Here is a 113,037-nt window from a genome sequence, read left to right as displayed (position 1 = left end):
CGGAGCAGACCGTCGGTGTGGTCGCCGTCGCCGGGTGGACGGACGGCGATGGCCAGTGCGGGTGCCATGTCGGTGAGCAGGTTGACCAGCAGCAGTTGGCGTCCGTTGAGGGCGGCCTGACCGGTGGCGGCTGCGGTCAGCACGCTGAACGCGATCTCGCCGAGGTTGCCGCCGACCAGGATGCTCAGCGCGTGGCGGACCGAGGACCACATCGCCCGGCCTTCGACCAGGGTGGCGATGATGGTCTCCAGCCGGTCGTCGGTGACCACCAGATCGGCGGCGGCGCGGGCGGCCGGGGTGCCCCGTTGGCCGAGGGCGATGCCCACGTCGGCCAGCCGGATGGCGGGTGCGTCGTTGGCGCCGTCGCCGGTCATCGCGACGGTCCGGCCGCACTTCTGCAAGGCCTGAATGATGCGGACCTTGTGTGCGGGGGTGCAGCGGGCGACCACGTCGGTGGCGGCGAGCCGGGCGGCGAGGGCGTCGTCGTCGAGGGTGTCGAGTTCGGTGGCGGTGACCACCCGCTGGGCGTCGCCCGCGCTGATGGTGGCGGCGATGGCCTCGGCGGTCGCCGGATGGTCGCCGGTGATCATGATGGTGTGCACGCCGGCCTGCCGGATCCGGCGGACGGCGGGGGCGGCGCTGTCGCGTACGCCGTCGGCGATCGCCAGGAATCCGGTGAAGACCAGGCCGCGTACGTCGTCGTCGGTGAGGTCGGGGTCGTCGACCACGCATTCAGCGACGGCCAGGATGCGGTGTCCGGCTCCGGCGCGCTCACCGAGCAGGCGGTGCAGGTCCGCCCGGCCCGCGTCCTCGAGCGGTTCGTCGCGGCCGTCGGTGCGGCGGGCGGCACAGCGGGGCAGTACGCGCTCCGGCGCGCCCTTCACGCTGAGCAGCATCCGCCCCTCGGTCTCGCCCACGGTGGCGTGGTAGCCCCGGGACGGCTCGAACGGCAGGCCGCCGATCGCGCGCCAGCCAGGGGCCGCGTACTGCTCGGGGATGTCGGCGGAGGTCGCACCGCGCAGCACCGCGCGGTCGGTCTGCATGGACAGTTCCTCGGGATCGTCGGCGGCGGGGGTGGCGCGTAGCGCGGTGGCGAGGATCCGCCGGAGCCGGTCGTCGAGTCGGTCGGCCGGGGCGTACCCGTCGGCGTCGCCGACGCCCGCCAGCAGCAGGTGTCCCTCAGTGAGGGTGCCGGTCTTGTCGAAGCAGAGAACGTCGACCCGGCCGAGCGCCTCGATGGTGCGTGGGTTGCGGACCAACGCGCCGTGTTCGGCGAGCCGCCGGGCGGCGGCCAGTTGGGCGGCGCTGACCAGGAACGGCAGACCCTCCGGTACGGAGGCGACGGCCAGGTTCGCGGCGGTGGCGGCGGTCTGCGCCAGGGGTACGCCGCGTAGCAGCCCGGCACCGACGACGGCCAGGGCCGACCCGGCTGCCAGCGGGATCGCGGCCCGGGTCAGTCGTCCGAGCCGGGCCTCGACGCCGCTGGCGGGCGGGGCCTGCCGGGCGAGGGCGAGGCTGCGTCCGGCCTCGGTGTCGGTGCCGGTGGCGACCACCACGGCGACGCCGCGTCCGGCGGCGATGGTGGTGCCCTCGTAGAGCATCGACCGGCGGTCGGCGACGGCGGCCGCCACCACCGGCTGGTCGGTCTTGGCGACCGGCAGCGACTCGCCGGTCAGGGAGGATTCGTCGGTCTCCAGACCGACGCTGTCCAGTACTCGGCAGTCGGCGGGTACGGCGTCGCCGGATTCGAGCACGATCACGTCTCCGGGCACGAGGTCCTCGGCCGGGATCACCCGTTCCGTGCCGTCCCGGCAGACCCGGGCGGTGACCGCCGAGCGGGACAGCAACGCGGCCAGCGACCTCTCGGTGTTGCGCTGGTGCACCGCGCCGACCAGCGCGGACGCGCCGACCACGCCACCGACCAGGGCGGCGTCGACGAGTGAGCCGAAGCTTGCGGAGAGGACCGCTCCGGCGGCGAGCACCGGTGTGAGCGGGTTGGCCAGTTCGTCGACGAAGGCCCGTAGCAGCCCGCCGGGGCCGGAGGTCTCGCCCGGTCCGGCGGCGCGTCGACGTTCGGCCTCGGTCTCGGTCAGGCCGCCGCGTCCGGTGCCGAGCTGGTCGAGGACGGTCGGGACCGGCATCAGGTGCCAGGCGGTGATGGCCGGGGCCGCCGATTCGGTGCGGGCAGAGAGTCGGCCGGCGCGCCACATGCCGTGCGCGAAGGCCAGTGCCGCCGCGCCGTTGACCGAGGCGAGGGAACGGCCGGGTAGCAGCGCGGGGTCGGCGGTGAAGGCCGCGAGTGCGCCGAGGCCGCTGCCGGCCAGCCCGATGCGCATGTTCTGGGCGGTCATCCGGCGGGCCACCCCGGCCGCCTCGATGATCAGTGCGACCGACCGCAGGTCGGTGCCGACCAGCAGGTGCGCGCCCCAGGGCGGGGCGGCCTCCGGGTCGGCGATGCCCAGGCCGCAGTCCGCCGCGGCGAGCGCCGCGCGGTCGCCGGATACGACCATCACCACCGCTCCCTCGCGTTGCAGGGTGCGGACCGATTCGGCCAGCCGGTCGTCGCCGGGCAGCAGCGCGTCGGCGGAGGCGTACCGTTCGGTGTCGTCGCCGGCTACGACGAGCCGCAGGCCGGCCTGTCGGGCGACGGCGGGCAGGGTGTCGACGCCGGGCGCGGGTTCCGGTTCCACCCGCAGGACGGACGCCAGGGTGTCGCCCTGCGCCAGGCCGAGCAGCGTGCCGCCGCGTTCGCGCAGCCGGCGGCTGTCGTCGGTGTCGCCGGGATCGTGGACGTCGAGGTGGTCGAGGGGGCCGAGTCGCCACCCGTCGAGTCGGCGTACGTCGGTCGGGGCGGCCGGTTCGAACAGGGCGAACGCCCGTGCCGCCACCTGGGAGGTGTCGGCGCCGGGCAGCGGGGCCAGGTCGGCCAGGACGCCCCGGTCGGAGCCGAGTACCCGGGCGTCGAGGAGCAGCGTGTCGATCCGGTCGAGTTCGCGCAGCACGCTTCGGTCCATCGCGATGACGCCCCGCCGGGCGAGGATGCGGCCGAGGTGGGCGGCGTACCCCTCACGGCCGCTGCCGGGTGCCTTGGGCAGGGTGGAGAGCCCCAGCGCGGCGGCGCGTTTCGGACCGACGACGGGTGTGGCGGCGGCGAAGGCCGCCGCGCCGGTGCCGAGCATCCGGGTGACGTACCGCTCCGGGGCACCGTCCGGTTTCGGGCAGGGACGTTCGCCGACCGGCGAGCGGGCCACGGCCCGGTCCGGCTCTCCGGTGAGTCGGGGTTCGGCCTTCTCCCAGGCGTGCAGTTGGGCGAGCCCCTCGCCCCACTGCACGATGCGCTGGGCACCGTCCAGCACGATGCCCGTCCAGCCGCCGGTGAGGCCCTGCACCACCGCTTCGGCGAGCGGGAAGATGACCTCGGCGCGGGGGTCGCGACGCAGGCCGAAACCGGCGAGGGCGTGCAGCTTCGGGTGCAGGTCGATGGCGCTGAGCAGGCCGGACACCTCGGCGGGCACCGGGGTCACGGGCAGGATCCGGGTGGCCGCGGAGATGGTGAGGCCGAGCGCGTCGGAGGCGAGCGCACCGAGGGTACGGGCGGTACGCGGCCCCTCCTCGGGTGGGTGCGGGGGCGGGATCTCCGGGTCGGGCTCGTGGGGGCAGGTGCGTTCGACCCGGGAGATGGTGGCGATCAGCTCGCGTACCTTCGGCCCCGGTGTGTCGACGGCGACGACCACCCGTCCGGAGGGGGCGTTGACCCGGGCCCAGAGCACGCCGGGCGTCCGTTCCAGGGCCGCCTCGACCTGCCGGGCCAGCGTGTCGCCGCCGTCCTGGCAGACGCCGTGCACCTCGATGTGGTGGCGTCCCGGCCGGGACCACACCCGGCGGCTGGACAGCCCGACGGCCCGGGCCAGCCGGGTCGCGGCGGCGCCGACGCCGCGCGTGGCGTCGCCGACCAGCGGCGGTACGGATACGGGTCGCCGCATCTCGCCTCCTACCGGTCGGGCCCGGCGGCCTGGCTTCCCGGCCGGGCGTCCCTTATGCCCGTCGGGACGGGGAAGTTTCTCGCCTCGGCGGGCATGGACCGCCTCGGCGGTGGAATCCGGGGTGGGCGTCGTCGTCCAAGGGAGGCGTCGTCGTCCACGGGGAGGCCGAGATGAGTGCGCTGACACGAGAACTCAGCGGGACGCAGGAGACGCTGCGGGCGTTCGCCCACCGGGTGGAGATCCCATGGCTCGGCATGGTGGCCGTACCGCCGCCGGACAAGCTCGCCTACTACGCGGGGATCGGGGTGCTCACCGCGCTCCAGGTGATCGAGTGGCCGTTGGCGCTGGTGATCACCGCTGGGCACCTGCTGGCCGACCAGCGCCTGTCGGGCCTGGCCAAAGGCATCGGGGAGGCGCTGGAGTCGGCCTGAGGGTAAGCCGCGTCACCCTTGACCTGAACATGGCTTGAGGTCGCAGGATCTGGTCATGCTCACCGTCCCGTTCCGGCGTTCCGTCGAGGTCCCGTCCCGCGCTGCGGGTGTTCGGTGACCGCCACCGCCTCGGCTCCGGGCCTGGCGTCGGCGGAGACGATCTTCGCCACTCGGCTGCGGGCGATGACGGTGGGCAGCGTCGCCCTGGTCTCGTTGCTGGCCTTCGAGGCGCTGGCGGTGGGCACCGCCATGCCGACCGTGGCCCGTGCCCTGGACGGTCTGGCCCTGTACGGGATCGCCTTCGGTGGCCCGTTCGCGGCGGGTGTGGTGGCCATGGTGATCTCCGGCATCTGGTGCGACGCCCGGGGACCGCGCTGGCCGATGTGGTCCGGTCTCGGTGGCTTCGTCGTCGGGCTGCTGCTCGCCGGGAGCGCGATCACGATGGGCACGCTGGTGGTGGGCCGGATCGTGCAGGGATTCGGCTCCGGTCTGCTGTCGGTCGCGTTGTACGTGATCGTCGCGAAGGCGTACCCGGAGCACCTGCACCGGCGGATCTTCGCCGCGTTCGCCGCCGCGTGGGTGGTGCCGTCACTGGTGGGGCCGCTGCTGGCGGGCCTGGTGGTGGAGCACGTCGGCTGGCGGTGGGTCTTCCTGGCGGTGCCGGTGGTGGCGGTGCCGGCGGTCCTGCTGGTCCATCCGGGCCTGCGATCGATCGGCGCGGGCCGGGCTACCGGAGCGGGCCGCTCGCCGGACGGGCCGGAGCCCGGCGTCGACGGACCGGTGCGTCCGAGGCGTGACCCGTCCGGTCCGCTGACGCGGATCGGCTGGGCGTGCGGGGCGGGGGTGAGCGCCGCACTGCTGCACATCGGGGGTCAGCAGCGCGGCGCCACCGCCGTGGCGTTGGTCGCGTCGGCCCTGGTCGGTCTGCTGGTCTGCGCCCCGCGCCTGCTGCCCGGCGGTTTCCTCCGGGCCGGGCGGGGCCTGCCCACCGTGGTCGGGCTGCGCGGGCTGGCCTCCGGCGCGTTCGTCGGCGCGGAGGTGGTGATCCCGCTGATGCTCTCCCGGGAACGCGGATTCTCGCCCACCGCAGCCGGCCTGGTGCTGACCACCGGGGCGGTCGCCTGGTCGTTCGGCTCGTGGCTACAGGGCCGGGTCCGCGCGCCACGCAGCCGTGCCACCCTGCCGAGAACCGGCCTGGCCTGCATCACCGTCGGTGTCGCGGTGGTGGGCCTCACGGTGCTGCCGGCCGTACCGGTCGGGGTGGGCGTGGTCGGCTGGGCGGTGGCCGGGACCGGCATGGGTCTGCTCTATCCGTGTCTGTCGGTGCTGACCCTGGAGTTGTCGGCCCCCGGCGAGCAGGGGCGCAACAGTTCGTCGTTGCAGTTGTGCGACTCGCTCGCCGCCGCCGCCGTGCTGGCGCTGACCGGTGCGGTGCTGGCGGCGGGCGCGGCACCTGGCCCGGGCAGCTACGGGGTGACCCTCGCGACGGCGGCCGGGCTGGCGTTGGTCGGCGCGCTGCTCGCCGGTCGGGTGGTGCCCGGCGTACGGATCGGGGCCGCCTGAGCCCGACTGACAAGCGCATCCGCCGAATCCGGAGTGCGGGCCGGAGGCAGCCGGGAGGATGGGCACGCGATGAACTTCCTGGCTCTCCTGCCGCTGGCCGTGGTCATGATCGCCGGGACCCAGTTGGTGGCGGCGGTCTTCTTCGCCTCCTCCGACCGGCCCCGGGCCGCCTCGCTGGGCTACCTGGCCGGCGCGGCCATCGTGGTGTGCGGTGGCACGACACTGGCCTGGCTGGTCACCCACCTGTTCCGGATCAGCGTCGACGACCGTGACGGCCGGTTCGAACGGATCGTCGACTGGCTCGTCCTGGTGCTGCTGGCCGTCCTGGCGGTGGTGGTGTTCCTGCGGCGCCACTCCGGGCCACCCGCCTGGATGGGCCGGCTCCAACACGCCACCGGCCGGTATGCGCTCCGCGTCGGCCTGTTGCTCTTCCTGGCCATGCCGGCGGATGACCTGACCATGCTCACGGTCGGTGCCAGTGCCGCCCGGCAGGGTCTGCCGTGGTGGCACCTGCTGCCGTTCATGCTGCTCACCCTGACCCTGCTGGCTCTGCCGCTGCTGGCGTTGCTGCTCCTGGGTCGGCGGGCGGCGGCGGTGCTGCCCCGGATCCGGGACTGGGCCAACAATCACGCCTGGCTGGTCAGCGAGGCGGTGATCGCGTTCTTCGTCGTACTCACCCTGCTGGAACTGGCCCGGTGAGGTGGCCCACAGCTGTCACGTCGCGCCGGTCTCGACCCGTCGTCGGAGTAGTCGATGAAGGAGGTTGACATGCGGGTACTGGTCACCGGAGCGGGCGGCCGACTCGGCGGCGCGGTGCTGCCCCGGATGGTCGCCGAGGGGTTCCAGGTGCGGGCCACCAGCCGGCGGGCGCGTACCGGATCGGGTGTCGAGTGGGTGGTGGCGGACCTGGCGACCGGCGCGGGCGTCGCGGCGGCGGTGGCCGGGGTGGACGCGATCCTGCACCTGGCGTCCTCGCCGACCCGGCGTACCCACGAGATCGACGTGCTCGGTACCCGCCGGCTGGTCACCGCGGCGGCCGGGGCGGGCGTGGCTCACCTGGTCTATATCTCGATCGTGGGCGTGGACCGCGTGCCGTACGTGTACTACCGGCACAAGCTCGCCGCCGAGCAGGTGGTGGCCGCCGGTGGGGTGCCGTGGACGGTGCTGCGGGCCACCCAGTTCCCGCAGTTTCTCGACGAGCTGCTGCAGAAGTCGAGCAAGCTCGGCCCGGTGATCGCCGACCGGGCGGTGGTGGCCCAGCCGGTCGATCCCGGTGAGGTGGCGGACAAGCTGATCGAGCTGCTGCGCGCCGGTCCGCGCGACGGCATCGTGGAGTACGGCGGCCCCGAGGTGCTGCGGTTCGACGACGCGGTACGCACCTGGCGGCAGGCGCGGAAGTCCCGCCGACCGATGCTGCCGGTGCGGTTCCCCGGCCGTCTCGGTCGCGAGCTGCGCGACGGTGGACTGGTCACCGAGGCCCACCCGACGGGTCGGCGGACCTGGGCGGACTACCTGGCCGACACGTACGGGGGAACGACGACAAGATGACGCCCGCTCTCGTTCACGTTCGCCATACCGTCGGCTCATGCTCACGTTCGTCGTCACCTGCCTCCTGTACGTCTGCGGCTTCGTCTTCCTCTACGGGGTGATCCGGCTCGCGGTCCGACACGCCTTGGAGGACATCGAGGCGCGCCGCGTGCAGGCGGAGCGGGCGGAGGAGATGGCCGTCGCCCGGGACCGGGCGATGCTCCAGGAACACGGCTTCCTGACCAACGGCTGACCGGCGATGGGACTGGTGTGTCCTGTTGCCGGTCGCTCCACGGCTGGCCGCTGCCCTCGGTGACCAACGCACCCGCCCCGGATGCGACGATCGCACCCGTGATGGGAACTTTGCACACCGAGCCCGCCTGTGGTCGCCCCGACCTGTTGGCCGCACCGGTCGCCGACGCGCTGGCGCAGTGGCCCGCCGACGCGCCGGTGGACGTCGACGCGGTAGTGGTCGCGGCGATCGACGCCGAACTCGCCGACACCGCCGCCTTCTGCGACGCGTACCAGGTGGGGCTGGACGAGTCGGCCAACTGCGTGGTGGTCGCGGGCAAGCGGGAGGGCGTCGTCCGGTACGCGGCCTGCGTGGTGCTGGCCACCACCAGGGCCGACGTCAACGGGGTGGCCCGGCGCGCGCTCGACGTACGCAAGGCGAGCTTCGCGCCGATGGCCGACGCGGTCGAGTCGACCGGCATGGAGTACGGCGGCATCACCCCGATCGGGTTGCCGCCGGAGTGGCCGATCCTGGTCGACGCCCGGGTGGTGGCCGCACCGTACGTGATCATCGGGTCGGGTGTGCGGCACAGCAAGATCGCCCTGCCGGGCCCGGCGTTGGCCGTGTTGCCCGGCGCGCGGGTGGTGGAGGGCCTGGCCAAGTCGGTCTGACTGTCGAACGGCGTCGATGTGGTTGCACGTGAAACATAGCCGCCGTCGATGGGTCAGGAGTCGGCGGCCTCACGCTCCGCGACCTCGTTGAGTGCGGCGAGCAGGGTGGCCGGATCCTGGGCGCCGGAGACTCCGTACTTCCCGGCGAACACGAAGGTCGGCACACTGGTGATGCCGAGCTGCCGCGCCTCGGTCAGCTCCTCGTCGAGAGTGGTGACGCCCTCCTCGGAGTCGAGGAAGCGGCGGGCCTCCGCGCCGTCCAACCCGACCCCGGCGGCGATCTCCGCGAGCGCCTTCCGGTCGCCGATGTCGACGCCGTCGGTGAAGTGGGCCTTGTGCAGGGCGTTCACCGCCTCGGTGCCACGGCCCTGCTCGGATGCCCAGTCGATCAGCCGGTGCGCCTGGAACGTATTCGCCGCGATCGCCTGCGAGAAGTTCAGCTCCAGCCCGACGCTCGCACCGATCTCGGTGACCTGCGCGGCCATCTGCTGGGCCCGCTCCGGACCGCCGAACTTCGCGGCCAACGCGTCGAGCAGCGGCACCGGCTCGGCCACCGGGGACGGGTCGAGCTGGAAGGGGCGATGCCGGACGGTGACCTCACCGTCGTACGAGGCGAGGGCCTCCTCCAGGCGACGCAGGCCGATCCAGCACCAGGGGCAGACCACGTCGGCGTAGATGTCGATCTCCATGCCCGGAGACAACCCGCCGGTACGCCGATCTGTTCCCGTACCTGCCGGTGAGTGACCCGACCCGCTTCCGCGCTTGCCGCATCGAGACGGTCAGGCCGCTTCCGCGTCTGCCACGTGAAGACAGCCGACCTGCTTTCGCACCTGCTGGTGGGGTCAGCCGACCTGTTCGCGGACCTGGCGCTTGAGTCGGGCGAGGATGGCATTGCCGCCGCGTACCCGCAGCGGGCTGATCGCCTGCGCCAGACCCATCCGCTGGTACAGGTCGTCCGGGACGGCGAGCACCTGCTCCGGGCTCGCGCCGGCCAGCCCTTCGGCGAGGATGCCGGCGAACGCACGGGTGGTGGGCGCCTCCGGCGGGCAGTCGAACAGGGTGCGGACGATGCCCTCGGGCGTCACCTCGGCGCGCAGGAAGAACGACGTCTGGCACTCCGGCACCTGCTCCATGCCCTCGTGGCCGGTCTGGCCGTCGGGCAGCGGCGGCACCGCGTCGGAGTACTCCAGCAGCATCTCCAACACCACCTCACGGGGTGCGGAAGCGAACTCGTCGACGATCTCCGCCAGCTTGGTCGGCATCTCGGGCATTCCGCCAGGCTACCGGCGGCGTGCTCGGCGCTGCGGTCGCGGCCGGAGTACGGCCGCGACCACGGTCGCGCATGGTGCAGTGCGCGGTGGGTGTTAATAGGGGACCCCTTCTCTACCGTAGGCGTTAAGAAGGGGCCCTTCCTTACACCTGTCCCTACACCTGGGGGGCCTGTTCGCTGATCTCGCTGAGGGCGGAGGTGGGGTCGAGCTGCATCGCCAGGTCGCCGAGGGAGACGATGCCGACCAGCTTGCGTTCGTGGTCGCAGACGAGGATGCGGCGGATGCCGCGCTCGCGCATCAGGGCGGCGGCCTTCGCGGCGGTGCAGAACTGCTCGATCATCACGACTTCGCGGGTGAGGATCGAGCCGATGGTGGCGGTCGTCGCACTGGCGTTCTCGGCGACCGCCCGGACCACGATGTCGCGGTCGGTGAGGATGCCGGCCAGTTCGGCACCGTCGGTCACCACCACGTCGCCGATGTCGGCGTCCCGCATCACCCGGGCGGCCTCGTCCAGTGTGGTCTCCGCCGACAGGTAGATCACCTGCTTGGTCATCACGTCGACGACCCGATACTCGGTCATGAGAGCCTCCAGAACACCATCTGCCGATCGGGATGCCGTACCCCGTTATGTGACCGCTACACCACGTTTCGCGCCAACTCCTCGACGAGATGGTCCGTCACGTTCTCCATCGGGATCTCGGCACGTTCTCCGGTGGACCGGTCACGCACCTCGACGTACCCGTCGGCGAGGCGGCGGCCGACGACGACGGTGCGCGGGATGCCGATGAGTTCGGCGTCGGTGAACTTCACCCCGGCGGAGACTCCGGCCCGGTCGTCCACCAGCACCCGCAGGCCGGCGGCGGCCAGCCGGGTGCCCAGGTCGAGCGCCGCCTCGACCTGGGGACCCTTGCCGGCCGCCACCAGGTGTACGTCGCAGGGGGCGATCGCCGCCGGCCAGACCAGTCCCCGGTCGTCGTGGTGCTGTTCGGCGATCGCGGCCACCGCCCGGGACACCCCGATGCCGTAGCAGCCCATGGTGGGGCGTACCGGCTTGCCCTGCGGCCCGAGGACGTCGACCGCGAAGGCGTCGGTGTAGCGGCGGCCGAGTTGGAAGATGTGTCCGATCTCGATGCCCCGACGCATGGTCAGGCTCCCGCCGACACAGGCGGGGCAGGGGTCGCCGGGGCGTACGTCGGCCGCCTCGACGGTGCCGTGCGGGGTGAAGTCGCGGCCACAGACCACGTTCGTGGCGTGCCGTCCCGGCTCGTTCGCCCCGGTCAGCCAGGCGGTGCCCGGCACCACCCGAGGGTCGACCAGATAGCGGATGCCGAGTTTGTCGAAGACCTGCGGCCCGATGTAGCCCCGGACCAGGTCGGGCCGCTCGTCCCAGGCGTCGAAGATGTCCACGGTGGCCGGTGCCAGCACCGCGGCCAGCCGCTTGAGGTCGACCTCGCGGTCACCGGGTACCCCGACGACGAGCAGTTCGGTCTCGTCGATGCCGGGTCGGCGTACGGTCAGCACGACGTTCTTGAGGGTGTCGGCGGCGGTCCAGTCGTCGCGTCCGGCGAGTCGACGGTCGTTGGCCAGCGCGATCAGGCTGGCGATGGTGGGCGTCTCCGGGGTGTCGTGCACCTCGACGGGCGGCTGGGCCAGCGGGTCACCGGCTGCCGGGGCGGGCGTGGTCACCGCCTCCGTGTTGGCCGCGTAGTGGCAGTCCGTGCAGCCCACGAACGTGTCCTCGCCGACGGGCGCGATGGCCAGGAACTCCTCCGAGGCGGAACCGCCCATCGCCCCCGACGTCGCGTGCACCACCGTGTACTCCAGGCCCAGCCGGTCGAAGACCCGCCGGTACGCGTCCCGGTGCCGGTCGTACGCCGCGCGCAGCCCCGCCTCGTCCAGGTCGAAGGAGTATGCGTCCTTCATCAGGAACTCGCGTCCGCGCAGCAGTCCGGCACGGGGCCGGGCCTCGTCGCGGAACTTGGTCTGGATCTGGAACAACGTGACCGGGAAGTCGCGGTAGGAGGTGAACAGGTCCTTCACCAGCAGCGCGGCCAACTCCTCGTGGGTGGGGGCGAGCAGGTGCTCGGCGCCACGCCGGTCGGCCAGCGTGAAGATGTCGTCGCCGTACTCGGTCCAGCGTCCGCTGGTGCGGTACGGCTCGGCCGGCAGCAGCGCCGGGAAGTGCACCTCCTGGTCACCGATCGCGGTCATCTCGGCCCGGACGATCTCGGCGACCCGGTCCAGCACCAGCTTGCCCAGCGGCAGCCAGGTGTACCCGCCGGGAGCGGCGCGGCGCAGGTAACCGGCGCGCAGTAGCAGCCGGTGACTCGGCACCTCCGCGTCGGCCGGGTCCTCGCGCAGTGTCCGGATCAGCGTGGTCGACATGCGCAGCAGCATGGCCGCAGCGTACGACCCGGGGTACGGGACGGCGATCCGATTAGTCGCGGTCGGGGTCGGCGAGCCCGGCCCGGTGGGCGATGACGGCCAACGCGGTCCGGTCCCGGGCGTCCAGCTTGGCCAGCAGACGGCTCACGTACGTCCGGGCGGTGGCCGGGCTGATGAACAGCGCGCGGCCGATCTCGTCGTTGCTCTCGCCCAGCCCGACGCGGGCCAGTACGGCCCGTTCCCGCTCGGTGAGCACGGCCAGTCGAGGGTCCGGCGGCGGCAATCGGGGAACGGCGGCGAGTCGTTCCATCACCCGGCGGGTGACGGTGGGCGAGAGCAGGTTCCCGCCGGCCGCTGCGGTGTGTACCGCTCGCCGCAGGTCGTCCGAGCCGGTGTCCTTGAGCAGGTACCCGGCGGCACCGAGCCGGACCGCCTCGACGATGTCCTCGTCGTCGTCGAAGGTGGTGAGGATCAGCACGCGGGTCCCGGTCAGCGTCTCGTCGGCGCGGATCGCGGCGGTGGCCGCCAACCCGTCCAGGATCGGCATCCGGATGTCCATCAGCACCACGTCCGGCCGCAGCCGGCGGGCCAGGTGCAGGCCGGTGCGTCCGTCGGCGGCCTCCCCGACGACGCTGATCTGCGCGTCGGACTCCAGCAGCGTGCGGATTCCGGCCCGGACCAGGTCCTGGTCGTCGACCACGAGCACGGTCGTCATGTCGTACCCGCCCACGGCAGTTCGGCGCGTACGGCGAAACCGGTGGGCTGGTGCTCGGCGGTGAGTGAGCCGCCGAGGCTCTGGGCCCGCTCCCGCATCCCGGCGATGCCGTGCCCGCCGCCGGTGGCCCGGTCGGTGGTCGGTCGGTCCGCGCCGGAGTCGGTGACCGACACGGTCACCTGCCGGTCGTCCTGCGCGACGTGGATCTCCACCCGGCTGCCCGCCGAGTGCCGGACCACGTTGGTGACCGCTTCCTGAATGATCCGGTACGCGGCGGCCTCCACCGGTGCCGGCAACGCGGCGCGCAGCCGGACCTGCACGTCGACGTCGAACCCGGCGGCACCGGCCGCCCCGGTCACCGCGTCCAGATGTGCCAGCGACACGACCGTCCGGGGCGGGTCGTCGTCCCGGCGCAGCAGCGTCACCGTCCGCCGCAGGTCGTCCATGCTCCGGCGGGCGGTGGCGCGGATCAGCTCCAGGGCCGACCGGGTGGCCTCCTCGTCGCGGCCCAGCGCCTCCCGGGCCACGTCGGCGTGCAGCGCGATCACCGAGGTGGTGTGGCCGAGCGAGTCGTGCAGGTCCCGGGCGATCGCGAGCCGCTCACCCTGCACCCGGGCGTCCGCCTCCTGCCGGTAACGCTCCGCGGTCAACTCGGTGATCCGTCGCGCGTCGGCCTGCGCGGTCCGCCGGGACCGCAGGCTGTCGCCGAGCGCGATCGCCGCACCCATCAGCAGGACGTGACCGGCCAGCTCGTAGCCGACGACGAAGGAGAAGTTCTGCCCCTCGGCGAGACGGACCATCACCGACACCACGACCACCAGCACGGCGGCGCTGACCGAGGCGGCGAGGCGGCCCTGCTCGGCGGCGGAGAAGAGGGCGGCGGCCACCGGCACGGCCAGACCGACCGCCGGATAGCCGGCGGCGTAGTAGGCGAACAGGCCGAGCACCGTGACGGCGAGCACCACCACCGGGTAGCGGCGGCGGGCCAGCATCAGCGCACCGAGACCCACCGCCCACAGGTACGCGATCCGGTCCGGCTCCTGACGGCCACCCTCGTTGGCGGTGATGACCACCGAGACGACGGCGGTGACGCCCACGCCGAGGAGTACGTCGGTGAGCCAGGGCCGGACCCGGCGTACCGGAGGCTGGCTCGGCTGACCGCTCACCGGCCCAGCGTACGGCGCGGACGGGGGGCTTCGGAGTCGTCGGGAGGCGACGTCCGGGGTCGCCTCCCGACGTACCGCGATCGGGTCCGCGTGCGGATGGCGGGCGGCCCGGCCGTCCCTAGCGTTGCCGGCATGACCACTGTCTCGTCGCACCGCTCCGCGCTCGGCCTGCCGCTGCTCGCCCTGATCGGGTTGGCGCTGCTCGGCCTGCCCCGGGTGGTGCTGCACGACCTGGACCTGGTGCACGAGGGCACCTTCGTCAACCTGCTGCTGGTGGTCGTACCGCCGGTCGTGTGGATCACGGTGGCGCTGGTGCGGCAGGTGCCCAACCCGTTCCTGACCCTGCTCGCGGTCGGTCTCTGCTACGGCGTCCTGCTGGCGGTCGCCCACCAACTCCTCTGGGACATCGCCTTCGACGAACCGCCGACGCTCGGCGGCAACCTCACCGACCTCGCCCCGGGTGCCCAGACCGTCGTCATCCGGTTCTTCGCCACCATCAGCAGCGTCTTCACCGGGGTCATCGTGGGCGTGGTGACGGGTCTCGTCGCCTGGGCGCTGAGCCGGGTACGTCCCTGACCGGTGCGGATCGGTGGATCTCCACACCGGGCCCGTCGCCGGTGACGGTCTGGGCGAGGATGGGGGCATGATGCGGGCGCCGGGCGGACTGTTGCTGGATTTCGGGGGCGTGCTGGCGGACGCGCCGGGGAACGGGTGGGCGTCGCCGGAGGTCGTCCGGCGGATGTCCGAGGTGATCGACGGTGCCCTGCCGGACGAGCGGATCGCGGCCGACCTGACCTCGGGCGCGCGGGCGTACGGGCGGTGGCGGGACGAGACCGGCGTCTCGGCCGAGCCGATGGAGCTGACGCACGACCGGGTGTGGGCGGACTTCGTCACCCACACCTGGCCCGAACCGGCCAGGGCCGCCGTCACACGGCAGGCCACCCCGCTGGCGTACGCGTCGACGTGGCGCACCGAGTGGCAGGTGCGGCCCGGCATCCCCGAGGCGTTGGCCGCCGCCGCCGAGGCGGGAGTGCCGATGGCCGTGGTCAGCAACGCGCTCTGCGGTGCTGCCCATCGCGACTTCCTGGCCGCTGCCGGACTGTCCGGCCGCTTCGTCGCCGAGTTCTACAGCGATGAGACGGGGTTGCGGAAGCCGAACCCGCGCTTCGCCGTGTTGGCCGCCGACGCCATCGGCGTACCGGTGGAGCGGTGTTGGTTCGTCGGCGACAGCCTGCACCGGGACGTGGCCTGCGCTCGGCGGGCCGGTGTCGGGGCGGCGGTCCTGATGCGCTCGCCGCGCACCGACCGCGAGCCCGACGCGCCCGAGTTGGCGCCGGATGCCTGGATCGAGGACGGTCACGGGCTGCTCGACCTGCTGCGCGGCAGCGGCGACGCGGGATTCTAGTCAGCGTCGCAGGCGACTCCCGCCTCCTTGCCGGAACCGTCGTCGTCGCCTTCCGTCGCGTCCTACCGTCCGGGGGACCGGTCGGTGATCGAGGGCGAGGAGCGGGGCTTTGTTCGATGACGTGCGGCAGATCGACGCGGGTGTCCTGAACGTCGGGTACGTCGACGCCGGCCCGGCGGACGGGCCGGTCGTCCTGCTGCTGCACGGCTGGCCGTACGACATCCACAGCTTCGCCGAGGTGGTGCCGCTGCTCACCGACGCCGGCCATCGCGTGCTCGTGCCACACCTACGCGGCTACGGCACGACGAGCTTCCGCTCGCCCGACGCCGTCCGCAACGGCGAACCGGCGGCCATGGCCTGCGACGCCGTCGCGTTCCTGGACGCCCTCGACGTGCCGCAGGCGACGGTGGCCGGATTCGACTGGGGTGCCCGCACCGCCGACATCCTGGCCGTCCTCTGGCCGGACCGCTGCGCCGGCCTGGTCGCGGTCAGTGGTTACCTGATCGACGGCCAGGAGTCGGGCAAGGCACCCTTGCCCCCTGCGGCCGAGCACGCCTGGTGGTACCAGTTCTACTTCGCCACCGACCGAGGCCGTCAGGGGTACGCCCGCAACCTGCGGGACTTCGCCAAACTGATCTGGCGGACGGCGTCCCCGCAGTGGAGCTTCGACGACGCGACGTTCGACCGGAGCGCGGCCTCCCTCGACAACCCCGACCACGTCGACATCGTGATCCACAACTACCGCTGGCGGATGGGCCTGGCCGACGGCGAACCGCAGTACGCCGACCTGGAGGACCGACTGGCCGACAAGCCCGCCGTCACGGTGCCCACCATCAGCCTCGAAGGCGACGCCAACGGCGCACCCCACCTGGAACCCGAGGTGTACGCCACGCAGTTCACCGGCCCGTACGAGCACCGCACGATCAGCGGCGGCATCGGGCACAACCTGCCGCAGGAAGCGCCGAGGGCCTTCGCCGACGCGGTCATGCAGGTGACGTCGCTGACCTGACCTCTTTGCTGTTCGGGTTCAGGTGCGCTTGGTCTTGGCGATGAAGGCGTGCCAGGCGGTCGGGGTGAAGGCGAGCGCCGGGCCGGTGGCGTCCTTGCTGTCGCGTACGCCGACGATGCCGGGCAGGTTGTCGGCCACCTCGACGCACTCGCTGCTGCCGCTGCGCGCGGACTTGCGCCAGGCCGCGCCGCTCAGATCATGGACCATGACTCCATCACTTCCTTCATCAGCAGCTCGGACTGTCCCTTGGGGAGGGCAACGCTGCGGATCCCCTCCCACCTTGCATGCAGCGTAGCCAATTCCTCAGCCCTGTCGATGGTCGCGCCGCCGACGTGGTTCTCCAGGTAACCGACCCAGTCACCATCGACTCCCCGGGCCAGGGTGAACGGGCCGTCGAGTCCAACATGAACGCTCGCCTCTGCGGGGATGACGAGAATCAGCACGCCACCGCGCTTCACGCAGTCGAGCAGGTGACCGATCTGTTGGGTCATGATGCCCCGGAAGCTCTCATCGGCCCGGCGCAGCGTCGTCTCCTCGATCACCGCGATCAGGATCGGTGGGTCGTCCGGCCGGGTCAGGACCGCCTGCCGGTCCATCCGTACCGCTACCCGCCGCTCCACCTCATCGTCGTTGAGCATGTCGTCGGCGCGAATCACCGCGCGGGCGTAGTGCTCGGTCTGGAGCAGACCGGGAACCAGCGACGGGTGGTAGCAGCGCAACTGCTGAGCACCGCGCTCGGCGTCCAGCCATGGGCGTAGGAAATTCGGCTGGCCATGCAGCTCGGCGATGCGCAGCAGCCCCGACAGCAGGCCGTCGCTGTGCAGCACTTCGTCGGCCCGTTTGAGGAAGAGCCGGTCGAACGGGCGTTGCCCCAGCTCGATCGCGGAGACCTGCGAGCCGGAGAAGTGCACCAACTTGCCGAAGTCCTCCTGGGTCAGGTCGGCGGAGAGTCGCAGCCTGCGCAACTGTGCCCGGATCAGTTCGGCGGTCGGCTCGGATTCCACGCTGCCTCCACGAATTCTCGGCCGTTCGGATGGATGCCCGGCCCGGCGTCACCATCGCCACGGCCGGTGTCGATGCCTTCCGACAGTAGTCGTCCGGTCAGCAGACTGTGACCCGGCGGTCCTGCTCCCATCCACCGGGGACGGGGTGGGACTGCACCGGGGCCGTCCCGGCACCTCCCCCGTGCCGGGGCGGCCCCACCCAGAGGCGGAGGTCGAGATGTCCCACCCGAAGTCGTACCCGGTGCCGCGTCGTGGCCCGGCGGCCGAGCGGCCCCGGCAGCATCCGATGTCCGGTCCGCAGCATCTGCCGCTGCGTCCGCTCTGGTTGTGTCGGGCCTGCGGGCATCCGTGGCCCTGCGCCGAGGCGCGGCTGTTGCTCCGTGTCGAGTACGACGACCGCTGGCTCGACCTGGCCGTCTACCTGTCGGGGCTGTACTTCGAGGCGACCCACGATCTGTTCCGGCTCGACCCGGACGGCGGTCCGACACCGCCTGAGCTGTTCGCCCGGTTTGTGGCCTGGGGGCCGTACCGTCGCTCGGCGGTCGACCCGCCGCGCGCCTGCACCGGCCGCTGTCGGCTGCCCGCCGCGTCGCCGGAGGGATGACGTCTGCCACGTTCGGCGAGCGTGGGGCAGACCGGTGAATGCGACCGGTGCCAGACTCCCAGGTGTTAGGAGGGGACCCCTGCTATACCGCAGGCGTTAATAAGGTGCCCTTCCTTACCGGCAGCCTTACCCGCAGCTTCGAGGAGTGAGCAGTGCGCTGGCGCAGTTACGTCGCGGTCGGGGACAGCTTCACCGAGGGCCTGGACGACGCGTATCCGGACGGCACGTTCCGGGGGTGGGCCGATCTGGTGGCCACCCGGCTGGCCGCCGAGGCCGGGCCCGAGTTCCGGTACGCCAACCTGGCCATCCGTGGCCGACTCTTCCCGCATGTGGTGGCTGAACAGGTGCCGTCCGCGCTGGCGATGAGGCCCGACCTGATCAGCTTCGCCGCGGGCGGCAACGACGTGCTGCGTCGCAACTTCGATCCGGCCGCGCTGGTCGGCCGCTTCGACGAGGTCGTCCGTGATCTGCGTTCGGGCGGTGCCGACGTGGTGCTGTTCCGGTTCGCCGACGTGATGTCCCGACTGCCGGGACAGCGGCTGATCGCACCCCGGATCGAGCTGCTCAACCGCGCCGTCGGGGAGACCGCCGAGCGGCACGGCGCGATCCTGGTCGATCTGTACGCCGACGACACGTACCTCAACCCGCTGCTCTGGAGCACCGACCGGCTGCACCTGTCGCCGGCCGGTCACCGCCGGGTGGCTGCCCAGGTGCTCGGTGCACTCGGCGTCGGCTGCGACGAGGAGTGGCTGCTCGTACCCCCGAGGCCGACGCCGAGCCCGTGGCTGGCTGCTCGTACCGCCGACCTGCGTTGGGTCGGTCAGCACCTGGCGCCCTGGCTCAAGCGCCGCCTCACCGGCCGTTCCTCCGGCGACACCCGCACCGCCAAACGCCCCACCCTCACCCCCCTCGCCGACTGACCTGCACCCCACTCCGCCCCTGGACCTCTGCCTCGCCGCTGTCCGCGCCTCCATGATCGGCGGGCAGTGGGCGGGCGGGTGCTCCAGGCGGTGCTGCCGCTCGGTGCACGTTGTTAGGAGGGGTCCCCTGCTATACCGGAGGCGTTAGCAGGGGACCCCTCCTTACACACAACCCCGCGCGGACGCGGGTGCTCGGCGTACCTTGGGGCTCATGTCTGTGCCCAGTGATCCCGATCCCCGACTCCAGTCGTACGCGGACCCGCAACGGCTGGTGACCACCGAATGGCTGGCGGAGCACCTCGGCGACGAGGGTCTCGTCGTGGTCGAGTCCGACGAGGACGTGCTGCTCTACGACACCGGCCACATTCCCGGTGCCGTGAAGGTCGACTGGCACCTGGAGCTGAACGACCAGGTGACCCGTGACTACCTGGACGCCGAGCGGTTCGCCGAGTTGTGTGCGGCCAAGGGCATCGGCCGTGACGACACGGTCGTCTTCTACGGCGACAACTTCAACTGGTGGGCCGCGTACGCCCTCTGGGTCTTCACCCTCTTCGGTCACCGGGACGTGCGGCTGCTCGACGGCGGTCGGCAGAAGTGGATCGCCGAGGGGCGGGAGCTGACCCGGGACAAGCCGGTCCGGCCGAGGGCGGAGTACCCGGTGCCGCAGCGCGACGACGCGCCGGTGCGCGCGTTCCGCGAGGACGTGTCGGCGCACGTCGACGCCGATCGTCCGCTGGTGGACGTGCGGTCGCCGGGTGAGTACACCGGCGAGATGCTGCACATGCCGGACTACCCGCAGGAGGGCGCGCTGCGCGGCGGGCACATCCCGGGCGCGGTGAGCAAGCCGTGGAAGTCCGCCGCCAACGACGACGGCACGTTCAAGTCCGCCGACGAGTTGCGCGCGATCTACGCCGACCAGCTCGGGCTGAGTCCGGACGACGACGTGATCGCGTACTGCCGGATCGGCGAGCGGTCCAGCCACACCTGGTTCGTGCTGCGGCACCTGCTGGGGTACCCGCGCGTGCGTAACTACGACGGCTCGTGGACCGAGTGGGGCAACCTGGTCCGGGCCCCCGTCGTCAAGGGCCCCGACCCGAGGTGAGCCGTCCCGCCAAGCCCCTTCCACGGAGATGATCAAGAGGTTTTGGGGCTCCCACCGCCCGATTTTGACCAGAACTTCTTGATCGACTCAGGGCGTCCGGCATTGCCGGACGCCCTGAGCGGCCCATTCATGACCGGCTCGGCGTCGGGTCGCGGAGGTAGCGCTGGATGGTGGGGGCCAGCCAGGCGACCAGGTCGGCGGGCTCGAAGTCGACCATGGGTGGCAGGTGCAGGACGTACCGGGTCAGGGCCACGCCGAGTAGTTGGCTGGCGACCAGGCCGGCTCGGTGTGGGGCTTCGGTCGGGTCGACGACCACCCGGGCCACGGCCGTGCCGAGCTGGGTGGCGAAGATGTCGCGTACCCGCTCGGCGCCGCTCGGGTTGGTGCTGGCCGTGCGCAGCAGCGCCGGCAGCGTGGTGTCCCCCTCCCAGCGGGTGAAGAAGTAGCCGACCAGCGTCTCGCCGAGGCGGTCGGCCGGTGTGCCGCTCAGGTCCGGCAGCCGCAGGTCGAACTCGGCCGCCGCCGCGAACAGGCCCTCCTTGCTGCCGTAGTAGCGCATCACCATGGACGGGTCGATGCGCGCGTCGGCGGCGATGGCCCGGATCGTCGCCCGGTCGTAGCCGTCGGCCGCGAAGCGCTCGCGGGCGGCCCGCAGGATGGCCGCGCGGGTCGCGTCCGCGTTGCGCGGGCGGCCACCGCCGGGTGCCGGCTCGTGCTGCGGTACGCCTTCCGTCATGTGCACGACGGTATGCCAACACGTGTTGACTTCTTCGGTCGGGGGTGCCTAGCGTTGCCAACAAGTGTTTGCCAACAGTTGTTGGCAAGCGGATCGGGGGAGGTCGTCATGCTGCCCGGAACCACGGACGTCCTGATCGTCGGAGCCGGTCCGACCGGCCTGACCGCCGCGCTCACGTTGGCCCGCCGGGGGGTCGAGGTCACCTTGGTCGACCAGCGGGAGGCACCGGCGGTGACCTCACGGGCGGCGGTCGTGCACGCGTACACGCTGGAGATGCTGGACCTGGTCGGCGCGGGCGCGCCGCTGGTCGCACGCGGACTGCCGTCGGCCCGGTTCAGCGTCCGCGACCGGGACCGGGTGCTGGTCACCGTGCCGTTCGACCGGCTGCCCAGCCGCCACCGGTACGCGCTGATGGTCTCCCAGTCCGTCACCGAGGAGGTGCTCGCCGAGCGGCTGGCCGAGGCGGGCGGCCGGGTGCTGCGGCCGTACCGGCTGACCGGGCTGCGGAAGGACGCCGACGGCGTGGCGGCGCAGTTCGGTGACGCGGTCGTCCGGGCGCGCTGGGTCATCGGCGCCGACGGCATCCACAGCACCGTCCGTGAGCTGGCCGGTATCCCCTTCACCGGGCCGGACGGGTCGGCGGAGTCGTTCGTTCTGGCCGACGTACACCTGGACAGCGTGCTGCCCCGCGACGGCGCGTCGGTCTTCCTCGCCCGGGGCGGCCCACTGGTCTGGGCGCCACTGCCCGACGACCGGGTGCGGCTGGTCGCCGCCGTGACCGACCCACCCGCCGAGCCGGACCTGCCCTACCTGCAACGACTGCTCGACGAGCGGGGCCCGCGACGACGGCCGGACCAGGTCCGGGAGGTCCTCTGGTCCTCGCGGTTCCGGCTGCACCGACGCGTCGCGGAGACCTTCCGCGCAGGGCGGACACTGCTCGCCGGGGACGCCGGGCACGTGCACAGCCCGGCCGGTGGGCAGGGTATGAACCTCGGCATCTGCGACGCCGTCGACCTCGGCGAGACCCTGGCGGCGGTGCTGGCCGGGGGCACCGAGACCCTCCTGGACGAGTACGCGGCCCGGCGTCGTCCCCTCGCCCACGAGGTGGCCGGCTTCGCTGACCGGCTGACCCGCCTCGCCACCGTGCCGTCCGCCGGACGTCCGGCCCGGGACGCGCTGCTGCGCCTGTTCTCGGCGCTGCCACCGGTCCGTCGACGGGTCGCTCTGCGGCTCTCCGGGCTCAGCCAACGCGCGTCCGATAAGGTGGCCCACCCGGCGAGGTCTCGCTGAGGAACCGGGCACGCGGATGTCGGCCCGCACCGGTACGGTGGGCGCCGACATCCGGGAGCGGGGAGCGGACAAGGCGTGGACCGTACCTTCCAGGTGGACCTGCGTGGCGTGGTCGACCTGCTCAGTCATCACCTCTACGGCAGCCCACGGGTCTACGTCCGCGAGCTGATGCAGAACGCGGTGGACGCGATCACCGCGCGTCGGGCCGCCGAACCGGACGCGCCGGCCCTGGTCCGGATCGAGCCGCCCGAGCTGACCGGCGACGGCACCCTGCGGGTGCATGACACCGGCATCGGGCTGACCGAGGCGCAGGTGCACGAGTTGCTGGCCACCATCGGCCGCAGCTCCAAACGGGACGAACTGGGCTTCTCCCGCCACGAGTTCCTCGGCCAGTTCGGCATCGGGCTGCTCTCCTGCTTCCTCGTCGCCGACGAGATCCGGGTGGTCACCCGCAACGGCGACCATCCCACCGTGCTCTGGACCGGCTACGCCGACGGCCGCTACGCGGTGCGCCTGGCCCCGTCGCAGGAGGCCCGCTCCGAGGTCGGCACCACGGTCACCCTGGTGCCGCGTCAGGACGCCGACCAGTGGTACGCCACCGCCACCGTCACCGAGCTGGCCCGCCTCTACGGCAGCCTGCTGCCGGTGACCGTCCGCGTCGGCAGCGTGGTGACCACCACCGGGGAACCGCCCTGGCCGACCAGCCCGGGTGCGACCGTGGACCGGGCCGCCCTGATCGCGTACGCCCGCGAGACGCTCGGCGTCGACCCGTTCGACGTGGTGCCGCTGCGGGTGCCGGAGTCCGGGCTGACCGGGGTGGCGTTCATCCTGCCCACGGCCGTTAATCCGGCCGCCCGGGCCGGTCACCGGGTCTATCTCAAGCGGATGTTGCTCACCGAGCACGCCGACGGCCTGTTGCCGGACTGGGCCTTCTTCGCGCACTGCGTGGTCGACACCAGCGAGCTGCGGCCCACCGCCAGCCGCGAGGCGCTCTACGAGGACTCGCTGCTCACCAGCACGCGCGAATCGCTCGGCGCGCAGATCCGTGGCTGGCTGGTCCGGCTCGCCAAGCACCAGCCGCACCGGCTGGCCGAGTTCCTCCAGGTGCACCATCTCGGGGTGAAGGCGCTCGCCCTGCACGACGACGAGATGCTCACCCTGGTCGACCAGTGGTGGCCGATGGACACCAACGTCGGCACGCTCACCCTGGCCGAGTTCCGGCAGCGCTACGGCCTGGTCCGGTACGCCGCCAGCCTGGACGAGTTCCGTCAGCTCGCGGCCGTCGCCGCCGCGCAGGACCTGGCCGTGGTCAACGGCGGCTACACGTACGACAGCGAGCTGATCGAGCGACTGCCCACCGTGGACCGTACGGTGCTCATCGAACGGCTCGAACCGAGCGACCTGACCACCCGGTTCCACGCCCTCGAACCGCACGTCGAGTTGGCGCTGCGGCCGTTCCTCACCGCCGCCGGTCGGGCCCTGGAACGACTCGGCTGCGAGGTGCTGATCCGGGCCTACGATCCGGCCTCCCTCCCGGCGTTGTACCTGCTCAGCCGCTCGGCCGCGTTCACCGACCAGCTCGCCGCCAGCCGGGACAAGGCCGACGAGCTGTGGGGCGGCGTACTCGACGCGTTGGCCGCCTCCGCCCCGGCGGACCGCCCGCAGCTCGTGCTCAACCACCGCAACCCGCTGGTGCGCCGGATCACCGCACTCGGTGATCCGGAGCTGGTTGGGCTCGCCGTCGAGGCGCTCTACGGGCAGGCGCTGCTGCTCGGGCACCACCCCATCCGCGCGGCGGACGCCGCCCTGCTCAACAGTTCCTTCCTCGGCCTGCTGGGCCGGGCCGTCCCTGGACAGGAGTGAGACGTCGTGGCCGACGAGGACCTGTGGCGGATGCTGCGTCAGACCGGCGAGATGCCGTACGGCGTCGGACAGATCGCCGCGCTGGAGCAGTTGCTGCGCCGGGCGGACGCCGCCGACGACCGGCACCTCGCCTTCGCGGTCCGCATCCAGGGCATCACCACCTACATCTACGGCGGCGAGCCGGCCAAGTCGTTCGTCGTCTTCGCCTGGTGCCTGGCCGAGTTCGACAAGGACCCGCAGCCCTACCACCAGCGGTACGCCCAGCACCTGCTCTGGCACTTCAAGCACATGGTCAACGGGATGCTGAGCTTCCCCGAGGTGCCGTTGGACCGCACCCACGCGGTGCTCGACGACATGGAGCGGCGCTACCGCGAGGGCGGGCACAGCCTCCAGGCCGTCTACAAGTACCGCTACCGGGTGGCCGACCACCTGGGCGACCGCGAGCAGGCCGAGGAGTGGTACCGCAAGTGGCTCACCACGCCCCGCGACCAGCTCTCCGACTGCGCGGGCTGTGATCCGACCACCCAGGTCAACCACCTGAGCCGGACCGGCCGCCACGACGAGGCGGTGGCGCTGGCCGAGCCGGTGCTGAGCGGGCGGCTGAGCTGCACCGAGCAGCCGCAGGGCATCCTCACCGCGCTGCTGCCGGCATACCTGCACAGCGGCCGCCGCGACGAGGCGCGTAACGCGCACCGGGAGGCGTACCGCCGCCACCGGGGCAGCATCGCCGACCTGTGGGACGTCAGCGAGCACATCGAGTTCTGCACGTTGACCGGCAACGAGGCGCGGGCGCTGGAGATCGTCGAGCGGCACCTGGACTGGCTGGACCGGGCTCCCTCGCCGGGCGCCGCGATGCACTTCGCCGCGTCGGCCGCCGCCGCGCTGCGCCAGGTGGACGACCAGACCCTGACCGTGCACCGCCGCGCCTTCGGGGAGCGACCGGCCGGCGAAGTCACGCTGGGTGTGCTCGCCGCCGAGCTGGCCGAGACGGCGACCGGCATCGCCGCCCGGTTCGACACCCGCAACGGCAACAGCAACCAGTCCGAGGGCATCGCCCGGCGACTGGCCGTGACGCCGGTCGGCGACCACCTGCCCCTCTCGGCGAGCCTGCGGCGTCGACCGGTGCCCACCACCCGCACCGCCACCGCCACCGAGGCTGTCTCCGAGGCTGTCCCGCCGCGCGAGGTCACGGTCCCCGAGCCGCGTCGGTCGGCGGAGTTCGTCGTACCCGCCGAGGCGGACGCGGGCGAGCTGCTGGCGCTGGCCGAGCAGCGGTGGTCGGCCCACGACCGCGTCGGCATGCGTGCTGTCTTGGCTGCCTTCGAGGAACGCTTCGGCGAGGCGGAGCTGTCGCCGCGCGAGCGTGCCCACCGGGGCGAACTGCGTGCCGCCGAGCTGGTCGACGCCGGGGACCTGACCGGTGCGGTGACGGTCAACCGGACGACCATGGCGGCGTACGAGGAGTTGTCCGACCCGGCTCGCGCCCAGGTCGTCGCCAGCCGCCTCGGCGCGCTGCTGGCGCAGGGCGAGGAGCCGGACGAGGAGGCGTACGCGCTGGCGCACACCGCCGCCGACTTCCTCGACGAGCACGGTGACGCCCGGCAGCGGGCCGCCGCGCACGATCGGCTGGCCGTGGTGCTGGCGCAGCAGGCCCGCTGGCCGGAGGCGCTGGCCGCCTCGGAGCGGGCGGCCGACGGCGCCGGAGACCCGTTCCTGGCTGCCCGGATCGCGCTGCACCGGGCGCACATTCTCGAACAGCTCGACGACGAGGACGCCTTCCGGGCCGGCGCGGAGCAGGCCCATCGGCTCGCCCAGGAGGCGGGGGTTCCGGAGCTGATCGCCACCGCCGCCCTGGCGCACGCCCGTGTCGCGCAGGATCCGGCAGAGGCGGTCGCCGCGTGCGACGAGTCACTGGCCCACGCCGGGGACGCGCTGCTCCTGCCGGCGCGGGTGACCCGTGCCCGGGCGCTGATCGCGGCACAGCGTGCCGACGAGGCGGTGGAGGACTTCGCCGAGGCGGTGGCGCTCTGCGTCGAGCGGGGCGAGGCCGGTGACGCCTACCTGCGCTGGGAGTTGGCCACCGCGTACCGGGTGGCCGGGCGGCTCGGCGAGGCGGCCGAGGTGGCCGAGGAGGCGGTGACCGGGCTGGACCGGCTCGGCCACCAGGCCGACGCCGATGCGGCCCGACACATGTTGGCCGGCATCTACCAGGGGCTGGGCGAGATCGACGCGGCGCTGGCTCTGCTGGACCGGCTCGCCGAGAACCTCGACGGGCCGGACAATCTCCCGCATCGGGCGCAGGTGCTCGAAGACGCCGGGGACATCCTCTACCAGGCCGACCGGGACGCGGCGGCGGGACAGAAGTTCGCGGCGGCCGCCTCGGCGTACCAGCTCGCCGGTCTGCACCTGGACGAGCTGCGGGCCCGACGTCGGGAGGCGTCCGCGTACCTCTACGCGAATGAGACGGCCAGTGCGCTGCGCGCGGTCGAGGCGACCGACCGGCTCGCCGGTGAGCTGACCGCCGGGGCCGCCGACGAGCCGCCGGTGATCTACGAGGTGTCGTTGGCGGCCGAGACGGCGGCGCGGGTGCTGGCTGGGGACGAACGGGAGGGCGAGGCGCTGGACCGGCTGGCCGGGGTCGCGCACCGACTGCGATCCGTGGAGGCGTTCGGCGAGGCGGCCCAGGTGGAGATCCTCACCGGCGAGCTGCTGCTGCGGCAGGGCCGACCGGCCGAGGCGGAGCCGGTGCTGCGTGAGGTCCTGGGTGGTCTGCCGCCCGAGTCGAGGCCGGCGTCCCAGGCCGCCTGGCTGCTCGCCCGGGCGTTGGACGAGCTGGGCCGCTCGGCGGAGGCGACCGACCTGCGCAAGCAGCACGGCCTGGACCACGACCACTGACGACCTGGGGAAACAGGGAGCGTTCCCGGCAATCGGACTGGCGGGTAACCGAGGACCCACGTCTTACCCCCGGTGGGTCTACGCTGGCCCGGTGACGGTGGAGCAGCAGGCCCGGGGCGGGAGCAGCGGGGCCACGGGATCGGGGCGGCGCCGGTCCCGCAAGGACGAGATTCTGGAGATCGCGGTGGGGCTCTTCGCCTCCCGCGGCTACCACGGCGTGTCGATGGACGACATCGGCGCGGCCGCCGGGGTGACCGGCCCGGCGCTTTACCACCACTTCGCCGGCAAGGAGGCGATGCTGGTCGCCGCGCTCGTGCCGGTGAGCGAGGGCCTGCTGGAGGGCGGTCGGCAGCGGTCCGCCGCGCATCCCGGCGACCCTCGGGCGGTCCTGGAGTCGCTGATCGACTTCCACGTCGACTTCGCGTTGGCCAACCCGGCCGTCATCGCGTTGCACCTGCACGAGCTGGACCGGCTGCCCGAGGAGCCCCGGCGACGCATCCGGCGACTCCAGCGCCTCTATGTCGAGGAGTGGGTCATCGTGCTGACCGCGCTGCATCCCGGCCTGCCGGCCGGTGAGGCGCGGGTGTTGGCGCACGCCGCCTTCGGCCTGATGAACTCCACCCCGTTCCTCGGGGGCGAGGTCGACCGTCGCCGCCGGGCCGAGCTGTTGCGCGCCGCCACCCTGGCTGCCCTGCTCGCCCCGACCGACCCGGCCTGACCCACACCCTCGCGCACCACCTCGCATCCTTCTCCGGCCTGGATGTTAGGAGGGGACCCCTGCTATACCGCAGGCGTTAGCAGGGGACCCTTCCTTCCATCCGGGCCGGCGTGGTTGGCTTGCCCGCGTCCCACAAAATGGAACGCGGAGGAAGCATGATCGAGTCGTTGCTGGTCGCCAACCGAGGCGAGATAGCCCGCCGGATCATCCGTACCGCCAAGCGGCTCGGGGTACGCGCGATCGCGGTGCACTCGGAGGCCGACACCGACCTGCCGTTCGTCACCGAAGCCGACCAGGCGATCTGTGTCGGACCGGCCAACCCGACGCAGAGCTACCGCAACGCCGAGGCCATCCTCGCCGCCGCCGAGTCGACCGGTGCGCAGGCGATTCACCCCGGCTACGGTTTCCTGTCGGAGAACGCCGACTTCGCCCGCGCGGTCGAGGCGTCCGGTCTGATCTGGGTCGGACCGGACGCAGACGCGATCAGCGCGATGGGCGACAAGATCAATGCGCGGAACCTGATGGCAGCGGCCGGCGTACCGGTGGCACCCGGCACCACCGAACCGGCGGCGGACCTGTCGGCGGCGCGCGCCGCGGCGGCCGAGATCGGCTATCCGGTGATGGTGAAGGCCGCCGCAGGTGGTGGTGGCATGGGCATGGGCGTGGCCGCTGACGAGGCCGCGCTGGATACCGAGTACGACAAGGTGCGCGCGTTCGCCGAGCGGATGTTCGGCGACGGCTCGGTGCTGATCGAGCGTTACTTCCCCCGGGTACGTCACGTCGAGGTGCAGATCCTCGGGCTGGCCGACGGCCGGGTGGTGGCGTTGGGCGAACGCGAGTGCTCGGTGCAGCGCCGCAACCAGAAGCTGGTCGAGGAGTCGCCGTCACCGGCGGTCTCACCGGAGCTGCGTACCCGCCTGCTGGCGGCGGCGGTCCGGGCCGGCGAGGCGGTGAAGTACCGCAACGCGGGCACGGTGGAATGCTTGTTGGTCCCGCGTCAGCGGGATCTCAGAGGGGATAGCCCCGCCTCCGAAGAATTTTTCTTTTTGGAGATGAACACTCGGCTCCAGGTGGAGCACCCGGTCACCGAGCTGGTCTACGGCCTGGACCTGGTCGAGGAGCAGCTCCGGGTGGCCGCCGGGTTGGTGCCGACCTTCGACCCGGACGCGTTGACGCCGCGCGGGCACGCCATCGAGCTACGGATCAACGCCGAGGACCCGAAGCGTTTTCTGCCTGGCCCGGGCGTGGTCAAGACCTGGGTCGAGCCGACCGGCGCCGGAGTACGCGTCGACTCCGGCTACGTCGCCGGGAACACCGTGACCCCGTTCTACGACAGCCTGATGGCCAAGCTCGTGGTCGACGCGCCCACCCGGGCCGAGGCGATTGACCGCGCCCGCGCGGCGGTGGCCGGATTCGAGCTGGCCGGTCCCAAGAACAACCTGCCGTTCTTCGCCGAGTTGCTGGAGAACCCGGAGTTCGTCTCCGGCGACTACGACACCGGCATCGTCTCCCGGATGCGCTGACCCCGCCGGTCCCGAGGTGCCCGTTGCGGCGTGCGCCTCGGGACCGTTGCGGTCACCGCCCGACGTGACACACTTGGACGGTCAGCGACAAGTGAGTGTCACAGTGAGGTGATGCCGTGATGGCGGAGCTGCCGAAGTCCGTGTCCATCCGCGAGGTCGGCCCGCGCGACGGGTTGCAGAACGAGGACCCGATCCCGACCGAGGCCAAGGTGCGGCTGCTCGACGCCCTCTCCCGCACCGGCGTACGGCGGATCGAGGCGGTGTCGTTCGTGCACCCCCGGGCGATCCCGCAGATGGCCGACGCCGACGAGGTGTGGCAGCGGGCGGCGAAGGCCGACGGGGTTCGCTACTCGGCGCTGGTGCCCAACTCGAAGGGTGCGCAGCGCGCCCTAGCCGCCGGCTTCACCGAGATCGAGGTGGTCGTCTCGGCCAGCGACACGCACAACCGCCGCAACGTCAACCGGGGCACCGACGAGTCGTTGGACGACATCGCCGAGCTGATCGACCTGCTGCACCAGGCCGGAGCCACCGCAGAGGTGATCATCGCGACCAGCTTCGGCTGCCCCTACGAGGGGGACGTCGACCCGGCCCGCGTCGCCGCCATCGTCGACCGCGTGGTCCGCGACGGCGCTGACCGCGTCGCGTTCGGCGACACCACCGGCATGGGTACGCCCCGACGGGTCCGTGACCTGCTCACCGCCGTGCGCGACCGCAATGCGGACGTGCCGGTGCTACTGCACTTCCACAACACCCGGGGCACCGCGCTGGCCAACCTGCTGACCGCCCTGGAACTGGGCGTCACCGAATTCGACGCCAGCGTGGGTGGGCTGGGCGGCTGCCCGTACGCGCCCGGTGCCAGCGGCAACCTGGCCACCGAGGAGGCGGTGCACATGCTGCACGACATGGGCATCGACACCGGCATCGACCTGGACGCCCTGATCGAGGTGGCCGAGCTGGCCGAGAAGCTGACCGGTCGACGCCTGCCTTCCGGCGTGCTGCGCGCCGGGCCGCGTACCCGGCTGACCCCGTCCCCGTCCTGACCCGGCCGACGGCGGCTCGGCTACTGGGACCACCAGGTCGGCTGGCGTGACCAGCGGTGTCCGCGCAGGGTCTCCCGCAGCGCCGGGTCGAGCGGCTGCCCGTCGCTCACCGCGAGGTTGCGGTCGACGTGGGCGACCCGGCGCATCCCGGGGATGACGGTGGCGACCCGGGGCTCGGCGAGGATGAACCGCAGCGCCGCCTCCGGCATCGGCATCCCGGACGGCAGGTCCCTGCGCAGTTCCTCGGCCCGGGCGACGCTGGCGGCGAGGTTCTCCGGCACGAAGTACGAGTTGCGCCAGTCCCCCTCCGGCCAGGTCGTCTCCGTCGTCAGCGTGCCGGTCAACGTGCCCTCGTCGAACGGCACCCGGGCGATGACTGCCACGTCGTGTTCCGCCGCCGCCGGGAACAGGTCGTCCTCGGGAGCCTGGTCGAAGACGTTGTAGATCACCTGGACGGCGTCGACCAGCCCGGTGGCCAGCGCGCGTACGCCGTTCCAGGACTCCCACCGGTTGACCGAGATGCCGACGCCGCCGATCAGGCCCTGCTCGCGCAGCCCGGTGAGGGTCCGCTGCCAGCGCGGGTCGTCCGTCCAGGAGTCCTCCCAGACGTGCAACTGCAACAGGTCGATGGTGTCCAGGCCGAGGTTGCCGAGACTCGTGTGGACGTACTCCTCGATGTGCTCCGGCGGGAAGACGTCGTCCAGGGTGGACTCACGGGTCGACGGCCAGCGCATGTCCTTCGGCGGCACCTTCGTGGCGACGTACAGCCGGGTGTCCGGGTTGGCGCGGACCAGCTCGCCCAGCACCCGCTCGCTGTGCCCGCGCCCGTACACCCAGGCGGTGTCGAAGAAGTTGCAGCCCAGGTCCACGGCGCGCTGGAGAGCGGCGGTCTTCTCGTCGTCCTCGACGCCGGTCCAGCCGTGCAGACCGCCGCCGACGCCCCACATGCCGTACGAGACCTCACTGACCTGCCAGCCCAGTCGGCCGAACCTGCGGTAGCGCATGTGTCACCTCTCCGGTGCCCGAGGGGGTTGAGGGTGTGTGCCGTCGCCCCACACGCGTACCGCCTGCTGATGGTCCGAGCCGGGCGAGGCGAAGGAACGCACGATCTCGGCGGAGACGCCGACGGGCGGTCGGACCAGACCGGCCGTCCAGCGCGGTTCGGCGCCCCGCGCGCGTTTGGCGCCGTACGTGCCGGCACCGAGGTGCACCAGGCCCAGGCCGCGCTCCGCCGCCAGTTCGCGGGGCCGGTACATGCTGAGGTTGAAGTACGAGTAGGGCGCCGCCGCCTCGGCGAACCCGGCGGCGCGGACGTACACCCCGTCGGGCCACAGGTAGTTGAGGCTGAACCCGACGACCGTGTCGCCCGCGTACTCCAGGAACACGTGGCTGCACGCGTCGAGCGCCGGCACCTGCGAGGCGAAGTAGGCGTGCATGTCGGCGTCCGTGTCGGGGCCGCCGTACTTGCGTTGCGTCGCGCCGAGCAGCGGGGCGATCACGTCCACGCAGGCGGAGAGCGGCACCGTCTCGACCCGGTCCACGGCGGCCTCGTACCGGCGGCGTTCGCGTCGCCACTCGCGGCGTCCAGCCGCCCCGGCGGAGCCCTCGCCGACGTGTACCGGCAGCACCGCCTCGGCGGACAGCGGCGCGGCCACCGGCGGCGAACCGTCCGGGCCGACCGCCCGCGTCCACGCGGCCTGGTATGCGGCGACGTTCGCCACCGGGGTGTAGAGCAGCGCGACGCTGGCTGCGCCGCGCCGCGCGGCCAGCGCCTCCACCTCGGTGAAGAGAGCGGTCAGCACGGCGTCCCGCCGGTCGACGGTGAGGTCGTCGGCGATCGCCACCGCGCCGTGGTAGCCGGCCCGTGAGCCCACCAGCAACACCGGCAGGAAGGCCGCGTGCTCCTCGGGCGACAGCGGCCGCCCGAGGTTCTCCTCGGCCATGTGGCTCGGGCTGTAGGCCAGGTTCATCGACGGCACGCTCGCGCCGTGCCAGAGGTAGGTGGCGACCGCCGCCAGCGTGGTGCCGGCCGCGTCCTGCACGACCAGGTAGGTGGTGTCGAACGACCTGTCGGTCTCCGACCAGGCGACCCACGGGTAGCCGAGGTAGAAGCCGTCACCGGCGGCGAGGCCGTTCCACACGTCCTCGCCGATCTCGGTGACCGAACGTCGGGTGGTGACCGACAGGTCGTCCATCAACTCCCCTGGCTGTCGCCGTCGTCGAACAATTCCAGTGCCACCAGGTCGTCGTAGGTCTCCCGGCGGCGGATCAACGTCACCTGGTCGCCGTGCACCAGCACCTCGGCGGGCCGCTGCTGACTGTTGTAGTTGCTGGTCATCGTCATGCCGTACGCCCCGGCGGTGAAGATCGCGAAGTGCGCGCCGGGCTCCAGCTCGGGCAGCGAACGGCCCCGCGCCAGGTAGTCGCTGGACTCGCAGATCGGCCCCACCACGTCGTACGAGGTCAGCCCGGCCAGGCCGGACACGTCCCGGGAGACCGGGGTGGCGTCCGCCGGGGGCTGGACCGGCCACATGAAGTGGTAGCTGTCGTACATCGCGGCCCGGGCCAGATGCGTCATGCCCGCGTCGAGCACCACGAGCTGCCGCTCGCCGGCCTGCTTGAGGTAGCGGACGGTGCTGACCAGGACACCGGCGTTGGCGGCGATGGTCCGACCCGGCTCGAAGATCACCTGACCGCCGAGGCGGGCGAACCCGGTCAGCCGGGGAATGATCGCCTCGGCGAAGTCGTCCCAGCTCGGCGCGGTGCGGTCGACGTACTCGGCGGGGAAACCGCCGCCCAGGTTGAGTGTGGTGATGCGGTGCCCGGCCTGTTCGAGCTGGGCCACCAGGGCCATCAGCCGGTCGAGGGCGGTGGCGTACACCTGCGGGTCGAAGATCGGGCTGCCCAGGTGGACGTGGAAGCCCTCGATGCGCAGCGCCTCGTCGGCGGCGGCGTGCGCGAACAGCGCGGCGGCACGGTCGATGTCCACGCCGAACTTGCCGCCCCGCGTGCCGGTGGTCGTCCGTGCCGGGGTCCGCTCGTCCGGTGCCACGTCCGGGTTGACCCGGATCGCCAGCCGGGGACGTCGGCCCTCCTGCCTGGCGATGCGGGACAGCAGCTCCACCTCGGCCTCGGACTCGACGTTGATGCAGCGGATGTTGCGGACGACCGCCTCGCGCAGCTCGGCCTCCGACTTGCCGACCCCGGCGAGCACGGTGCGCTCCGGGTCGACGCCCGCCAGCATCGCCCGGTGCAGTTCGCCGCCGCTGACCGCGTCGACACCGGCGCCCTCCCGACCGAGCAGCCGGAGCAGGTGCACGTTGCTCAGCGCCTTCGCCGAGAAACAGACCAGCGGGTTGACCGCGTCGAACGCCTTCGTGAAGCGACGGTAGTGATCGATCAGGGTGCTCGCCGAATAGACGTAGGTGGGTGTGCCGAAACGCTCGGCCACCGAGGTCAGCGGGACCCCTTCACAGTGCAGCGTGCCGTCGCGATAGGTGAACTCGTCCATCTGTTCCTCATTCAGGAGATCAGCGCACAGGATATCCGTCCACTCAACGAAGATCGGCCCCTACCTGTGCTTGTAGAGGCGGTCCTGTTCGAGAGCACGAATACGCTGGTAATCCTCCTCCAAACGGCTCGGGTCATCGGCGATCAGATAGAGATGGCCCGGCGAGGTGAACAGGTCGACGGTCCGATGCACCGGCGTGTCCGGCAGCAGATTCAACGCCGACCCGCACAGCACCGAGGGGATCTCGGCGAGGCGGTCGGCGGCACCGTCGGCGATCAGACCGTCGTACGGGGCGACCAGGCAGACCACCATCAGGGCCCGGTGGCGACGGTATCCGGCGCCGAGACGGCGGCGGAAGCGTTCCGGTGCGGCGTACCGCTCGACGGTCAGCGAGAGCTGGCTCTCCCCGGTCGCCTGCGCCGGCCCGTCCGGCGTGACGCCTCCTTCGAGGCGGGCGCCGGACTCGATCAGCACCGGTCCCCGGGCGTCGACGAAGAGTTCGGTGTGTGCCGGGCCGTCGTGCACGCCGAGCGCGTCCAGCACCCGTTCGACGAAGACGCGGACCTGGTCCTGGATCTCACCCGCGCCGTCCAGCAGGACCTGCCGGTCGTACACCGGCCGCCCGTCGACGAAGATCCGGTCGTCGCGCCAGATCTCGTGGACGTGGTGCCGGCCGTCGAGGCTCACGCTGTTGACGAAGTACTGCTGGCCGACCAACTGCTCCTGCACCAGCAGCGAGTCGTTGACCTGGGCCATCGCGTTGGCTGAGCCGAGCAGTTTGCCCGCCGCCGACCGGGCCTCGGTGCCGTCCGCGCAGAAGTGCACCCCTTCGGAACCGGCGCTGGCGGCGGGCTTGACCACGACCGGAAGCACCCGTGTGGCGGCCAGCCAGTCGTCGAGTTCCTCGATGCTGCGGACCTGGGTGCCGAGCGGCACCCGCAGTCCGGCGCGGGCGGCGGCGGCCATCATCGCCGGCTTCTGCCGCCGGGGGCGGTCCTCGGTCCGGGAGTTGCCTGGCAGCCCCAGCTCGGCGGCGAGGTCGTCGGCCAGGTCGACGCCCCACTCGCAGCCCGGGATCACGTGGCCCGGTCGCATCGGGGCGAGCCGGTCGGCGAGCTGCCGGACCGTCGCCGGATCGTCGCCGGACGCGGTCAGCACGTCGACGAACTGCTCCCGGCGCAGCCCGGCGGCGTAGCGCTCGTTGATCGTGCCGGTGAGGACGGCCACGCAGCGCCGACCGTGCCGGGCGAACTCGGGTGCCAGGAGCGCGCCGGTGGAGAACGGGTCGACGATCACGATGGTCTCGTCGGTGTCGGCGACGACCGTGGCGACGCCGTGGTCGGGAACGTCGTGCAGGGGTGCCGCGATCACCTCGGTCACGAACGACGCCCGGTAGGGACGCAGGTCCAGCCCGTCGGTGGGGCTCAGCACGTCCAGCCGCATCGGCAGCGGGTCCGCCCAGGTGGCCGCCCGGTCGGGCGGTCGGGCGTAGCAGAGGCTCAGCACCGGATCGGCGAGCCGGTCGGTACGCAGCACCAGTTCGGCCTCGTCGCAGCCGTCGTCGTCCGGGTCGAGGTGGTGCAGCGGAACCGGTACGAACCCGAGGCGGCTCTTGAAGCTGAACAGCCCCGCCTGCGCGATGTGGCCGTACAGGGTCGGGTCGGTGCCGAGCGAGATCCACGGGAGGCCGCGTCGGGCGCTCTCCTCGAACGCGGCCACGTAGAGCGCGCGGCTGATCATCCCGCGTCGGGCCTGCGGCCGGGCGGCCGAGTAGGCGACCCGCAGCGCCTCGGGCGTGACGCGGCACATCACCGCGCCGACCAGCTCACCGGCGGACCGGGCGGTGACCAGCACGAAGTTGGCGAGCCCGGCCTCGGTGGCGGCGACCGCGTGCGCCGCCGGCAGGCCGTACGGCATGGTGGCGATCTGCGCGTCGTAGACGGCGAGGAACTCGCCGAACAGGTCCGGGTCGATCCGGTCGTGCACCTGTACGTCTAGCCCCGCCGCCTCGACGTACCGCAATGCGTGGCGGACGTTCTGCCGTTCCGCCTTCGGCAGGGCGGCCAGGAAGTCCGCCGTCCGCTCCGGGGTACGCCGTCCCCAGGTCACCCAGCGTGGCTTGAGTCGGAAACCCGACGCCGTCAGATCCGCCCACCGGTCCCGGGCCGGATCGGTGACGATCACCAGGTCGATGTCGTCGACACCGCCCCAGGCCCGGTCGAGCGCGTCCTCGGTGGACATCTCCCACCTGCGGACGCCGTAGTAGTCGCTCCCCCCGAAACCAGACACGCGTCCCCCTCGCTGCTGCTGCGGATTCCGGCCCGATGGTGCCCGGCGACTGGTGGCTCAGCCGGTCACGATGCGCTGCCGACGCTGGCCGGGGCATCGACGCGACTCAGCGTATCCCGCACCCACAAGATGGCCGCGAGCGCGACGAGCGCGGCCACCGGCGACAGCAGACGCGCCTCGGCGGGGCCGAACCAACCCAGGACCGCACCGGCCACCAGGGTGCCCACCGCACTGCCGACCGCCATCATCGTCGCGGCCAACGCGAACGACTCGTTGATCACCGTCTTGGGCACAAGCGTGCCGAGCAGCCCGAACTCCTCGGCGCTGAGGGCCGCCAACGGCAGGCCGGCGAGGAACAGGCAGACCGCGAGCACCGGGATCGAGGTGGCGAAGACCAGCGGGACCATGCAGGCCAGCGCCACCGCCAGCAGCACGAGGTAGCGGTGCACCGGTCGGCGGGTGTGCTGCCGGGCGCCCCAGACCAGCCCGCCGAGGACGCTGGCCGCCGGGGGTAGTGACAGCAGCGCCACGCCGGTGGCCGCCGTGCTGCCCAGCGCCGACACGGTGGCCGGCACCGCGACCTCCAGGACGGCGAAGGCCGCGGCGGCGGCACCGGCGGCGACCAGGATCGCCACCACGCCGGGGATCCGCCACGGCCGTCGGGTACGCCCCAGGTCGTCGCCGGTCGTCGCGTCGGACTCCGCCGACCCGTCCGGCTTGCGCAGCGTGGCGACGGCCGGGGCGCTGGCGTAGAGCAGCGAGCCGACCACCAGCATGCCGCCGGCCAGCAGGGTGGTGGCCAGCGCGCTGAAGACACCGGTGAACAGGCCGGTCGCCGCCGGCCCGATCACGAAGAACACCTCGATCAGCACCGCTTCCAGGGCGTTCGCGGTGTTCAGCTTCGGCCCGGGCGGCAGGATCAGGGCCCAGGCCGCCCGGACGGTCGAGCCGACCGGTGCCATGGTGAGCGCCACCGGCACCACCGACGAGATCAGCAGCCAGCCGGGCCCCTGGTTCGCGGCGACGAACCCGACCAGTGCCACCGCGTGCAGCAACGCCAGCACCGGCAGCACCCGGCGCAGCCCGTGGCGGTCGATCAGCCGGCCGTGCACCGGCCAGGCGACCGCCAGGGCGCCGGAGAACAGGGCGAGCGCGGTCGCGCCGGCCGAGTAGGACCCCGTCTTCTCACTGACGTGCAGGAAGATCGCGAGTGGCTCGATCGCCACCGGCAGCCGGGCGAGCATCGCGGGCAGCATCACCCTGGGTACGCCGGGGGTACGCCAGAGTTCGACGTACCGCCCGACGGCGTCAACCAGCGACACGGGCGTCCAATCAGGCCACCGGGGTGGCGTCGGCACCGGCCCGCGGCCGGTAGATCCCGTCGTACTGGTCGATCAGCGACCCGTTCAGCGCCTCGGTGAGCCGCAGCCGCTGCTCGAACAACTCGTAGTACGACAGGTGCTTGGACGGCATCGGCGAGAGGTAGACGCTGATCACCTCCGGGTTCTGTTCGATGTCGAAGGCGAGCCGGTCCGCCTTCTTACGGAAGTCGGCGGTGCCGGGCAGTAGCGTCCGGTTGAACACGTTGAAGTAGTTGGTCGCCTCGGGACTGGCCTCGACCAGCCGGTCCTTGAGTTCGAGGCACCGGTCCAGATACATGTCGATCATCGATTGGTCATCGTCGTCGTGCCCGATCAGCATGTTGAACGTCAGATATCGGACGCCCAGGTCCAGCATGGACGTGATGATCCGCATCTGCTCCTGGAACGGACGCAGCTTACGGAACTTCTGGGTGGGCTCGTCACCGAGGTATTCCAACGGGATCTGGACCCGATAACAACCGACCCACCGGTCGCCGCTGGTGTCGTTCCAGAACAGCGTCTCCATCAGTTCCCGGTCCACCTCGCCCAGGTCCAGGAACTTGCCGAATTCGAGCCCGTTGGCGAACTCCCAGGAGAACTCGTACTCCCGGGCGATCCGGAAGATCTCCAGCGTGTCCTCGCGGCCGGAGTCGTGCAGCAGCGTGCCCCGGCCGGACCGCTGGATCCGGGAGAGCGTGTTGTCCTCCTGGAAGAGGATGTTCGAGATGCCGACCGACCGGAAGTGGTCGAAGTGCCGGCGCACCACGTCCGGCTTCATGTAGCGGTAGTGCCCGCGCATCGGGGTCGCGCAGAACGAGCAGGTCCGGTAACAACCGCGCGAGGTCTCGAAGCAGGTGAACGGTGCCCGTACCGTCATCGGCGGCTGGCCCTCGCCGGTGTCGTCATAGATGGACAGGTCGTCGATCAGGTCCAGTGCCATCGGCGGCAGCTCGGCCAGGTTGAGCTGGGGGCCGCCCATGATGACGATGCCGTCGCCGATCCGGCGGCTCAGCACCGACTTCTCGATCGGCTTGCCGGTGGCCCGGGCCTGGATCACTCGGGCGAAGGTCTGCTCGCCTTCGAGCTGGATCACCACGTCGAAGCCGTTGGCGAGGTACCACTCGGGCCGGGCGGTGACGTCCATCCCGCCGCCCACGATCAGCGCGTCCGGGTTGGCCTTCTTGAGGAACTTGGCGAAGTCGGTCACCACCCGGGCCGAGTTGGTGAAGTTGTTCGAGATGCCGATGACGTCGGCGGCCCGGGCCTCGTCGGCGTAGTTCTCGAAGGCCCCGCCGTAGCGGATGCAGTCGATGGTGCGGGGCCCGTACGCGAACGAGGCGTAGTGCTCGGGCTCACCGGCGTCGACCTGGGTGTCGACGATCCGGAACTCCGCGTCGACACCCCACTCCCGCAGGTAGGCCCGTGCTCCGGCGGCCAACGTGACGAGAGCGCTCTTGGGGTTGCGTACCCGCACCGGGCTGATCGTGGTCTCCTCGTCCCGGAACGACTGCCCCGGGTACGGGGCGTAGAAGAGGGTGACGCGCATGGCCGGACCTCCCGTCAACCCGCGTAGATGCCGTCGTAGAGACGGTGCATCTCGCGATCGTTGAGCATGTTCGTCATTTCGAGACGCTTCTGATAGATGTCCCAGTACGTGAAGTGATCGGTGTTGATGGCCGACAGGAAGATCCCGATCACCTCGGGGTTCTCGTCGATGTCGAACTGGAGCAGCGAGCGCAGCGTGACCCAGTCGCGGGCGCCCGGCAGCAGCGACAGGTTGAACACGTTGAAGTACGGCTTGTACTTGCCCTGTCCGACCGAGGTCAGCTCCTCCTTCAACCGCATGCAGTAGTCGGTGAAGATGTCGATGCCCTCGCGGTCGTGCTCCGGGTAACCGATGAACAGGTCGTACGTCTGGTGGCCGACGCCGTGGTCGGTGAGCATGGTGGCCAGCACGTTCACCTGCTCGTCGAAGCCGAGCAGCTTGGGGAACCGGCGCTTCTTGACGTTCATGTTGTCCAGCGGGATCTGCACCCGGTAGCAGCCGATCCACCGGCCGTCGACGGTCTCGCTGCCCAGCAGCGCGTCGGCGAGTTCGTGGTCGAAGCTGCCGTTCTGCATGAACTTGCCGAACTCGATGCCGTTGGCGAACTCCCAGGCGAAGCCGTACTCGCGGAACATCCGGAACATGGCGAGGACGTCCTCGCGCCCGGAGTCGTACAGGTAGCGGCCGGCGCCGTTCTGCTGGATCCGGGAGAGCGGGTTGTCCTCCTGCCAGACGATCGTCTTGATGCCGTACTCCTGGAAAACCCGGAGGTGCTTCTCCATCATCGGCAGGCTCATGTAGCGGTAGCCGCCCCGCGACGGCGCGGTGCAGAACGAGCACCGCCACGCGCATCCCCGGGAGGTCTCCCAGCAGATGAAGTTGCCCTGTACACCCGCAGGCGGCGGACCCTCGGCGGTGTCGTCGTAGATGGACAGGTCGGGGATGAGGTCCAGCGCCATCGGCTCGATCGAGTCCATCGGCACGGTCTCGGACGAGTCGACCTTGTTGGGGATCAGTCGGCCCGGCAGCGAGATGTTCGGCACCGTGGACAGGTCCTGCTTGCGGTAGACCGCGTCCACCAGCCGCGCGAAGGTCAGCTCACCCTCCCCGCGCACCACCGCGTCGGCGCCCCGGGCCAGGTAGTACTGCGGGCGGGCGGTGCAGTCGACGCCGCCCACCACGACGATCGCCTTGGGATTGATCCGCTTGATGTGCAGCGCCAGGTCGGCCACGATCTGCGCGCTGTTGGTGAAGTTGCAGGTGATGCCGTGCACGTCCGCCGCGCGGATCTTCTCGTCAGCCTCCTCGAACGGGGTGCCGTACCGGTAGCAGTCCATGATCCGCGGGCCGTACGGGAGCGACTTGTACTTCACCCGCTGCCCACCGAGCTGGAGATCGATGATCTCGATGTCGCAGGAGTAGCCGAAGTGCGGCGCGTACGCCCGCAGCCCGGCGGCGATCGTGGTCAGTGCGCTCTTCGGGTTGTGCGGCCGTTCGGTGTTGATCGGCTCGCTCTCGCCCTGGAAGATCTGCGAGGGGTAGGGAGCGTAGTAGAGATTGACCTTCATGGCGTCTCCTGGACCCGTTGGTCGCGGTTTACTGAGCTGTCCCGCTGGACAGATGAGGACGGCCCACCGCTGCGTGGTACGTCCGGTTGAGACGGTCGATCATCACGTCGATCTCCCTGTCCCGGCTGGTGCCCCAGTCGAGGCCGAGTCCCCGAGCCAGCCGGGTGGCCAGGGGTGTGTCGGTGCCGACCAGAGCGTCGTGGAGCACCTCGGCCAGTGGCTCGGTCTCCGCTGCGGTGCGGGGACGCAGGACGGCGAGGCAGCGCGCCACCTCGTCGTCGCCGACCGCGTCGGCGGCCCGGTCGAGGAACTCGTCGTAGCGGATCTCGGGCAGTGGTCGGTCCTCGACGCGTAGCCGGGCCAACAGGTCGGCCACGGCCACGGAGGCGGGTGCCACCACGTTCAGCACGCCCTCGGCGGGCGTGAAGTGGTGCGGGTCGGCGAGCGCGGCCACCATCCGGGCCACCACGTCGACCGGCGTCCAGTCCACCCGCAGCCCGGTCGACGGGCGTACGCCGAGCCGCAGGCAGAGCCGCAGGATCATCGTCACCGACGAGCGTGGGTTGGCGTGGCCGGTGCGGGAGTGCGCCGCCACCTCCCCGAGTCGGACGACGGCGCCGGGTACGCCCTGCGCGGTGGCACCCCGGGCGAGCTGCTCGGCGACCCACTTGGACTGGCTGTAGCCGTCGACCGGCGGTGCCGAGGTGAGCGGGAGGAACGACTCGGCCAACGGCGTACCGGGGGTGCTCCGGACCGTGGTGGTGGAGAGCGTGACCAGCCGTTTGCGGAGCTGCGTGCCAGCGAGGTCGATGAGCGTCCGCAGCCCGTGCACGTTGGTGTCGCGCAGATCGAGGTAGTCGCGGAGGGTGTCCACCCGGCCCGCCGCGTCCACGATCGTGCCGACCTCTCGGCTCAGGCGTCGCCAGTCGTCGCCGGAGAGACCGAGCTGCGGTCGGGCCAGGTCACCGGCGAGCGCGGACCAGCGGTGGACCGCAGCCGATCCGCCGGTCGCGGCCAGCGCGGCGGCCACCCGACGCGAGGCGGCCTGGTCGTCGGCGGCCCGGACCAGGCAGACCACCGGCCGGTCGCCGTGGGCCAGCAGCGCCGCGAGCACCTGTGCGCCGACGAAGCCGGTCGCCCCCAGCAGCAGGATCGCGCCCGGGTCCTCGGCCGGTCGCGGCGGTGCGACGTCCAGGTCGCCGAGTCGGGCGTCCCGGGCCAACTCGGGCGGTACGGCGGTGGTCGCCGGCAGCGACCGGCCGCCCCGGACCAGTTCCGCCTGGGCCGCGACGGTGGAGGCCCGGACCAGGTCGCGGGCGGCGAGCCGCACCCCGAACGTCCGCTCCAGGTCGACCGCGAGTCGGGCGGCGCCGAGCGAGGTCCCACCGAGGCAGTAGAAGTCCTCGTCGTACGCGGCGAAGCCGAGCACCCGGGCCCAGATCTGGGCGATCCGCGCCTCGACGCTTCCCGCCGGATACGCCGGGCCGGGCTCGCCGGTGCCCACCGGACCGTCGGCGAGGTGCCCGCGCAGGCGCTGCTGGTCCACCTTGCCGTTGGTGAGCAGCGGCAGGCTGTCGAGACGCACGAACCGACCCGGCACCAGCTCACCGGGCAGACCGGCGCGGGCGTGCTCGCGCAGCGTCTCCTCGCCGACCTCCCCGTCCGAGGAGTAGAAGCAGACCAGCGTGGCCGTGGCACCGGTCTCGTCCACGAGCACCTTCACCTGCCGCAGGCCGGGCAGTGTGGCGATGGTGCACTCGATCTCGCCGAGGTCGACGCGTACCCCGGCGATCTGGACCTGGGCGTCCCGTCGCCCGGTGAACATCAGCAGTCCGTCGTGGCGTACCCAGCCGAAGTCGCCGGTCCGGTAGAGCAGGTCACCGGGGACCCCGGCGTACCGGTTCGGCACGAAGACCTGGCGGGTGCGGGCGGCGTCGCCGTGGTAGCCCGCGCCGAGACACACACCCGCGAGATGGATCTGGCCGACCTCGCCGCGCGGGGTGGGCGCGCCGTGTTCGTCCAGGAGCAGCACGGCCGTGTTGGGCAGTGGCAGGCCGAGCGGGATGACCTGGCGGTCGTCGTCGCCGACGGCGTGGAAGACCGAGCCGATCGAGGCTTCGGTGGGCCCGTAGGTGTTGGTCACCCGCACGTCCGGGAACATCCGCCGGAATGCCTGCACGGCCGGCGGCTTGGCGGCCTCGCCGCCGATGAAGACCTGCCGCATCGACGAGAGCAGGTGCCGGTCCTGCGGCCGGCTCCGCAGGCGCTCGACGAGCAGGTCGAAGATGCTCGGCACGAAGTCGGTCATGGTGACCCGGTGCCGGTGGATCTGCGCCAGCGTGGCGTCGAAGTCGAGGATGCCGGTGCGGTCGGGGATGACCACTGTGGCACCCCGGGTCAGCGGCCACAGCAGTTGCCAGATCGACGAGTCGAAGGTGTGCGCGGAGTTCTGGAGCACCACGGTGCCGTCGGCGGCGAACCTCTCGGTCATCGACAGGAAGCGGTTCACCAGGCCCCGGTGCAGGTTGACCGCGCACTTGGGCAGGCCGGTGGAGCCGCTGGTGAAGAACGCGTAGATCGGGTCGTCGGGTCGCGGCCGGGCCGCGACGACGGGTCCGGCGACCGCGTCCGGTTCCGTCCGTGCGCCGATCACCGGCCGGCCGGTGGACGGCGGTGGCGTGCCGACGACCGCCCGGGGAGCGAGGTCGTCGAGCATTCGTTCTTGCCGTTGGGACGGCCAGGCCCGGTCGAACGGCACGAAGGCGGCACCCGACCGCATGGTGCCGAGCATCGCGACGAGTTGTTCGACGCGGTCGTCGAGCAGCAGGGCGACGAACTCTCCCCGGCGTGCGCCGTGGGCGAGCAGGTCGGCGGCGACCGCGTCGGCCAGCCGGTCGACGTCCCGGTAGGTCAACGTGCCGGTGGGATGGACGACCGCCTCGGCGTCCGGGTGACGCCGTACGGCCTCGTCGACGAGGTCGACCACGGTCCGGTGGATCGGACGTGGCCGGGTGGGTCCTGTGAGGAGAGCGCCGACCTCAGCGGGATCGCGGTGGACGCGCTCCATTCCGAGAATCGTCAAAGCGCAGCTGAGGATGCCATTGAGGGCACCTCCCCCGAGGTGTGCTTCCGCGCGGCCGGCGGTGTTTGCCGACGGCGCGAGTGGTAGGTCTCCATTGACCCGGGTCGGACCCTAACGGCGGCCTCGCACACCTGTCAACGCATTGACAGGTGTGCGTCTCATCGGAGGCTGAAATGGCAGGTAGGGGGCCTCGGTGAAATTGTCCGGCGGCGATGGGATGTCCCTTCTGCCCGCTGCGTCCTGCGAGACGGAAAACCGATCCTTCGACGTCTGTCAGCGGACATCTGGATCAGGTACCGTGCGCTCTCACGGCCGTGGCTTCCGGCCAGCGGGGACGAACCGAAGGGACACCGCGTTGACTGTGCAGAGCCCGGTCCGAAAGGTTTGCCTGGTAGTGGCGGTGGCCGCTCTCGTCGCGACGGCGGGATGCGCCAAGGAGGACAAGAGCGAGGTCCAGGCCAGCGGCGTCAAACTCATCGAGAAGGGCAAGCTGACCGTTTGCACACATCTGCCGTATCCGCCGTTCCAGTCCAAGGACGCGGCCGGCGAGGTGATCGGCTTCGACGTCGACATGATCGACCTGGTCGCCCAGGAACTCGGCGTGGAACAACGGATCGTCGACACGCCGTTCGAGGGAATCAAGTCCGGCCAGGACCTGAACACCGGCAAGTGCGACGTGGCCGCCGCCGGAATGACGATCACCGAGGAGCGGCAGAAGGTGATGGACTTCTCCGCGCCCTATTTCGACGCGACCCAGGCGATGCTGGTCAAGACCGGTAAGCCATACAAGTCGCTGGACGACCTGCGCGGCAAGAAGGTCGCGGTCCAGGCCGCCACCACCGGTCGCGACTACGCCCGTGGGCTCGCGGCGGAGAAGGGTCTCGAACTCGTGGAGTTCGAGGACCTGGCCGCCGAGCAGCAGGCTCTCGCCAACGGGCAGGTCGAGGCGGCCATCAACGACCTGCCGGTCTGGACCGAGTACATCAAGCAGAACCCGGGCGGGTTCGAGGTGGCGGCCGAGTTCGACACCGGTGAGCAGTACGGCTTCTCGGTCCGCAAGGACGACAACCCCGAGCTGCTCAAGACCATCAACGAGGTGCTCGACCGGGCCAAGCAGGACGGCACCTACGAGCGGGTCTACGAGAAGTGGATCGGCCCACGGCCGTGAAGCTGCGTCGTCGCCAGCGCGAGCGACTGTCCCTCTGGCTCCAGTACCTGGCCTTCGTGGCGGTCGTCGCGCTGGTGATCGGCAGCGCCGACTGGGGCAGGCTCGCCGATGCCTTCTTCCGCGTCGACATCATCAAGTCGATGTTCCCGACGATCATCACGGTCGCGTTGCGGAACACGATCCTCTATACGTTGGGCGCGTTCGCCTTCGGTCTCGTGTTCGGCACGCTGCTGGCGTTGATGCGGTTGTCCCGGGTGGCGCCGTACCGCTGGGTCGCGACCGCGTACATCGAGCTGTTCCGGGGGCTGCCCGCGCTGCTGGTGCTCTTCCTGGTCGGGTACGGCATCCCGATCGCCTTCCCGGAGCGGGAGATTCCCGGCGGTGTGTTCGGTTCGATCGCGATCGGTCTCGGGTTGACCGCTGCGGCGTACATGGCCGAGACCATTCGCGCCGGTATCCAGGCGGTTCCCAAGGGGCAGATGGAGGCGGCCCGTACGCTCGGCATGTCGCACTTCACCGCGATGCGCGCCATCGTCATCCCGCAGGCGTTCCGCATCGTGATTCCACCGTTGACGAACGAACTCATCCTGCTCACCAAGGATTCGTCGCTCGCCTACGTGCTCGGCGTGACCGCGCAGACCATCGAGATCACGAAATTCGGCCGGGACGCGCTCAACGACCGGGTGAACGCCACTCCGTTGTTGGTCGCCGGCTTCACCTATCTGCTCATCACGTTGCCGTTGTCCCAGCTCGTACGGCGTCTCGAACTTCGTTACGCGAAAGCCCGGTGATCCGGAATGTCGAATGATCAGGCCCGGCCCGCCGTACGGATCAGTGATCTGCACAAGTCGTTCGGTTCGCTGGAGGTGCTTCGCGGTATCGACGTCGAGGTCGGTCACGGCGAGGTCGTCTGTGTCATCGGGCCGTCCGGTTCCGGGAAGTCGACGCTGCTGCGGTGCGTGAATCTGCTGGAGCAACCCACCTCCGGCCGGATCTGGGTCGGCGACGTCGAGATGACCGATCCCGACGTCGAGATCGACACGGTTCGCCGGGGCATCGGCATGGTGTTCCAGTCGTTCAATCTCTTCCCGCACCTGACCGTGTTGGACAACCTCACCATCGCCCAGCGTCGGGTGCTGCGACGCGGTCGCGCGGAGGCCGAGCGGATCGCGCGGGGCAACCTGGCGCGGGTCGGTCTGACCGACAAGGCCGACGCGTTCCCGGCGCAGCTCTCCGGCGGGCAGCAGCAGCGGGCGGCGATCGCCCGGTCGTTGTCCATGGACCCGGAGTTGATGCTCTTCGACGAGCCGACCTCCGCCCTCGATCCGGAGTTGGTCGGCGACGTGCTCACCGTGATGCGGAAGCTGGCCGAGGACGGTATGACGATGATGGTGGTGACCCACGAGATGGCGTTCGCCCGGGAGGTCGCCGACCGGGTGGTGTTCATGGACGGTGGGGTGGTGGTCGAACAGGGTCCGCCGCAGGAGGTGCTCGGCGCCCCCCGACACGAGCGGACCCGGGCGTTCCTCGCCCGGGTGCTCGACCCGACCCACGTCGCGGAACTGGGTCGGCCCGACCGGGCACCGGAGCCGCCTTCGGCTGGTGACGACGGTCGCTGACGCTTCACCGCGTGCCGGTGGCCGCCAGGTCGCCGGTGCCCCCCTTGATGCGTTAGCCTAACGATCGTTCAGGCTGGTTGGCCCGTACCGGAGTGCCGGTGTCGGGATGGCGGCGAGGGGGCGGCGTGACGCTCGACGGTGAGGCTCTGGAACAGCTACGCAAGCGGGTACGCGCCGGTGGCGCGGAGAAGTACCACGCGGCGAACGCGGCCAAGGGCAAGATGTTCGCCCGGGAACGGGTCGCACTGCTGGTGGACGAGGGGTCGTTCGTCGAGGACGGGCTCTACGCGAACGCGCTCGCCGACGGCTTGCCGGCCGACGGCGTGGTCACCGGCACCGCCACCATCGACGGCCGCCAGGTCTGTCTGATGGCCAACGACTCGACGGTCAAGGCCGGCAGTTGGGGCGCGCGGACCGTCGAGAAGATCATCCGGACCATCGAGCGGGCGTACGACACCGGCGTGCCGATGGTCTATCTGGTCGATTCCGCCGGCGCCCGGATCACCGACCAGGTCGACCTGTTCCCGGGCCGACGCGGCGCAGGCAAGATCTTCTGGAACCAGGTACGCGCCTCCGGCTCGATCCCGCAGGTCTGCGCGCTGTTCGGGCCGAGCGCGGCGGGCGGTGCCTACATCCCGGCGTTCTGCGACGTGGTGGCGATGGTGGACGGCAACGCCAGTATGTATCTCGGCTCCGACCGGATGGTCGAGATGGTCACCGGCGAGAAGACCACGCTGGAGGCGATGGGCGGGGCCAAGGTGCACTGTGCCGAGTCCGGCGTGGGGCACTTCCTCTGCAAGTCCGAGGCCGAGGCGCTCGACGTGGTCAAGCGCTACCTGTCCTACCTGCCGGCCAACTGGACGCAGCGTCCGCCGGCCGCCGAGGCCGCCGAGGCGCCCGAGAAGGCGGACCTGGCCGCGCTGGTGCCGGCGAGCGAGCGCCAGGCGTTCGACATGCGACGGTACGTCAAGGGCCTGCTCGACGACGGCTCCTTCTTCGAGATCCAGGCGCTCTGGGCCAAGGAGCTGACCATCGGCTTCGGTCGGCTGAACGGCGAGGTCGTCGGCGTGGTCGGCAACAACTCGATGTTCAAGGGCGGCGTGCTCTTCGTCGACTCGGCCGACAAGGCGACCCGCTTCGTGCAGCTCTGCGACGCGTTCAACGTGCCGCTGCTGTTCCTGAGCGACGTACCCGGCTTCATGGTCGGCAGCGCGGTGGAGAAGCAGGGCATCATCCGGCACGGCGCAAAGATGATCACCGCGATCTCCGAGGCGACCGTACCCAAGATCTGCGTGGTGGTCCGCAAGGCGTACGGTGCCGGGCTCTATGCCATGGCCGGGCCGGGCTTCGAGCCGGACGCCACGATCGCCCTGCCCACCGCGAAGATCGCGGTGATGGGGGCCGAGGCCGCGGTGAACGCCGTCTACGCCAACAAGATCGCCGCGATCGAGGACGAGGCCGAGCGGGCCGCCTTCGTCGCCGCGAAGCGCGAGGAGTACGAGCGGGACATCGACATCGTGCGGCTGGCCAGCGAACTGGTGGTCGACGCGATCGTGGAGCCGCATCAGCTCCGCGCCGAACTGGTCCGCCGGTTCACCGCCGCCCGGGGCAAGGAGCGGCACTTCTCCCGCCGTCGGCACGGCGTCACCCCCGTCTGAACCGTCGCACCGGCACCAGCCAGCACCGGCACCGCCCCGGCGTCACGAGCGCCCGGCGGGCACGTCCGCACAGGAGGAACCCGATGGACTTCCGGCTCACCGAGGAACACGAGGCGCTGCGCGAGAGCGTGCGGGAATTCGCCCGCGAGGTGGTCGCGCCGGTCATCGCCGAGCACTACGAGCAGCACACCTTCCCGTACGAGGTGGTCCGGCAGATGGGCAAGATGGGCCTGTTCGGCCTACCCTTCTCCGAGGAGTACGGCGGCATGGGCGGCGACTACTTCGCGCTCTGCTTGGCCCTGGAGGAGATCGCCCGGGTCGACTCCAGCGTGGCGATCACCCTGGAGGCGGCGGTCTCCCTGGGCGCGATGCCGATCTACCGGTTCGGCACCGCCGAGCAGAAGGCGCAGTGGCTGCCGAAACTGCTCAGCGGTGAGGCGCTGGCCGGCTTCGGGCTCACCGAGCCGGGTTTCGGCTCGGACGCCGGCGGCACCGAGACCCGGGCGGTGCTGGACGAGACGACCGGCGAGTGGGTGATCAACGGCTCGAAGGCGTTCATCACGAACTCCGGCACCGACATCACCGCGCTGGTCACCGTCACCGCCGTCACCGGCACCCGCCCGGACGGCGCGAAGGAACTCTCCACCATCATCGTGCCGAGCGGGACGCCGGGCTTCACCGTCGCGCCGGGCTACTCGAAGGTGGGCTGGAACGCCTCGGACACCCACGAGCTGACCTTCGACGACTGCCGGGTGCCGGCGGAGAACCTGCTCGGCGAGCGCGGGCGGGGCTTCGCCCAGTTCCTGCGGATCCTGGACGAGGGCCGAATCGCGATCGCCGCGTTGGCCGTCGGGCTCGCCCAGGGCTGCGTCGACGAGTCGGTGAAGTACGCCGCCGAGCGGCACGCCTTCGGTCAGCCGATCGGCAACTACCAGGCGATCCAGTTCAAGATCGCCGACATGGAGCTGCGGGCGTACACCGCTCGCCTGGCGTACTACGACGCGGCGGCGCGGATGCTGGCGGGTGAGCCGTTCAAGCGGCAGGCCGCGATCGCCAAGCTGCACGCCAGCACCGTCGCGGTGGACAACGCCCGGGAGGCGACCCAGATCCACGGCGGCTACGGCTTCATGAACGAGTACCCGGTGGCCCGGTTCTGGCGGGACTCCAAGATCCTGGAGATCGGCGAGGGCACCTCCGAGGTGCAGCGCATGATTATCGCTCGCGACCTGGGAATGTGAGCGCTGGCGCACGTTGGGTGCGTGTCACCGCCTGACCGCCACGACACGAAGGGGCGCCCCATTGCGGGTGCCCCTTCGGAGTGTCTACGGCGTACCGTCGATGTGGGCGGCCCGACGGGGTAGAGGCCGGACGGCGCCCTCACCCGTCCTCTACCGGGAGAAGACCAGCCGTGGAACCCGTCATCACGCCGGGCATGACACCCGGCCAGCGCATCAAGTTGTACCGGCAGCGAGCCGGACTCACACAAGAAGTCGCCGCCCAACTCAAGGGCGTGACCGTCTCGGCCTGGCGGAAGTGGGAATCCGGCGAGCGGTCCGTGAACACCCTCGGCGACTGGATCGAGATAGCCCGCATCCTGCGTGTCCGTGACCTGTACCGACTTACCGGCATGCCCGTCGGCCACCTGCCGGACGACCCGATCGAACATGATTCGGTGAAGCCGCTCAGGTCCGCCATCCATGCGTACGCGCCGCCGTCCGGCGACGTGATGCCGCTCGCCGAGCTGCGCGCCGCCGTCGAAATGGCGTGGGCCACCTGGGCGCAGTCACAGCAGCGGTACACGCACACCGGGCCGGTGCTGCCCGACCTCATCCGGGCCGTTGCCGCCGCTACCGGCAACGAACGCCGGGAGGCGCTGCGGATCACCGCCGACCTGTACCTGCTCGTCCGCGCGTTCGCCAAGAAGATCGGTGCCGCCGACGTGGCGCTGCTCGCCGCCGACCGGGCGTTGACAGCGGCACGCGACGCAGACGACCCGATCTATCGGGGCAGCGCCGCGTGGAACCTGGCGCAAGTCCTATCCAACCGGGGACACACCGAAGAGTCCGCCGACCTGTGCCGTGGGGCGATATCCGACCTGTCGGCCGTCGACAACAGCGATGCGGCGCGGCTGTCGGTGCTGGGCGGACTCAACCTGCTGCTGTCCATCCAGGCTGCCCGGCTGCGCGACGAACACACGGCACTGCGGGCCTTGGACGACGCCGACCGCCTGGCCGCCGTCACCGGCGAGACGGATCACCAGTGGATGTACTTCGGCCCCACGAACGTCGGCATTCACCGGGCCGCCGTGGTGCTGGAGCTGTCCCGGCCGGGTGAGGCGCTGCGTGTCGGGGAGCGGGTCGACGCCAGCCGTGCGGGCAGCGTCGAGCGTCGTCACTCTCACTTCCTGCACCTCGCCCGTGGATACGCGACGCTGGGCTGCGCTGCGCCGACTGCACCCCCGACGGCTGCCCCCGCATCGGATGGGCGTCGGTGGTGCTGGACGAACACCGGGCGGCGCGTCGGGCGTGGTTGGAGGCGCGTGGTGTGGACACCCGCGCAGGTTGATCACCCGACGGGGACAGCGAGTCGGTGCGCTCTTGCGCCGCCTGGAACCGCATTGCGCTCTGCCGTGTGTGGTCGAGCTGTGGACGCTGGCCACAGAGGTGTCTACCCGCCGTCAACTGTCCGCCGCACCCACGCCAGATAGTCCATAGACGCGGCGACGAGCGGTACAGCGATCACCTGCGGATTGTCCCATGGGTGTTCGCCGATCAGGTGCCGCTCCAGGTCGGGATACCGGTCGGTGGTCGTCACGAGCAGCACCTGCCACTCTTCGCCGGTGCCCTGTTCCCCAAGGTGCCAGAACAGGCAGCGGACGGACGTCGCATGGACTGTGCCTGCTGCTGGCCGTGACGCTATGGCGGCCGAGAATGTGCCTCGACTTATCGTGGCAGTGTGGCTGTTCGACACGCCGCTGCGGGAACAGCCACACTGCCACGATAAGAAGGCTGGCGGTGAGTGGCGGTTGCGAACATCGGTGGTGCGTCGACATGCACGTGCTGCCGTTCTACACATCGGCGCAGAATCAGTGGGGCGGCTGGTGGCGGTGATCGACGTGACCGGCGGGCCAGCAACCAGCGGGCCTGCCAGGTGTCGAGGTCGCCCGGCAACCGATCGCGGGATGTGGGAACCGCGCATTGTGACCGTCGCTTGTTACCCCGATCAATGGCTGATCGTCCAGTGCTGTCGACCGGTCGGCCGCTGTCGGGTTTCTTCGCGGTGGGGTCGGGTGGCCGACGATCCCGTGTCCAGTGTCGGGTGTGGCCCGTAGTGTCCGTGGCCATGCCTCCGGGTCATGATCGTCGGGTCGGGCCGGTCACGCACGCCGGTCTCCCGGAACTGTTGCGGTCGCACCGCCTGGCCGCCGGCCTCACCCAGGCCGAGCTGGCGGTACGCGCCGGCGTCGGCATCCGGACGGTTCGTGACCTGGAACGGGGACGATCCGTACGCCCGCAGCGCACCACCGTCGAACTGCTCGCCGGAGCGCTCGAACTGACCGGTGACGCCCGCGCCGCGTTCCTGACCGCCGCGCGGGGGACGGGCAACGTGAGCGCGCCCTCCCACCCGGGTCCGGCACTGGGCCTGCCGCCTGCGCCGGACCTGATCGGCCGGGAACAGGACGTGGCCGAGGTGACCGCGATGTTGACCGATCCGCGTGGCCCCCGGGTGATCAGCCTGGTGGGGCTGGCCGGGGTCGGCAAGACGGCGCTGGCGTTGGCGGCGGTGCACGCCGTCGCACCGGCCCATCCGGGTGGCGTGGCCGGGGTGCTGATCGGTGCCGGGTCCGACGTCACCGACGTGCTGGCCGCCTCGGTGACGGTGTTCGGTGCCGCCCGGATCACCGAACTGGCCGCCCGGCTCGGTGACCGGCGGGCCGTACTGCTGGTGGACGCGGCGGAACGTGCGCCGGGACCGGTGGCCGCCACCCTGCACCGGCTCGTCGGCGGGGTGCCCTCGCTGCGGGTGCTGGTCACCGGCCGGCATCCGGTCGGGCTGCCGGGGGAACGGGTCCGTCCGGTGTCGCCGCTGGACGTACCGCCGCCGGGCGGCACGGACCCCGGGGCGCTGGCCACCTATCCGGCGGTCGCGTTGTTCACCGCGCGGCTGGCCCAGGTACGCCCGGAGCCGCCGTCCGACGCCGAGCTGCCGGCGCTGGCGTCGCTGGTCCGGCGGCTGGGCGGACTGCCGCTGGCGATCGAGTTGATGGCCGCGCGCGGGCGACTGCTCGACCTCACCGAGCTGCTCGACCGGTACGGCGACCGGGTGCTGGACCTGGACACCTCGGGCGCGGCACGCGGCGGGTGGGAGGCGGGCCCGAGCCGGGGAGACGACGCGCGGGCGGCCGTGGCGGAGACCCTCCGCGACGCGGTGGCCACCAGCTACCGGTTGCTGGCCGACGAGGAGCGGGCCGCGTTGCGTCGGCTGGCCGCTTTCGGCAACCGCTGGTCGGTCGAGATGGCCGAGGAGATGCTCGCGGGCACGGGGGCCGGTGCCGATCCGGTGCCGATGCTGAACCGCTTCCTCGACCTGGGGCTGCTGAGCGTACGCGGCACTGGGCCGTTCCGGTTCCGGCTGGTCGACGCCGTCCGTGACTACGCGGTCGAGCAGGCGTCCGGTGCCGGTGAGTCGACCGCGATCCGGCGCCGGCACGCCCGGGTGGTGACCCGGTTGGTGGAGCGGACCGTCCCGGCGCTCAGCGGTGCCGGTGCGACCGTCGCGGCGCACCGGCTGGACGAGGTCACCGGCGACATCAGTTCGGCGTTGGCGTACGCGGCGGTGGACGATCCGCTGACCGCACTGCGCCTGGCGGCGGCGCTGTCCCGCTGGTGGCGGCTGCGGGGTCGGGACGTCCTGGGGCGGCAGTGGCTACTGCGGTTGCTCGCCGATCCGCGTACCGCCGATGCCGATCCGGCGTTGCGGGCGTGGGCGTCGCTCGGTGTCGCGATGCTCGCCGGTGAGCACGGCGCTGCGGGTGAGGAGTTGCCGACAGCACAGGCCGCGCTGGCGGCGTTCCGGCGTCTCGGTGACGTGCCGGGCGAGTTGGAGGCGCGGAACGTGCTGGGTGCGCTGCTGTCCGCGACGGGTCGGCCGGGACAGGCCCGGGAGCAGGCGGAAGCGGTGCTGGCGGTGGCGACCGAGGCTGGCCTGCTCCGGCAGATGGCGATCGCGCAGCACCACCTGGCCTGGCACGAGATGCGGGTGGCCGACCTCGCTGCCGCTCGTCGTCGACTGGCCACCGTGGACCGTCTCGGTGGGCAGTGCGGGGAGCAGCGACTGCGGGTGCTGGCCCGGGGCACGGTCGCGGAGGTGTTCCGCCTGGAGGGCCGGTACGTCGACGCGGTCGACGAGGCCCGGCGGGTCCTGGCGGCCCTGGCCGACCTGGGGGTGCCCCGGCACCGCCGTCGGGTGCTGGGCACGCTGGGTCTGGCGCTTGCCCAGGACGGCCGTGCGGCCGAGGCCGCCGAGGTGCTCGCCGAGCTGCGGCCGTTGGACGGGACCGGCGCGCTGATCGAGGGACACCTGGCCCGGCACCGGGGGGACCGGGAGGTCGCGGAGGAGTGGTTCGCCGCTGCGGCCGAGATGAACGGGGAGGACCGGGACCGGCGTCGGGTGGTGGAGGCGTTGGTCGGCCTCGCGGCGAGCACGGCGGACCCGGAGGTGCTCGATCGACTGGACCTCGCCTGCCGCGCGGGCGGCGTCCGGCTGCTGTCGCAGGAGCAGGAGCTGTTGTACGCGTTGTCAGTCGGCCGTCGGGCGTCGGCGGTGAGCCGGACCGGCGCGGACGGTGCCGGAAAGCACGGCGGGCCGGGCTCGTGGCCCGGCCGACCGGCGGCGGAAACTGGGGTGGCGCGGACGAGGAAGCCCCCTGTTACCACCCCTCGCTCATCGCCCGCGCCGATTCCCCCCAATGCGCCCCCGCTGCAGCGAGATTAGCGAGCGACCACCGCGAGGTCTGTCTGCTTTGCAGTGATATCGCCGCTTGCTTGCCTGGTTCTGCCGGTCCTTCTGCCGGTGCGGTCACGCTCGGGTGTGCGGACCGGCACCGAAGGTCGGACCGGTGCGCCCGGGCGAGGTGTCGCCCCGCTCAGCACGGGGACGAATCAGGTGTTTTCCGGGTCGCTTCCTCGTCCGGGGCGGTGTCGCTGCTGCCAGCGGTCGCGCAGGGATGGACGGCGTCGCGAATCTGCCGCAGACCGTCCAGCAGTGCGTTCAGCGCCGCCGGGTCGAGTTGCCCGGTGAACCAGTCCTCGATGAGTTGAAGGTGGCCGGGCAGGCTCTCGTCGAGCCGGCGCAGGCCGGCGGGGGTCACCACGGCGTACGAGCTGCGTCGGTCGGAGGGGCAGGCGCGTCGGGTGATCAGGCCGTCGCGTTCCATCCGGTCCACGACCCGAGTGACGCCGCTGGTGGAGAGCGACGTCTGCGCGGCGAGGTCGGTCATCCGCAGCTGGTTACCGGGCGAGCGGGTGAGCCGGGTCAGCACCTCGAACTCCACCGCTGACAGCCCGTGCTCGTCGAGTTGCGTGGCGAAGCGGGCGGAGAGGCCCGCGTGCACCTCGAAGAGGAGGCCGACAGCGGTGATCCGAGGGTCGTCGAACACGTTCGGGTTCACCGGCCCATCCTATCAGTACTTGACACACGGAATATTGCTACGACTATAGTTGCTGTCGCAGTCGTTGGGCTACTAAACAATCTCTTCCGGAGGGCAGTCTCTCATGACCAGCAGCACCGAGCCGGTTACCCGCGAGTGGAACGGCCTCACCATCCCGGCGGCCGGCACCTACCTGCTGGACGCGGCGCACAAGCGCGTGGGCTTCGTCGCCCGGCACATGATGGTAAGCAAGGTTCGCGGTGAGTTCGCCGACGCAGAGGCCACCATCACCATCGCCGAGGAGCCTTTGGGGTCCACGGTCAGCGCCACCATCCAGGCCGCCAGCATCAACACCGCGCAGGCCGACCGGGACGCGCACCTGCGCAGCCCGGAGTTCCTCGACGCCGAGCAGTTCCCCACCCTGGAGTACCGCAGCACCGGCGTGAAGTCGCACGAGGGCAACGAGTTCGTGCTCGACGGTGAGCTGACCATCAAGGGCGTGACGCGTCCGGTGGAGCTGAAGGTCGAGTTCGAGGGCGTCGGCCGCAGCCCGTTCGGCCAGGACATCTTCGGCTTCTCGGCGAGCACCGAGATCGACCGGGAGGACTTCGGTCTGACCTGGAACGTGGCTCTGGAGTCCGGCGGCGTGCTGGTCGGCAAGAAGGTCAAGATCGAGATTGAGGGCGAGGGCATTCGCCAGTCCTGATCGTCCCCGTACGCCGACGGGCCCGCGCCGATCGCGCGGGCCCGTCGGCGTACCCGGTGACGGTCGCGGTGCGGTTTGTCACAGGTTGTTAGCAGGGGGGTGGGTGGCGTGACGGACCCGGCCGGGTAGGAATGCCCGCGGGAGCGGCTCACCCGCCCCGTCGATGGGTCCGACCCACCCGCAAGGCGGGTGGACTGCGGCAATGGACCGATCTTCGGGCCATCCGGTTCGGCGCTTTCACCGAGTATGGTTCACACTGCGCTGCGGAACGGCACCGTTCCGTCGCGTCGCGCGCCGGGAGGAAACATGGGCAGGGACGTCGACCGAGCCGCCTTCTCCCGTGAGGATCGGATCCGGTACCGCCAGAAGGTCCGCCGCTGTCTGGACGTCTTCGCGTTGATGCTGGACGACTTCGGGTTCGACGCCGACCGACCGATGACCGGGCTGGAGATCGAGCTCAACCTGGTCGACCCGCTCGCCGAGCCGGCGATGCGCAACGAGGAGATCCTCGCCGCCATCGCCGATCCGTTGTTCCAGACCGAGTTGGGCCAGTTCAACCTGGAGTTGAACGCCAACCCCCGGCTCATCTCCAACGGCGGGTTCGCCGACTACGAGCGTGACCTGCGCGGCAGCCTGGACCGGGCGAACGAGCGGGCGGCCCGCTCGGACACCCGGATCGTCCTGGTCGGCATCCTGCCCACGCTGACCGAGCGCCATCTGGTCGCCGACAACCTCTCCACCAACGAGCGGTACCGAGTCCTCAACGACCAGATCGTCGGTGCCCGGGGCGAGGACATCGAACTCGACATCCGCGGCGTCGAACGCCTGCGTACGCACACCGACTCGATCGCGCCGGAGGCCGCCTGCACCAGCCTCCAGTTCCACCTCCAGGTCGCGCCGGACAGCTTCGCCGACTACTGGAACGCCTCCCAGGCCATCGCCGGGGTGCAGGTGGCGGTCGGGGCGAACTCGCCCTTCCTGTACGGCCGCCAACTCTGGGCGGAGACCCGGATCGCCCTGTTCGAGCAGGCCACCGACACCCGGCCGGACGAGCTGAAGGCACAGGGCGTACGACCCCGGGTCTGGTTCGGGGAACGCTGGATCACGTCCATCTTCGACCTGTTCGAGGAGAACGTCCGCTACTTCCCGCCGCTGCTGCCGATCTGCGAGACCGAGGACCCGGTGGAGGTGCTGCACGCGGGCGGCGTACCGGAGCTTGCGGAGTTGCGCCTGCACAACGGCACCGTCTACCGCTGGAACCGGCCGGTCTACGACATCATGGACGGCCGTCCGCACCTGCGGGTGGAGAACCGGGTGCTGCCCGCCGGGCCGACCGTGGTCGACATGCTGGCCAACGCGGCCTTCTACTTCGGGCTGGCCCGTGGCCTGGCCGAGGCCGACCGGCCGATCTGGAGCCAGCTCACCTTCAGCTCCGCCGAGGAGAACTTCCACGCCGCCGCCCGACGGGGCATGGACGCCGTGCTGCACTGGCCACGGGTCGGTGAGGTGCCGGTCACCACGCTGGTGCTGGACGTCCTGCTGCCGATCGCCGCCGCCGGGCTCGACGGGTTCGGGGTGTCCCCGGCGGAGCGGGACCGTCTGCTCGGCATCATCGAGCAGCGCTGCCGTACCGGACGCAACGGTGCGGTCTGGCAGACCGCAGCGGTGTGGGCCGCCGAGCGGCAACACGGCCTGAACCGGACCGCCGCCCTGCACCACATGCTCCAGCGCTACGCCGAGTTGCAACGCACCAACGAGCCAGTGCACACCTGGCCCATCGACTGACTTTCGTGACGACGCCGCGCATCGCGGCGCGTACGGCCGGGTCAGCGGCTGCGGCGGCCCCGTCGACCGGTGCCCTCGGGTGGGGTGTCGGTGCCGGACGAGCCGCCGTCCGACGGCGTGGTGGCAGAGGTGGGCGACGTCGACGCCCCGTCGGGGGCCGGTGCACCGCCCGGGGAGGCCGGAGTAGCGGCTCCACCGTCGTCACCGGCCGACCCACTCCGCCCGCTGTCCGTGCCGCTCCTGGCGCCGAGCCGCCGCCGGGCCGGGCTGGTGCTCCGGGTCGCGGCGGGTGCGGGCTCCTTGTCGTCGGCTCCCACCGGCCCGTCGACCGCCGTCGCCGCCGGGTCGGGCGAGGTCGGGTCGGCGGCGGTCGAGCCGGGCGCCGTACGGGTGCGCGCGCCGCTGTCGTCGGCCACCGGTGCGGTAGCCCTGTCGTCGGCCGCCACGCGTTGCCGGGGCACCCGGGGCGCGTCGCCGGTGGGCGGCAGCTCCTGCCTGCGTCGGGCGGCCCGCTGGGCGAGCGCCGCGACCAGGACCGACCCGCCGATGCCGACGATCACCGCGTACGGGGCGATCAGGTGGGCCGACACCTGCTCCGGGCTGATCGCGGTCAGCCTCGGCACGGCCAGGAAGTAGGCGACGGCCACCAGCAGCGGTCCGGCGGCACCGGAGGCGGTGGCGCCGACCCGCCGGTGGGCTGGACGTACGCCGTGGCGGGCGGCCAGTGCGCCGATCAGCAGCGCCGAGCCGAGCGAGAGGACCGCCCCGGGCCAGTAGAAGTAGTCGCGGACCCAGAACTGGGGGTTGTCCGAGCTGAGTTGCCAGATGCCAAGCTGGGCCGTGGTGAGTCCGCGACCGGCGAGCACCGAGTCGACCACGGCGACCACGGCGAGCAGCCAGAGCCAACCGGCGGTGGCGATGACGTTGGTGGCGGCGGCCCGGCACCGCAGTGCCCAGACCGCCACCAGCACTCCGACCAGTACGCCGATCGCGGCGTAGCCGGCGGCCATGTTCCGTGGGGACGGGGTGTCCGGCACCTCCGCCACCCGTGCCGGCACGGCGACCAGCAGCACGGTGATCAGGGCGCCCAGCCCGGAGGCACCGGCCAGCGCGATCCACCAGAGGCCACCGCCGTCACCGACCTCCCTCGACCCGGCGGCATGGGATCGAACGTCGTCGGACCGGACGGTGTCGGCCCGATTGTTGTCGGCCCCGACCGTCTCGGTCTGCGGGGCGGTGGCGGCCGACGGGACGGCCCCGGTGGGCGTACCGGCGTCGGGGGGCGCGATGGTCGGGCCGGATGCGGGGTGCGGGCCGGTGCGGCGGTCGCGTAGACGTTGCGCGCAGACCGCGCCGAAGATCGTCGAGGTGGCGGCGATCCAGGTGGCCCAGATCAGGCTCGCCACCCAGGCCGCGGTGCCGGCGGTTGCCTCGGTCGGTGCCCAGTTGAGAATGCCCAGGCCGTATCCGAAGCCCAGTTGGGCGGCCCCGGCGCCGGCTGCCACGCCGGCCGCGGTGGCGATCGATCCTCCCCAGCCCTGTCTGGCCATGCCGGGCAGCGTAACGTCCTGTGGTCGGTGCGGCGAGTCGTGTGCGGCACCCGGCGGTAACGGTGACGGACAGTGCTTGGCGTCGGCGACTACGGTCGTCGGTGATAGGGCGGTGGGCGGAGATGACGGACGGATCCACGGACCGGGACGAGGTGCGCTCCGGCACCGGCCCGGACCGCGCGAAGGTGGTGATCGGCGGCGGCCTCGCGGCGGCACTCCTCGCCGTCATCGGGGCGACCGGCGGATGGGTGCTGGCCGGCGACCAGAAGTCGTCGCGCGGCCCGACACTCGACGCGAGCGGCAGCCGGGCCCCGACCTCCGAAAGTTCGCCGACACCGCGCGAGCGGCCGACGACGGCAGCGACCAGCCAGTCCCCCCGGCCCGCGCCGAACCGCACCGGCCTGACGGTGCCGGAACTCGTGGGCATGGACTTCGAGGAGGCCCGGGAGGAGCTACGGGACCGAGGGCTGGGCTGGCAGTTCGTCTTCGGCAGCGGCGACAGTTCCAGCGTGCGCAGCACCGAGCCGGCCGGTGGTTCACCGGTGAAGCGGGGGACCACCGTGAAGGTCACCGTGACCGGCGCCGCACCCGAGAGTTCGGTACCGGACCTGATCGGTGACTCGTGTGGTGAGGCACGGGACGAACTCACCGACGACGGCTTCTATCCGCGTTACCCCACCGGGAGGTCCGGCACGGTCACCGCCCAGGACCCGACCGCCGGCTCCGTCGGACGATGGAACGACGTGGTCCAGATCTGGTGCGGCACGACCCCGAGCCCGGAGGCCAGCGAAGAGTCGTAGTGACGCGCGTCCGACACGCTGATGCCGGCCGATGGCCCGACGAACCGTTAGGTTGACCGTCGAGGGCCATGCCGCCCGCCGGACCGGCGGAAAGGACGTGCGATGAGCGACGACCGCCAGGAGCCGCCCGGGGACGAGTCGGACGACCGGACCCGTCCGATTCCGCCGGCCACCGGACGTCCCGACGAGACCGCTCCGCTGGACCGTACGCCCGGTGACACCGCACCCGACGCGACCGCGCCGTTGGGGCGTACGCCCGGGGAGCCCGCACCGGCGGACGCGACCGCGCCGTTGCCCCCGACGCAGCGGTCCGGCTCGCCGGCGTGGTCGGGGCGGGCGGAGGTGCCGTCGGTCCGGCCGGGTTTCGAGGGTGAGCCGGTCGGTGGCGACTGGTACCCCGACGACCAGGGGAACCGGCGCTGGTGGTTGCCGATTCTCTGGGGTGTCGTCCTGCTGCTCCTGCTCGGCCTGCTCGGTCTGGGCCTGTGGCTGGTGCGGCAGGCGTTGGACGAGGACGGGGCGACGCCACCGTCCCCGCAGCCGACGACGCAGGCGCCGCCGACCACCACGTCACCGTCGCCGACGACCCGGTCACCGTCACCACCGCCGACCACCAGCGCTGCCCCGGCACAGCTTCCGGTGCCGCCGCTGACCGGGCTCTCCGAGGCGGCCGCGCGGGCGCTGCTGGATCAGCTCGATCTCGGGTACGAGGTGGAGTACCGGCCGTCGGACCAGCCGCCGGGCACGGTGATCGCCACCGAGCCCGGTGCGGGTGAGCTGGTCGAGGCGGGCGACGAGATCAGGCTGGTGGTGGCCACCTCGAGCCCGAGCCCGTCGCCGACGACCGGTGCGCCGACCGCCACGCCGACCGTCACGGTCAGCCCGACCGCCTGAGCGCCGGTCACCACATCCGTCGTCTGGTGCCGACCAGTCCCAGCCCGGCCAGCGAGATCGCCAACCCGAACACGCCGGACCAGAACAGTGAGCGGCTGAGTTCCTGGCGGGGATCCGCACGGGTGGCGTGGGCTGTCGGCTCCGTCTCCCGGTGCGGGTCGTCGACCGACGCGGAGCCGCCGTACGCGGCGGCCGGGTCGCCACCCGGCTGGTCGGTCGTGCCGAAACCGTCCCCGCCGCCGGTCACGCCGTACGGGCCGACCGGCTCGGTCTGCACGACGGTGATCTCGGGTGCCGGGACCGGCTCGGCCAGCCGGGTGGACGAGAGGGCGGGGTCCCGGAACAGCACCAGCACGGTGGTGGCGGCACCGAGTAGCGCCATCACTCCGAAGGCGTAGGTGATGCGGGACCGATGGGGCTGTCGCGTGGGCAGATTGACCATGGCCATCCCAGGTTCAGGGCCCGGGACGCGCGGGATGGAGACTTTGCCGGGGTGGGCATACCGATTCTATGGCGTCGGCATGCCCCCACGGCGGCTGTTCGTGATGCTCAGCCGACCCGGACCGGAGTTCGGGTGACCGGCCGGCGGGCCGAGCGGACGGTGTGCGGACGAGGCTGCGGAGCGGCCTGGATCTGCTCCAGACCCGCCCGCTGGACGAAGATCGAACGCCGGTTGACCGCGTCCCCCGCCGCGTTCAACTCGTAGCCTTCGAGCCAGATCCAACCGTCGTAGGTGGGTCGGTCGAGCACCCGGATCACCCGGAACTGAATGGGTTTGCTGCGGAACTGGACACTCGCCGCGCGAGTCACGTGCAGTACGTCACCGGAGCGGGGAAGCACATGGGCTCCTGAGAGGGTTGGCCGACGGGGAAGGCCGGCGGGGCGAACGGGGGGAGATGCTGCTCCGGCGACGAGGTCGTGTCTCGTGCGCCGGTTCGTGGCGCGGGCGTTGGTCGGTGCCGGGAACGCTGGTGGCGCGCCGCTCGACCGGTGCGGGCTCAGGTGGTGTCGCCGGAGCCGCCGCCGGGGGTGGGCGGCCGGCTCCCGCGCGGGGAATCCGGGCCCGTGGCCGACGGTCGGAGGTACGCCCCGTCCGCGCCTCCGCCGTGGAGATCACGGGGGGAGACGACGTGGAGACGGTGCGTAACCCAGGTCATACGGACAGAGTGCATCAGAGAGGTGCTGCATGCAAGTTGCACGTAGACTTTTGCCAATAAGTGAGCGGCTCGCACGAAACGGCGCTTGAACGCGCGACCACCCGAGCGGCACACTGAGGAACGGTCTCGCCGCCGCGGCCGGCCGACGACCGGCACCACCCCCACGCCGCGAACGCTCGCCAGCCCCGACGGTCGCGCCCGAGGCGGGTGTCGAACCAGCGGCGCGTCGAGGCGAGAGGTGACATCGGGTGAGCGAGCGCCGCAGTCCGACCATCCGGCGGCGCCGGCTCGGCGCGGAACTGCGCCGCCAACGCGAGGCTGCCGGCATCACCATAGAAGCGGTCGCCGAGCAGTTGGAGTGCTCGGCGTCGAAGGTCTCCCGCATCGAGACCGGCCACACCTCCGCCACGCCCCGCGACGTGCGGGACATGCTCCGGATCTACGGTGTGGTCGGCGCCGAGAGCGACGAGCTGGTGCAGATTGCCCGCGAGGCGCGACAGAAGGGCTGGTGGCACCCTTACAGCACGGTGTTGGTCGGCGCGTTCGTCGGCCTGGAGGCGGCGGCCAGCTCGATCCGCGCGTACGAGCAGCAGGTGATACCCGGACTGCTGGAGACCGAGGACTACGCCAGCGCGATGATCAAGGCCGCCCGTCCGGACTTCACCCCCGAACAAGTACAGCAACGAGTGCGTGTCCGACTCGGCCGTCAGTCGTTGTTGACCCAGGATGATCCGGTCGATCTGTGGGTGGTGCTCGATGAGGCGGTGCTGAGCCGTCCGGTTGGCGGGGACACGGTCATGCGTGACCAGCTCAAACGATTGGCGGAGGTGGCCCAGCTGCCGAACGTGACGCTCCAGGTCCTGCCGTTCGAGGTGGGAGCGCACGCCGGCATGGACGGCACCTTCACGATCCTCAGCTTCCCCGAACCCGGTGATCCGGATGTCGTGTACGCGGAGAACGCCACGGGTGGGCTCTTCCTGGAGAAGAGCGACGAGCTACAGAAGTACAGCTTCATCTTCGATCACATTCGAGCAGCGGCCCGACGTCCGGAGGAGTCCGTCGAGTACATCGCGAGACTGGCAGAGGAGCCGTTGTGGAAGTGGCGACGCAGGGATTCTCCGTGGACCTGACGCAGGCGACATGGTTCAAGAGCTCGAAGAGCGGCCCGAACTGTGACAACTGCGTGGAGGTGGCGTACGTGACCGGGGCGGTCGGCGTCCGGGATTCGAAGGACAAGGCCGGTCCGGCCCTCGTCTTCGCTCCGGGGCACTGGCACGCCTTCGTCGCCGGCACCAGGGACGGCGCGTTCGGCCGGAGCTGACTGGCGGTAAGCGGTGTGAACGGTCCCCGTCCGGCTCAGCCGGACGGGGACCGTGCGTTACGGCGCCACCCCTCCGCGCCGCCAGGGCGGCTGCCGTCGCCACATCGACCGTGTCTCGTTGTACCTGTCGGTACGCGCTGGTCGACATCCTCCCGGCAGGGCGGGTAACCGAACGAGACAGGCGAGACGCAATGACAAGTATCGGATCAGAGAACATCAGCAACGGTCCCGCGAAGGCGGAGCGGTTCGGCGGTCAGTACCGCGGCGCCCGCCGGGACAGCATGTTGAGCGAGGTGCCGCCGGACGCTGAACGCGGCGGGCGGGACGTCCGGGGCGAGGCGGGCCAGTCGCAGCACGCGCCGCCGTCCCTGGACCCGAACCCGCTCACCGAGGGATCGTTCCCGCCGCCGGGCTGGCCGATGACGGAGAATCCCTCCCTGGTGGACCATCCGCTGATGCACGGGCTGATGATGGAGCTGCCGCCGCGCGGCAGCGTGCCGCCGCCCGGCTGGCTGGACCGCTGGTTCGAGGCGACCCGGGCGATCCTGGAACTGCTATACGTGCAGGGCTCGGGCCGGCTGCGCTGAGGCCGCCGTCCGCTCCGGCATGGCCAACTCGGCGAGTCGGTTGTGCCGCAGCGCATGGCGTACGCCGATGGCCGCGACGCCCAACGCCCCCACGGTGACCGCTGGTCCGGCGGCATCGGGCCCGAGGAACTGACCGGCACCGCTCGCCGCGATCAGGGCCGGCAGCAGCGCCAGCCCGGTCACCTGCAACGGCAGGCCGATCAGCGGGTGGGCGGCGGCGGCCCGCAACCCGTGCGGGGCCGGGGTTCGGGGAGCCGTGGCGAGCGTGCTGGCTCCGGCCAGCAGCCGGCGTACTCGGCGGACCGTGCAGATCGCCACCACGGCGGCGGGTACGGCGGCCAGCGTGAGTCCGCTCGCGGCTCGGTCGGCCAGGGTGGCCCCGGGAGTGCTCAGTCCGGCGATCGGCAGCGCCACCGTCAGGGCGAGCCCTGCCCCGGTCAGGCCGAGCAACCAGCCGGTGTGTCGGCGCAGTCCGCGGGCGTGGGTCATCCGGGGCAGCCCGTCCGCGAGGTATCCGGCGACCCACCAGACGGTGGCGACCGGGAGCAGGAGGGCGAGATGGCTCTGCATGCCCATCAGACTTGCCCGATTGCCGCGCTCGCGAATCCGGGCCCGCCCCCCGTTCGTCCCGTACCCGGTCCCCGTAGGGGGCCATCGCACCGGCGTGATGGGAGATCCGGCATGTTTATCTGCCTGCAGGCGCACCACTACTCTCACCTCGATCGGCATTCATCGATCAACCTGCCACGAACGGGTAGACGATCGGTGCCGGTCGGAGGGAGGTAGGAAGATGGCTCTTCCACACAGGTCCGTACTCGTCGGCCTGGCCGCGCTGGCCATGGTCGCCACGGCCACCCCGGCCATGGCGGCCGAGCCGGTCGGCACGATCAGGAGCGCCGGCGGTGCCACCGCCGTCGAGGGAAGCTACATCGTCGTGTTCAAGGACGCCGAGGTGGGCCGCAGCGCTGTCGGGTCGTCGGTGGACCGGCTGCTGCGTCGGCACGGCGGCAGCACGGCCCGCACCTACACCACGGCGGTACGCGGCGCGGAACTCCGGGTCAGCGCCAAGGCTGCGGCGCGGATCGCCGCCGACCCGGCGGTGGCGTACGTCGAGCAGAACCACACCGTCACGATCAGCGGCACCCAGGCGAACCCCCCGTCCTGGGGTCTGGACCGGATCGACCAGCGGAACCTGCCGCTGAACAACTCCTACACCTACCCGAACACCGCCTCGAACGTCACCTCGTACGTCATCGACACCGGCATCCGGACGACCCACTCCGACTTCGGCGGCCGGGCGACCTGGGGCACCAACACCGTCGACACCAACAACACCGACTGCAACGGCCACGGCACCCACGTCGCCGGTACGGTCGGCGGCACCGCGTACGGCGTCGCCAAGGCCACCCGGCTGGTGGCGGTCAAGGTGCTGAACTGCCAGGGCAGCGGCACCAACGCCGGAGTCATCGCCGGCATCGACTGGGTCACCGCGAACGCGGTCAAGCCGGCCGTCGCCAACATGAGCCTGGGCGGCGGGGCGAACACCTCGGTCGACAACGCGGTGATCAACTCGATCAACGCCGGCATCACCTACGCGGTGGCCGCCGGTAACGGCAACGCGCTCGGCCAGCGGCAGAACGCCTGCAACTACTCGCCGGCCCGGGCCGCTCCGGCGATCACCGTCGGTGCCACCCAGAACAACGACGCCGCCGCGAGCTTCTCCAACTTCGGCACCTGCGTGGACATCCTCGCGCCGGGCGTGAGCATCACGTCGGCCTGGCACACCGGCGACACCGCGACCAACTCGATCAGCGGTACGTCGATGGCCTCACCGCACGTGGCCGGCGTCGCCGCGCTGGTGCTGTCGGCCAACCCGTCGTGGACCCCGCAGCAGGTCCGGGACTACCTGGTGGCCAACTCGACCCCGAACGTGGTCACGAACGTGGGCACCGGGACCCCGAACCAACTGCTGTACGTGGTCAACGGCGACACCCCGCCGCCGACCAACGACTTCTCGGTCTCGGTGTCGCCGACCTCCGGCTCCACCGCGCCCGGCGGCTCGGTGACCGCGAGCGTGGCCACCGCCACCACCAACGGTTCGGCGCAGTCGGTGAGCCTCTCGGCGAGCGGCCTACCGTCCGGGGCCACCGCCTCGTTCAGCCCGGCCACCGTCACCTCCGGCGGGTCGTCGACGCTGACCGTCACCACCTCGGCCAGCACCCCCGCCGGCACTTACCCGGTGACGGTGACCGGCAGCGCCGCGTCCGGCAGCAAGACCGCGACGTTCTCGCTGACGGTGACCGGCAGCGGCAGCGGCGGCTGCACGGGCACCAACGGCACCGACGTGGCGATCCCAGACGCCGGCTCGGCGGTGACCAGCTCGATCACCATCGCCGGCTGCAACCGGAACGCCGCGTCGAACTCGACCGTCGCGGTGAACATCGTGCACACCTACCGTGGTGACCTGGTCGTCGACCTGCTCGCCCCAGACGGGTCGTCCTACCGCCTGAAGAACAGCAGCATCCTCGACGGCGCGGACAACGTGATCGCCACCTACACGGTGAACCTCTCCACCGAGGCGGCGAACGGCACCTGGCGGCTCCAGGTGCGGGACGTCTACAGCGGAGACACCGGCTACGTGAACACCTGGACGCTGACCCTCTGACGTCCGCAACGGCATCGGGCCCCCGGGCATCACGCCAGGGGCCCGGTGGTCGTTCGACGCCTCGGTCAGACCGCGAACGTGCTCGGACGCTCGGTGGCCGGGGCCGGCGGCTGGGCCTTCCACAGCCCGGTCTTCTGCGCGAACAGCCGGCCGAGGTACGCCGGGTTGAGGATCACGTAGCGGCGCCAGAGCCGCTTCGGCTCCAGCCCGAGCCGCCAGAACCACTCCAGCCCGGCCCGCTGCATCCACGGCGGCGGCTGACGCAGCAGACCGGCGTGGTAGTCGAAGGCCGCGCCGACCGCCATCATCGGCATGTCCAGCAGCGGACGCATCGCGTACGTGAATACCTCCTGGCGCGGGCAGCCGAGCCCGACCAGGACGAGTCGGGCGCCGCTGGCCTTGATCCGGTCGGCGATCTCGACGTCCTCGCCCGGCTGCACGGCGCGGAACTTCGACGCCTCCACCCCGGCGATCTTCAACGCCGGGAACATCCGCTCCAGCTCCGGGATCAGCCGGGCCAGCGTCTCGTCGGTCGAGCCGTACAGGTAGACCGGCAGGCCCTCGTCGGCGAAGCGGGAGAGCACGTGCAGGGTCAGCAGCGGCCCGTACACCCGGTCAGTGAGGCCGGCGCCGTGCAGCAGGTTCAACGCCCAGCGCACCGGCTGGCCGTCCGGGGTCACCACGTCGAACGAGTTGAGTCGGGCGTTGTGGGGCGGGTCCAGCACACCGGTCATCACGCCGTGCACGGCCAGCGCGGTCAACGCCATCGGACGACGGTCCTGCGCGGCGGCCACCACCCGCTCGGTCGCCTCGGCGTAGGTCGTGGCGTCGACGAGCACGCCGAGGACGTTCTTCTTGGTCATGCTCCCGGCACCCACTTGTCCACGTTGGCCTCGTAGATCTCACGCATGATCATGGGTACGTCGTAGACCTGCTTCCAGTCCGGGTAGTCGGCCTGGAACGCCTCGTTGGAGCCGATCCACCACTTGTGGTCGCCGACCCGGTTGGCCTCGACGTACTCCGAGATCATCTCTTGCCCGGTGATCCGCTCGGCCTCGGTGAACGCCTCCCGCATGGAGGTGTTGGAGTGCCGGCCGCCGCCGAGGTTGTACACCGCCGCCGAGCGCGGGTTGCGGAAGAACGCCTCGAACGCGGAGACCACGTCCGAGCTGTGGATCGCGTCCCGCACCTGCTTGCCCTGGTAGCCGTAGATCTTGTACGTCCGGCGCTCCATGTTGCAGCGCATCACGTACGCCAGGAAGCCGTGCAGTTCGGTGGCCGAGTGGGCCGGGCCGGTCAGCGTCCCGCCCCGGAAGCAGGCGGTCCTCATGTCGAAGTAGCGGCCGTACTCCTGCACCATCACGTCGGCGGCGACCTTGGAGGCGCCAAAGATGGAGTGCAGGCAGGCGTCGATCGACATGTCCTCGCGGATGCCCTGCTCGTACGGGTGGCCCGGCTCGATCTCCCAGCGGGTCTCCAGCTCGACCAGGGGCAGGCTGTTCGGCCGGTCGCCATAGACCTTGTTCGTCGAGCAGTGGATGACCGGCGCCTCCACGCAGTGTTCCCGGACGCTCTGCAGGACGTTCAGGGTGCCGGCGGCGTTCACGTCGAAGTCGGTGAACGGGTCACGCACCGCCCAGTCGTGCGAGGGCTGCGCGGCCGTGTGGATGACCACGGCGACGTCCCGGCCGTACCGCTTGAAGAGCGCGCCGAGCGCGCTGCGGTCGCGGATGTCGATGCTGTGGTGCGAGTACCTCTCACCCAGCTCGTCGGTCAGCCGGCGGACGTTCCAGGCGGTGGACGCCTCCTCGCCGAAGAACTCCTGCCGCATGTCGTTGTCGATGCCGACGACGTCGAGACCGAGGCCGGCGAAGTGCCGGACCGCCTCGGAGCCGATCAGCCCGCCCGAACCGGTCACGAATGCGACACTCACATGCCACTCCTGGTGCGTCGGAGGCAGAAACCATCGGAGCATAGCGTGACGTTTGGTACGCCTCGATACGGAGCGAGGGCCCCGCGTCGCCGCGGAGCCCTCGTCTGTGGTGGGGAAGGGGGGAGTTGAACCCCCACGCCCTTTCGGGCACACGGACCTGAACCGTGCGCGTCTGCCATTCCGCCACTTCCCCGTGGCATGACCTCGGACAGCGTAGCCCGGGCCGGCTCCACCGTCTCCGGCGGACCTCGGCAATGCTACGTGACCTTCGGTCGTTACCGCGAATGGCATTCGCTGCTTCCAGCGGTTACCGTTCGTGGCGGACGAAAGAGTAGCACGACGATTAGAGGCCGTCCGAACGGGCTGTGGCCTGCTGGCCGAGCGGCGTGTGAGCTGCGTGCGCTCTGGACGGATACCATCATGTCCTCGGGACCCGAGGAGGAGCCGGTGAGCGTGCTGCAACGCTTCGAGAAGCGTCTGGAAGGCCTGGTCGAAGGGGCCTTCGCCAAGGTCTTCAAGGGGGTCGTGCACCCCGTGGAGATCCTCAACGCCATGCAGCGAGAGGCCGAGGCGCACAAGGCCATCCTGGCCGGTGGGCGCACGTTGGTGCCGAACCGCTACGTGATCGATCTCTCGCCCTACGACCACAGTCGGCTGGCGCCGTACGCCGCCGCGCTGGCCCAGGAGTTGGCCCAGTCGCAGGCGGAGTTCATCGGCGAGCAGGCCTGGACGGTCTACGGCGACGTGATCGTCGAGATCGAGCGCGGTGAAGGGCTGGACACCGGCATGTTCCGGGTCACCGCCGAGGTCTACACCGGTGGCGAGGTCGCCCCGGTCTCGGCGCCCGGCGGCGGGTACGACGCCGGGCCGCCTGGATACCCCTCGTACGACCAGGGCGGCGGCTACGGCCCTCCGCAGGGGCACGGTGGTGGCCGCAACGTCCGGCTGGTCTCCGGTGACGGCCGCACCTACCCGCTCCAGATGGGCTCGACCGTGATCGGTCGGGGCGACCAGGCCAACCTGCGTCTGCCCGACGTCGGCATCTCCCGGCGACACGCCCGGCTGGACTTCGACGGCGGCCAGGTCGTGCTGACCGATCTCGGCTCGACCAACGGCACGATGGTCAACGGCCAGCGGGTCTCCGCCGTGGCGCTGAACCCCGGCGACATGATCCAGCTCGGTACGACCACCCTGACCTTCCGCGTGGACGGCTGACCCGCCTTGCCGGAACTCGTCATCACCGTCGCCCGGTTCGGATTCCTCGTCCTGTTGTGGATCTTCGTGTTCACGGTGGTCGGTGTCATCCGTCGGGACCTGTTCGCGGGGGCCCGTTCGGGTCGGCTGGTGGCCGCACCCCGGGCGGTCGGCGCCTCGACCGGTCAGGCGACGGCGAAGCCGGCGAAGGTGAAGCGGGGACGGGCGGCACACCAGCTCGTGGTGACCGCGGGGCAACTGGCCGGCACCCGGATCACGCTGGGCGAGGCACAGATAACCATCGGTCGGGCCGAGGACTCCACCCTCGTCATCACCGACGACTACGCCTCCGCGCGACACGCCCGACTCGTACCGCGCGACGGGCAGTGGTTCGTCGAGGATCTCGGCTCGACTAACGGGACGTACCTCGATCGCGCTAAGGTCACCGGACCGACCCCCGTTCCCCTCGGCGTGCCGATCCGGATCGGCCGCACCTCTCTCGAATTACGGCCATGACTCTGACCCTGCGCTATGCGGCCCACAGCGACCGCGGTCTGATCCGTGACGGTAACCAGGATTCCGTCTACGCCGGACCGCGGCTTCTCGCCGTCGCCGACGGCATGGGCGGCATGGCCGCCGGTGACGTCGCCAGCAACATCGTCATCGGTGCCATGGCGCCGCTCGACGAGGACGTCCCCGGTGACGCCCTCGTCGACGCGTTGCGTTCTGCCGTGAGCACCGCCAACCAGCAGCTCCGCGACACCGTGGAGGCCAACCCACAGCTGGAGGGGATGGGCACCACGCTCACCGCGACCCTCTTCTCCGGCAGCAAGCTGGGCATGGTCCACATCGGTGACTCGCGGGCCTACCTCCTGCGCGACGGCGAGTTCGCGCAGGTCACCAAGGACGACACCTACGTCCAGATGCTCGTCGACGAAGGCCGGATCAGCCCGGAGGAGGCGAGCAGTCACCCCCAGCGCTCGCTGCTCACCCGGGCCCTGGACGGCCGGGACATCGACCCCGAGTACTCCGTGCGCCAGGTGCTCACCGGTGACCGCTACCTGATCTGCTCCGACGGACTCTCCGGCGTGGTCAGTGCGGAGACCATCGCCGAGACCATGCGCGAGTACACCGATCCGCAGCAGTGCGTCGAGCGACTCGTGCAACTCGCTCTGCGCGGCGGCGGCCCGGACAACATCACGGTGATCATCGCGGACGCCACCGACCGGGACATCGTCGAGGCGGCGCCGATCGTCGGCGGCGCGGCGGCCCGCGACCGTGGCATGGCGACCTCGGCCGACGTCTCCACCCCGGCCGCCCGGGCCTCGGCGCTCTCCGCCCCCCGCCCGGCCGTTCCGGAGGAGCCCGCCGGCAACGGCGACGACGAGCCGGAGGCCCGTCGCCGCCCGCTGCGCGCGCTGGCGATGACGACCGCCCTGGCGGTGATCCTCGGCGGCAGCCTCTACGGCGGGTACACCTACACCCAGCGGCAGTACTACGTCGGCGCCACGCAGGACGGCCAGGTGGCCGTGTTCCGTGGCATCCAGGGCCAGATCGCCGGGATGGACCTCTCCACGGTCCACTCCGAGAGCAGCGCCCAGCTCGACGATCTCACCCTCGCCGCGCAGGAGCAGGTCAAGCAGGGCATTCCGGCCAAGAGCGAGCCGGACGCGGCACGCCGGCTGGCCGAGCTGACGGTGGACAGCCCCACCAACGTCAACCTCAAGCCGGTCTGCCCGCCCACCACGAGCCCGCCCCCGAGTCCGACTCCCGACGCGGGCGAGCCCTCGCCGGCACCGGAAGCGCCGAGCGGCTCGCCGAGCCCGGTCGGCAGCGCGTCGGTGTCCGCCACGGGCACCTCCGCGACCCCACCGGCGCGCCCGTCCGACAACGGGGCGGCGGTCCTGCCCACCGGTACGCCCGACGCCCCGCCCGACACCTTCTCGCCCACCGTCGACCCGGCGGCCTGCCGGTCGCCCGAGTAGGCACCGGCACCCGAACCGAGGACGATCGTGACCGCAGCGGCCACCCCGGCAACCTCGCCCGCCAGTGCGGGCGAGCGTTCCGGCGTACGCCAGGCCCGGTCCCGGCGTAACGCCGAGCTGTCGCTGCTGTTACTGGCGATGGCCCTGGTCGCGGCGTACGGGGCGATGGTCGAGGCGAACGTGCTCGACACGGTCACCCCGACCTTCTGGGTGCCGGCCGCCGCGCTCACCGCGGTGTTCCTCGGCATGCACCTGGTGATCCGGTTCCTGGCACCCTTCGCCGACCCGGCCCTGCTGCCGGCGGTGGCCCTGCTCAACGGGCTCGGCGTCGGCTTCCTGCACCGGCTGGACCTGGCCCGGGCGGCCCCCGAGGACCGGGTCGACATGGCCACCTTCGCGGGCACCGGTGGGCGGCAGTTGGCCTGGACGCTGGTCTCGGTGATTCTCGCCGCCGGGCTGCTGGCCATCATGCGCGACCACCGCTCGATCTCCCGGTACGCGTACACCCTGGGCCTGGCCGGCATCGTGCTGGTCATGCTGCCGGCCGTACTGCCGGCCAGCATCTCCGAGATCAACGGTGCCAAGCTCTGGGTCCGGATCGGCAGCTTCTCCATCCAGCCCGGCGAGTTCGCCAAGCTCGCCCTGTTGGTCTTCTTCGCCTACTACCTGGTCCGCAAGCGCGAGGTGCTCTCGCTGGCCAGCCACCGGTTCCTCGGCATCGACTTCCCGCGTGGTCGCGACCTGGGCCCGGTGCTGGTGGTCTGGGTGATCAGCCTGCTAGTCCTGATCTTCGAGAAGGACCTCGGCACCTCGCTGCTCTACTTCGGCATGTTCGTGGCGACGGTGTACATCGCCACCGAACGGGTCAGTTGGCTGCTCATCGGTCTGGTCCTCTTCTTCGGCGGCGCCTACCTCGCGTACGTGCTCGGGGAGCAGTTCGGTGGACCGTTCGCGAACTTCTACGTGCGGGCGGAGATCTGGCTCGACCCGTTCGCCGAGCCGTACGACTCCGGCTACCAGTTGGTGCAGGGGCTGCTCGCGCTCGGCACCGGCGGGATGTTCGGCGCCGGACCGGGCGGCGGTCAACCGCTGCTGCTGCCGGAGGTACAGAACGACTTCATCTTCGCCGGCATCGGCGAGGAGATCGGTCTGTTCGGTCTCTCCGCGCTGCTGGTGATCTATCTGCTGATCGTGGAGCGCGGGCTGCGGGCCGCCATCGCCGTCCGCGACTCCTTCGGCAAGCTGCTCGCCGGTGGTCTGGCCTTCACCCTCGCGCTCCAGGTCTTCGTGATCGTCGGCGGCATCAGCGGGCTCATCCCGCTGACCGGTCAGACCACCCCGTTCCTCTCCGCCGGTGGCTCGTCGCTGATGGCGAACTGGCTGCTGGTCGCGGTGCTGCTGCGGGTCTCCGACGCCGGGCGCCGCCCGGTGACCGGGGTCGGCGGCAAGGTGAACCGTCCGTCCGGCGGGCCGCCCGAGCAACTGCACGGTGCCCCCACGGAGGTGATCAAGCCGTGAACGCACCCCTGCGCCGGGTCGGCGTCGTCGTCATCGTTCTGTTCGCCCTGCTCTTCGCCAACCTGAACTGGATCCAGGCGTACAAGGCCGACGAGTACCGCACCAGCGACTACAACGGCCGGGTCCAGGTCGCCGAGTACGAACGCCGTCGCGGCAACATCGAGGCGGGCGGCACCGCCCTGGCGGTCAGCAAGGAGACCGAGGGCGAGCTGAAGTTCCTGCGGACCTATCCGGGCGGGGCGAAGTACGCCCACGTGCTCGGCTACAAGCCGGTCAACCTCGGCGACACCGGGATCGAGCGCTCCGAGAACGACTTCCTCGCCGGCACCAGCGACCAGCTCATCGCCAACCGGATCAAGGACATGTTCACCGGCGACCGCACCGCCGGTGGAAACGTGCTGCTCACCCTCTCCCGGGGGGCCCAGGACGTCGCGTACGACCAGATGCGCAACAACAACCGGGGGGTGAAGAAGGGCGCGGCGATCGCCATCGACCCGAAGACCGGGGCGGTGCAGGCGCTGGTCTCCATGCCCAGCTTCGACCCGAACCCGCTGGCCAGCCACAACACCAGCGAGGCGACCAAGGCGTACAACGAGCTGGAGCAGGACCCGCAGCGTCCGCTGCGCAACCGGGCGCTGGCCGAGGTGCTGCCGCCGGGCTCCACGTTCAAGATGGTGGTGGCCGCCGCCGCGCTGGAGAACGGGATCGGCAAGGACACCAACATTCCGGCCGGGCCCAGCTACACCCCACCGACCTCCGGCGAGGCGATCACCAACGCGGTGCCGTCGATCTGCCCGCAGTCCCAGGTCACCCTGATGAAGGCGGTCACCGACTCCTGTAACACCGGTTTCGCCAAGCTCGGTGTGCAGCTCGGCCCGGACGTGATCAAGGAGAAGGCCCGGCAGTTCGGGTTCGAGCAGGAGGACCTGACCGTCGGCCGGCTCGGCGAGGGCGGCCAGGCGGTGGCCGCCAGCCGTACCGGCGACATGCAGAACCCCGACGGCGGGGCCGACCCGGCGGCGCTGGCCCAGTCCTCCATCGGGCAGCGCGACGTGCGGATGAGCCCCCTGGAAGGGGCGATGATCGCCGCCGCGGTCGCCAACCAGGGCAGCCAGATGCGGCCCTACCTGGTACGCCAGCTCCTCGGACCGGACCGTACCACCGTCTACGACCCGGCCCAGCCGCGTGAACTGCGCCGCCCGGTCAGCCGTGAGGTCGCCGCCGACCTGCGGGACATGATGGTCAGCGTGGTGGAGAACGGCACCGCCCGTTCCGCACAGATCAACGGCTACACCGTGGGCGGCAAGACGGGTACCGCCCAGTCGGCGCCCGACCGGCCCGACCACGGCTGGTTCATCGGTTTCGCCATCGACTCCAACGGGGAACCGGTCTCGGCGGTCTGCGTGCTGCTCGAAGAGGCCGGCAGCGGCGGCAGCGCAGAGGCGGCCCGGATCTCCGGGCAGATCATGCGCGCCGTCATCGCCGACCGTGGGGGGCGTTGACATGCTCAGTCCGGGAGTTCAGCTCGGTAACCGGTACCGTCTCGACGAGCGCATCGCCAGCGGTGGCATGGGCGACGTCTGGCGCGGCCTGGACCAGGTGCTCGGCCGTACGGTCGCGGTGAAGAGCCTGCTCCCGGCGCTGCTGGACGAGCCCGGTTTCGCCGAGCGGTTCCGGGGCGAGGCCCGCACCATGGCGACGATCAACCACCCGGGTGTGGTCGACGTCTACGACTTCGGCAACGACCAGCAGATCGCCTTCCTGGTGATGGAGTACGTGGAGGGCGACCCGCTCTCGGCCACGCTGAGCCGGGTCGGTCGACTCACCCCGGCCCGGACGATGGCGTTGGTGGCGCAGGCCGCCGACGCGCTGCACGCGGCCCACCTCAAGGGGATCGTGCACCGGGACGTGAAGCCCGGCAACCTGCTGGTCCGGCCCAACGGCACGCTGGTGCTGACCGACTTCGGCATCGCCCGCTCGGAACTCGTCGGCCAGCTCACCGCCGCCGGTTCGGTGCTCGGCACCGCCTCGTACATCTCGCCCGAGCAGGCCACCGGCCAGGTCGCCACCCCCGCCTCGGACGTGTACGCCCTCGGCGTGGTCGCGTACCAGTGTCTCGCCGGCCGCCGGCCCTTCGAGGGCGACAACCCGCTCGACATCGCCATGCGGCACGTGCGGGAGACCCCGCGACAGTTGCCGTCCGACATCCCGCCGCAGGTCTGCGCCCTGGTGGAGCGGGCCATGGCGAAGGACCCGAAGGACCGCTGGCAGAGCGCCGCCGCGCTGGCCGGGGTGGCCCGGCAGCTCAAGACGGCGCTGTCCCAGCAGGCGCGTGCGGGTGGGCAGAACGCCAACCCGATCTCGGCCGCCCCCGCGTCGCCGGCTCCGGGACGCGCCCCGGTGCCGACGCCGCAGCCGCCCCGTCCTCCGGCGGCACCGCACTCGACACCGGCCGGTCGCCCTCCGGCCGTCAACCACCGGCCGCCGGTGTCGCCGATGGCGGCCCGCCCCCCGGCGGCGCAACCACTGCGCCCCACGACCGTCGCCCCGGCCGTGCCGGCGATGCCGGTCGGTCGACCGATGCCACCGCCCAACAACTACCCGCGTGCCGCCGCCGCGCCGCCCGGCTACCAGCCACGACCGGCTCCGCCACAGCAGGTGCCCGGACGGTCGCGCTCCGGAGTCCTGTTTCTGGCAGTGATGCTGGGCGTACTGGTCCTGCTCTGTTCCGGCGTGATTTCCTACAACGTGCGACTGAAGAACAGCTCCGACCTGCCGGTCGGGGTCCCCGTGCAAGCGGTGTCGTCCGTCGTGCCAGGGCACGACGGACGAGACGATCCGGCCGGTACGGCGTACCGTCGACTGGATCAGCCCCGCGTGGGCGGCCACGAGACGACGAGTGAAGGACGACGGACGCGATGACAGCGCAGGCCCGCCTGCTCGGTGGCAGGTACCAGGTCGGCGAGCTGCTCGGATATGGCGGCATGGCCGAGGTGCATCGCGGTCGCGACCTGCGTCTCGGTCGGGACGTCGCGATCAAGATGCTCCGGACCGACCTGGCTCGGGACGCCACCTTCCAGATGCGTTTCCGGCGGGAGGCGCAGAACGCCGCCTCGCTCAACCACCCGGCCATCGTCGCGGTCTACGACACGGGTGAGGAACAGGCGCCGACGGGCGAAACCCTTCCGTTCATCGTGATGGAGTTCGTCAACGGGCGAACCCTCAAGGAGGTGCTCGGCGCCGAGGGCCGGCTACAGCCCCGTCGGGCGCTGGAGATCTCCGCCGACATCTGCGCGGCGCTGGAGTTCAGCCACCGGCACGGCATCATCCACCGCGACATCAAGCCCGGCAACGTGATGCTCACCCAGACCGGCCAGGTCAAGGTGATGGACTTCGGTATCGCCCGGGCCCTGGCCAGCGGTGCCACCACGATGACGCAGACCAGCGCGGTCATCGGCACCGCCCAGTACCTCTCCCCGGAACAGGCGCGCGGCGAGGCCGTGGACGCCCGCTCCGACGTGTACGCCGCCGGCTGCGTCCTCTTCGAGCTGGTCTGCGGCCACCCGCCGTTCGTCGGTGACAGCCCGGTCAGCGTCGCGTACCAACACGTGCGGGAGACTCCGCCGACGCCGAGCGACCTGAACCCGGACGTCAACCCGGCGGTCGACGCGATCGTGCTCAAGGCGCTGTCCAAGAACCCGCTCAACCGTTACCAGAGCGCCGGTGAGATGCGTGCCGACATGCTCCGGGCGGCGGCCGGTCGGCCGGTGATGGCGACGCCGGTGCTGCGCGAGGACGAGACCGTCGCGATGGCACCGTCCCCGGGCTACTCGGCAGGTGCCACCCAGACGCGACAGATCCCCGCCCGGGTCGGCGACCCGCGCCAGCGGCGCGCCTCGTCCTGGCTGATCGCCATGTTCGCCGGGCTCGGCGTGCTCGCGGTGATCGCGCTGGTCGCCGCTCTGTTGCTGAACCAGCGCGATGACGAGGACACTCCGGTGCCCACCCTCACCGGGCTCAGCCAACAGGACGCATTCGCCCAGATCGAGCAGAACGGCCTCACCGCAGCGCTCGGCGACCCCGTCCTCTCCTCCGACTGCACGAAGGGCGCCGTGGTCAGCCAGACCCCGGCCGCCGGCGAACGGGTGCAGCCGAACAGCACGGTGACCGTGCAGATCTGCGACGGCAAGCCGGTGGTGACCATCCCGTCCGTGGTCGGTGGCACCCGTGAGTTCGCCGAGCAGCAGCTTGAGGAGCTGAAGCTCGACGTGGAGGTCAAGCAGGACGACAACGCCGCGCCCGAGGGCCAGGTGCTGGCGATCGATCCGGGCGCGGGCGAGCGGGTGGAGGAGGGGACCAAGGTCACTCTCACCGTCTCCAGGGGCAACGTGGTCCGGGTGCCTGACGTCGCGAACCTCACCGAGGACGAAGCGCGGAAGAGGCTGCGGGACGCGGGCTTCGAGGTCCGGGTCCAGACCGGTCGTGCGGTGCCTGCGGACCAGGCCGGTCGGGTGCTCAACCAGGATCCGAACGCCAACAGCCAGCGCACCAAGGGCAGCCGGGTGACGATCACCATCTCCGTCGAGGAGGAAGAGGAGGACCCGGAGCCGTCGCAGACGCCGCCGACCGGTACCCCGCCGACCACCCCGCCGCCGGATGAGGACGACGACGGTGGTGGCAGCGGTGGCAGCGGTGGCGGCGGCCAGGTCATGCCGACGCCGGGCTTCCCGCCGTTCCGGTTCCCCGGCGAGTGACCGACCCGGCCCCCGCCGCCCCGGTGCGGTGGCGGCGCCGCCTGATCAAGGTCGCCGCCCTCGTCGCCGTCGCACTGCTGCTGGTGAGCGTGCCGTGGCTCTGGACGACGGTGTCCGCGCGCGGACACGTCTACACCGAGGCCGACGCGCCGAGCGCCGACGTGGTGATCGTCCTGGGCACGGCGATCACCGAGAACGGACAGCGACCCGGCATCCGGCTCGCCGGACGTCTGGAGACCGCCGCCGAGCTGGTGCAGAGCGGACGGGCCCGGGTGGTGCTGGTGTCGGGTGACGGCGGCGGAACGTCCGGGGACGAGCCGGCGGCGATGGCCGAGCACCTGACCGGGCCGCTCGGTGTCGACCCGCAGCGCGTCGTCACCGACCCGCACGGCCTCGACACGTACGACAGTTGCCTGCGGGCACGGGACGTCTACGGGATCGAGCGGGCCCTGATCGTCACGCAGTCCTACCACCTGGACCGTGCCGTGACACTCTGCCGACATCTCGGCATCGACACCGACGGGGTCGCCGCCCGCTGCACCGGCTGCGGATCGAGCCTGCTGGCGCAGAAGGCGGCCCGTGACTACCTGGCCAGCGGCAAGGCGGTCCTGGACGCGGTTCGCCGCCGACCACCTGCGGTCAGCTCGCCCGCCGACCCGAGCGTCACCGAGGCCCTGCGTCGGTGACCGTTTCGGCACCCTGGGCGGGCGGGTCACCCGCTTCGGCCCGGGCCGGGCGGTCGGTGACCGTTTCGCTGGTCGGGCGGGCCGGTGTCAGGTCGTGGCGAAGGCGGCGCGGCGGCGGGTGTCGACCTCGGCGGCCAGCGCGGGGGCACGGTCCAGCGCCTCCCGGTAGCCGCAGCCGGCCAGCCAGTTCGCCAGCATCAGGTGGCCGCCCTCGGTGAGCACCGACTCCGGGTGGAACTGCACGCCCTCGATCGGCAGCGTCCGATGCCGCATCGCCATCACCACGCCGGACTCCGTCCGGCCGGTGACCTCCAGCTCCTCCGGCAGCGTCTCGGGCAGGACGGCGAGGGAGTGGTAGCGGGTCGCGGTGAACGGGTCGGGCAGCCCGGCGAGTACGCCGATCGAGTCGTGGCGTACCTCCGAGGTCTTGCCGTGCAGCAGCTCCGGAGCGCGGGCGACGGTGGCGCCGTACGCCTCGCCGATCGCCTGGTGACCGAGGCAGACGCCGAAGATCGGGATCTCGCCCGCGTACCGGCGGATCACGTCGAGGCAGATGCCGGCCCGGTCGGGACTGCCCGGCCCGGGCGAGAGCAGGATGCCGTCGGCACCGACCCGGCCCACCTCCGCCACGTCGATCTCGTCGTTTCGCCGCACCTCGCACTCGACGCCGAGCTGGCCGAGGTACTGCACCAGGTTGAAGACGAACGAGTCGTAGTTGTCGATCACCAGGACGCGCATCGGCCTCACTCGTCTTCGTCCGGCGGCGGGGTGTTGTTCCGGTCGGTGTCGTACGGCAGGTCGTGCTCGTCACCGGGCGGGGCGTCGTCCTGCGGGTCCTCGCCGGGCACCACGTCGCTACCGGGTACGCCGGGACCGTCGTCCTGCTGGGTGACCTGGACGTCCTCCCCGGTGAACGGGAGCAGCGGCCCGGCCCAGGGGAAGACCACGTACCAGAGCAGCGCCACCGCGGTGGTGGCGAGCAGCAGGCTGCCGACGAGTTTGCCGGGCAACCCGAAGGGCAGCTTGCGCCAGATCCAGCCGTACATCGTCAGGCTCCCAGCTCCGCCGGGCGCCCCTCGGCCTTCGGCTGCGTACGGGTCAACTCGGCGTGGACGATCAACCGCTCGTAGTTGTCGAACTTGGGATTGCAGGTGGTCAGGGTCAGCATCCGCTTGGACGGTCGGGCTCCCGGCCGCCCCGGTACGGGTGCGACCACCTCCACCTGGGACGGCTTCACGATGTGGTTCTCGGTGACCTGGTAGACGTACCACTCGTTGCGGCCCTCGACCACGATGGCGTCACCGTCGCGCAGCTCGTCCAGTCGCCAGAAGGTGGCCCGGTTGCGGTGCCCGGCAACGGAGAAGTTACCGACCTGACCGGGCAGGGCGCTCTCCGGGTAGTGCCCCGGCGCGTACCGGATGTCCTCCTGGCGGACACCCTCGACGACGATCCACTCCTTCTCGAACTTGGGGATGTAGAGCCCGGCGATCGGCTTGCCGTTGACCGGCGGCTTCGGGGACGCGGACGGCGAGGCGCTGGCCGAGGGGGCCACCGTCGGGTCGCCCTCGGGCCCCCACGCCTGCGCGAGCTGCTGGCTCAACTCGCCCTGGTGCGCGTCGACGATCGCCGACTTGCCCCAGATCTCGTAGCCGGCGAAGAGGAGCACCACCAGGCCGAAGGTGATCAGCAGCTCGCCGCTGAACCGCAGGCCGGTGCGGACCCGGGACCACGCGGACGGTCGGGTCAGCTCGGAGTAGACGCTCTTGTAGCCCTCACCGGTCTGGTGCGGCCGGAGTTGCACCACCCGGTCACCCCGTCGCGGCTTGGGAGGCTCGGCACCCGGGGCGGCACCGTCAGCGGGGTCGTCGGTCTTCGGCGGTCGGGGCACGGCCCCCATCAGGGCGGTGGAGTCCATCGCGGGCGGTGTGCTCGGCCGGGTGCCGGTGATCGCGGGGATCAGGGCGGTGGCACCCGGGTCGGCCGACGGCCCGCCGCCCGACCGGGAGCCGGTGGAGGCCCCGCCGGCCGGCGACAACGCCGGGGTGTTGCCGGTCGGCGACGATGCGGGGGTGTTGCCGGTCGGCGGCGATGCCGAGGCACCGCGCGTCGGCGACGAGGGCATGCCGCCGGCCGCAGAGGGCGTGGAAGCCCCGCCGGTCGTCGGCGACGTGGGCGTGCCGCCGTTCGGGGAGGCGGCGGAGCGGGCCGGGCCGCCGATCGCCGGCATCAGTGCCGTCGGCCCTTCACCCGACCAGCTCTGCTCGGTGGGCTGCCCCGAGGGCGGGGCGTCGCGGCCGTCCCGGTTGTCCGTCCGCCATGCCGCAGGCGGCTGCGGGCCCGTGGGCTGCGACGTCGGGTGCTGCGACATCGGGTGGTGCTGCGATGCCGGGTGGTGCGGGGAGCTGGGCTGCTGGCGGGCGGGCCCCGACGGCGGGACCTGCCCGGGCTGCGCACCGTGCCGCGCCTGCGCCGGGTCGAGGCCGTGCCGGGCGAACGGCGGCTGTCCCGATCCGGTAGGCGGAGTCTGGGCGGGCGGGTGACCGGGCTGCGGCGTGGCCGGTCGCACCGGGCCGGCGTCGGGCCGGGTCTGTCCGGTCGCCGGTCGTCCCTGGGCGCCACCGGGCGGCGAGTGGCGCGCCGCCTCCCCGGCGGACCAGGCCGAGGAGGCACCCGGGCCGTTCGCCTGCGGCCCAGGACCGCCGGAAGCGGTGCCGTCAGGTGGGGTGGGCGCGGCGGGGCGTCGAGCCTCGAAGGCTCCGCGCCACGGGGTCGGCTCGACGGGGATGTCCGGCTCGCTGGAGGGCAGGGGTACGCCGTTCCACTGCCCGGCGCCGGCCGGGCTCTGCCGTCGACCGGGTCCGTCGACCGGCGGCACGCTCGGCGACGGGCCCCACCGACCCGGCGACCGCTCCTGGCTCGGCGACCGCTCCTGGCTCGGACCGGCGTCCCTGCGACCGGGTGCTTCGGAGTCACCCTGGCCGGCAGTTGCGCCGAAGCGAGGGTCCGGTCCACTGCTTGCCGGGGCGGAGGTGTCCCACCGGCCGGGCGTGGTGTTCCAGCGACCGGCCGGGCCGGCGGGCTCTCCGGACCGGGTGTCGGGGGGCCCGGACGGCCGATTGTCGGGCGAGACCGGCGGACGGCGCTCGGGCCCGGCCGACGACCGGGTGTCGGGCGTGGCGTGGCGACGGCTGTCAGGAGTGGCCAGGTGGCGGCTGTCCGGCGTGGCCGGGTGGCGGCTGTCGGGCCTGGCTGGGTGGTGACTGTCCGGCGTGGCCGGGTCCGGCCGCTCGATCTTGGGCAGGAAGGCGGTGGGTTCGTCGGCCTGGTCGCGGTGCCGCCCGTCGGGGTGCGGACTCACTGCGCACTCACTGCGGCACCGTCGCCGATCGTAGGGTGGTGGAGTCCTCGAACGCGGGCACGGTGACGGTGCCGGAAAGCTCCTGGTAGCCGAGCTGGTAATTGTCGACCGCGTCCCTGAACCACCGGACTCCCTCGGAAGCGGCGAGGGCCTGCCGCAGTGCGGCGGGGTCGCCAATTGCTACGATCTTGAACGGAGGGGAGTACACCCGGCCGTGCAGCAGCAGGGTGTTACCCACGCAGCGTACCGCGCTGGTCGCCAGGACGCGGACGTTCATGATTGACATGGCCTCCGCGCCGCCGGCCCACAACGCGTTCACCACTGCTTGGACGTCACCCTGGTGTACGACCAGGTCGTCGTTGGTGGCCCCGTCGGGCAGGTTGTTGAGCCGGGGCGCGTCGTCGAGCACGACGGTCATCCCCGAGCCGGTCAGCTCGGTGAAACCGGCGGTGGCAAGGCTGGCGGTGCCGCGTTCCTGCTGCTCCCGGATCGGCCCGTCAGAGTCGGCGAGGTCGGCCGTACGGCTCTCGACCTCTTTGCGCAGCGTCGCGGCGCGCTCCTCGTTCGCCGCCACCTGGGCGCGGCGGTCCTCGATGAGTTCGGTGAGCTGGGGGCGTCGGTCCTCGCGCAGGTTCGTGCCGCCCGCGGTGGTGGCGGTGGTGGTGAAGAGCAGGCCGGCCGCGGCGGCGATCAGCGGTACCCCGATCGACCAGCCCGGACGGCGCTGACGCGGCCGGCGGGGCAGCAACCCGGCGACGAGTCGTCGCAGCGCTTTCTGCCACGACGCTGCGCCGGACGTGTACTCCACGGCCGTTCCCCCTTGTCCTCCGGCTCCGGCACCCGTGGGGTGCGGCGGAGCGACGGTCGCCCGCCCGTCCGATTCTCCGATGCCGGGCATCGGTCTGGCCTCATCCGTGGATTGGACGGGCCTTCCGGACTACGCTAGCTGTCGAACATTATTGGCCATGGACCGTCGCCCTCGCGCCCGGTTGTCAGGCCGGACGAGGTCGTAACCCCTCTGGAGAGCGTCGTGCCCAAGTCTCAGGTCCGCAAGAAGAAGGTGTACACCCCGCCCACGGATGTACGCCCGACGACGACATCGGCGTCCCGTAAGCCGAGCCCGGTCTGGCTGCCCGCCACGGCCGTGTCGTTGATCGCCTTCGGCATCGCCTGGCTGGTGGTCTACTACCTGTCTGAGCAGGAGTACCCGGTCATGGAGCTCGGGTACTGGAACCTCGCGATCGGCTTCGGCGCGATGGTCGGCTCCCTGATCCTGCTCTCCCGCTGGCGCTGATTCCCTGCTCAACGGCCACCTGCGCGGGCCCCGACCGAGCGGACTCGGCGGCGGCCTCCTAAGGTGTGCGCAGGGCGGCGTGGCCCAGGTGCGAGAAGTCTCACGTTACTGCTGAGTAACCTTGCGCGTAAGCTGCATCGCATGACCGAGTGGACCGAGGTCATCGACCGATCCGGGTCGAGGTGCGGCACCCTGGGGTGACCAACCGCACCCCGACCCCGGTCGCCGAGCCGCTCGACAGGCAGCAGACCGGGAGGCCAACTCGATGGGCAGCGTCCAGATCGTCACCACGATCCTCGCGGCCGCCATCACCGCCGTGGCGGTGTGGCTTGCGGTGCGTGCGGTCTCGAAGATGTTCGCCGTGATCCGGCTGGGTCAGCCCGATCCGTCCCGCTCCGGTGACCACGTCGAGCGTACGAAGACCATGCTCGCGGAGACGGCCGGGCACACCCGGATGCTCCGCTGGAGCGTGGTCGGCGCCGCGCACTGGTTCGTGATGGTCGGCTTCCTCGTGCTGTCGCTGCTGGTGCTTGAGGCGTACTTCGAGGTGGTGTCACCGACCGCCGGGTTGCCGCTGATCGGTGGCTGGGCGCTCTACGGGCTGGTCACCGAATGGATCGGCATCTTCGGTGTCGTCGGCATCGTGGCGCTGATCGCGATCCGGGTGGCCAATCGGCCGAGTCAGGCCGGACGCCGGTCCCGATTCACCGGCTCCACCATGTGGCAGGGCTACTTCGTCGAGGCCGTCGTTCTCGCCGTCCTGGTCATGGGCTTCCTGATCCGCGGCTTCAAGGTGGCCACCGACCACTTCGAGTACCCGACCTGGGCCACCCCGCTGAGTCACGCGGTTGGCTCGGTGCTGCCGGACTGGGAGTCCGGGGTCAGCGTCGCCGCCCTCATCAAGATCGCGATTTCGATGACCTGGCTCATCGTGATCTCGCTGAACGTCACCATGGGTGTCGCCTGGCACCGCTTCCTGGCCTTCCCGAACATCTACTTCAAGCGGAAGCCGGGTGCGTCCGGCTCCGGCCTCGGGCCGCTGCGGCCGATGATGAGCGAGGGCAAGCCGCTCGACTTCGAGGAGGCCGATCCGGAGTCCGACCAGTTCGGCGTCGCGCACGTCGAGCAGTTCACCTGGAAGGGCCTGCTGGACTTCAGCACCTGCACCGAGTGCGGCCGGTGCCAGTCGCAGTGCCCGGCGTGGAACACCGGCAAGCCGCTGTCGCCGAAGCTGCTGGTGCTCAGCCTGCGCGACCACGCGTACGCCAAGGCGCCCTATCTGCTGGCCGGCGGCGGCAAGGACCTCACCGGCGAGGAGAAGGCCACCGCCGCGCAGCTCGCCCACGTCGACGTGCTGGCGCTCGCCGAGGCGGAGAAGCCGCTGATCGGTGATGCCGAGGCGGGCGGCGTGATCGACCCGGACGTGCTCTGGTCGTGCACCACCTGCGGTGCCTGCGTCGAGCAGTGCCCGGTGGACATCGAGCATGTCGACCACATCGTCGACATGCGCCGCTACCAGGTGCTGATCGAGTCGAACTTCCCCTCCGAGGCCGGCGTGATGCTGCGCAACCTGGAGAACAAGGGCAACCCCTGGGGTGCGCCGCAGAACACACGGGAGGACTGGACCAAGGGCCTCGACTTCGAGGTGCCCCGGGTCGGTGAGGTCGAGGACTTCGAGTACCTCTTCTGGGTGGGCTGTGCCGGGGCGTTCGAGGACCGGGCGAAGAAGACCACCCGGGCGGTCGCCACCCTGCTGAACGAGGCGGGCGTCTCGTTCGCCATCCTCGGTGAGGGCGAGACCTGCTCCGGCGACCCGGCCCGCCGCATCGGCAACGAGTTCGTCTTCCAGATGCTCGCCCAGCAGAACGTGGAGACGCTCAACGAGGCGTTCGAGGGCCGCGAGAAGGCCAAGCGGAAGATCGTCGCGACCTGTCCGCACTGCTTCAACACCCTGGGCAGCGAGTACGGCCAGCTCGGCGGCGAGTTCGAGGTGGTGCACCACACCCAGTTGCTGGCGCACCTGGTCGCCACCGGCAAGCTGACCCCGGTGCAGCCGGTCGACGGCGGCGTCACCTACCACGACCCGTGCTACCTGGGCCGGCACAACCGGGTCTTCACCCCGCCACGCGAGGTGCTGGGCAGCGCCGTCGGCGCCGACGACGGCCTGGTCGAGATGCCGCGCAACAGCGAGCGCTCCTTCTGCTGCGGCGCCGGTGGCGCGCGCATGTGGATGGAGGAGCGGATCGGCAAGCGGATCAATGTGGATCGGGTCGAGGAGGCCATGTCCACCGGTGCGAGGACCGTCGCGGTCGGCTGTCCGTTCTGCTCGACGATGCTGAGTGACGGAGTCAACGGCAAGGGCGCCGGCGACCAGGTCGAGGTGGTCGACGTGGCCAGCGTGCTGTTGCGTTCGGTCAAGCCCGAGCAGGCCCGGGGCGCCGAGGAGGGCGAGCCGGTCGCCGGGTGACCAGCGCGTACGTCGGGACGTGGCGGCATCTGTACGGATGCCGACACGTCCCGATTTTTATATTGGCGTGGATAACTGTAACGAATTGGTCGACACCCTTTGTGTGCGATCGGTCGCGCAAAGGTGAATGAGCCGTTGGTCGCCTTGATTCCGCCGCGCGCGTTCCCCTAATGTGGGGCACCGACCGCCGTGGGTCGTCTGTCTCGCCCCTTACCGCTAGCGGGACGCCCGGTGGTCGGTCGCAAAGGAGTCGGTGCCGGTGGCAACCATGCCCCTCCATCGTCATGCGCCGGGACGCCCCACCCCCGCGCGCGGGCTGCGCAAGGTCGCTCGCCGTCTGGTCGTCCTGGTCGCCGCCGCTGCGGTCGGTGCTGGTCTGGTCGCCGCGCCCGCGTACGCCGAGCCGTCGGTGGACGAGATCGAGCGCCAGATCGACAAGCAGTGGCAGCAGCTCGAACCCACCATCGAGCAGTTCAACAAGGTGCGCTCGGAGCTGAGGGTCAATCGCGAGAAGGTCGACAAGCTGGAGAAGAAGATCCAGCCGTTGGCCCTGGAGACCGAGTTGGCGATGAACCGGGTCGCGGGTCTCGCCTCCCGGTACTACATCACCGGCCCCTCGCAGGAACTCGGCGCGGTGCTGCTCAACGCGAAGCCGGACCAGCTCGGTGAGCAGATGGCCCTCCTCGACCGGCTGGCCTGGGAGGAGCGCCGTCAGCTCGAGGGCGTCATGAAGATCCGGAAGAAGTACGACGACCAGAAGGCCACGCTCGACGCGCTGATCGTCGACCAGGAGGCCAAGCAGAAGCAGCTCGCGGCGAAGAAGAAGCAGATCGACGCCGAGATCAAGCGGCTGGAGCGGTCCCTGCCGGTGACCACGGTCAAGACCACCAACTGCCCGACCATCAACGGTGTGGTCAGTGACGCGGCCCGGACGGCCATCCGGACCGCCTGCGCGCAGGTCGGCAAGCCGTACGTCTGGGGTGCTACCGGCCCGAACTCGTTCGACTGCTCCGGTCTCACCCAGTACGCGTACCGGGCGGCGGGTATCTCCCTGACTCACTTCACCGGCGCCCAGTGGCGCGAGGGCAAGGCGATCTCGCGGGCCGACGCCCGCCCCGGTGACCTCGTGTTCTTCCGCAGCGACGTGAGTCACGTCGGGATCTATCTGGGCAACAACACGATGGTGCACGCGGCGCGTGCCGGTGTCCCGGTCAACGTCTCGCCGATCACGACGATGCCGGTCGCCGGGTTCCGTCGACCAGGCTGACGCCTGAGCGCGTACGCAGGAACCACGGAAGGCCCTCGGTCAAGCGACCGGGGGCCTTCTTCGTTGTCGGATTAATGCACCGAGAGTGACGGTGTGGGTGTGTTGCGTATCGACACTGGTCGTCCCTACGCTGGTCAATCGTCGGGCCGCTGGCACGACCGCCCACCCGGGGCGGTGACGGTCCGACACCGCCGAGTCGCTGTACGAGCGAGCCGGGGACCCAGGTTCCCGGGGTGAGTCCGCGATGTCGCGGTAGGGCGCCCCCTTCCCGCCCGAACCCGTCAGCTAACCCGGTAGGCGGTCTGGGAAGAAGGAGTACGCAGCCCGGTGGCACACCATGCCCCGCGGCCTCCGTCGTACCGGTCGGCGAAGCCCGGCCCGACGACGGATGCGCCGCGATTCCGCTGGTACCGCTGCACCACCGCACTCGCCGCACTCGCCGCGACCGCCGTTCTGCTGACCGGCGGCGCGACGGCGGCCCACGCCGACCCCACGGTCGACGACATCGAGCGCCAGATCGACGAGGACTGGAATCGGCTCGAAGCCGTCATCGAACGACACAACGCGACCCGGCAGGACCTGGCTGGCACCCGCCGCGAGGCGGACGCCCTGACCGCTCGCATCGCCCCGTTGCAGCAGCAGGTGGACGAGGCGATGAAGCGGGTCGGTGCGCTGGCCGCGCGGGCGTACCGCGGCGAGCCGGTCCGCGCCGTGAACACGCTGCTGGGTAGCCGGTCGCCGGGCGAGGTCATCGCCCAGCTCGGCGTGCTCGACCGGTACGCACGCTTCCAGCAGGAGGATGTACGCCAGGCGCGTGAGCTGCGGGACGAACTCGCCGCCGCCCGAGCCGGACTGGACCGCACCATCGCCGAGCTGACCCGCACCGAGGCTGACCTGGCCGGGAAGCGGCGGCAGATCGACACCGAGATCGAGCGGCTGCAACGGTTGCGGCTGCGAGCGCACGACGACGGGGGTGGTGGTCCGTTGCGGCCAGCGCCCTGTCCGGCCACCTATCCGGGTGGCCCGGCCGGTGAGGCGGTCACCTTCGCGTGCGCCCAGATCGGCAAGCCGTACTCGTGGGGGGCCGAGGGGCCGCACGCGTACGACTGCTCGGGTTTGATGCTGGCCGCGTGGGCGCGGGCTGGAGTGGCGCTGCCGCACAACGCGGCGCGGCAGCGGCAGGTCACCGCCTCGGTCGGTCGCGGCGACCTGCGCCCGGGTGACCTGGTCTTCTATTTCCGCGACCTGCACCACGTGGGGATGTACGTCGGTGGCGGCTGGGTGGTGCACGCCTCCCGTGCGGGCAAGCCGATCGCGATGAAGCGGATGGACACCAGTCCGATCCACAGTTTCGGTCGGCCCGGCTGAGTCGCCGGGCGGACGACCACGGGCCCGCGTCCGCGCGGCGCGGGCCCGCCGGTGGTCAGCGGGTCGGCCAGGTGCGCCAGTTCTGCCAGGCGCGGCTCGGCGTCGGGCCGCGCTGCCCCTGGTAGCGCGAGCCGTAGACGAGCGAGCCGTACGGGTGCTCGGCGGGCGACGAGAGCCGGAAGATGCAGAGCTGGCCGATCTTCATGCCGGGCCAGAGCATGATCGGCAGGTTGGCCACGTTGGACAGTTCCAGCGTCACGTGACCGGAGAAGCCGGGGTCGATGAAGCCGGCGGTGGAGTGCGTCAGCAGGCCGAGGCGACCGAGGCTGGACTTGCCTTCGAGCCGGCCGGCGAGCTGGTCGCCGAGCGAGATCACCTCAAGCGTGGAGGCGAGCACGAACTCGCCCGGGTGCAGCACGAACGGCTCGCCGTCGGGCACCTCCACCGGCGAGGTGAGATCGTCCTGCTGGGTGGCCGGGTCGATGTGTGTGTACAGGTGGTTGTTGAACACCCGGAACAGCTTGTCCAGGCGGACGTCGATGCTGGACGGCTGCACCAGGGTGGGCTCGAAGGGCTCCAGCGCCAGGGTGCCGGCCTTGATCTCGGAGACCAGGTCACGGTCGGAGAGCAGCATCGCCACACCTTAGCGGCCGGTAGTCGTGACCTGCGTGTCGGACTACCTGCTTAGAACGTATGTTCGATAGGATGTCGGCATGGCTTCCTGGTCCGATTTCGCCGTCGACGAGCCCCGACTCGCCGACGGGATCCGTCTTCTCATGCAGCAGTACGGCCCGGGCTTCGGCTATCTGGCCACGGTCCGCGCCGACGGCGGGCCCCGGGTGCACCCGGTCTCCCCGGTGATCACCGACGACGGTCTGTTCTGCTTCGTGATCGACTCACCGAAGCGGCGCGACCTGGAACGCGACGGGCGTTACGCGCTCCACTCGTTCCCGGCGGAGGAGAGCGACGACGAGGCGTACGTCGCCGGCCGGGCCCGACCCGTCACCGACGACGCCACGGTGGCCCGGTTGGCGCTCGCGGCCCGCGCCGCCCCGCACGCCGACTGGCGTCTGTTCGAGTTCACCGTCGACGTGGCGATGCTCGCCCGGCACGAGCGCGCCGCCACCGGCGGGCTGGTCGGTGAGCCGGCCGTGCAGGTCTGGCTCGACCCGGCCGGCGCCACCCCGCAGGCCGCCCGGCCCACGCCCCACCGGACCCGCGCGGCCCGACATGTCCGCGCCGCCTGAACCGACCGGTGCCGGCCCCGCCTGACGACGGGACCGGCACCGGAGGTACGCGCCGACGACTCCCGCGCTACGCGCGGTAGGTGTTCCACGCGTTGATCATCCGGGTCGCCTGGCCCGGGGTGAACTGGTACATGCAGGTGTCGTAGGTGTAGTCCATGAAGTTGGTGATCGGGTCCAGCCCCGTGGTGGAGCAGGTGTCCCGACCGGTCGGGCACTGGTAGGCCGCCGACGCCTCCGCCGGAGTGTCCGAGACCTGGTCGCCGCTGCCCGAGCAGCCGCCCTGGAACGTGTGGTACAGGTTCAGCCAGTGGCCGACCTCGTGGGTGCCGGTGTCACCCTGGTTGTAGTTGGTGGCGGTGCCACCCGGCAACGACTCGCTGAGCACGACCACGCCGTCCATCACGTTCAGCGTGGTCTGCGGGAAGGTCGCCCAGCCGAGCAGGCCGTTGCTCAGCGCACCCAGATAGATGTTGAGCGTGCCCTTGGTGCCCTGGCGGAGCTGGGTCTTCATCTGCCGCTCGGCCGTGGAACCCTGCCGGATCGGATACCACGACGTGTTGGTGACCCGGTTGATGCTCTGCAACTGGAATGCGAAGGCGGTGGCGGCACCGCCGGTCGCACCGGCGAACGACTGGTTCAACACGCTGATCTGCGACTGGATCATCGAGTCGGGGATGTTCCCGCCGGCCCGGGTGGTGTCCTTGCGGATCACGTGCACCACGACCGGAATCGTGACCGAGGCCGCAGCGGCCTGGGCGCTGAGCGTACGCTGGCCGACCCGCTTGGCCCGCTCCTGCAACAGGTCGGCGAACTCCGACTCCCGCTGGTGCAGTTGAGCCATGGTCAACTCGTTCGGGTCGTGCTTGACGACCGCGTCGCCCCGGACCCGGGCCGCAGTGCCCGTCGGGTCCTCGCACACCTCGTCGGCGGAGACGGCGGCAGCCGTCGGAATGGCGGCCGTGGTGGCCGCCGGGAGCAGACCGACCGTGGCCACACCGAGCGCCACCGCCAGCGACGTCGATGCGATGCCGGCGATCCGCCGGTTCAGCAGGACGGGACGGAGTCCCATAAGCCCACCTCTTTCTGGCGACGCGACTGGGGGTTGTGTCGCGCCGTGCGGGAAACGTGGGCCAGACGTTACAACGCATAGACAAATTTGAGAATGGCTATGTGTTGCCGGCTTGCAACTTCTTGCGGAGCGTGCGGAGGCGGGCCGGGCGGGGTGGTCGGCGGGGGTGGCTGGGTGCACCGGGGCGGCGGCTCAGGTACAGTGGTGCCGCTTGCGGGTGTAGTTCAATGGCAGAACATCAGCTTCCCAAGCTGACAGTGCGGGTTCGATTCCCGTCACCCGCTCCACCGTGAAGCCCAGGTCAGGATGCGCTCCCGACCTGGGCTTCATTCATGCCGACCGCTTGCTGGGCGTGCTGTGCCCGCTGCGAGTCAGGGCGCAGAGCAGTCGATAGGCGAGGTCGACAGCGCGTTGCTCCCGTCTACGTGAGCCCCAGATCCGGTTGATGGTGGCCAGCTCGACGCGGACGTCGGCCAAGGCGTCGCGGCGGATCTTCGCGCAGTAGGAGGTGTTCGCCGCCCGTGTCTCGTCGTTGATGCGGCGGACCTCCGTCCGGCCGAGGCGACGGATGCCGGTCGTCGCGAGTTCCCCGATCTCGCCGATCGACAGAGTGGTCACGTCCGGCGGGATACCGGCGGCGTGGATGGCGACAGCGAGTTGACCATTCGACAGGCGGGTCAGGCGGGCTGCTGTCAGCGATGAAGGGATAGCCGGTGCCGCGATGCGGGCGGGAGTGTGGGTGTCCTGCGCCGGCGTGCGTCTGCTGGCGACTCGGTCGCTAGGGTGAAGAAGCATCGTGTTCCTTTCGCGAGGGCGATGCGTCTGGCCTCGGCGGGCCGCAATCCCGTCGGGGCCTTCGCTTTGCGCGTCCGAAGTCCTCGTAAGGGCGGTCGCGCGTCGATCCATAGGGGAAGCTGGGCAAGCATTGAGGACCTGAATCGACCGTAGATTTGCTTGACTAGCCAAGTCAGGGCCCTGCGGTAAACTTTTCTGGCCTGGCTAGCCAGCGTTAGAGTGTTGTGGTGAGCGAGAGTCCTGACTTCCTCGGTCAGCTTGATCCCGACGACCCGAAACAGGCATCCCAGCAGATCGCGAACAAGCTGCGGGCTGCCATCCTCACGCGTCGACTCGCGCCGGGCGACAGGCTGCCGTCGCAACCCGAGCTGGCCGCCCGCTACGGCGTGGCCCGAGAGACGGTCAAGCGAGCCTTGGACCTGCTCCGGGCCGAGCGGCTGATCGTGTCCCGTCAGGGCAGCGGTGTGTTCGTCCGAGCGCAGACGCAGCGGGCCGTGGAACTACGCCCGCACGTCGAAGCCGCGTTCGAGCGGCCCCACGTCACCATCGACTTCGCCGGATTCTCCGGCGAGACACTGCGCGACGCGCTCGCCGAGACCCTCGACAAGGTGCGCGTCGGTCGACTCGCGCCCGAGACCATCGCCGTGCGCGTCCTGATCTCCGACATGACCGCACCGATGGCACTGCCCACGCGGGTCGAGACACAGACCGACGACCCAGCGGTACGCGAACGCGCCGAGCGAATCACCTGCCGAGCAGTAGACGCGATCATCGATCAGGTCACCGAGCTGGGCGACCTCGGCCTGATCCGGTCGGCCACCGTCGAGGTGCGGCTACACCGGGCATCCCCGCAGTTCAAGCTCTACATCCTCAACAACGAAGAGGTCTTCTACGGCTTTTATCCCGTCACCGAACGCACCGTGTCGATCAAGGGCGAGTCGACGGCCATCTACGACCTGATGGGCAAGGACGTGCCCCTGTTCCACTACGCCGTAACCGACGACGACACCTCCCACGGCACACAGTTCGTGGAAGCCTCCCGCCAGTGGTTCGACTCGGTGTGGTCGACGATCGCCTACCGGTACGACGCATGAACGCCGACCTCGGCCGACTGCTCGGTGACGTCGACGCACTGCTACTCGACTTCGACGGCCCAGTGTGCAGCATCTTCGCCGGATACCCCGCACCCCAGGTTGCCGCCGAGTTGGTCGATGTACTGCGGCGGCACGGGTTCGACGTGTCGACGCAACTCGCTAGCGAGCCAGACCCGCTCGAAGTGCTACGCCGCACCGGAGCGGCTTGCGACGATGGCGTCACGCGGGCCATAGAAGACGCACTTAGCGCGGCCGAACGCCGAGCCATTGAGACTGCCGAACCCACCCCGTACGGACGGGAGGTCATCGTCGCGGCCCGGCATGCCGGAATGCCGGTAGCGGTGGTTAGCAACAACTCAGCTAATGCGGTGAGCGCCTACCTCGCAGCACACCGGCTAGCGGCACACGTGTCGCTGGTGGTCGGTCGGGCGTACGCCGACCCAGATCGTATGAAGCCCAACCCGGAGCCGATCCTGCGAGCCGCATGCGCACTCGGCAAACCGCTGATCCGGTGTGTGCTGGTCGGAGACTCCATCTCGGACATTGAGGGGGCGCAAGCAGCAGGGGCGCCGGTGATCGGCTATGCGAACCGGCCTGCGAAGGTCGAAACACTCCGTCTGGCTGGGGCGGAAGCGGTGGTCACCAGCATGGGCGAGGTTGCAAGGGTGCTAATCGGCCGGATAGGCGACTGAAGGCGCTACATACTGGCTGGTCAGCGCTTGGTCGGTTTGGTCTTAAAAGCCAGCACGGGTGCGATAGCCGGAGTGCTGAACGACCTGGCCGGCGGCTGAGATGAAGCAGCCTACGTCATCATGCGCATCGGCTGGCCGCTCAAGATGCTGTAGCCGAGAACAAGCAAGATCATGAGACCAACCGCAGCGAAAGCTACGCCAATCGCCCGTTCCAGCAGGATGAAGCGCGCAAGACGCTGCTCGCGCGGGACGTCTGAGAGCCAGCGCCACGGCGGGACTCGCCATAGCGCGCTAGCGGTGGACATCGATCGCCGCACGTGCCACTCCGTCACGCCGCGAAAGTTGGTGGCCAGGGCAACGCCTACGAGGCTCATAGCCAGGCTCGTGGCGACGCCCCCCAGGACACGCCATGTCTCCATCTGGCCTCCTTCCAGCGTCACCGGATCTTAGGTGGCTTGCGCCGTAGCAGGTGCCCCCTCCTCTCACGCTGGTCGGGCCATTAGTGTCCATTACGCCTGGCCGATTCAGATCACTCCAGGCCGCCCGAAGGGTTGTCGAGCTGGCAGCACCTTCGATCGTCAACGGATCTTCTTCGGCCCTGTCAGGCCAGGAGCGGTGGAGCTACGAGACGTCGAACAGCCGTAGCCCGTCGTACTCGGCGAAGTCGGCGTAGTCCTTGCTGTTGAAGGTCGCCAGCGGCAGCCGGTCGACCAGGCAGCAGGCCGCGATCCAGGAGTCATTCGTCGGGCGGGGGCGCCCCCGATGCTGCGCCCGCGCCTGGAGATGCCCCCAGGTCGTCGCCACCGACTCATCGAAGGGCAGCACCACCACGCCGGATCGCCACTGTGCGAGGTCGGCCAGCTTGCGCGGCCCCCAGCTCCGCAGCGCGGTCCACTTGGTCAATTCCCCGAGCGTGACGAACGTGACGCACAGGGTCTTACCCGCCAACCGGGCACGAAGCCGGTCATGCAGCCGGCCTCTCAGGATCGCCGACGCCACGTCGGTGTCCAGGACGACCGGGCTCACGCCGCGCTGGCCCGCCGAGAGGCGTACAGGTCGGCCAGGAATTCGTCCAGCTCGTCGTCGGACTCGAACAGGTCCGGCCGAGCCAGGTCGTCAACGGAGGCGACCGGCCGCACACCTTGACGACGGGCCAACTCCTCCACCGGCACATGCTCAGCGGTCGGCCACTCGGGCATCCGCTCCGCATTGCTCGACATCACGACTCACCTCCTTGACCACACACCGCCACTCATTGTCGCACGGTCAGCACCGACACCACCCTCACTCAAACGCGCGGAGGGCCAGCGACACGGCAAGGCGACCTGCAAGCGGGCTGGGCCCGTCCGGCATGTCCGGGTGTGAGAACTGGGAGACAGAACCAGCGTGAGCATTTCATTGCGGTGGGGGTTGTCGCTCCGAGCTGTTGATCTCAAGTCGGGTTGAGGTTCTAGCCTCGGTCTGACCGATTTCCGGCACGAAGGAGGGCGGCATGACCGTCGTCTACCGAGTGGACAAGTTCGACGTCCCGGAACCCGCGCGTGCGGAGTTCTGGCGACACGTACGGCGAACCCACGCGATTCTGCGGGATCAGCCGGGATTTCTCGACGATGCCCTGCTGGAAAAGCACTCCGGCCCGGGGCGCTTCAACGCCGTCACCATCGTGCGGTGGTCGTCTGCGGAGGATCTGCCCTCGGCCCGTGCTGCCCTGCAGGCGGCGCATCGCGCGGAGGGGTTCGAGCCGGCGGCCTTCTTCACGGCGGCCGGCATCGAGGCGGACCTGGCGAACTATGTGGAGATCGAGGCCTGATGCGCGACGTCGGGCCGGGAGAGCAGTGATGATCATGGGATGTGGCGGACTTCTACGCTGCCGTCCATGACTGATGGCGAGATCTGGCGGCTGTGTCACCGGGACGAGGTGGTGGCCGCGATCGAGGTGCGGAGCCGTGACTTCCCGTGGACGTACGGGCGGCTCCGTCCGCTGCCGGGGTTCGAGCATTTCCGTCCGCTCTTCGTGGCGCGGAACGCCGCTCTCGACGCGGACGACGACGAGGCCATGATGCGGATCGACGACGAGATCGGGGCTGCCCTGACCCTGGCCCGCCCGGATGGCAGCCGGGTCGCCGAGTTCCTGTTGGGCGTCGAGGACGACGAGGCCGGATTCCGCTGGTTGGACGAGCCTGTCACGGACGAGTAGGCGTACCTCCCGGTTCTTGTCGGACGGCGGTCTTACGGTGGGCGCATGGTCGAAATTCTGCTGTTTCACCATGCTCAGGGGCAGACACCCGGGTTCCTGGCGCTGGCCGATCGGTGGCGGGCCGCCGGGCATACCGTGCACACCCCTGACCTGTACGACGGGGCCACCTTCGGCACGGTCAACGAGGGGGTCGCGCACGCCGAGTCGATCGGGTTCGGGGAGATCATCCGGCGTGGGACGGCGGCGGCCGAGGCGCTGCCCGAGCGGCTCGTCTATGCGGGCTGTTCGCTCGGGAACCTGCCCGCGCAGTCGCTCACCCAGACGCGTCCGGGTGCCCTGGGCGCGCTGCTGCTCTACGGTGCGGTGCCTCCGGAGGAGTTCGACAGTCCGTGGCCGGCCGGCACGCCGGTGCAGATGCACGCGATGGCCGACGACGAGTGGGCGGAGGTGCCGGCTATGCGGGCGATGGCGGCGGATATCGACGGCGCCGAGCTGTACGTCTACCCCGGTGCCGGGCACCTTTTCGCCGATGCGAGCAGCGTCGACTACGACGAGCCGGCCGCTGAGCTGCTGATCGGTCGCACGCTGGACTTCCTCGCCCGGCTCGGCTGAGCTCACACGCTCGACCGGCTCGGCTGAGGCCGCAGGTCGGTCGCCGTACTCTGGCGATCATGAGATTCGGCATCGTGATCCTGCCCGACCAGCGGTGGTCGGTGGCCCGCCACCGGTGGCAGCAGGCGGAGGAGTGGGGCTTCGACCACGCCTGGACGTACGACCACCTGGGTTGGCGGGATCTGGTGGACGGTCCGTGGTTCGACTCGATGGGTACGCTGACCGCCGCCGCGACGGTGACCTCGCGGATCCGGCTCGGCACGCTCGTGGCGTCGCCGAACTTCCGGCATCCGGCGGCCTTCGCCCGGCAGGTGACCTCGCTCGACGACGTGTCCGACGGGCGGGTGCTGCTCGGGCTCGGCGCGGGTGGCATCGGCTTCGACTCTGCGGTGCTCGGTGGCGAGACGCTGCCGCCGCGACAGCGGGTGGACCGGTTCGCCGAGTTCACCGAGCTGCTCGACGCGATCCTGCGCACCGACGGTACGACCTGGCGGGGCGAGTGGTTCGCGGCGGTGGACGCGCGGAACAACCCGGGCTGCGTACAGACGCCTCGGGTGCCGTTCGTGATGGCCGCCAACGGTCCCCGGTCGATGCGGCTGGTCAGCAGGTTCGGGCAGGGCTGGGTGACCACCGGACCGGACGTCGACGACCTGGGCGAGTGGTGGGACGGCGTGGCCGAGCTGGCGGCCCGGATGGACGCCCGACTCGCCGCCGACGGGCGTGACCCGGCCAGCCTGGGCCGTTACCTCTCGCTGGACTCGGCACCGGTCTTCTCGCTGAGCAGCGCGCAGTTCTTCGCCGACCAGGTGGGCCGCGCGGCGGAGCTGGGCTTCACCGACGTGATCACGCACTGGCCCCGGGAGAGCAGTTGGTACGCGGGCGACGAGGCGGTGCTTGTCGACGTGGCCACCCGACTGCTGCCCGAGCTGCGCGGCTGAGGCGTCCTACGTCCCGTACGCGCCCTCGTCGCCTCGGCTGACCAGCCGGAAGCGTACGCAGACGATCTCGGTGTCGTCGGTGACCGGCGTGCCGAGCCGGGCCCAGTAGGCGGCGTGCCCGGCCCGCCACTCCTCGATCGAGCGGTCGCCCTCCCCCTCGGAACGGGCGAAGTCCCAGGTCACCTCGGCGAAGCGGGTCACCTCGACACCGGTCACCTGGACCACGGCCACCAGGGAGTCCTGGTCGTCGACCACGACCAGTCGTTCGCCGACGTGCTCCAGGTCTTCGCGCTCCTCGGCGTACTCGGTGAGCAAGCCGGCGGTGGCGGTCTTCACCCCGCCCAGGACCAGGGTGTTGAGCCTCGCGCGAAGCTCGCCGGGCGTGCCGAGGGCGAGGGTGCGTAGTCCGCCGACGCGTGGCCACATGACGCGAGGTTACCGGCCGGGGCGACGGGTTCCGGTGGGTTCTCGACGGGTGGAGAGTCCGCGTGGGAGCGGTACGGTCGATGCCCGACGAACGAGGAGATGTCGATGGCGGACCGACGCGCGGTGCTCATTCCCGGACGCGGCTACGACACCCGGTATCCGCTCTTCCTCTATCTCGGCGAGGCGCTGCGTCGACTCGGTTTCGGGCTGCACGGCATCGCCTGGCAGGTGCCGGAGGACTTCGATCCCAACACCATCGGCCGGTGGGTCTGCGACGAGGTCGCACCGACGCTGACCGAGCGCACCGACCTGCTGGTCGGCAAGTCGCTCGGCTCGCTGGCCGCGCCGCTGGCCGTCGAGCGGCGGCTGCCCGCCGTCTGGCTGACGCCGCTGCTGCACCGGAGCGAGGTGGTCGACGCGCTGCGCCGGTCGACTGCCCCGTTCCTGCTGGTGGGAGGTACGGCCGACTCGTCCTGGGACGGCGGGATCGCTCGCCGGTTGACCCCGCACGTACTGGAGATCACGGCCGCCGACCACGCGCTGATGGTGCCGGGGCCGTTGGCCCGGTCCGCCGAGGTGCTTGGCAAGGTCTGCACGGTGGTGGAGGACTTCGTCCGCTGACCCGCTCGGGCCGGCTTCCGGTGCCGGCTCCCGGCGGCGGCGCGGCGGGGTTCGGTTGTTAGCAGGGGACCCCTGCTATGCACGAGGCGTTAATAAGGTGCCCTTCCTTTCACAAGTCGGCGCTGGTGAGCAGGCCGCTTATGCGGAGTTCGGCGCCCAGCGCCGGAGCGCAGTCGACCACCACCGCGCAGGTGCCGAGCGCCTCGGCACCCCGGGCAGCGCAGATGTCGTAGAGCGCGCGGACCTGGGCGGCGGTCGCCACCCAGTCGTCCACGACCAGCACCCGGTCGCCGGGGCCGAGGTGCCGGTCCCGGACGGCCAGGTCGACCTGCCGGCCCCGGAAGTCAGGTGGGCTCTGCGCCCAGGTGAGCGGCCCGGCGGGCAGTCGGCCGTCACCGGGCTTGTGTGCCGGCACGAACCCGACGCCGAGCGCGGTGGCGGCCAGCGGGCCGAGCAGGAAGCCGGTGACGGCCGGGGAGATGACCACGGTGGGTCGGGCGGCCCGGAACGGCGCGACGAGCGCGGGACCGAGAGCGGCGAGTACGTCGGGGTCGCGCCACCAGCCGGAGACGTCGCTGACCAGGTGGCTCGCCCCGGGACCGGGGTCGATCCAACGGAACAGCTCGACCAGACGGGCTCTCAACTCGGCGGACATTCCCTCATCCTGCGGCACGCCGATCCTGCGCAGGCAGCGAGAGCCCGTGGCGGTGCCGGTGGCAGCCCATCGCGGGCGGGCCGACGACGCAGCCCCACGGGCTGCGGGTCAGCGGCAGCTCACGGCTGCGGGGGCCGGCTGGCCCACCTCGGATCGGATGATCGGCTTCACGTATCGCCGCAATTACGGTCATACCATCATGATCACGTTGACGTCGGATGTGCTTCTCTCGTTATGGTCCGACCCGATTTGATCTGCCAAGGAAAGGACCGGGCCGGTGACTGGTAGGCACTCCCGTACCCGCAGGATCACCTCGCCGGCCGGGTTGACGGCCACGGCGGTGCTGGCCGTCGCGCTCGCCGTCGGCGGGACGGTCGGTGCGGTGCGCCTTGCCGGTGACTCGGAGCCGGCCCGCCCGACCGCGATCGACCTGCCGACCATCCCGGACGCCACCGACCCGGCGACCGGCTCGCCGAGCGCATCGCCGAGTGCCAGCCCGAGCCCGAGCGCCAGCGCCTCGCCGAGCGCCACGGCGAGCCCGACGCCGGTCCGGACCACGCAGGCGCCGTCGCGGAGCAAGACGCGTACGGCCAGCCCGACGCCGAAGCCGACGGCCACGAAGACGACCGCCCGCCCGGTGGTGGACACCGGCTCGTGCGGCGCCTCCTTCTATTGGCAGGGCCAGATGACCGCCAACGGCGAGACGTTCAACCCGGAGGCGATGACCGCCGCGCACAAGACCCTGCCGTTCGACACCCGGGTACGCGTGACGAACCCCGCCAACGGCAAGTCGATCACCGTACGCATCAACGACCGTGGACCGTTCATCGAGGGGCGCTGCCTGGACCTGTCCCGTGCCGCGTTCGGCGAGATCGCCTCGCACGATCTCGGTCACATCCAGGTGCGCTACGAGGTGCTGGGCTGAGCGCGTCCGGGCGGCGATCGGCGCGCGGGATGATCCTCGCGGCCAGATCATTCTCGTCCGACGGGTCAGGTTCATTTTTTCGTTCACGTCCATCGGGCATGCTGTCGGGTGTACGTACGCAACTCCTCCAGCCGGGCCGTGGCCGGCTGAGTCCCGGATCCCGCGCCGGCCTCGGCGCGGCCCTTGTCCTGCTCGCGCTCGTCTCCGTCGTGGAGCTGGCCGACGGACGGTCGGCGAACTACATCGCGCTGATGGTGGCCGCTCCGTTCCTGGCCGCCGCGCTGGCGTCCTGGCGGATCGTGCTCGGCGTCGGTGCCGCCGCCTCCGTGCTCGGCGCCTCGTTCGCGTTGGCCGAGGAGAACGTCTCGCTCTCCACCGCGGTCGCGGTGGCGGGCATCGCGCTGGGCACCGGGATCGCGGCGGCGGTGGCGGCGGTACGTCAACGACAGGCCGAGCAGATCGCCGAGTTGTCCAAGCTCGCCGCGGTGGCCCAGCAGGCGGTACTGCGTCCGCTCGGTCCCCGGGTGGGCACGCTCGCGGTGGCCGGACGGTACATCTCCTCCACGGCCAAGGCGGAGATCGGCGGCGACCTCTACGAGGCGATCGACACCCCGTACGGCGTACGCATGATCATCGGTGACGTACGCGGCAAGGGCCTGGAGGCGGTCCGGCTGGCCAGCATCGTGCTGGGCTCCTACCGGCACGTGGCGTACGAGCGGTCGGATCTGCGCGGGGTGGTCGCGGACCTGGACCGGGCGGTCGCCCGCAGCGTGGGCGACGAGGACTTCGTCACCGCCGCGTTGGTGGAGGAGCGGGGCGGCACGCTCACCATCGTCAACTGTGGACATCCGGCACCGCTGCTGCTGCGCCGGGGCGCGGTGATCCCGCTCGAACCGCCCGCGCCGGCACCGCCGCTGGGCTTCATGCCGGTGGTCCGGCCTCGCGTGGAGCGACTGGAGCCTGGTGACCGCCTGCTGCTGTTCACCGACGGGCTCGGCGAGGCCCGTCGGGACGGCGAGTTCTTCCCCACCGCCGACCGGGCCTGGCGGCTGCTCGGGCACGGCACGGTCGGCGACGGTCTGGCCTCGTTGGAGACCGCCCTGGTGGAGTGGGTGCACGGCCGGCTGGACGACGACATCGCGCTGGTCCTGATGGAGTACACGGGCTCGCCGGGTGGGGCGACTGCCGCGGTGCCGAGCTGGGAGGTCGGGGCGGCCGAGGGCTGACCCGAGCTGACCCGGAAACCGGTCGGTGGCGGCTGACCGGAACCTGAACGGCAAGTGTGTAATCCCTGTCACTTAGGTATGTGGGTTGTCGCTGCCTACCCGTCAGTAATAGAGTCTGTGGTTACTGATCGGTAACACGTCCGGAAGCGGGGCCAGCGACATGACCCACTACAAGAGCAACCTTCGGGACCTCGAGTTCAACCTGTTCGAGGTGTTCGGGGCGGACCGGTCGTTCGGCCAGGAGCCGTACTCCGAGCTCGACGTCGACACGGCGCGGAGCTTCCTCGCCGAGATGGACCGCCTGGCCCGCGAAGACCTTGCCGCCAGCTACACCGACGGTGACCGCAACCCGCCGGTCTTCGACCCGGCCAGCCACACCGCGCCGCTGCCGGAGTCGTTCAAGAAGTCGTACCAGGCGTTCATGGACTCCGAGTTCTGGCGGCTGGACCTCCCCCCGGAGCTGGGCGGCACCAACGCCCCCCGGGCGCTGTGGTGGGCGCTCGCCGAGCTGGTGCTCGGCTCGAACGCCCCGGTCTGGATGTACGCCTCCGGCCCGTCCTTCGCGCACGTGCTGCACGTCGAGGGCACCGAGCAGCAGAAGAAGTGGGCCAAGCTCTTCATCGACCGTCAGTGGGGCTCCACCATGGTGCTCACCGAGCCGGACGCCGGCTCGGACGTGGGCGCCGGTCGCGCGCGGGCGATCCCCCAGCCGGACGGCTCGTGGCACATCGAGGGCGTCAAGCGCTTCATCACCTCCGGTGAGCACGACCTGAGCGACAACATCGTCCACTACGTCCTGGCCCGTCCGGTCGGCGTGGAGGGCGTGGGTGGCCCCGGCACCAAGGGTCTGTCGCTGTTCGTGGTGCCGAACTATTTCTTCGACGAGGACAGCGGCGAGTTGGGCGAGCGTAACGGCGTCTTCGCCACCAACGTCGAGCACAAGATGGGCCTCAAGGTCTCCAACACCTGCGAGCTGACCTTCGGCGAGCACGGCGTACCGGCCAAGGGCTGGCTGCTGGGCGAGAAGCACGACGGTATCCGGCAGATGTTCATGATCATCGAGTACGCCCGGATGCTGGTCGGCACCAAGGCGATCGCCACCCTCTCCACCGGCTACCTGAACGCCCTGGAGTACGCCAAGAACCGGGTGCAGGGCGCCGACCTGGTCCAGCAGACCGACAAGAGCGCTCCCCGCGTCACCATCACCCATCACCCGGACGTCCGCCGGTCGCTGCTGCTGCAGAAGTCGTACGCCGAGGGTCTGCGCGCCCTGGTGCTCTACACCGCCTCCTGGCAGGACAAGATCGCCCTCGCCGAGGCGGCCGGTGACGAGAAGGCCACCAAGCTGGCGAAGCGGGTCAACGACCTGCTGCTGCCGCTGGTCAAGGGCGTCGGCTCGGAGCGGGCGTACGAGATGCTCGGGCACGAGTCGTTGCAGACCTTCGGTGGCTCCGGCTTCCTCCAGGACTACCCACTGGAGCAGTACGTCCGGGACGCCAAGATCGACACCCTGTACGAGGGCACCACCGCCATCCAGAGCCTCGACCTGATCTTCCGAAAGATCGTCCGGGACAACGGCAAGGCGCTGATGGCGGTCGCCGGGGAGATCCAGGAGTTCATCACCACCGAGGCCGGCAACGGTCAGCTCAAGGAGGAGCGGCAGGCGCTCGGCAAGGCGCTCGCCGAGATCCAGAACATGATCGGTGTGATGACCGGCTGGCTGGGCGAGGCGCAGGGCGGCGACGCCCGGTCCCTCTACAAGGTGGGGCTGAGCAGCCGCCGGTTCCTGCTGGCGCTCGGCGACGTGGTGGTCGGCTGGCTGCTGCAGAAGCAGGCGGACGTGGCGCTGAAGGCGCTGGCCGGCGAGGTCTCTGCGACCGACAAGGCGTTCTACACCGGCAAGGTGGCCGCCGCCCGGTTCTTCGCCCGCGAGGTGCTGCCCCGCGTCGGTGCCGACCGGCGCATCGTCGAGGGCACCGACCTGGACATCATGGACATCCCGGAGGAGGCGTTCTGATCGGCCTGGTCGACACCGCGCGGTGACGTCCGCGCTGTCTGGTGCAGCCGGTGGGGCACACGCCCCACCGGCTGTTGCCTTTCGCGGTGGAGGCCCTTCGCGGTGTCAGGTGTCCCGGGCCGATGACTTGGTCATAGCGGATAAAGCCCCCACATGTTCGGTGGGCGGCATGGGTTTCGATGGACTTGCCAGGGAGGGTGGGTGGAGTTGTTGTCGCCAGAGCGACAACAACTCCACCCACCTCGTATACCGGACGCTTCGGAACGGGCCGGGATCACCGGACCACCGCGCCGTGTGTCGGGTCGTGTTCGCCGGTCGACGGCGCGGGTAACCCCGCGCCGGACGGGTAACCGTCGCTCACCAGTCCGAGTACGCCCAGAGCAACCGCACGGGGGAGTGCCGCGCACATGGGCATTGGTAGTGGAATCTTCCTGATCGCGATCGGCGCGATCCTGACGTTCGCCATCAGGGCCAACGTCTGGTGGGTCGACCTGCGGGCGGTCGGCTGGGTCTTCATCCTGGCCGGGCTGACCGTACTGCTCACCACGCTCTGGTTCTGGCAGGACCGCCGCAAGCGGGCCCGGACCCTGATCGTGGAGGAGAACCGGCTCTCCCATCCGACCGCGATGATGCCGCCGCCTCCCGATCCGCCACCGCCGACCGCGCCGCCGAGCTGATCCGTCCGCCGCCGACCGCGCCGCCACCGTCGATGTCGCCGAGCTGATCTGCTCCGGGTGGTGTCGCCGCGCTGATCCGGACCGTCGGCGGCACCCTCGGTAGTGATGGGGCCGGTGTCGCACCGGCCCGGTCAGCCGCGTGCGGTGTGTCGGACGTCGATCGGGGCCGTACCGCGTCCCAACTCCGCCCAGGGCACCGTCGGCCGGTGCCGCACCAGGTCACTGGTGCGCAGCCCGTCCGGGTCGGCGCCCTGCGGATCGAGCGATTCGGACAGCAGCGAGATACCCGGGTTGTGGGCGATCAGCAGGACCGTGCCGATAGCCGGCTCGACCCGGCGCAGCAATGTCAGCAGGTCCTCCGGGTGTGCCTCGTACGCGTCCGGTTCGTAGCGGACGATCGGGAACGGTCCGGCCGGTCCGCCCTCCGGCGGCGATCCGGTCATGCCCATCTCGACGTGGTGCCAGGTCTGCCGCGTCCGTAGCGCGGCGGAGCAGATCACCAACTCCGGCAGCAGCCCGTGCCGGGCGAGCCAGAAGCCAGCGGCCGCCGCGTCGGCACGTCCTCGCGCACTCAGCGGCCGCTCGATGTCCGGGCCGTCCGCCGTGGGCTGTTCGGCCTTGGCGTGCCGTAGCAGCACGAGCGTGCGTGGCTGTCCCGAGGCGTCCGTCATGCCACCAGCTTGCCCGATTGGCGATCTCCGTGCCGGGGTATGTCCCTCGATGCCGCAACCTCATCCATGGCCGCGGCGGAGTGGAATGCAGCTTCGAGCCGAGGAGACGACGACATGGGCATCGGTGGCAGTATCTTCCTGATCGCGCTGGGCGCGATCTTCGCGTTCGCCGTGGAGGCGGACCTCGGTTGGCTCAACCTGAGCGTCGTCGGCTGGGTGCTGATGCTCGCCGGTGTGGCCGGGCTGCTCGTCACCCTCTACTTCTGGAACTCGCGGCGTCGTCCGGTCGTCGCTCCCGTGCGCGAGGAGCGGGTGGTCGCCGAGCGCGCCGTTCCCGTGCAGGACAACCGCGTGGTGCAGGAGTACCGCGAGGTGCGCCGACCCGACCCGATGGTCTGACCCCTCCGAGACGCAACCGGGGTGGCGGGAACGATCCGCCACCCCGGTTGTCGTGCCACCCGCGTCCGCTCCGCTGTCCGCGTTCGTCGTGCCAGCCGCGTCCGTCGTACCGCCCGCGTCCGCTCAGGCGAACAGCGCGAAGTAGATCGCGATGTGGTGGCAGATCGCCGCGACCAGCGTGCAGGCGTGAAAGAACTCGTGATGACCGAAGACCGTGGGCCACGGGTTCGGCCGGCGCAGCGCGTAGAAGACCGCGCCGACGGTGTAGATGCCACCGCCCACGGCGAGCAGCACCAGGGCGGTGACCCCGCCGTGGCGCAGGATGTCCGGGAGCATTCCCACGGACACCCAGCCGAGTGCCAGATAGAGCGGAGCGGAGAGCCATCGTGACGCGTGCGGCCAGATCAGCTTCAGCGCCACCCCGCCCAGGGCCCCGCCCCAGACCAGCGAGAGCATGATCACGGCGGCGCGGGTCTCCAGCAACAGGACGCAGAACGGTGTGTACGTACCGGCGATGAACAAGAAGATCATCGAGTGGTCCATCCGGCGCATCACCTGGTACCCGCGTGTCGACCACACTCGACGGTGATAGAGCGCGCTGGTGCCGAAGAGGCCGCAGATGGTGAGGCTGTAGACGGCGGTGCTGATCAGGGGTGTCCAGCCGGGGCGGGCGGCGGCGATCGAGCAGAGCACGATGCCGCAGATCAGTGCGACGAAGAACGCGTACGTGTGCAGCCAGCCGCGCATCCGGGGTTTCCCGATGTCGACCGGCTTGAGCCGGGGCCGTGCTGAGGTGGTCACGGAATCAGGTTACGACACCGTAGGTTACCTTCGGGTAGTGCAACGCGTCACGCCGTCCGACCAGCAGTCGACGCACCGGTGGGCGACCGTCGGCCAGGATGGCGACATGCGGATCAGACCGGTCGGCGCGTACGCCCTCCTGCTCGACCTCACCCCACCGCCGACACCCCGACCCGACGTCAGCCCGGCCCCGAGCAGCGATGCCGGCAACAGTTCCCCGGCGGAGGGCTCCCCGGCGGGCGGCTCACCGACCGGTAGCGGGACGGTCGCCGGGCTGGTCGAGGCGTGGCGAGCCGAGCTGTGGCGTCGCCGCGAGGAGGGTGACCTGGTCGCCGACGAGATCGTCCCGGCCGCCACGACCGTCCTGCTCGACGGCGTGCCGGACCTGGCGGCAGCCGCCATCCGCATAGCCGACTGGACCCCCACTCTCCGACTCGCGCCCAACCTCGCGCCCGCGCCCGACCCCGCGCCCGGCGCGGACTGCCCGCCTTCGCCCCGTCGATCATGGAGTTGTGGCTGCGACAAAGAGCTACACAACGGGATAAATTCGCGACCACAACTCCATGATCGACGCGGTGGGCACGCGACGGAGCCTGAGCCCGCGACGGAGCAGGGGCCCGCGATGGAGGCTGCGGCGTTGGGGGTCTCGGTGGGGGCCGGGACAGGGAAGTGGACGGGGGAAGGGGCGGGGTGGGGCGGTGGTGGAGGGCTGGTCGAGGTGCCGGTCAGCTTCGACGGGGAGGATCTGCCGCGAGTCGCCGAACTCTGGCGGGTGGACGTACCGGCGGTGGTGCGTCGGCTGCGGGATACCGAGTTCCGGGTGGCGTTCTGCGGCTTCGCGCCCGGCTTCGGGTACCTGACCGGGTTGCCCGCCGAACTGGCGGTGCCCCGGCTGGCCACCCCCCGTCCCCGGGTGCCGGCCGGTTCGGTCGGGCTGGCCGGGCCGTACGCCGGGATCTATCCGACCGCCTCGCCCGGCGGCTGGCTGCTGGTCGGACGGACCGGGCTGACCCTGTTCGACGTGACGGCGGAGCCGCCCGCGCTGCTCACGCCCGGTACCCGCGTCCGGCTGGTGCCGGCGTGACCGGCGGAACGGCCCGTGGTCTGCAGCGCGCCGGGGCGGCGACCGTCGAGGTGCTGCGGGCTGGGGCGTTGACCACGGTGCAGGACCAGGGACGCGTCGGCTGGGCGCATCTCGGGGTGCCGCGTGCCGGTGCGCTCGACCCGGCGGCGTTGCGGCTGGCCAACCGCCTGGTCGGCAATCCGGAGTCGGCGGCCGGACTGGAGATCACCCTGACCGGCTGCGACCTGCGGATGAACCGGGCCGCCACGGTCGCGGTGGTGGGTGCCGAGGCCGACGTGTGGATCGGTACGCGGCCCGGCGACACCGGTCGCCCGCTGGCCGTACCGGGCGGGACGGTGCTCCGGATAGGTCCCGCCCGACGGGGTCTGCGCTGCTGGCTGGCGGTGGCCGGGGGCATCGCGGTGGACCCGGTGCTGGGCAGCCGGTCCACGGACACACTCGCCGGGCTCGGACCGGCACCGCTGCGCGACGGCGATCTGCTGCCGCTCGGTGTCGTGCCCGGTCCGCCCGCGCCCGTCGACCTCACCGTGCCGCCGCCGTTCCCGGCGGAGGTGCACCTGACGGTGCGGCTCGGTCCACGGCAGGACTGGTTCACTCCGGCCGCGCTGGACCGGCTGCTCGGCACGGCGTACCAGGCGAGTCCGTTGAGTAACCGGGTCGGTGCGCGGCTTTCCGGCGCGCCGCTGCCCCGCGCGGTGGCCGGTGAGCTGCCCAGTGAGGGCATCGTTCTCGGCGCGGTGCAGGTGCCGGCGGACGGCCAACCGCTGGTCTTCCTCGCCGACCATCCCACCACCGGCGGCTATCCGGTCATCGCGGTGGTGGACGACGTGACCCCGCTCGCGCAGGCCCGTCCAGGCACTACGGTCAGATTTCATGGACCTGAACGCTGACCTCGGTGAGGGATTCGGTATCTGGCCGCTCGGCGACGACGAGGCCCTGCTCGATTTGATCACCTCCGCCAACGTCGCCTGCGGCTTTCACGCCGGGGACGCGCCCACGATGCGTCGGGTCTGTGCCACCGCGGCGCAGCGGGGGGTGGCGATCGGTGCGCAGGTCGGCTACCGGGACCTCGCCGGATTCGGCCGGCGGGCCATCGCGTACGAGTTCGCCGAGCTGCGGGACGAGGTGCTCTATCAGCTCGGCGCGCTCAACGCGTTCTGCCGGGCGTACCGCACCCGGGTCCGCTACCTCAAACCGCACGGGGCGCTCTATCACGCGGCGGCGTGCGAGGAGATGCCGGCGGCGGCGATCGTCGCGGCGGTCGACGACTTCGACCGGGACCTGCCGCTGCTCTGCCCGCCCGGTTCGGTGCTGGCCCAGCTCGCCCAGGGTGCCGGGATGCGCGTGGTGGCCGAGGGGTTCGCCGACCGCAACTATCTGCCCAACGGTCGGCTGGTGCCGCGTACCTCGCCCGACGCGCTGGTAAGCGACCCTCAGGAGGTGGCGAACCGGGCGGTGCGGATGGCCACCGAGCGGGCGGTGACGGCCGTCGACGGGAGCGTGATCCCGTGTGTCGTCGAGTCGATCTGCCTGCACGGCGACAGCCCCGGTGCGGTGGCCGCCGCGGAACTCGTCCGCGCCGCCCTGATCGACGCCGGAGTGACGCCGACCGCGTTCAGCTGAGAGGTTTTGTTAGGAGGGGTCCCCTGCTATACCGCAGGCGTTAGCAGGGGACCCCTCCTTTCACTTTCAGCCGACGTCCATGCCACGCAGCACCAGCGGGAGGCGGGTCCCGCCGTCGGCGACCACGCGTACCGGCACTCCCCAGTCCTGCCGGGTCAGGTGACAGGCCGCGTGCTCGATGTCCGCGTCACAGGTGGCCGCCTGGGCGGTCACCTGGAGCACGCCGTCGGTCACCGAACCGTCGATCACCAGTCGGCGGGACAGGTCGGTGCCGGTGCCCGCCCCCTCCGACAGCAGCTCCGGCGGCGACGCGGAGACCACCAGGCGGGTCGACGGGCCGTACGTCTCGTCCAGCTTCTGCCCCGGCGCGGGAGTGAAGACGACGTCCAGCACGACCTCCCCGGCGGCCAGGTCGGTCGGCTTGCGCTCGGTGCGGTGCCGGGGGCCGTCGACGGTGTCCGCGCCGGCCGCCGAGAGCGCACCGGGAGCCAACCGGGTGATCCGGTGCGCGGACGACTCCACCACCAGCACCGCGCCGTCGGGCGTGAGCACCAGGTCGCTCGGTTCGCCGAGTTCGGTGGCGACCGTGGAGACCCGCTCGGTCGCGGGGTCGTAGCGGCGTACCGCGCCGTTGTAGGTGTCCGCGATCAGCACCGACCCGTCGGGCAGCGCGCAGACGCCGAGCGGGTGCTGGAGCAGCGCCTGCGCCGCCGGCCCGTCCACGTGACCGAAGTCGAACAACCCCTGACCCACGGCGGTACGCAGGACGCCGTTCTCGACGTACCGGACGGCGCTGGTCTCGCTGTCGGCCACCCAGAGGCGGGTGCCGTCGGCGGAGACCGAGAGCCCGGACGGCTGGGCCAGCCACGCCTCGTCCAGCGGCCCGTCCCGCAGCGCCTCCACGGTGGTGCCGGCGTACATCCCCGCGGTGCGCTTGATCGGGTCGAACCACCAGAGCTGGTGGATGCCGGCCATCGCGATGACGATGCGGTCGTCGTACCAGGCGAGGTCCCAGGGGGAGGAGAGGTCGATCGAGAGTGCGTCGTGCGCGTGGTCGTCGACCGTGGAACGCCACTGACGGCCGGTGCCGGCCACGGTGACCACCTCGCCGGTGGCCAGCCGTACGCCGCGCAGCAGGTGATTGACGGTGTCGGCGACCACCAGGTCGTAACCGGCGATCTCGGCGGCGTGCTCGGGCAGCAGGCACAGGCCCTGCGGCTCGGAGAAGGTGGCGGCCTCGGCCGGTCCGTCGCCCCGGCCCCGGCTGCCGGTGCCGATGGTGCGGACCACCGTCTCGCCGTCGTCGGCCAGTTCGACCACCCGGTGCCGGGCCGAGTCCGACACCAGCAGACCACCGCCGGGCAGGGCCACCGCCTTGCCGGGGAAGCGCAGCGTCGTCTGTGGCTCGGCCGGCGGCACGTACGGGCCGTCGCCCCGGCGCAGGGTGCCCTTGGCCTCGTGGGTGGTGATCAGCTCGTCGATCAGCCGGGCCAGCCCCTCGGCGTGACCCTCGCCGGCCATGGTGGCCACCACGTACCCCTCCGGGTCGACCACGGCGAGGGTCGGCCAGGCACGGGCCGCGTACTGCTGCCACATGTCCAGCTCGGGGTCGTCGAGCACCGGGTGGTGCACGCCGTACCGCTCGACGGCGGCGGCCAGGGCGTCGGGGTCCTTCTCGTGCTCGAACTTGGGCGAGTGCACGCCGATCACGACGAGGACATCGGCGTACTTCTCTTCGAGCGGCCGCAGCTCGTCGAGCACGTGCAGGCAGTTGATGCAGCAGAAGGTCCAGAAGTCCAGGACGGTGATGCGACCCCGCAGATCCGCCAGACGCAGGTCCTTGCCACCGGTGTTCAACCAGGCCCGACCCCGGAGCTCGGGTGCCCGTACGCGTGCACTCATGCACCCCATCGTGCCCTACCGGCGGGCGCCGACCGGCCGGACCTCGGTGCCCGTGCGCTGCGGGTACGAACACCGAGGGCGGGACACGGTGACCGTGCCCCGCCCTCGGTGTGACGTGATCAGCTCTCGGTTGCCGGCTTCAGGCAGAGGAACGGGTTCGACGAGACGCCCCGGAGCTCCACCAGCGGCATCGCCGGGTCGGGGCAGCTGTCCCGGGTCTCGACCTTGGACACCACGGTGAAGGCGTCGGTCTCGTCGCAGTTGGCGGACACCGCGCTGTTGCCGGACCGCTTGACGCAGGAACCGACCGCCGGGTCGAAGGCACCTGCCTCGCTCGATCCACCGATCTTGCCCAGGAGCAGCAGCAGACCGAGCGGGATGGCCAGGATGAGCACTGCGGCGACCAGCACCGCGGCGAGGACCCGACCGTTGCGGACCTTCGGTGCCGGGGCCTCCGGAGCCGGTTCGGCCACCGGCTTGAAGGAGTCGAAGCGACCCTGCTCCGGATCGGACGGCCCGGAGCCGGTGCCGGCGTTCGCGCCCCACGTCGGCGGCGACTGCCCCGGCGGCGGGAATGCCGCGGTGTGGTCGGCACCCGGCTCGGGACGCTTGGCACCGTAGGTGCCGCCCGGACGCTCGGACGGCCCACCGAAGGGCTCACCACCCGGAGCCCCGAAGCGGTCACCGCCGGGCGGAGCGCCGAACGGGTCGTTGCTGGGCGGAGCGCCGAAGGGGTCGTTGCCGGGGCCACCGAAGCGGTCACCGGGTGCGCCACCGAAGGAGGGGGCGGCACCCGGACCGCCGAACGGGTCGCCACCGGGGTGCCCGCCGAAGCGGTCGCCGCCGGGCGGGCCTCCGAAGCCGTCGCCACCCGGCGGGCCCCCGAAGCCGTCACCGCCGTGCGGGCCGCCGAACGGGTCGGCGGGACGCTCAGGCTCGGGGTGCGGCTTGGTGCCGTTGACCGGGCGGTTGGTCGGCGGCGAGTCGGCGAAGGAAGGCATCCCGGCCGGGAAGGCCGGCGGTGCCACCGGGGAGCCGGGAGCAGCCGACCCGGAGTAGACGCCCGGCCCGCCGGCCGGCGGCTCGCGGTCGGTGAAGTGCGGCTCCGGGCTCTGGTCGAACCGGGGTACCGGCGGCTCGTCCCGCTCCGGAGTCGACTCGCCTGACTCGGGGCGGGCGGGGCGGCCGTACACCCGCGACTGCGCAGCGGGCGGCCCGGCGGGATGTGCCGAGTGGTCGGCGGGCGGCGTCACCCGGCTGGCCAGCGGCACCGACGCGCTCGCGGAGACCCCACCGGCGGCGGCCGTCGGCGGGACGGCCCGGCCGGCCTCGGGGCTGGTGCGGGGCGCGGGGATGACCGGGGCGGCCGAGGCCTGCGGGTCGTCGTGCCGTGGCTCGGGCTGTCCCCAGGCCATGCCGCCGCCCGGCTGGTCGCCGGGGTGGTTGGCGGGCCCGGACTGGTCGGTGCCGTACGCCGGCGGCTGGCCGTAGTCGGCGGGCGGCCCGGCGGCCAGGCTGGCACCGGGCACCCGCTGCTCCTGCGGCGGCAACGGCACCTTGTTGCTCGGCGAGATGCCGGGGGCCGGCGCGGGCTGGTAGATCGGGGTGTCCCCGGACCGACCTGCTGCGGGGTCGACGTCGGCCCGACCGGAGTCCGCAGCGCCGCTGCTGCCCCACGCCTCACCGGGCGCCCACGGCTCCACGTCGGTCAGTCCGGGCCGGTCGGCGGCGGTACGCGAGGGCAGCGGCTCTCCGCCGGGCGCCCAGGTCGGGGGCGGACCGGCGTCGGCGGGTCGGGCCGATCCGGTGGCGGGCTCGGACGGGGCCCACGCCGGGGCGGACTGCTCCTGGGACGGCGTCGACCACTGCGGCCGCTCCTCGGCTGCCGCACGGGCGCTCGCCCAGTCGGCCGGTGCGTCCGGCTGCGGGGTGGCCCAGTCGGGCTGCGGCGGGCGGTCACCGCTCTGCTGCCAACTCTCGGCCTGCTGGTCGCCGGGCCAGCCGGGGGCGGGCTCGCGCTGCTGGCCGGTGGTCCAGGCGGGCTGGTCCTGCTGCTCGGGCTGCCACGCGCCGGGTCGGCCCGGCTCGTCGACGCCGGGCTGGTGCGGTGCCGGGGGCGGCGGCACCTGCGCGGTGGCCCGTGCCGGCGGCTCGGCGCGTACCGGTGCCGGCGGGTCAGCCGGCGCCCACTCGGGCTGGGCCGGCTCGGGCGGGGACGCCGTGGCGGCCCAGCCGGGGGTGTGATCGTCGTCTCGTGGTGCGGTGGCCCACTCCGGCTGCTGACCGCCACCCCAGCCGTTGGTCGGGCCGGACGTCGGCTGACCGGAGGTCGGTTGCGCGGTGGCCCAGTCGGGCTGCCCGGACGTGGGCTGGTGGGGCGTCCACTCCGGCTGCTGCGGAGCGTCCGATGTGGTGGGGGTGCCCCAGGCCGGGTTCTGCTGTCCGCCGGTGGCCCAGGCGGGCTGGTCCGGAGTGGACTGCGCGGCGGGCGTCGCCCAGGCCGGTGGGGCCTGGTCGGCCTGGCCCGGCCACTGCTGCGCAGGAGACTGGTCCCAGTTGCCGGGGGGCGGGGCGTCCGCCTGTCGGGTCGCCTGCGCGCTGCCCCACTGGGCACCCTGCTGGTTCGCCCAGGAGGGTGCGGGTGCGTCGGGTCGCGCGGGCGGTGGGGGAGCCCAGCCGAGGTCGGGGGCGGTTGCGGTGTACCCGCCGTCCGGCTGAGCCGATCGGTCGCCGTATGGCGCCGGTCCGCCGCCCGGCGGCACCTCGTCCGGCTCCTGGCCGGGGCGGTGCGGGCCCTCGGACGTCATGTGTACGCCTCCTCCATCACATGTCGGCCGCCGTCGCCGATGGTCTCGGCAGGGCAGCCGGCGGTGCCGGCGTACCGGCCGTGCCGGCTCCCCGCACCGTATACCGGTGGCCGCCGATGGGCTCCCGGGGAGCGTCAGTCGTCACCGTCCGTCGTCGATCGGTGTCGAGGTGCTTCTATCGCCTCGACCACTCTCGGCCGTGGACGACGACCGTGCCCCACCGTACCGGGCGCTGCGGCGGGGCGGTATCCCGGTGTCAATGGCCGGTGGAACGCCGACGCCCCGCCCGGGGTGCCCGGGCGGGGCGTCGATCTGGAGGAGGTGATGAACGTCGTGTGGCGTCAGTGCATGTGACGCTGGGCGATGACGAGGATCTCGTCACGGACCGCCGGCGAGTTGGCGGAGCGCAGGGCCCGCTCGATGGCGCGGGCGCGGCGGCTGGCGTCGCGGCGGCTACGGATTCGCTCGATCATGCTCATGGGGGTTCTCCTCCTGCTATTCGGTTGTCGGCCCCTCGATGTCTCTATTCAACCGCAAGCAGGGCGGAACATCCAGCGATTATTAGGTGAGCTGAGCCACCAGCCTACGAATCTTAGGTCGGCTGCCTTCTGTGAAGAGTGTTTCGTCAACAACGGCAACGGCCGGTGTGCCGGGCGTTCACCCGTGGCACACCGGCCGTCGTGGAGCGGATCAGGTCCAGGCGAGCAGCGCCGCCTCCGGGTCGGCGAGGAAGTCGCCGATGTCGCGCAGGAACTTCGAGCCCAGC

Annotated in this window: 102 protein-coding genes, 2 tRNA genes, 3 pseudogenes and 1 riboswitch (2 of these 108 cut by a window edge); of the genes and pseudogenes, 62 read left to right on the top strand and 45 right to left on the bottom strand. The window is 71.3% G+C overall.

Going from position 1 to position 113,037, the window contains the following annotated elements; genetic code table 11:
- Positions 1-3,983: pseudogene (locus tag ACZ31C_RS04260) on the bottom strand (cation-translocating P-type ATPase) (its annotated part extends 406 nt beyond the left edge of the window); the annotation flags it as partial.
- Between the two features lie 170 nt (positions 3,984-4,153).
- Here ACZ31C_RS04260 and ACZ31C_RS04255 point away from each other — a divergent pair.
- The 6 genes from ACZ31C_RS04255 to ACZ31C_RS04230 all read left to right on the top strand — a co-directional run bounded on the left by ACZ31C_RS04255 (position 4,154) and on the right by ACZ31C_RS04230 (position 8,407).
- Positions 4,154-4,414 carry a hypothetical protein gene (locus ACZ31C_RS04255; RefSeq protein ID WP_396743787.1) on the top strand — a complete coding sequence of 87 codons (261 nt, stop codon included), beginning with the start codon at positions 4,154-4,156 and terminating at the stop codon, positions 4,412-4,414.
- 114 nt (positions 4,415-4,528) lie between these two features.
- The gene (locus tag ACZ31C_RS04250) at positions 4,529-5,977 is read left to right on the top strand and encodes an MFS transporter (protein ID WP_465794113.1); all 1,449 of its coding nucleotides are present in this window, start codon (positions 4,529-4,531) and stop codon (positions 5,975-5,977) included.
- A gap of 69 nt (positions 5,978-6,046) precedes the next feature.
- A complete protein-coding gene (locus tag ACZ31C_RS04245; RefSeq protein ID WP_465794112.1) occupies positions 6,047-6,676 on the top strand; it encodes a GAP family protein in 630 nt (209 codons plus the stop codon).
- Positions 6,677-6,745: 69 nt separating this feature from the next.
- Entirely contained in the window at positions 6,746-7,525 is a 780-nt protein-coding gene (locus ACZ31C_RS04240; protein WP_465794111.1) for an SDR family oxidoreductase, read from the top strand.
- Between the two features lie 37 nt (positions 7,526-7,562).
- Positions 7,563-7,757 carry a hypothetical protein gene (locus ACZ31C_RS04235; RefSeq protein ID WP_117227917.1) on the top strand — a complete coding sequence of 65 codons (195 nt, stop codon included), beginning with the start codon at positions 7,563-7,565 and terminating at the stop codon, positions 7,755-7,757.
- Positions 7,758-7,858: 101 nt separating this feature from the next.
- Positions 7,859-8,407 (top strand): YbaK/EbsC family protein, encoded by a 549-nt coding sequence (locus tag ACZ31C_RS04230; RefSeq protein WP_465794360.1) that lies wholly within the window; start codon positions 7,859-7,861, stop codon positions 8,405-8,407.
- Positions 8,408-8,460: 53 nt separating this feature from the next.
- Here the strand turns inward: ACZ31C_RS04230 and ACZ31C_RS04225 are convergent.
- The 6 genes and pseudogenes from ACZ31C_RS04225 to ACZ31C_RS04200 all read right to left on the bottom strand — a co-directional run.
- A pseudogene (locus ACZ31C_RS04225) lies at positions 8,461-9,114 on the bottom strand (DsbA family oxidoreductase); the annotation flags it as partial.
- A 135-nt stretch (positions 9,115-9,249) separates the two neighbouring features.
- Positions 9,250-9,678 carry a SufE family protein gene (locus ACZ31C_RS04220; RefSeq protein WP_449943703.1) on the bottom strand — a complete coding sequence of 143 codons (429 nt, stop codon included), beginning with the start codon at positions 9,676-9,678 and terminating at the stop codon, positions 9,250-9,252.
- 154 nt (positions 9,679-9,832) lie between these two features.
- Positions 9,833-10,258, bottom strand: coding sequence for a CBS domain-containing protein (locus ACZ31C_RS04215; protein WP_350697960.1), 426 nt, complete (start codon positions 10,256-10,258; stop codon positions 9,833-9,835).
- Between the two features lie 56 nt (positions 10,259-10,314).
- Positions 10,315-12,075, bottom strand: a complete 1,761-nt coding sequence (locus ACZ31C_RS04210; RefSeq protein ID WP_465794110.1) for a proline--tRNA ligase — start codon at positions 12,073-12,075, stop codon at positions 10,315-10,317.
- Between the two features lie 40 nt (positions 12,076-12,115).
- Positions 12,116-12,778: a response regulator gene (locus ACZ31C_RS04205; RefSeq protein ID WP_465794109.1), complete on the bottom strand. Its 663-nt coding sequence runs from the start codon at positions 12,776-12,778 to the stop codon at positions 12,116-12,118.
- The gene (locus ACZ31C_RS04200; RefSeq protein ID WP_465794108.1) at positions 12,775-13,944 is read right to left on the bottom strand and encodes a sensor histidine kinase; all 1,170 of its coding nucleotides are present in this window, start codon (positions 13,942-13,944) and stop codon (positions 12,775-12,777) included. Before ACZ31C_RS04200 ends, ACZ31C_RS04205 begins: the two co-directional genes overlap by 4 nt.
- 132 nt (positions 13,945-14,076) lie before the next feature.
- Between ACZ31C_RS04200 and ACZ31C_RS04195 the strand changes: the two genes are divergently transcribed.
- The 3 genes from ACZ31C_RS04195 to ACZ31C_RS04185 all read left to right on the top strand — a co-directional run bounded on the left by ACZ31C_RS04195 (position 14,077) and on the right by ACZ31C_RS04185 (position 16,358).
- Positions 14,077-14,520 (top strand): hypothetical protein, encoded by a 444-nt coding sequence (locus ACZ31C_RS04195; protein WP_465794107.1) that lies wholly within the window; start codon positions 14,077-14,079, stop codon positions 14,518-14,520.
- Positions 14,521-14,587: 67 nt separating this feature from the next.
- Entirely contained in the window at positions 14,588-15,349 is a 762-nt protein-coding gene (locus tag ACZ31C_RS04190; protein WP_465794106.1) for an HAD family hydrolase, read from the top strand.
- Positions 15,350-15,458: 109 nt separating this feature from the next.
- Positions 15,459-16,358, top strand: coding sequence for an alpha/beta fold hydrolase (locus ACZ31C_RS04185; RefSeq protein WP_465794105.1), 900 nt, complete (start codon positions 15,459-15,461; stop codon positions 16,356-16,358).
- Between the two features lie 18 nt (positions 16,359-16,376).
- Here the strand turns inward: ACZ31C_RS04185 and ACZ31C_RS04180 are convergent, their stop codons facing one another.
- Together ACZ31C_RS04180 and ACZ31C_RS04175 are read right to left on the bottom strand one after the other, a co-directional pair.
- The gene (locus ACZ31C_RS04180) at positions 16,377-16,565 is read right to left on the bottom strand and encodes a DUF397 domain-containing protein (RefSeq protein ID WP_465794104.1); all 189 of its coding nucleotides are present in this window, start codon (positions 16,563-16,565) and stop codon (positions 16,377-16,379) included.
- Entirely contained in the window at positions 16,550-17,362 is an 813-nt protein-coding gene (locus ACZ31C_RS04175) for a helix-turn-helix domain-containing protein (protein WP_465794103.1), read from the bottom strand. Before ACZ31C_RS04175 ends, ACZ31C_RS04180 begins: the two co-directional genes overlap by 16 nt.
- A 217-nt stretch (positions 17,363-17,579) precedes the next feature.
- On the opposite strand from ACZ31C_RS04175, the gene ACZ31C_RS04170 reads away from it, so the two are divergent.
- The 3 genes from ACZ31C_RS04170 (at position 17,580) to ACZ31C_RS04160 (ending at position 19,988) form a co-directional block, all read left to right on the top strand.
- Complete coding sequence (locus tag ACZ31C_RS04170) at positions 17,580-17,966, top strand: hypothetical protein (protein ID WP_465794102.1); 387 nt, start codon at positions 17,580-17,582, stop codon at positions 17,964-17,966.
- A gap of 152 nt (positions 17,967-18,118) precedes the next feature.
- Positions 18,119-18,886: an SGNH/GDSL hydrolase family protein gene (locus tag ACZ31C_RS04165; RefSeq protein ID WP_465794101.1), complete on the top strand. Its 768-nt coding sequence runs from the start codon at positions 18,119-18,121 to the stop codon at positions 18,884-18,886.
- A 211-nt stretch (positions 18,887-19,097) separates the two neighbouring features.
- Entirely contained in the window at positions 19,098-19,988 is an 891-nt protein-coding gene (locus ACZ31C_RS04160; RefSeq protein ID WP_465794100.1) for a sulfurtransferase, read from the top strand.
- 127 nt (positions 19,989-20,115) lie between these two features.
- On the opposite strand, the gene ACZ31C_RS04155 is transcribed toward ACZ31C_RS04160, so the two are convergent.
- A complete protein-coding gene (locus ACZ31C_RS04155) occupies positions 20,116-20,724 on the bottom strand; it encodes a TetR/AcrR family transcriptional regulator (protein ID WP_465794099.1) in 609 nt (202 codons plus the stop codon).
- 108 nt (positions 20,725-20,832) lie between these two features.
- Between ACZ31C_RS04155 and ACZ31C_RS04150 the strand changes: the two genes are divergently transcribed.
- The 6 genes from ACZ31C_RS04150 to ACZ31C_RS04125 all read left to right on the top strand — a co-directional run bounded on the left by ACZ31C_RS04150 (position 20,833) and on the right by ACZ31C_RS04125 (position 30,053).
- Positions 20,833-22,014, top strand: coding sequence for an FAD-dependent oxidoreductase (locus ACZ31C_RS04150; protein ID WP_465794098.1), 1,182 nt, complete (start codon positions 20,833-20,835; stop codon positions 22,012-22,014).
- Positions 22,015-22,089: 75 nt separating this feature from the next.
- Positions 22,090-23,877, top strand: a complete 1,788-nt coding sequence (locus tag ACZ31C_RS04145) for an HSP90 family protein (protein WP_465794097.1) — start codon at positions 22,090-22,092, stop codon at positions 23,875-23,877.
- A 6-nt stretch (positions 23,878-23,883) separates the two neighbouring features.
- Positions 23,884-26,772, top strand: coding sequence for a hypothetical protein (locus ACZ31C_RS04140; protein WP_465794096.1), 2,889 nt, complete (start codon positions 23,884-23,886; stop codon positions 26,770-26,772).
- A gap of 91 nt (positions 26,773-26,863) precedes the next feature.
- Positions 26,864-27,490, top strand: a complete 627-nt coding sequence (locus ACZ31C_RS04135; RefSeq protein ID WP_350697946.1) for a TetR/AcrR family transcriptional regulator — start codon at positions 26,864-26,866, stop codon at positions 27,488-27,490.
- 155 nt (positions 27,491-27,645) lie between these two features.
- Complete coding sequence (locus ACZ31C_RS04130; RefSeq protein ID WP_465794095.1) at positions 27,646-29,013, top strand: acetyl-CoA carboxylase biotin carboxylase subunit; 1,368 nt, start codon at positions 27,646-27,648, stop codon at positions 29,011-29,013.
- A gap of 128 nt (positions 29,014-29,141) precedes the next feature.
- A complete protein-coding gene (locus tag ACZ31C_RS04125; RefSeq protein ID WP_465794359.1) occupies positions 29,142-30,053 on the top strand; it encodes a hydroxymethylglutaryl-CoA lyase in 912 nt (303 codons plus the stop codon).
- Positions 30,054-30,073: 20 nt separating this feature from the next.
- Here the strand turns inward: ACZ31C_RS04125 and ACZ31C_RS04120 are convergent, their stop codons facing one another.
- From ACZ31C_RS04120 to ACZ31C_RS04085, 8 genes are all read right to left on the bottom strand, one after another.
- Positions 30,074-31,057: an aldo/keto reductase gene (locus tag ACZ31C_RS04120; RefSeq protein WP_465794094.1), complete on the bottom strand. Its 984-nt coding sequence runs from the start codon at positions 31,055-31,057 to the stop codon at positions 30,074-30,076.
- Positions 31,058-31,060: 3 nt separating this feature from the next.
- Positions 31,061-32,248 carry a GNAT family N-acetyltransferase gene (locus ACZ31C_RS04115; protein ID WP_465794093.1) on the bottom strand — a complete coding sequence of 396 codons (1,188 nt, stop codon included), beginning with the start codon at positions 32,246-32,248 and terminating at the stop codon, positions 31,061-31,063.
- The gene (gene lysA, locus ACZ31C_RS04110) at positions 32,248-33,564 is read right to left on the bottom strand and encodes a diaminopimelate decarboxylase (protein ID WP_396743868.1); all 1,317 of its coding nucleotides are present in this window, start codon (positions 33,562-33,564) and stop codon (positions 32,248-32,250) included. Before lysA ends, ACZ31C_RS04115 begins: the two co-directional genes overlap by 1 nt.
- Positions 33,565-33,624: 60 nt before the next feature.
- Positions 33,625-35,853 carry a GNAT family N-acetyltransferase gene (locus ACZ31C_RS04105; RefSeq protein ID WP_465794092.1) on the bottom strand — a complete coding sequence of 743 codons (2,229 nt, stop codon included), beginning with the start codon at positions 35,851-35,853 and terminating at the stop codon, positions 33,625-33,627.
- Positions 35,854-35,918: 65 nt separating this feature from the next.
- Positions 35,919-37,175 (bottom strand): MFS transporter, encoded by a 1,257-nt coding sequence (locus ACZ31C_RS04100; RefSeq protein WP_465794091.1) that lies wholly within the window; start codon positions 37,173-37,175, stop codon positions 35,919-35,921.
- A gap of 10 nt (positions 37,176-37,185) precedes the next feature.
- Positions 37,186-38,760, bottom strand: coding sequence for a B12-binding domain-containing radical SAM protein (locus tag ACZ31C_RS04095; protein ID WP_465794090.1), 1,575 nt, complete (start codon positions 38,758-38,760; stop codon positions 37,186-37,188).
- A 14-nt stretch (positions 38,761-38,774) separates the two neighbouring features.
- Positions 38,775-40,328: a B12-binding domain-containing radical SAM protein gene (locus tag ACZ31C_RS04090; RefSeq protein WP_465794089.1), complete on the bottom strand. Its 1,554-nt coding sequence runs from the start codon at positions 40,326-40,328 to the stop codon at positions 38,775-38,777.
- A 28-nt stretch (positions 40,329-40,356) separates the two neighbouring features.
- Positions 40,357-43,314 carry a non-ribosomal peptide synthetase gene (locus tag ACZ31C_RS04085; protein WP_465794088.1) on the bottom strand — a complete coding sequence of 986 codons (2,958 nt, stop codon included), beginning with the start codon at positions 43,312-43,314 and terminating at the stop codon, positions 40,357-40,359.
- Positions 43,315-43,810: 496 nt separating this feature from the next.
- Here ACZ31C_RS04085 and ACZ31C_RS04080 point away from each other — a divergent pair, with 496 nt between their 5' ends.
- The 6 genes from ACZ31C_RS04080 to ACZ31C_RS04055 all read left to right on the top strand — a co-directional run bounded on the left by ACZ31C_RS04080 (position 43,811) and on the right by ACZ31C_RS04055 (position 50,562).
- Positions 43,811-44,578 (top strand): basic amino acid ABC transporter substrate-binding protein, encoded by a 768-nt coding sequence (locus tag ACZ31C_RS04080; RefSeq protein ID WP_465794087.1) that lies wholly within the window; start codon positions 43,811-43,813, stop codon positions 44,576-44,578.
- Positions 44,575-45,369, top strand: coding sequence for an amino acid ABC transporter permease (locus ACZ31C_RS04075; RefSeq protein ID WP_465794086.1), 795 nt, complete (start codon positions 44,575-44,577; stop codon positions 45,367-45,369). Before ACZ31C_RS04080 ends, ACZ31C_RS04075 begins: the two co-directional genes overlap by 4 nt.
- A 6-nt stretch (positions 45,370-45,375) precedes the next feature.
- Positions 45,376-46,197 carry an amino acid ABC transporter ATP-binding protein gene (locus ACZ31C_RS04070; RefSeq protein WP_465794085.1) on the top strand — a complete coding sequence of 274 codons (822 nt, stop codon included), beginning with the start codon at positions 45,376-45,378 and terminating at the stop codon, positions 46,195-46,197.
- A 125-nt stretch (positions 46,198-46,322) separates the two neighbouring features.
- A complete protein-coding gene (locus ACZ31C_RS04065; protein ID WP_396743893.1) occupies positions 46,323-47,855 on the top strand; it encodes an acyl-CoA carboxylase subunit beta in 1,533 nt (510 codons plus the stop codon).
- An 83-nt stretch (positions 47,856-47,938) separates the two neighbouring features.
- Positions 47,939-49,093 carry an acyl-CoA dehydrogenase family protein gene (locus ACZ31C_RS04060; protein WP_465794084.1) on the top strand — a complete coding sequence of 385 codons (1,155 nt, stop codon included), beginning with the start codon at positions 47,939-47,941 and terminating at the stop codon, positions 49,091-49,093.
- A gap of 170 nt (positions 49,094-49,263) precedes the next feature.
- Positions 49,264-50,562: a helix-turn-helix domain-containing protein gene (locus ACZ31C_RS04055; RefSeq protein ID WP_465794083.1), complete on the top strand. Its 1,299-nt coding sequence runs from the start codon at positions 49,264-49,266 to the stop codon at positions 50,560-50,562.
- On the opposite strand, the gene cutA is transcribed toward ACZ31C_RS04055, so the two are convergent.
- Positions 50,523-50,930 (bottom strand): divalent cation tolerance protein CutA, encoded by a 408-nt coding sequence (gene cutA / locus ACZ31C_RS04050; protein WP_465794082.1) that lies wholly within the window; start codon positions 50,928-50,930, stop codon positions 50,523-50,525. The genes ACZ31C_RS04055 and cutA overlap by 40 nt on opposite strands.
- Positions 50,931-51,197: 267 nt before the next feature.
- On the opposite strand from cutA, the pseudogene ACZ31C_RS04045 reads away from it, so the two are divergent.
- Positions 51,198-53,657 (top strand): annotated as a pseudogene (locus ACZ31C_RS04045) (ATP-binding protein); the annotation flags it as partial.
- A gap of 343 nt (positions 53,658-54,000) precedes the next feature.
- On the opposite strand, the gene ACZ31C_RS04040 reads toward ACZ31C_RS04045, so the two are convergent.
- Entirely contained in the window at positions 54,001-54,525 is a 525-nt protein-coding gene (locus ACZ31C_RS04040; protein WP_465794081.1) for a MarR family winged helix-turn-helix transcriptional regulator, read from the bottom strand.
- A gap of 103 nt (positions 54,526-54,628) precedes the next feature.
- On the opposite strand from ACZ31C_RS04040, the gene ACZ31C_RS04035 reads away from it, so the two are divergent.
- Complete coding sequence (locus tag ACZ31C_RS04035) at positions 54,629-55,210, top strand: YceI family protein (RefSeq protein WP_396743905.1); 582 nt, start codon at positions 54,629-54,631, stop codon at positions 55,208-55,210.
- Between the two features lie 306 nt (positions 55,211-55,516).
- Complete coding sequence (locus tag ACZ31C_RS04030) at positions 55,517-56,995, top strand: glutamate-cysteine ligase family protein (RefSeq protein ID WP_465794080.1); 1,479 nt, start codon at positions 55,517-55,519, stop codon at positions 56,993-56,995.
- Positions 56,996-57,036: 41 nt separating this feature from the next.
- Here the strand turns inward: ACZ31C_RS04030 and ACZ31C_RS04025 are convergent, their stop codons facing one another.
- The gene (locus ACZ31C_RS04025; protein ID WP_465794079.1) at positions 57,037-58,545 is read right to left on the bottom strand and encodes a hypothetical protein; all 1,509 of its coding nucleotides are present in this window, start codon (positions 58,543-58,545) and stop codon (positions 57,037-57,039) included.
- A gap of 122 nt (positions 58,546-58,667) precedes the next feature.
- Here ACZ31C_RS04025 and ACZ31C_RS04020 point away from each other — a divergent pair, with 122 nt between their 5' ends.
- On the top strand, positions 58,668-59,345 hold the full coding sequence (locus tag ACZ31C_RS04020) for a PASTA domain-containing protein (RefSeq protein ID WP_465794078.1): 678 nt from the start codon (positions 58,668-58,670) through the stop codon (positions 59,343-59,345).
- A 102-nt stretch (positions 59,346-59,447) separates the two neighbouring features.
- Positions 59,448-60,239, top strand: a complete 792-nt coding sequence (locus ACZ31C_RS04015; protein ID WP_465794077.1) for a PASTA domain-containing protein — start codon at positions 59,448-59,450, stop codon at positions 60,237-60,239.
- Between the two features lie 7 nt (positions 60,240-60,246).
- Here the strand turns inward: ACZ31C_RS04015 and ACZ31C_RS04010 are convergent, their stop codons facing one another.
- Positions 60,247-60,687, bottom strand: a complete 441-nt coding sequence (locus ACZ31C_RS04010) for a hypothetical protein (protein WP_465794076.1) — start codon at positions 60,685-60,687, stop codon at positions 60,247-60,249.
- A 101-nt stretch (positions 60,688-60,788) separates the two neighbouring features.
- Positions 60,789-61,079 carry a hypothetical protein gene (locus tag ACZ31C_RS04005; RefSeq protein WP_396743922.1) on the bottom strand — a complete coding sequence of 97 codons (291 nt, stop codon included), beginning with the start codon at positions 61,077-61,079 and terminating at the stop codon, positions 60,789-60,791.
- Between the two features lie 565 nt (positions 61,080-61,644).
- Here ACZ31C_RS04005 and ACZ31C_RS04000 point away from each other — a divergent pair.
- From ACZ31C_RS04000 to ACZ31C_RS03990, 3 genes are all read left to right on the top strand, one after another.
- On the top strand, positions 61,645-62,526 hold the full coding sequence (locus ACZ31C_RS04000) for a helix-turn-helix domain-containing protein (RefSeq protein ID WP_350697921.1): 882 nt from the start codon (positions 61,645-61,647) through the stop codon (positions 62,524-62,526).
- On the top strand, positions 62,496-62,717 hold the full coding sequence (locus ACZ31C_RS03995) for a DUF397 domain-containing protein (RefSeq protein WP_131051387.1): 222 nt from the start codon (positions 62,496-62,498) through the stop codon (positions 62,715-62,717). The genes ACZ31C_RS04000 and ACZ31C_RS03995 overlap by 31 nt, the downstream gene beginning before the upstream one ends.
- Before the next feature lie 191 nt (positions 62,718-62,908).
- Complete coding sequence (locus ACZ31C_RS03990; RefSeq protein ID WP_465794075.1) at positions 62,909-63,304, top strand: hypothetical protein; 396 nt, start codon at positions 62,909-62,911, stop codon at positions 63,302-63,304.
- Here ACZ31C_RS03990 and ACZ31C_RS03985 read toward each other — a convergent pair.
- Positions 63,272-63,874, bottom strand: coding sequence for a hypothetical protein (locus tag ACZ31C_RS03985; protein ID WP_465794074.1), 603 nt, complete (start codon positions 63,872-63,874; stop codon positions 63,272-63,274). The two genes, ACZ31C_RS03990 and ACZ31C_RS03985, sit on opposite strands and share 33 nt — an antisense overlap.
- Positions 63,875-64,094: 220 nt before the next feature.
- Between ACZ31C_RS03985 and ACZ31C_RS03980 the strand changes: the two genes are divergently transcribed.
- The gene (locus ACZ31C_RS03980) at positions 64,095-65,969 is read left to right on the top strand and encodes a S8 family peptidase (protein WP_465794073.1); all 1,875 of its coding nucleotides are present in this window, start codon (positions 64,095-64,097) and stop codon (positions 65,967-65,969) included.
- 65 nt (positions 65,970-66,034) lie between these two features.
- Here the strand turns inward: ACZ31C_RS03980 and ACZ31C_RS03975 are convergent, their stop codons facing one another.
- The 3 genes from ACZ31C_RS03975 to ACZ31C_RS03965 all read right to left on the bottom strand — a co-directional run bounded on the left by ACZ31C_RS03975 (position 66,035) and on the right by ACZ31C_RS03965 (position 68,095).
- A complete protein-coding gene (locus ACZ31C_RS03975; protein ID WP_465794072.1) occupies positions 66,035-66,832 on the bottom strand; it encodes a WecB/TagA/CpsF family glycosyltransferase in 798 nt (265 codons plus the stop codon).
- Positions 66,829-67,944 (bottom strand): NAD-dependent epimerase/dehydratase family protein, encoded by a 1,116-nt coding sequence (locus tag ACZ31C_RS03970; protein ID WP_465794071.1) that lies wholly within the window; start codon positions 67,942-67,944, stop codon positions 66,829-66,831. The genes ACZ31C_RS03975 and ACZ31C_RS03970 overlap by 4 nt, the downstream gene beginning before the upstream one ends.
- Positions 67,945-68,009: 65 nt before the next feature.
- Positions 68,010-68,095 (bottom strand) — tRNA-Leu (locus ACZ31C_RS03965).
- Positions 68,096-68,322: 227 nt separating this feature from the next.
- Between ACZ31C_RS03965 and ACZ31C_RS03960 the strand changes: the two genes are divergently transcribed.
- The 8 genes from ACZ31C_RS03960 to ACZ31C_RS03925 are packed head-to-tail and all read left to right on the top strand — an operon-like array spanning position 68,323 to position 78,039.
- Positions 68,323-69,117 (top strand): FhaA domain-containing protein, encoded by a 795-nt coding sequence (locus ACZ31C_RS03960; protein ID WP_131051381.1) that lies wholly within the window; start codon positions 68,323-68,325, stop codon positions 69,115-69,117.
- A gap of 6 nt (positions 69,118-69,123) precedes the next feature.
- The gene (locus ACZ31C_RS03955; protein ID WP_111242783.1) at positions 69,124-69,612 is read left to right on the top strand and encodes an FHA domain-containing protein FhaB/FipA; all 489 of its coding nucleotides are present in this window, start codon (positions 69,124-69,126) and stop codon (positions 69,610-69,612) included.
- Positions 69,609-71,081 carry a PP2C family protein-serine/threonine phosphatase gene (locus tag ACZ31C_RS03950; RefSeq protein WP_465794070.1) on the top strand — a complete coding sequence of 491 codons (1,473 nt, stop codon included), beginning with the start codon at positions 69,609-69,611 and terminating at the stop codon, positions 71,079-71,081. The genes ACZ31C_RS03955 and ACZ31C_RS03950 overlap by 4 nt, the downstream gene beginning before the upstream one ends.
- Before the next feature lie 27 nt (positions 71,082-71,108).
- Positions 71,109-72,599, top strand: a complete 1,491-nt coding sequence (locus ACZ31C_RS03945; protein WP_350697913.1) for an FtsW/RodA/SpoVE family cell cycle protein — start codon at positions 71,109-71,111, stop codon at positions 72,597-72,599.
- A complete protein-coding gene (locus ACZ31C_RS03940) occupies positions 72,596-74,101 on the top strand; it encodes a peptidoglycan D,D-transpeptidase FtsI family protein (RefSeq protein WP_396743941.1) in 1,506 nt (501 codons plus the stop codon). Before ACZ31C_RS03945 ends, ACZ31C_RS03940 begins: the two co-directional genes overlap by 4 nt.
- A gap of 1 nt (position 74,102) precedes the next feature.
- On the top strand, positions 74,103-75,521 hold the full coding sequence (locus ACZ31C_RS03935; protein ID WP_465794069.1) for a serine/threonine-protein kinase: 1,419 nt from the start codon (positions 74,103-74,105) through the stop codon (positions 75,519-75,521).
- Complete coding sequence (pknB, locus tag ACZ31C_RS03930) at positions 75,518-77,353, top strand: Stk1 family PASTA domain-containing Ser/Thr kinase (protein ID WP_465794068.1); 1,836 nt, start codon at positions 75,518-75,520, stop codon at positions 77,351-77,353. Before ACZ31C_RS03935 ends, pknB begins: the two co-directional genes overlap by 4 nt.
- The gene (locus ACZ31C_RS03925; protein ID WP_465794067.1) at positions 77,350-78,039 is read left to right on the top strand and encodes a SanA/YdcF family protein; all 690 of its coding nucleotides are present in this window, start codon (positions 77,350-77,352) and stop codon (positions 78,037-78,039) included. Before pknB ends, ACZ31C_RS03925 begins: the two co-directional genes overlap by 4 nt.
- 87 nt (positions 78,040-78,126) lie before the next feature.
- Here ACZ31C_RS03925 and ACZ31C_RS03920 read toward each other — a convergent pair whose 3' ends face one another.
- The 4 genes from ACZ31C_RS03920 to ACZ31C_RS03905 are packed head-to-tail and all read right to left on the bottom strand — an operon-like array spanning position 78,127 to position 82,205.
- Positions 78,127-78,777, bottom strand: a complete 651-nt coding sequence (locus ACZ31C_RS03920; protein ID WP_465794066.1) for an aminodeoxychorismate/anthranilate synthase component II — start codon at positions 78,775-78,777, stop codon at positions 78,127-78,129.
- Between the two features lie 5 nt (positions 78,778-78,782).
- Positions 78,783-79,085 carry a hypothetical protein gene (locus ACZ31C_RS03915; RefSeq protein ID WP_465794065.1) on the bottom strand — a complete coding sequence of 101 codons (303 nt, stop codon included), beginning with the start codon at positions 79,083-79,085 and terminating at the stop codon, positions 78,783-78,785.
- Positions 79,086-79,087: 2 nt separating this feature from the next.
- The gene (locus ACZ31C_RS03910) at positions 79,088-81,397 is read right to left on the bottom strand and encodes a class E sortase (RefSeq protein ID WP_465794064.1); all 2,310 of its coding nucleotides are present in this window, start codon (positions 81,395-81,397) and stop codon (positions 79,088-79,090) included.
- A 7-nt stretch (positions 81,398-81,404) separates the two neighbouring features.
- Entirely contained in the window at positions 81,405-82,205 is an 801-nt protein-coding gene (locus ACZ31C_RS03905; protein WP_465794063.1) for a DUF881 domain-containing protein, read from the bottom strand.
- 222 nt (positions 82,206-82,427) lie between these two features.
- Here ACZ31C_RS03905 and ACZ31C_RS03900 point away from each other — a divergent pair, with 222 nt between their 5' ends.
- The 4 genes from ACZ31C_RS03900 to ACZ31C_RS03885 all read left to right on the top strand — a co-directional run bounded on the left by ACZ31C_RS03900 (position 82,428) and on the right by ACZ31C_RS03885 (position 87,793).
- Entirely contained in the window at positions 82,428-82,691 is a 264-nt protein-coding gene (locus ACZ31C_RS03900; protein WP_396743965.1) for a cell division protein CrgA, read from the top strand.
- A gap of 265 nt (positions 82,692-82,956) precedes the next feature.
- The gene (locus ACZ31C_RS03895; RefSeq protein WP_465794062.1) at positions 82,957-85,158 is read left to right on the top strand and encodes a (Fe-S)-binding protein; all 2,202 of its coding nucleotides are present in this window, start codon (positions 82,957-82,959) and stop codon (positions 85,156-85,158) included.
- 268 nt (positions 85,159-85,426) lie between these two features.
- Positions 85,427-86,425, top strand: coding sequence for a C40 family peptidase (locus ACZ31C_RS03890; protein WP_465794061.1), 999 nt, complete (start codon positions 85,427-85,429; stop codon positions 86,423-86,425).
- A gap of 179 nt (positions 86,426-86,604) precedes the next feature.
- Positions 86,605-86,740: riboswitch (cyclic di-AMP (ydaO/yuaA leader) on the top strand.
- A gap of 12 nt (positions 86,741-86,752) precedes the next feature.
- Positions 86,753-87,793: an NlpC/P60 family protein gene (locus tag ACZ31C_RS03885; protein ID WP_465794060.1), complete on the top strand. Its 1,041-nt coding sequence runs from the start codon at positions 86,753-86,755 to the stop codon at positions 87,791-87,793.
- 55 nt (positions 87,794-87,848) lie between these two features.
- On the opposite strand, the gene dcd is transcribed toward ACZ31C_RS03885, so the two are convergent.
- Positions 87,849-88,427, bottom strand: coding sequence for a dCTP deaminase (gene dcd, locus ACZ31C_RS03880; protein WP_350697664.1), 579 nt, complete (start codon positions 88,425-88,427; stop codon positions 87,849-87,851).
- 79 nt (positions 88,428-88,506) lie between these two features.
- On the opposite strand from dcd, the gene ACZ31C_RS03875 reads away from it, so the two are divergent.
- Positions 88,507-89,040, top strand: coding sequence for a pyridoxamine 5'-phosphate oxidase family protein (locus tag ACZ31C_RS03875; RefSeq protein ID WP_131051699.1), 534 nt, complete (start codon positions 88,507-88,509; stop codon positions 89,038-89,040).
- A 67-nt stretch (positions 89,041-89,107) separates the two neighbouring features.
- On the opposite strand, the gene ACZ31C_RS03870 is transcribed toward ACZ31C_RS03875, so the two are convergent.
- Positions 89,108-90,109 (bottom strand): zinc metalloprotease, encoded by a 1,002-nt coding sequence (locus ACZ31C_RS03870; protein WP_396743980.1) that lies wholly within the window; start codon positions 90,107-90,109, stop codon positions 89,108-89,110.
- 213 nt (positions 90,110-90,322) lie between these two features.
- On the opposite strand from ACZ31C_RS03870, the gene ACZ31C_RS03865 reads away from it, so the two are divergent.
- Positions 90,323-90,396, top strand: a tRNA-Gly gene (locus ACZ31C_RS03865).
- Positions 90,397-90,439: 43 nt separating this feature from the next.
- Here the strand turns inward: ACZ31C_RS03865 and ACZ31C_RS03860 are convergent.
- A complete protein-coding gene (locus tag ACZ31C_RS03860; RefSeq protein WP_465794059.1) occupies positions 90,440-90,727 on the bottom strand; it encodes a hypothetical protein in 288 nt (95 codons plus the stop codon).
- A gap of 404 nt (positions 90,728-91,131) precedes the next feature.
- On the opposite strand from ACZ31C_RS03860, the gene ACZ31C_RS03855 reads away from it, so the two are divergent.
- Both ACZ31C_RS03855 and ACZ31C_RS03850 read left to right on the top strand, forming a co-directional pair.
- A complete protein-coding gene (locus tag ACZ31C_RS03855) occupies positions 91,132-91,998 on the top strand; it encodes a GntR family transcriptional regulator (protein WP_465794058.1) in 867 nt (288 codons plus the stop codon).
- Positions 91,995-92,690, top strand: a complete 696-nt coding sequence (locus tag ACZ31C_RS03850) for an HAD family hydrolase (protein WP_465794057.1) — start codon at positions 91,995-91,997, stop codon at positions 92,688-92,690. Before ACZ31C_RS03855 ends, ACZ31C_RS03850 begins: the two co-directional genes overlap by 4 nt.
- A 110-nt stretch (positions 92,691-92,800) precedes the next feature.
- On the opposite strand, the gene ACZ31C_RS03845 is transcribed toward ACZ31C_RS03850, so the two are convergent.
- The 3 genes from ACZ31C_RS03845 to ACZ31C_RS03835 form a co-directional block, all read right to left on the bottom strand.
- Positions 92,801-93,109: a hypothetical protein gene (locus ACZ31C_RS03845; protein ID WP_465794056.1), complete on the bottom strand. Its 309-nt coding sequence runs from the start codon at positions 93,107-93,109 to the stop codon at positions 92,801-92,803.
- Positions 93,110-93,311: 202 nt separating this feature from the next.
- Positions 93,312-93,716 (bottom strand): type II toxin-antitoxin system VapC family toxin, encoded by a 405-nt coding sequence (locus tag ACZ31C_RS03840; protein ID WP_357214483.1) that lies wholly within the window; start codon positions 93,714-93,716, stop codon positions 93,312-93,314.
- On the bottom strand, positions 93,713-93,910 hold the full coding sequence (locus ACZ31C_RS03835) for a hypothetical protein (protein ID WP_117227978.1): 198 nt from the start codon (positions 93,908-93,910) through the stop codon (positions 93,713-93,715). The genes ACZ31C_RS03840 and ACZ31C_RS03835 overlap by 4 nt, the downstream gene beginning before the upstream one ends.
- Positions 93,911-94,182: 272 nt before the next feature.
- Between ACZ31C_RS03835 and ACZ31C_RS03830 the strand changes: the two genes are divergently transcribed.
- From ACZ31C_RS03830 to ACZ31C_RS03815, 4 genes are all read left to right on the top strand, one after another.
- Complete coding sequence (locus ACZ31C_RS03830; protein WP_465794055.1) at positions 94,183-94,500, top strand: antibiotic biosynthesis monooxygenase family protein; 318 nt, start codon at positions 94,183-94,185, stop codon at positions 94,498-94,500.
- Between the two features lie 66 nt (positions 94,501-94,566).
- On the top strand, positions 94,567-94,887 hold the full coding sequence (locus ACZ31C_RS03825) for a hypothetical protein (RefSeq protein WP_465794054.1): 321 nt from the start codon (positions 94,567-94,569) through the stop codon (positions 94,885-94,887).
- Positions 94,888-94,932: 45 nt separating this feature from the next.
- On the top strand, positions 94,933-95,499 hold the full coding sequence (locus tag ACZ31C_RS03820) for a dienelactone hydrolase family protein (RefSeq protein ID WP_465794053.1): 567 nt from the start codon (positions 94,933-94,935) through the stop codon (positions 95,497-95,499).
- 59 nt (positions 95,500-95,558) lie between these two features.
- Positions 95,559-96,437, top strand: coding sequence for an LLM class flavin-dependent oxidoreductase (locus ACZ31C_RS03815; protein ID WP_465794052.1), 879 nt, complete (start codon positions 95,559-95,561; stop codon positions 96,435-96,437).
- A 6-nt stretch (positions 96,438-96,443) separates the two neighbouring features.
- On the opposite strand, the gene ACZ31C_RS03810 is transcribed toward ACZ31C_RS03815, so the two are convergent.
- Entirely contained in the window at positions 96,444-96,863 is a 420-nt protein-coding gene (locus ACZ31C_RS03810) for an ASCH domain-containing protein (RefSeq protein WP_465794051.1), read from the bottom strand.
- 105 nt (positions 96,864-96,968) lie between these two features.
- Between ACZ31C_RS03810 and ACZ31C_RS03805 the strand changes: the two genes are divergently transcribed.
- Positions 96,969-97,484 (top strand): alpha/beta fold hydrolase, encoded by a 516-nt coding sequence (locus ACZ31C_RS03805; RefSeq protein ID WP_465794050.1) that lies wholly within the window; start codon positions 96,969-96,971, stop codon positions 97,482-97,484.
- A 109-nt stretch (positions 97,485-97,593) separates the two neighbouring features.
- Here the strand turns inward: ACZ31C_RS03805 and ACZ31C_RS03800 are convergent, their stop codons facing one another.
- On the bottom strand, positions 97,594-98,139 hold the full coding sequence (locus ACZ31C_RS03800; protein ID WP_465794049.1) for a phosphoribosyltransferase: 546 nt from the start codon (positions 98,137-98,139) through the stop codon (positions 97,594-97,596).
- Positions 98,140-98,416: 277 nt separating this feature from the next.
- Between ACZ31C_RS03800 and ACZ31C_RS03795 the strand changes: the two genes are divergently transcribed.
- The 4 genes from ACZ31C_RS03795 (at position 98,417) to ACZ31C_RS03780 (ending at position 102,984) form a co-directional block, all read left to right on the top strand.
- Positions 98,417-99,064, top strand: coding sequence for a septal ring lytic transglycosylase RlpA family protein (locus ACZ31C_RS03795; RefSeq protein WP_465794048.1), 648 nt, complete (start codon positions 98,417-98,419; stop codon positions 99,062-99,064).
- 98 nt (positions 99,065-99,162) lie between these two features.
- Complete coding sequence (locus ACZ31C_RS03790; RefSeq protein ID WP_465794047.1) at positions 99,163-100,290, top strand: PP2C family protein-serine/threonine phosphatase; 1,128 nt, start codon at positions 99,163-99,165, stop codon at positions 100,288-100,290.
- A gap of 160 nt (positions 100,291-100,450) precedes the next feature.
- Entirely contained in the window at positions 100,451-102,307 is a 1,857-nt protein-coding gene (locus ACZ31C_RS03785; protein WP_396744014.1) for an acyl-CoA dehydrogenase, read from the top strand.
- Between the two features lie 407 nt (positions 102,308-102,714).
- The gene (locus ACZ31C_RS03780; protein WP_221086904.1) at positions 102,715-102,984 is read left to right on the top strand and encodes a DUF6458 family protein; all 270 of its coding nucleotides are present in this window, start codon (positions 102,715-102,717) and stop codon (positions 102,982-102,984) included.
- A gap of 131 nt (positions 102,985-103,115) precedes the next feature.
- Here ACZ31C_RS03780 and ACZ31C_RS03775 read toward each other — a convergent pair whose 3' ends face one another.
- Complete coding sequence (locus ACZ31C_RS03775) at positions 103,116-103,655, bottom strand: SixA phosphatase family protein (protein ID WP_396744017.1); 540 nt, start codon at positions 103,653-103,655, stop codon at positions 103,116-103,118.
- 114 nt (positions 103,656-103,769) lie between these two features.
- Between ACZ31C_RS03775 and ACZ31C_RS03770 the strand changes: the two genes are divergently transcribed.
- Entirely contained in the window at positions 103,770-104,054 is a 285-nt protein-coding gene (locus ACZ31C_RS03770; RefSeq protein WP_131051719.1) for a DUF6458 family protein, read from the top strand.
- A 123-nt stretch (positions 104,055-104,177) separates the two neighbouring features.
- On the opposite strand, the gene trhA is transcribed toward ACZ31C_RS03770, so the two are convergent.
- Positions 104,178-104,855, bottom strand: a complete 678-nt coding sequence (gene trhA, locus ACZ31C_RS03765) for a PAQR family membrane homeostasis protein TrhA (RefSeq protein WP_465794046.1) — start codon at positions 104,853-104,855, stop codon at positions 104,178-104,180.
- Between the two features lie 106 nt (positions 104,856-104,961).
- Between trhA and ACZ31C_RS03760 the strand changes: the two genes are divergently transcribed.
- The 3 genes from ACZ31C_RS03760 to ACZ31C_RS03750 are packed head-to-tail and all read left to right on the top strand — an operon-like array spanning position 104,962 to position 107,562.
- On the top strand, positions 104,962-105,939 hold the full coding sequence (locus tag ACZ31C_RS03760) for a 5-oxoprolinase subunit B family protein (protein ID WP_465794045.1): 978 nt from the start codon (positions 104,962-104,964) through the stop codon (positions 105,937-105,939).
- Positions 105,936-106,829 (top strand): 5-oxoprolinase subunit C family protein, encoded by an 894-nt coding sequence (locus ACZ31C_RS03755; RefSeq protein WP_465794044.1) that lies wholly within the window; start codon positions 105,936-105,938, stop codon positions 106,827-106,829. Before ACZ31C_RS03760 ends, ACZ31C_RS03755 begins: the two co-directional genes overlap by 4 nt.
- Positions 106,813-107,562: a LamB/YcsF family protein gene (locus ACZ31C_RS03750; protein WP_465794043.1), complete on the top strand. Its 750-nt coding sequence runs from the start codon at positions 106,813-106,815 to the stop codon at positions 107,560-107,562. Before ACZ31C_RS03755 ends, ACZ31C_RS03750 begins: the two co-directional genes overlap by 17 nt.
- 66 nt (positions 107,563-107,628) lie before the next feature.
- On the opposite strand, the gene ACZ31C_RS03745 is transcribed toward ACZ31C_RS03750, so the two are convergent.
- The 4 genes from ACZ31C_RS03745 to ACZ31C_RS03730 all read right to left on the bottom strand — a co-directional run.
- Positions 107,629-109,464, bottom strand: a complete 1,836-nt coding sequence (locus ACZ31C_RS03745) for an NHL domain-containing thioredoxin family protein (protein WP_465794042.1) — start codon at positions 109,462-109,464, stop codon at positions 107,629-107,631.
- Positions 109,465-109,583: 119 nt separating this feature from the next.
- Positions 109,584-112,271, bottom strand: a complete 2,688-nt coding sequence (locus tag ACZ31C_RS03740; RefSeq protein WP_465794041.1) for a DNA polymerase III subunit gamma/tau domain-containing protein — start codon at positions 112,269-112,271, stop codon at positions 109,584-109,586.
- 341 nt (positions 112,272-112,612) lie between these two features.
- Positions 112,613-112,750, bottom strand: coding sequence for a hypothetical protein (locus ACZ31C_RS03735; protein ID WP_162854370.1), 138 nt, complete (start codon positions 112,748-112,750; stop codon positions 112,613-112,615).
- Between the two features lie 211 nt (positions 112,751-112,961).
- Positions 112,962-113,037, bottom strand: the final stretch of a protein-coding gene (locus ACZ31C_RS03730) for a dihydrolipoamide acetyltransferase family protein (RefSeq protein WP_465794040.1). The gene runs 1,403 nt beyond the window's last position; only the last 76 of its 1,479 coding nucleotides appear in the window; the start codon falls outside the window, past its right edge — the gene reads right to left on this strand; its stop codon occupies positions 112,962-112,964.

Source organism: Micromonospora sp. NPDC023869, from assembly GCF_055559695.1.
Note: the sequence above shows the minus strand (reverse complement) of the source record. Positions and strands in the feature narration are given on the sequence as shown.

Excerpts from the sequence above, each read along its gene's own strand:
- ACZ31C_RS04255 (WP_396743787.1), top strand. The coding sequence starts at position 4,154 with ATGAGTGCGCTGACACGAGAACTCAGCGGGACGCAGGAGACGCTGCGG.
- ACZ31C_RS04245 (WP_465794112.1), top strand. The coding sequence starts at position 6,047 with ATGAACTTCCTGGCTCTCCTGCCGCTGGCCGTGGTCATGATCGCCGGG.
- ACZ31C_RS04240 (WP_465794111.1), top strand. The coding sequence starts at position 6,746 with ATGCGGGTACTGGTCACCGGAGCGGGCGGCCGACTCGGCGGCGCGGTG.
- ACZ31C_RS04235 (WP_117227917.1), top strand. The coding sequence starts at position 7,563 with ATGCTCACGTTCGTCGTCACCTGCCTCCTGTACGTCTGCGGCTTCGTC.
- ACZ31C_RS04230 (WP_465794360.1), top strand. The coding sequence starts at position 7,859 with ATGGGAACTTTGCACACCGAGCCCGCCTGTGGTCGCCCCGACCTGTTG.
- ACZ31C_RS04220 (WP_449943703.1), bottom strand. The coding sequence starts at position 9,678 with ATGCCCGAGATGCCGACCAAGCTGGCGGAGATCGTCGACGAGTTCGCT.
- ACZ31C_RS04215 (WP_350697960.1), bottom strand. The coding sequence starts at position 10,258 with ATGACCGAGTATCGGGTCGTCGACGTGATGACCAAGCAGGTGATCTAC.
- ACZ31C_RS04210 (WP_465794110.1), bottom strand. The coding sequence starts at position 12,075 with ATGCTGCTGCGCATGTCGACCACGCTGATCCGGACACTGCGCGAGGAC.
- ACZ31C_RS04205 (WP_465794109.1), bottom strand. The coding sequence starts at position 12,778 with ATGACGACCGTGCTCGTGGTCGACGACCAGGACCTGGTCCGGGCCGGA.
- ACZ31C_RS04195 (WP_465794107.1), top strand. The coding sequence starts at position 14,077 with ATGACCACTGTCTCGTCGCACCGCTCCGCGCTCGGCCTGCCGCTGCTC.
- ACZ31C_RS04190 (WP_465794106.1), top strand. The coding sequence starts at position 14,588 with ATGATGCGGGCGCCGGGCGGACTGTTGCTGGATTTCGGGGGCGTGCTG.
- ACZ31C_RS04180 (WP_465794104.1), bottom strand. The coding sequence starts at position 16,565 with ATGGTCCATGATCTGAGCGGCGCGGCCTGGCGCAAGTCCGCGCGCAGC.
- ACZ31C_RS04170 (WP_465794102.1), top strand. The coding sequence starts at position 17,580 with ATGTCCCACCCGAAGTCGTACCCGGTGCCGCGTCGTGGCCCGGCGGCC.
- ACZ31C_RS04160 (WP_465794100.1), top strand. The coding sequence starts at position 19,098 with ATGTCTGTGCCCAGTGATCCCGATCCCCGACTCCAGTCGTACGCGGAC.
- ACZ31C_RS04155 (WP_465794099.1), bottom strand. The coding sequence starts at position 20,724 with ATGACGGAAGGCGTACCGCAGCACGAGCCGGCACCCGGCGGTGGCCGC.
- ACZ31C_RS04150 (WP_465794098.1), top strand. The coding sequence starts at position 20,833 with ATGCTGCCCGGAACCACGGACGTCCTGATCGTCGGAGCCGGTCCGACC.
- ACZ31C_RS04130 (WP_465794095.1), top strand. The coding sequence starts at position 27,646 with ATGATCGAGTCGTTGCTGGTCGCCAACCGAGGCGAGATAGCCCGCCGG.
- ACZ31C_RS04120 (WP_465794094.1), bottom strand. The coding sequence starts at position 31,057 with ATGCGCTACCGCAGGTTCGGCCGACTGGGCTGGCAGGTCAGTGAGGTC.
- ACZ31C_RS04115 (WP_465794093.1), bottom strand. The coding sequence starts at position 32,248 with ATGGACGACCTGTCGGTCACCACCCGACGTTCGGTCACCGAGATCGGC.
- lysA (WP_396743868.1), bottom strand. The coding sequence starts at position 33,564 with ATGGACGAGTTCACCTATCGCGACGGCACGCTGCACTGTGAAGGGGTC.
- ACZ31C_RS04095 (WP_465794090.1), bottom strand. The coding sequence starts at position 38,760 with ATGCGCGTCACCCTCTTCTACGCCCCGTACCCGGGGCAGTCGTTCCGG.
- ACZ31C_RS04090 (WP_465794089.1), bottom strand. The coding sequence starts at position 40,328 with ATGAAGGTCAATCTCTACTACGCTCCCTACCCCTCGCAGATCTTCCAG.
- ACZ31C_RS04070 (WP_465794085.1), top strand. The coding sequence starts at position 45,376 with ATGTCGAATGATCAGGCCCGGCCCGCCGTACGGATCAGTGATCTGCAC.
- ACZ31C_RS04060 (WP_465794084.1), top strand. The coding sequence starts at position 47,939 with ATGGACTTCCGGCTCACCGAGGAACACGAGGCGCTGCGCGAGAGCGTG.
- cutA (WP_465794082.1), bottom strand. The coding sequence starts at position 50,930 with ATGTGTAGAACGGCAGCACGTGCATGTCGACGCACCACCGATGTTCGC.
- ACZ31C_RS04035 (WP_396743905.1), top strand. The coding sequence starts at position 54,629 with ATGACCAGCAGCACCGAGCCGGTTACCCGCGAGTGGAACGGCCTCACC.
- ACZ31C_RS04030 (WP_465794080.1), top strand. The coding sequence starts at position 55,517 with ATGGGCAGGGACGTCGACCGAGCCGCCTTCTCCCGTGAGGATCGGATC.
- ACZ31C_RS04025 (WP_465794079.1), bottom strand. The coding sequence starts at position 58,545 with ATGGCCAGACAGGGCTGGGGAGGATCGATCGCCACCGCGGCCGGCGTG.
- ACZ31C_RS04020 (WP_465794078.1), top strand. The coding sequence starts at position 58,668 with ATGACGGACGGATCCACGGACCGGGACGAGGTGCGCTCCGGCACCGGC.
- ACZ31C_RS04015 (WP_465794077.1), top strand. The coding sequence starts at position 59,448 with ATGAGCGACGACCGCCAGGAGCCGCCCGGGGACGAGTCGGACGACCGG.
- ACZ31C_RS04010 (WP_465794076.1), bottom strand. The coding sequence starts at position 60,687 with ATGGCCATGGTCAATCTGCCCACGCGACAGCCCCATCGGTCCCGCATC.
- ACZ31C_RS03990 (WP_465794075.1), top strand. The coding sequence starts at position 62,909 with ATGACAAGTATCGGATCAGAGAACATCAGCAACGGTCCCGCGAAGGCG.
- ACZ31C_RS03985 (WP_465794074.1), bottom strand. The coding sequence starts at position 63,874 with ATGCAGAGCCATCTCGCCCTCCTGCTCCCGGTCGCCACCGTCTGGTGG.
- ACZ31C_RS03980 (WP_465794073.1), top strand. The coding sequence starts at position 64,095 with ATGGCTCTTCCACACAGGTCCGTACTCGTCGGCCTGGCCGCGCTGGCC.
- ACZ31C_RS03975 (WP_465794072.1), bottom strand. The coding sequence starts at position 66,832 with ATGACCAAGAAGAACGTCCTCGGCGTGCTCGTCGACGCCACGACCTAC.
- ACZ31C_RS03970 (WP_465794071.1), bottom strand. The coding sequence starts at position 67,944 with ATGCTCCGATGGTTTCTGCCTCCGACGCACCAGGAGTGGCATGTGAGT.
- ACZ31C_RS03960 (WP_131051381.1), top strand. The coding sequence starts at position 68,323 with ATGTCCTCGGGACCCGAGGAGGAGCCGGTGAGCGTGCTGCAACGCTTC.
- ACZ31C_RS03950 (WP_465794070.1), top strand. The coding sequence starts at position 69,609 with ATGACTCTGACCCTGCGCTATGCGGCCCACAGCGACCGCGGTCTGATC.
- ACZ31C_RS03935 (WP_465794069.1), top strand. The coding sequence starts at position 74,103 with ATGCTCAGTCCGGGAGTTCAGCTCGGTAACCGGTACCGTCTCGACGAG.
- pknB (WP_465794068.1), top strand. The coding sequence starts at position 75,518 with ATGACAGCGCAGGCCCGCCTGCTCGGTGGCAGGTACCAGGTCGGCGAG.
- ACZ31C_RS03920 (WP_465794066.1), bottom strand. The coding sequence starts at position 78,777 with ATGCGCGTCCTGGTGATCGACAACTACGACTCGTTCGTCTTCAACCTG.
- ACZ31C_RS03915 (WP_465794065.1), bottom strand. The coding sequence starts at position 79,085 with ATGTACGGCTGGATCTGGCGCAAGCTGCCCTTCGGGTTGCCCGGCAAA.
- ACZ31C_RS03895 (WP_465794062.1), top strand. The coding sequence starts at position 82,957 with ATGGGCAGCGTCCAGATCGTCACCACGATCCTCGCGGCCGCCATCACC.
- ACZ31C_RS03890 (WP_465794061.1), top strand. The coding sequence starts at position 85,427 with ATGCCCCTCCATCGTCATGCGCCGGGACGCCCCACCCCCGCGCGCGGG.
- dcd (WP_350697664.1), bottom strand. The coding sequence starts at position 88,427 with ATGCTGCTCTCCGACCGTGACCTGGTCTCCGAGATCAAGGCCGGCACC.
- ACZ31C_RS03875 (WP_131051699.1), top strand. The coding sequence starts at position 88,507 with ATGGCTTCCTGGTCCGATTTCGCCGTCGACGAGCCCCGACTCGCCGAC.
- ACZ31C_RS03870 (WP_396743980.1), bottom strand. The coding sequence starts at position 90,109 with ATGGGACTCCGTCCCGTCCTGCTGAACCGGCGGATCGCCGGCATCGCA.
- ACZ31C_RS03850 (WP_465794057.1), top strand. The coding sequence starts at position 91,995 with ATGAACGCCGACCTCGGCCGACTGCTCGGTGACGTCGACGCACTGCTA.
- ACZ31C_RS03845 (WP_465794056.1), bottom strand. The coding sequence starts at position 93,109 with ATGGAGACATGGCGTGTCCTGGGGGGCGTCGCCACGAGCCTGGCTATG.
- ACZ31C_RS03835 (WP_117227978.1), bottom strand. The coding sequence starts at position 93,910 with ATGTCGAGCAATGCGGAGCGGATGCCCGAGTGGCCGACCGCTGAGCAT.
- ACZ31C_RS03830 (WP_465794055.1), top strand. The coding sequence starts at position 94,183 with ATGACCGTCGTCTACCGAGTGGACAAGTTCGACGTCCCGGAACCCGCG.
- ACZ31C_RS03825 (WP_465794054.1), top strand. The coding sequence starts at position 94,567 with ATGACTGATGGCGAGATCTGGCGGCTGTGTCACCGGGACGAGGTGGTG.
- ACZ31C_RS03820 (WP_465794053.1), top strand. The coding sequence starts at position 94,933 with ATGGTCGAAATTCTGCTGTTTCACCATGCTCAGGGGCAGACACCCGGG.
- ACZ31C_RS03815 (WP_465794052.1), top strand. The coding sequence starts at position 95,559 with ATGAGATTCGGCATCGTGATCCTGCCCGACCAGCGGTGGTCGGTGGCC.
- ACZ31C_RS03810 (WP_465794051.1), bottom strand. The coding sequence starts at position 96,863 with ATGTGGCCACGCGTCGGCGGACTACGCACCCTCGCCCTCGGCACGCCC.
- ACZ31C_RS03805 (WP_465794050.1), top strand. The coding sequence starts at position 96,969 with ATGGCGGACCGACGCGCGGTGCTCATTCCCGGACGCGGCTACGACACC.
- ACZ31C_RS03800 (WP_465794049.1), bottom strand. The coding sequence starts at position 98,139 with ATGTCCGCCGAGTTGAGAGCCCGTCTGGTCGAGCTGTTCCGTTGGATC.
- ACZ31C_RS03790 (WP_465794047.1), top strand. The coding sequence starts at position 99,163 with ATGCTGTCGGGTGTACGTACGCAACTCCTCCAGCCGGGCCGTGGCCGG.
- ACZ31C_RS03785 (WP_396744014.1), top strand. The coding sequence starts at position 100,451 with ATGACCCACTACAAGAGCAACCTTCGGGACCTCGAGTTCAACCTGTTC.
- ACZ31C_RS03780 (WP_221086904.1), top strand. The coding sequence starts at position 102,715 with ATGGGCATTGGTAGTGGAATCTTCCTGATCGCGATCGGCGCGATCCTG.
- ACZ31C_RS03775 (WP_396744017.1), bottom strand. The coding sequence starts at position 103,655 with ATGACGGACGCCTCGGGACAGCCACGCACGCTCGTGCTGCTACGGCAC.
- ACZ31C_RS03770 (WP_131051719.1), top strand. The coding sequence starts at position 103,770 with ATGGGCATCGGTGGCAGTATCTTCCTGATCGCGCTGGGCGCGATCTTC.
- ACZ31C_RS03760 (WP_465794045.1), top strand. The coding sequence starts at position 104,962 with ATGCGGATCAGACCGGTCGGCGCGTACGCCCTCCTGCTCGACCTCACC.
- ACZ31C_RS03750 (WP_465794043.1), top strand. The coding sequence starts at position 106,813 with ATGGACCTGAACGCTGACCTCGGTGAGGGATTCGGTATCTGGCCGCTC.
- ACZ31C_RS03745 (WP_465794042.1), bottom strand. The coding sequence starts at position 109,464 with ATGAGTGCACGCGTACGGGCACCCGAGCTCCGGGGTCGGGCCTGGTTG.
- ACZ31C_RS03740 (WP_465794041.1), bottom strand. The coding sequence starts at position 112,271 with ATGACGTCCGAGGGCCCGCACCGCCCCGGCCAGGAGCCGGACGAGGTG.
- ACZ31C_RS03735 (WP_162854370.1), bottom strand. The coding sequence starts at position 112,750 with ATGAGCATGATCGAGCGAATCCGTAGCCGCCGCGACGCCAGCCGCCGC.